This is a genomic window from Priestia sp. FSL H7-0729 (assembly GCF_038005685.1).
Classification (GTDB): Bacteria; Bacillota; Bacilli; order Paenibacillales; family Paenibacillaceae; genus Paenibacillus.
The window spans coordinates 1-115,343 of record NZ_JBBOTQ010000007.1; the positions used below are offsets into that span (position 1 = coordinate 1).

Consider the following 115,343-nt stretch of genomic DNA (forward strand, 5'->3'; position numbering starts at 1 on the left):
CCAATAAAGTATTGAAAAGAGCGATAAGCTCATTTTGAATCTGACGAGATTAAAAATCTCAATTGTGCTCCAGCCGATTCAAGCCAAGGCTTGTTTCAAACTTTCGCGTTTATTCTGCAAGCAGAATGTTTACTCACTCGTTGTTCAGTTTTCAAAGATCAAACTTGTTTCGTTACCAAGCGTTGTTCTCCTCAGCAACTTTTATATCTTACCACATCCGAACCAACTTTGCAAGCTCGTTTTTTAAGTTTCTTTCGAAGCTTATTTCATTAGCTTGCCGCACCGTGTTTCTTGTGTTTTCTTGGCCGGAATTAGAATATACCATGTAGAGATTTTGATTGCAAGTCTTTTTTTGAGTAATGGTGCATCTTACTATAATCTTTAAGGTATATCTACTTTACTATATACATCTCAAACAAAAAGGCCTCTCTATAAAAGAAAGACCCTCTGCTTATTATGCTCCAATATCTATAGTTAACTGATAACCTCTTGTATGTGAAGCTGCCGTTGCTGCATTAGGTTAATGATGTTTCCTTCTACAGATACCATAGGCCGTGTAGGATGATCTCGATCAGAGAATACGATTTCTCCAATCTGGTTATTGCTGAGTTTTACTCGGATGCCATTATGAATTTGGGTTGATCGTTGAACAAATACACTTACAATCGCAGGATCCAATTTGCCAAATGCCTCACTCTGGATCTGTTCTAGAACTAGATACGGTGATTGTGCCTTCCGGTATATTTTCTCCAGCGTCATAGCGTGGAAAATATCGGCGATAGCTACAATCTTAGCGTATATATGAATCTGCGACCCACTAAGCTGCAACGGATAGCCTGATCCATCCACTTTTTCATGATGCTGCAAAGCTGCAAGTCTGGCGCCCTCATTAATGGCCTTTGCCTGTTTCAGAATCTGATAACCATATTTGGTATGCTGCCGGATCTCTTCCTGCTCTGTAACCGTCAATGAAGAAGGCTTATGGAGGATTTGCGGATCTACTTTATTATTACCAATATCATGGAACAAGCCTGCAAACGCAACTTGCATCCAATCCTTGGAGGGAAGATCTATCCACTGGGCCAATTGATAGGATGTGATTGCACTCAGTACAGCATGGTGATACACATAATCATGTTCTTGCATTACTCGTGGACTGAAGGTAAGCACATTATATTGTTTGAGATGTGCAAACACAGCCTCTAACTGTGTACGCAACTCATATACTGGCAATTCAGCCGCCAGAGAGGACAAGAATGCATTTTTAGTTAGTCCGACCATCTTCTCATATTCATCCTGTAGAGACGTTGATACAGGGGCTGTAGTCACGTACCCTGTCTTCCCTGTCCGTTCACCATTCTTCTCGTTTGCTGTACTTCCTGCGGACGCAGATGCACCTTTGGTTCCTGTACTGCTCGACCCCATTCTCTCTTGCTCAATATCCACCTGGTGAATCATAAAGGCTCTCAGCACTTCCATATCCTTGGGTAAAATGACTTTGCCCTTTTGAAGCAAGACGTTGCCACGAAGCGTTTGTACATCACTCCCAAGTTTGAGTCCTGGTTTGACTTCTGACAGGGTGATTAGTCCCATGTATATTCCCCTCACTCATCGTTCGTCTTCTATGTTAATAGCAAACAAGACCATAGTCCCGGTTTTTTATGATATTTCCCATTATATTACTCAGGTATCAGGCTGTACATCCCAGATTCGGAAGAATAAACGAAGGGAGTCTTTGATACAACAAAAGGGCTCCCAGTGGGAGCCCCTCGAATCTTCTTCCAATCTACAAAAGATCGGTTGTATATCATTCTATTCTTATGCTTCCGAACCGGAATCGTCGCCCTCAGCATCAGTGTCTGCGTCAGATACGGTTCCTTCTTCCAGGCTTACTGCCGGAGCTTGGGTTTCCCCGCCTTCCATGCCCTCAAGTGACTCATCGTCTGGTTCTTCTTCATTTTTGTCAATACGGCTGACTGTAGCTACTGAATCCTCATCACGAATATGAATCAGCTTCACACCCTGCGTGTATCGACCCATCGTGGATATGCCTTCCATGCTCATCCGGATCAACGTACCGCTAGACGTGATGATCATCAGATCCTCTTCGGTTTTAACCATTTTGAGGCTCACTACTGCGCCGTTCTTCTCTGTGACATTAATCGTCTTGATCCCTTTACCACCACGAGTCTGCATCCGATAATCACTGACTGGTGTACGTTTACCGTATCCTTTGGCTGTAACGATCAGAACATCAAGCTCTTTATCAACTACATCCATGCCAATAACGGAATCCTGTTCATCCAATGTAATCCCTTTAACCCCGGTGGCACTACGTCCCATGGAACGTACATTACCTTCCGAGAATCGAATAGACATCCCATGAGCTGTACCCATAATGATCTCTTGCTGCCCATCGGTCAGCTTAACATCGATCAGAATGTCATCATCACGCAAGGAGATACCGATCAAGCCGCCTTTGCGGATATTGGTGTAATCCTCAAGTGGCGTTTTCTTAACCACCCCTTGGCGGGTAGCAAAGAATAAGTATCTGTCACTCTCAAATTCCTGAACCGGGATTACGGCATTAACTGATTCACCCTGCTCAATCTGGATCAGGTTGATAATCGGTGTTCCCCGTGCAGTACGTCCAAGCTCTGGAATCTCGTACGCTTTGAGACGATACACTTTACCTTTGTCCGTAAAGAACATGAGGTAATTATGAGAGTTGGTCACGAACAGATGCTCAACAAAGTCGGTATCTTTCGTATCCATTCCCACGACCCCACGTCCACCACGTTTCTGGCTGCGGTATGTGGATACCGGCAGACGTTTTACGTAGCCTGTATGGGTAATCGTAATGATAACCTCTTCACGTGGAATCAGGTCCTCATCCAGAATACTCTCTTCACCTACTGTGATCTCTGTACGACGATCATCACTAAAGCGGTCGCGGATCTCTTGCAACTCTGTGCTAATAATTTCAAGCACCAGGTGCTCATTGGCCAGAATTTCGCGATACTCTCTGATCTTGACCATCAGTTCGTTATATTCATTCTCAATACGTTCGCGTTCCAGACCTGTGAGGCGTTGCAAACGCATATCGAGAATCGCTTGAGCCTGATCATGACTGAGTGAGAAACGCTCAATCAAACCTTCTCTGGCTGCATCTGCATTACTGGAAGAACGAATCAATGTAATAATCTCATCGATATGATCTAGCGCAATGCGCAAGCCTTCCAGAATGTGTGCACGAGCTTCAGCCTTCTTCAGTTCAAACTGCGTACGTCTGCGAATAACCTCAATCTGATGCTGAAGGTAGTGATACAACACTTCACGCAAGTTCAGAATTTTAGGTTCTTTATTCACAATCGCAAGCATGTTAATCCCGAAAGTGGATTGCATCGATGTATGTTTGTAAAGGTTGTTCAGAACAACCCCTGGATTCACGTCTCTGCGAAGCTCAATGACCACCCGCATACCATTACGGTCAGACTCATCACGAAGGTCGGTTATGCCATCGATCTTTTTATCACGTACCAACTCGGCGATTTTCTCAACGAGTCTCGCCTTGTTCACCTGATAAGGCAACTCCGTAACGATAATTCTCGCTTTGTTGTTATTCTCTTCGATGTTGGTTTTGGCCCGCATCGTTACTGAGCCACGTCCGGTCTGATACGCCTGGCGAATGCCTGAGCGGCCCAAAATGTAGCCGGATGTAGGGAAGTCTGGTCCTTGAATGTAATCCATGAGTTCCATGGATGTAATGTCCGGATTTTGAATCATGGCCTGTACACCATCAATGACCTCGCCCAGATTATGAGGAGGAATATTGGTGGCCATACCTACCGCGATCCCGCCGACCCCATTGACAAGCAAGTTAGGAAAACGAGCAGGCAAAACGATTGGTTCATGTTCTTCACCGTCATAGTTCGCCTGGAAATCAATCGTATCCTTGTTGATATCTCTAAGCATTTCCATAGCAATCTTGGACAAGCGAGCTTCCGTATAACGCATGGCTGCTGCCATGTCGCCATCGACCGATCCAAAGTTACCATGTCCATCTACATGCATATAGCGCAGGGAGAAATCCTGTGCCATCCGTACCATCGTCTCGTATACAGCAGAGTCACCGTGTGGGTGATACTTACCGATAACTTCGCCGACAATTCTGGCTGATTTTTTATGTGGTTTATCGGGGGTCATGCCGAGCTCTGACATTGCGTACAGAATACGCCGGTGAACCGGCTTCAATCCATCACGTACGTCAGGTAAGGCACGGCTAACAATGATGCTCATCGCATAATCCATAAACGATTCACGCATCTCCACGCCTATATCCCGATCTGTAATCTGAGAGTTCATTTCTTCCGCCATGCTGGACCTCCTTCTTGTCCTTCAACAAACGTTCCATTCCGTCATGCAAGAAAATTGATTATATGTGAAAAGCCTAACAAGGCTAAAACCGCGCAAGAACGCTACTCTTTATTATATTACTTTCACAAAAGTTACACAATTAAACGTCCGCTGGGCAATAGCCTTTCTTCCGGGAACTTCTGCGTCTCTGGGGATACGCCCTGCCTTCCTCCCCAATTGCACATACAATGCTAGAAATACGGCATATGTACTGTGTCCATCGAGGCTAAAGCCATTCCCGCCCTACGATCAAACTGCAAATTGTGCAGTTCATCGCACAAAACGCCATATTTCTCTATTATACCACTGAAATCGTCTCTTGTCCTTTGATTTCTCCGTGTCTTTCCCTCTTTGGAAATGAGCAAAACATGAAAGGACTGATGGATCTTGGGTATCCAACGTGTCTCCAGCAAATGGGCCAAAACAGCTGTGTTACAACGCAGTCGCATGGTGAATGAATATATCCCAGTCACCCGAAAATATAGCCGTCAAACTTTGGAACGAATGACTGAATTATTCGAGTCCAACTATATCAAACCGGACCGTGGTACTTACGGTAATGGGGTCATGCGGGTGAAGACAACCCGTTTATACGAACCTGTTGTTAATTCCGACGATTACGCCACAGAAGCAGATGTTCCTGAAGAAAACAATGATCAGAATCCACCTGATGAACTCGAGGCAAGTGCTGTTACCTCCAGAGCTACCCAGCTTATAACAACATATCATCTCCAATATGGTACAGAGGAGAGATCCTTTCATTCCCTGGATGAACTCGAACGAGCACTGAATGATCGCATTCAGGAACGGGATTATATCATTCAACAGGGAATCTCGCTGATGAAGCATGGAGATTTGCCTTTTGACTTGCGTGTGTTGACTCAAAAAAACCTGCAACATAACTGGGAAACAACAGGTATTCTGGGACGTGTTGCTGCACCGGGCAAAATTATCACCAACATTCATGGTGGTGGACAATTGGCCACGTTTGAAGAACTCGTACTGCCCCATCTTCACCAGGATAGATTCAAAACACTTCGCAATGAGCTATACCGCCTGGGTATCCATACCGCTGTGCAATTGCAGACATCATTTCCAAGGCTCAAAGAGATTGGTATTGATATTGCGCTAGACGAAGAAGGACGCCCTTGGATCCTTGAAGTTAATACATTGCCGGGCATTTATGCTTTTGGTTTACTCCCGGACAAGGGGGCGTACCGGAAGATTAAACGCTATGCAATTGCGTACGGCCGTTTGCCCGCCAAAAAGAGTAAGAGTTCTCGTCCATCCCCCAAAGCACAGGCCTCATCTGCCAAAAAACGTGTACGTCGCTAACCATGGGATACGGAAGTCCTCTGCCTCCTATTCCGTGATTCAAATAATATAAAAAGGCGCCCTCACAGGCGCCTCTTCGAATATCGTTAAATGTCGAGGTTTTTCACGTATTTCGCATTTTCTTGGATAAAGTCACGACGCGGTTCAACGTTATCCCCCATCAGGGTATCAAACATCGCATCAGCAAGTATGGCATCATTGATCGATACTTGCATCATCGTCCGGCTCTCCGGATCCATCGTCGTTTCCCACAATTGTCCGGCATTCATCTCGCCAAGACCTTTGTAACGCTGAACGTTAAATTTCGCATTTTCTCCGAAGGTGGCAATAATTTCATCGCGCTCTTTTTCGGAACCAGCATAACGAATCACTTTGTTACGCTCAATCTTGAACAATGGCGGTTGTGCAATATATACGTAACCTGCCTCAATGATTTTACGCATGTACCGATACAGGAATGTCAGCAGTAGTGTTCGGATATGAGCACCATCGACATCGGCATCAGTCATCAAAATGATTTTGTGATAGCGGGCTTTGGCAATATCGAAGTCATCACCAATACCTGTACCCATCGCCGTAATAATAGCCCTGATCTCCGCATTACCCAAGATCCGGTCGAGACGAGCTTTTTCCACGTTCAGAATCTTACCACGCAGCGGCAAAATCGCTTGGAAATGACGATCACGGCCTTGCTTCGCTGATCCGCCGGCAGAGTCACCTTCGACGATGTACAATTCGCTGATTGAAGCATCCTTGGATGAACAGTCTGCCAGTTTACCTGGAAGGGAGCTTACTTCCAATGCCCCTTTACGACGTGTCAGTTCCCGGGCTTTACGGGCTGCTTCACGCGCACGGGCTGCTTGCAGTCCTTTTTCCAAAATGCGACGGGATACGGAAGGATTCTCTTCCAGGAACTCCTGCAGTTTCTCGGCAAACAGGGATTCAACAATCCCACGAACTTCGCTGTTACCCAGCTTGGTCTTTGTCTGTCCTTCAAATTGCGGTTCCGGAATCTTGACCGAAATAATAGCTGTCAAGCCTTCACGCACATCGTCCCCGGAAAGGTTACCCGTGCTGTCCTTGATTACTCCCGCTTTACGGGCGTAGTCATTGATAATCCGCGTAAGGGCACTCTTGAAGCCTGATTCATGCGTACCGCCCTCATGCGTGTTGATATTGTTCGCGAAGGAATAGATATTCTCGGTGTAGTTGTCATTGTATTGCAGGGCAACTTCCACCTGGATGTTATCTCTGGAACCTTCGACGTAGATTGGAGTTTCATGCAGTACTTCGCGCTTCTGGTTGAGGAAGGAGACGTATTCGATAATACCGCCTTCGTACAGGAACGAGTTGGTTGCACCTGTACGCTCATCCGTCAGTGTAAGACCGATGCCCTTGTTCAGGAATGCCAGTTCACGAATACGGGCAAGTAAGATGTCATAATCATAAACTCTCGTTTCCGTGAAAATTTCAGGGTCTGGGTGGAACCTAACCGTTGTTCCCGTTTCTTCCGTTGTTCCAATTACTTTCAGGTCATATTGTGGAGCTCCACGACGGTATTCCTGTTGATAGACATGCCCGTCAACCTTAACTGTGACAACAACCTTTTCGGATAGTGCATTAACTACGGATACGCCTACACCGTGCAAACCACCGGATACTTTGTACCCGCCGCCACCAAATTTACCTCCTGCATGGAGGACGGTCATAACGACCTCAAGCGCAGGACGTTTCATTTTGGCATGTTCACCGACAGGAATCCCACGTCCGTTATCAACAACAGTGACACTGTTGTCTTCATGGATAGTAACCTCGATATGGTCACAGTAACCTGCGAGCGCTTCATCGATACTGTTGTCCACAACTTCCCAGACCAGATGATGCAGACCTTTGGAACTGGTGGAACCGATATACATCCCCGGACGTTTCCGTACGGCTTCCAGTCCTTCAAGAACCTGAATCTCATCTGCACCATATGACGGTTGATTCATAGACATGCTTTCACCTACTTCTATAGATTCAATATCGTAAATATGCGTTAACTAATAATGTTTGCTGAAATAGGCAACGTCCTTCATTTCAGCCAATTGTCCACATAAAGACAAGCAGCAAAAGACACACCCTTATGCCAATTAATTGCTAGAGATCAGGAAAAATGTGAGCCCGCTTCTTCAGCGTGGCTGAGGAAATCGGCGAGTAGTACACAATGTTTTTGGTCACCACAATCGACTTGGCTTCCTCCTCACCGATGTGTTCCACGGTTTTTTCCTGCTCGGCATGCGTGACATATTGCTTGGAGATCTTTGAGGATTTTTCAATCGATATATCAAAAATAGCGACCAATTCGGAAGAACGGATGATCTTCTCACCGCCCAGATGAATGTACATAAGCCCTCACTCCTTAGCGTTCAACCTGTCCGGCATGAACGTGATAAATACTGGCATCTTTGAGCTTGTCAACGTTCAGGCTCTCGATCCCCGTAGCTGTAATAAAGGTTTGCACCTTGCTCTGGAACGTTTCGATCAGCTGCGTCTGGCGAAAAGGGTCCAGCTCTGACAGAACATCATCCAGCAGCAGGACCGGATATTCTCCGATTTCTTCGTGAATCAGTTCGATTTCCGCAAGTTTAAGGGACAACGCCGTTGTGCGCTGCTGCCCCTGCGAGCCATATGTTTGTACTTCCCGATCGTTAATGAAAAAGGACAGGTCATCCCGATGCGGCCCACTAAGGGTTGTGCCTCGGCGAATCTCCTGCTCTTTCATTTGTGATAATTTTATCATAAATTGGTCCATTAAGACAGCTTCATCTTCCTCAGCCGCTTCGCTGAAGGACGGAAGGTAGGCCAGGCGCAAGACTTCTCCGCCTCCGGTGATCCCCTGATGAATCGTTTCTGCCCACTTTTGCAGTTTCTTTATGAATTGTTTCCTTTTTTTGACGATCTTAACACCATGCTCGACCAGTTGTTCGTTCCATACTTCAAGCATGGTCTGGGCTGCTGCCCCTTGTCCCCAAAGCTGCTTAAGCAAATTGTTTCGTTGGACGAGCACTTTTTGGTATTGCTGCAGGTGATACAGGTAGCCTGGTGCAACCTGTCCGATCTCCATGTCAAGAAACCGGCGGCGGACCCCCGGTGTGCCTTTTACAATCTCCAGATCCTCCGGAGCAAACATCACGACATTGAGCGCTCCGACAAAATCACTTAACTTACGCTGCTCCAGGCCGTTAATCTTTGCTTTTTTTCCTTGTTGCGACAAAGATAGCTCAAGCTTGACCGATCCGTACTTTTTGTCGACCTCTGCTGCAAGTCTGGCACGGTCCTCACCGAAACGAATCAGCTCCTTGTCACGGGAGGTACGGTGGCTCTTGGTGAGTGCAAGTACAAAAATTGCCTCTGCAAGATTCGTCTTGCCTTGGGCATTTTGACCGATCAACAAGTTTACGGGACCAAAAGAGTCCAATCTCAGATGTTCGTAATTGCGGAAATTCTGCAGATCAATGCTGTTCACAAACACGCGGTAACCTCCCTTTTATCCCGTCCGTCAGGAGGCAGCAGGATCGAACTGGTCTTCTTATTCTGCAGCAACTTGGAATGTGCCTTCTCCGTCCACTTCAACGATATCCCCAGGGTATAACTTCCGTCCCCGACGTTCCTCAGGCTCTTTATTCACACGTACAAGTCCTTCCTGGAGCAAAGCTTTGGCCATACCTCCAGTTGGGATGCAATCAGCCAGTTTCAAAAATTGATCAAGCTTAATATATTCCGTACGAATCGTAACTTGGTTCACTGTGATCTTCCTTTCGTTAGTTGGTCGTCCGATATGGCAATATCACATAAAGGCTATGACTGTCATCCAGCGGTTTCAAGATGATTGGACTCATGACTCCTGTAAAAGCGATCATCAGCTGCTCACTTTCAACGACTTTCAGTACATCCAGCATGTATTTGGAGTTGAACGAGATTTTTAACGGATCTCCTGTAAACTCGGCAGGTTCGATTTCTTCTCTTACTTTACCTAGCTCGGAAGAACTTGAAGAAATTTCAACGGATCCTGAATCCATCGTTTGCATACGCACGATGTTTGTTTTTTCTTCACGCGACAGCAAATAAGCCCGGTCAATGGATTCACTTAATTTTTTTGTATCTAAAACAAGTTCTGTTTTGTATGACGTTGGAATAATTCTAGAAGTATCCGGATATGTTCCGTCCAAAATACGGGAGTAGAACAATACACGATCGATTTTGAACAGAACCTGGTTATCTGCAACAACGATATCCACAAGGGTATTTTGATCCGGAACAATTTTGCTGAGCTCGTTCAGCGTTTTACCGGAAATGACCACGTTGTTGAAGCGGATACCTTCTGCATTATCCAGCATTGCTGAACGAGTAGCAAGACGGTGGCGGTCTGTTGCCACAAATTTCAATTCGTTGTCACCCAAACTCCAGAGTACACCTGTCAGGATCGGAGTGGTCTCATGTGTGGAAATGGAGAAGACGGTTTGTTTGATCATATTTTTCAGCAAATCTCCTGGAATGGAGACGGTTTGGTTTTCCTCGATGCTTGGCAGTACCGGGAATTCTTCCGGATCAAGACCTACCAGTTGAATTTCGGTAGCACCCGCAGAGATAAAGGTGTTGAAGTTCTCTTTGACTTCCATATGGACTTCCTGCGACGGAAGTTTCTTGATGATCTCCACGAAAAACTTGGCTGGCAAAACGACACTGCCGGGTTGATCTACCTGAACTACGCTTTTATCTCCATCTTCAAGCGGGATGAAGGATTGAATGGATATATCGGTGTCACTTGCTGTCAATGTTACACCTTGATGATTCACGTCGAATTTGATACCGCTCAGAATCGGAATCGTTGTACGGCTAGAGATCGCTTTGGATACTTGCTGTATGGAATCGTTTAAGTAGTTTTTCATTATGCTGATTTTCATGGTTTCACTCCTAGCTGATTTTTTGGGTGTTGGGGTGTTGAAAGGTGTTTTTCAAAGGCCGAAGGCTAAGCTCCGAAATGGCTATTTTGGAGATGATATCTTTAAGATCTTTTTAGTAATAATAGTAATAGGGGCACTGAATATGTGGATAAGTGGGTATAAACCCGTACACCCAAGCCTATCCACATGTGTATACGTTGTGCATAGGCTTGGGACTTGTTCAGGTTGGATTCTTAATTTTTTCGGTTAAGTTGTTGATAACTTTATAGAGATCCTGATCGTTTTTAATCGCTTGGGAGATTTTTTCGTGAGCATGTATGACAGTGGTGTGATCTCGTCCTCCGAATGCTTCCCCGATTTTGGGCAGAGAAAAGTCTGTCAGTTCACGAGAGAGATACATGGCAATCTGTCTTGGGAAAGCAACTGCCTTGGTCCGTTTCCGTGCTTTGAAATCTTCAAGCTTAAGGCTATAGTACTCGCCGACCTTTTGTTGGATGTCATGAATAGTGATCATTTTGGGACGACTGGAAGGAATAATATCCTTCAGTGCTTCAGCTGCCAGATGAGTGGTTACATCTTGATTAGTCAGTGAAGAATAAGCAACGACCCGAATCAGGGCGCCTTCCAGTTCACGGATGTTGGTGTCAATCTGGTTGGCAATGTACATCATCGCTTCATTCGGAATATCCAGGTTTTCCGCACGTGCCTTTTTACGCAAGATTGCGATCCTTGTCTCCAAATCTGGAGGCTGGATATCCGTGATTAACCCCCACTCAAACCGAGAACGAAGTCGTTCTTCCAGTGTCGGAATTTCCTTCGGTGGTCTGTCGCTGGAGATGATGATCTGCTTCCGTTCCTCATGCAGCGCATTAAACGTATGGAAAAATTCCTCTTGTGTTGATTCTTTTCCCGCCAAGAACTGAATATCATCAATGAGCAAAATGTCGACGCTCCGGTATTTGTTACGGAAGCTCTCCCCGCGGTTGTCACGGATCGAGTTAATGAATTCGTTCGTGAATTTCTCAGACGACAAATAAACGACTTTGCTGCCCGGATCATGCTCCAGAACGTAATGTCCGATCGCATGCATCAAGTGAGTTTTACCGAGTCCTACCCCTCCATACAGAAAGAGAGGGTTGTAAGCTTTGGCGGGCGCTTCAGCGACCGCCAGCGATGCGGCATGGGCAAAACGGTTGCCCGGCCCGATGACAAATGTATCGAACGTATATTTCGGATTCAGCATGCTGAGTACCGCTTCTTCCTGTACAACTGTAGGCGTTGGTGCCGGTAGTTGCGGGTCCGGTTCAGCAGGCTTGTTCTCTTCAATGACAAATTTCACATCGACTTGCTTGCCAAGCAGCTCGTATACCGTCGATCCAACCAATTTGGTGTAACGGCTCTCCAGCCATTCGACGGCAAATGTAGTTGGTGCGGAAATGACGATGGAGCGGTCATTCAGCTTGGTGGCTTTGGTGGCTTTGAACCAGGTGTCAAAGCTGGGTTTGCTGAGTTTGTTTTGTATGATTGATAAAATTTGCTGCCATAAATCAGAAGTATGGCTGTCCACAGACTGTCACTCCTTTTACATGTTCCAAGTGTGGCTTAAGCCATGATGCAGTGTCGAAATACGAGATATATTGTTGAATTTATCCCCAAACCCCCGCAGGTCGAAAACAAAAAAAGTATGAACAACGGAAAATTGTTCACAACTTTATCCACAGGCTGTTGATAATATTATGGGTCAGATCACATATTCACATCCAAAAGTAATACAATCATAGCAAAAGAAACCCCGCATTTCAACGTATCGCGTGATTTTATCCACAAATTCAATAACTTGTGTATAATTTTTAGTCACAACACAATATATTGTTTATAAACTGTTTAATTTTCGACAGAAAGACCCAAAAACCAAAAATGTTTTATACACAGGTTATCCGTCAAATGATGCCAAATTGTGTGTAAAAGCATTCTTCGTTTGTGAATAACCTGTCTGTGGATAACCGTGAAGTGAAAATGGAGCATGATTGATATCCGAAAAGGAGTTACCTTTCAACCGCGTGTTTTTCTTGGCAAAGGAGCAATGGTGAAAGTTACGAATTCAGTGTCAGGGTAGAGATGGAATTGGGAGTAAACTCATGTATTTAGTTGAACAAGATCAGTGGTGTTTATTCTAAGCAGGTGGTCATGCTGTGATCGTTGATGAAGGAGATTAATGGATCAACGGACTTAATTTTGAGACATCTGGAATGTGAATTAACCGAAAATGAAGAGGTAAGTATTACTCAAATATGGATGTAGAATGATATGATTGTATCCTATGATTCTGCAGGATAAATTATGCGTCTATAGCAAAATAGGGTGTGCCTAAAACCGATTTTTGGTTTTAGGCACACCCTATTTTTTTGTGTGAAGAGATGAAGTATGGATTGATGATTTAGAGACGGGGAAGGGACATTTTGCGCTGGAATTCAGCGATATCTGCGTATTCCTCTTCCAGTTTGCGAGAGATCCGAATATAGATGGGCAGAAGTTCCTGGTAGAGTACGGCATTCTCTTTCACAGGGGTATGTCGATGCGTTGTACCCACCATGGAAGAGACGGCATGAAGCGATTTGATCCGCCCAGTAGCGTGCAAGCCAAGTACGACGGCACCCAGACAGGAACTTTCGAAGCTCTCGGGCACAACGACCTCCTGATTGAAGATATCAGACATCATCTGACGCCAGAGAGGAGAGCGCGCAAACCCACCTGTAGCTTGAATAGAGGTAGGCTGCCCAATCTGTTCTTCCATGGCGAGCAGTACTGTGTATAGGTTGAAAATAACCCCTTCCAGGACAGCACGGATCATATGCTCTTTTTGATGATGGAGTGTTAAGCCAAAAAAGGAACCACGGGCATCCGGATTCCACAAAGGGGCACGTTCGCCCGACAGGTACGGGTGGAACAGAAGTCCTTCCGATCCTGGCCGGACACGTTCGGCAATTTTGGTTAAGACATCGTAGGAATTGATACCGAGTCGCTTCGCTGTCTCCACTTCAGAGGCGGCGAATTCATCCCGCACCCAACGGAACAACATGCCACCATTATTCACAGGCCCACCTATAACCCAAAGATTCTCTGTAAGGGCGTAACAGAACGTCCGACCTTTGGGGTCGGTAACTGGACGGTCCACGACGGTACGGATGGCCCCGCTGGTTCCGATGGTTGCTGCGACAACACCAGGTTCAATGGCGTTTACGCCGAGATTGGATAAAACCCCATCACTTGCGCCAATTACGAAGGGTGTGGAGGGGGAGAGTGCCATTTTTTCAGCAGATTCGGTATTCATTCCTTCTAATATATGAGTTGTGGGTACGAGCTTTGAAAGGTGGTCCGGTGTAATGCCAGCTACCTCAAGGGCCTCTGCGTCCCAGTCCAGTTGTTCCAGATTGAGCAAGCCTGTACAGGACGCGATGGAATGATCAACAACATATTGGCCGAATAGACGGAAGAACAGATATTCTTTAATAGAAATAAATTTCGTTGTACGTTCAAAAATTTCAGGCTTATCGTGGCGCAACCACATCAGTTTGGTTAGAGGTGACATCGGATGAATAGGTGTACCTGTCCGCAGATAGATGCGATGTCCTAATCCATTCTCTTGAAGCTGGGCAGACCATGCTGCACTTCGATTATCCGCCCAAGTGATGCAGCGGGTTAAAGGTTGGTTGTCCTGTCCCATGGCAATGACACTATGCATAGCTGAGCTGCAGGATACAAACAGGATTTGCTCGGCAGCTACACCGCTCTGATCCATGACTCCACGGACAGAGCGGAGGGCCGCTTGTACAATCTCTTCAGGGTCCTGTTCGGCCACATCCGGTGCAGGGGTATACAAAGGGTATTCCTGCGTTGAGGTACTGATGACGGAGCCTTGCTCGGTAAATAACACGGATTTGGTACTGGTGGTACCAATATCGATCCCAATCATGTAGTTGTTCATATATTTAATCCTTCTTTCTTCAGAAAGCGATAAGATTTTAATTTCTTTCTACTATAAAGAGTCTATTTATACGACTGTACTCAGGAGCAAAATAAAGATCAGTCCGACTACGGATAATAGTGTTTCCATAACGGTCCACGTTTTCAATGTCTGGGCAACGCTCATATTAAAGAATTCTTTGATCATCCAGAATCCGGCATCGTTCACATGAGACAAGATGAGTGACCCCGCGCCTGTGGCAAGTACAACCAGCTCAATATTCGCTCCTGGTGTGAGTGCAAGCACCGGAGCGACGATGCCAGCAGCTGTTGTCATGGCTACGGTTGCTGAACCGGTAGCTACACGAATAAGTGCAGCGACAAGCCAAGCAAAGAAGATTACATTAATGTTGGCATGGGTGGCCACTTCAGCAATGGCGTTACCTACACCACTGTTAATCAAAACCTGTTTGAAAGCACCGCCTCCGCCAATAATGAGAATGATGGTCGCCGTAGGCGCCAGACATTCACTGGTGAAACGAGAAATATCGTGTTTGGTGAATCCACGTGCAAAGCCGAGTGAGAAGAGGGCAAATACAACTGAAATGAGCAGAGCAATGATCTCATGACCTATAAATTCACTGAAAACGGTAAAGCCGCTTGTGGCATTTGGGTCAATGATGCTGGCTATGGAACCAATCAGCATCAGAATAACCGGCAGCAATATGGTAAACAGGGTAATACCAAACCCAGGCATGTTGCTGTTTGTTTTGGTTGCGAATTGTTCAGCCAGTTCAGCTGGCGGTTCGGTGTGTACTCTTTTGCCAATAAATTTACCAAACAAAGGTCCTGCAATAATCGCTGTAGGAATACCAACAATGAGAGAGTACAGAATGGTTTTACCCAGATCCGCGCTGTAGGCTCCAATCGCTATCATTGGCGCTGGGTGGGGTGGAACCAAACCGTGTACAGTCGACAGACCGGCCAAAATGGGAATACCAATCTGCAGCAGAGACATGTTGGTTTTACGTGCAACGGTGAAAATGATCGGAATCATCAAAATTACGCCGACTTCGAAGAAAACAGGAATACCCACGATAAATCCAACAATCATCATGGCCCAGTGCACACGTTTCACACCGAACCGATCGACCAATGTCGTGGCAATGCGCTCTGCACCGCCCGATTCGGCCATCATCTTGCCAAGCATCGTACCGAGAGCAATAACAATGGCAATGGTTCCAAGTGTGCCGCCAAGTCCCCCAGTAATGGAAGAGATCACATCGGCAGGTTTCATGCCTGTAAGTAAACCGAGCATTAAAGCGGACAACAGCAGGGTGATGAAGGGATTCCATTTATACTTGGAAATCAAGACGATCAGAAAAACGATCGCAATTAACGTCCAAACCAATAATGTTGCATTGTGGGATAATCCAAAAAGAGTGCTCATGATGTTATGTGCTCCTTTATTTCTGATATAGAACGCTTACAAGTGAGATTAACTTTATCAAGTGTAACCATGTCAGTACGTGCAGTTAGGGATAGGGGCAAAATTGTAGTGTTATCATGCCCAAATTTGAAACAATATCGCATTTTGTATACTTGTCGACAAGTTAAGCCGCAATCATTCACAGTGGATATGATTGCAAACGCCTTGCTCCTTTTAGGAATCAAAGCTCTCGTGCAGGGTTTTGCCTGAATCCTGGAAATACGTGCGGACTCCAGCCTGAATGAGCGTTTTGTCACCGGATTCAAGTGCTTCAACGAGCGAACGGTGTTTCTCAATTACAGCGCTTACTTTCTGCTCGCCTTGAACGAATACTCTGCGCGTCGTGAGCAGCATAACGGTCATCACAACATATCGAATGCTCTTCCATAGATGTGAAATACGGGAATGCTGAGCAGCTTCAATGATGGTCTCGTGGAAAACGAGATCCTGATAGGCGAATTCAACGGCGTCCTGATGCCGTCCAGCAAGTTGCATTTTGTCGATCACGTTACGCAGCTGGGTGATTAATGATTCTGGGACATCACCAGCAAGTCGCTGCTGTACAAAACTTTCAATCAGGAAACGGACATCATACAATTCTTCGACATCCTTGATTCGTAGTCCAATGACAACGACACCCATTCGTTCAAGCCGAATAAGTCCTTCATTGGACAATGTTCGTAACGCTTCGCGGACAGGTGAACGACTGCTGTCAAAATCAGCAGCAATTCGATTTTCCGACAAAATCTCTCCAGGTCGAAGAGTACCGCTGATGATCCGCAACCTTAATTCGCAGGCAATGGCTTCACCACGGGATGCCCCTTGAAGCCAGGAAGAAGGAAATAGCATATGGCTAACGCTCCTATTAATAATAATCAGTTCATTACTGATCATAGCATAACTATTTTGCGGACTGGACATTTCAGTTCAATCCATAGTCTGTGGCTACAAGCTAACGGCTCATGTTTTTTTCAAAGGACTACTTGTATACAAGATGTGATTTTTATCCTACACCTTTCTCAAAAACTTGTAAACCATAATTGAAGCGGATACAACATGATTCGAATTCGACAATTTTAATAGCTATAATCATTATCCACATGTGAATAACTTCAAACAGGATAGAATAAAGGAGATAGTGGGTATTGGAGGGTGTGGATAACTATAAATGCTGAAATATGCTGATCTGATCAGGGTCTGGGGATAACTTTCAGGACTCTCTTCGAGGCTTGATAATGGGAGTCAAACGAACGGACTGTGGTCATTACTTTGGGTGAGCTGGAGAGTATATATAAAAGAGGGAGAAGCTGTGCGTCTTGCAGTTGACTTTTGCAGGTGGGCATGGTTAAATATATAAAGGTGTTTTCTGTGAAGATGAAAGTGATTCATCACATAAGTATTTCCTTGTGAGGAGGTGCAATACATTGAGACCTACATTCAAACCGAACGTTAGCAAACGTAAAAAAGTTCATGGTTTCCGGAAAAGAATGAGCACGAGCAACGGCCGTAAAATTTTGGCCGCACGTCGCCTTAAAGGCCGTAAAAACCTGAGTGCTTAATGCATTGAAGACCACCGAGGTGGTCTTTTTTTTCTTAATTAGCTCAATTTAGACTGGATGCTGCTACAGATCAGGTCTGAATGGTCTGCGAAAAAGTGCTGAACACACAAGATTTATGTTGAGTGAGTTTTCCATTTGTCGAAAACTTACCTTATATAAGGATGAATGCTGATCAGTTCAAGTAGCTGATTAACAATCATCAAAGATGAATGTTTGCTCGGTTTAAATTACCGATCAACATTCATCCCAAATGAAGTTGTCCCTGGACGGTTTACCGTCATTCAAGAAAGCCTATACTAAATCAGTAATGAGGCCTCCGTCAACAACAATGATGGAGAACAGCAAGGAGAAGCGCCGTGCATAAAAGACTGCGTCTACGAAACCGGGCGGACTTTAGCCGCGTATACCGGTATGGAAAATCGTTTGCCAATCATCAATTCGTGGTGTATGGCTGCCGACGTAAAGATACGGAACAATTCCGGGTGGGCGTATCATGCAGCAAGAAAATCGGAAACGCTGTCGTACGCAACCGGATGAGACGCATGATTAAGGAAATTGTTCGTCACCATGAGCATGAGATTGTCACGCAAATGGATCTGATTTTTATCGTCAGAAAAGGTGCACTGGACATGCCCTACAAGGAGATGGAAAAAAGCCTGCTACATGCGATGCGCAAGGGCTCACTTTTGAAGTCGAGCAAGCGGTAAGCTTCGGTTTATTTGTCCTCCTAATTATGGTATGATTTACGGTGGAATGGAATGGTTAAGAGAGGGGTTATGAAGTGTCGCGATTGAAGACATCAAAGGGGAAGTGGATTCTCCTCATTGCAGTCATTGCAATGGTCACTGTACTCGCCGGATGTACTCCACAGGGAGCCGGGGTTACTACGGAAGATCTGAAGAATAGTGGCTCATTCTGGCAAAGCAATGTTGTGTACTGGTTCTCACTGGCGCTGGATACATTCGCCAACTGGTTTAACGGTGAATATGGACTGGCCGTCCTCGTGATGGTGCTTATTGTACGGACATTGATTTTACCATTAACAATGAAACAAGTCCGTAGCTCCAAAGCTATGCAGGCGATTCAGCCGCAGCTGAAGGAGATTCAAGCCAAGTTTAAAGATACACCTGAGAAAGTTCAGCAAGAAACAATGAAGTTGTTTCAGGAGAACAAAGTTAATCCGATGGCGGGTTGTCTGCCGCTTATCATTCAGATGCCGATTTACATCGCACTTTATAACTCAATTTACGGAAACTCCAGTCTGAGAACCCATGATTTCTTGTGGCTCCAGCTCGGGGAACCGGATCACCTGTTTATTTTGCCAGTGCTGGCTGCGATCACTACATTCATTCAAACATGGATGATGATGCGTATGAACCCTGCACAGCAAGTGGGACCAATGCAGTTCATGTTATGGGTTTACCCTATCTTGATCTTCGTGATGTCCTATCAGTTCCCGTCTGCACTTCCGCTGTACTGGTTCTACAGTAACATCTACACGATCGTGCAAAACTATTTCCTTTACCGGAATAATGATAAAATCGTGGCTGAGGTCAACGTGAAGCAGAATAGCTCTTCCAAAAACGGAGCTAAACGCAAAAACGGTGGCAAAGCGACCGTCTCTGGAAAAGGGTCGAAAGGGGCCAAAAAATCGAAATGACCAAAGTCATTACGTCAGGAAAAACCGTTGAAGATGCTGTAAACCAAGGATTGACCCAGCTTGGCGTAAGTCGGGACAAGGTCGAGATACAAGTGTTAGAGCAGCCGTCAAAAGGATTCCTGGGTTTGATCGGGGTGAGGGCGGCCAAAGTTGAAGTGAAATTATTGCCTGTACCGGAAGCTGTTTCACAGCCGATCAAACCAGCTGCATACGAAACTGAGGTAGATGCCTTACTTGAGGGTGTTGCAGCTAAAAATCCCTATGAAGAAGCGGCTGCTTTCTTGAAAGAGGTCGCAGCGGGTATGGGACTGGATGTTGAAGTGCATATCAAAAAACAGCGGGATGGACATATCTTCAATATTGCCGGCGACGATCTGGGCATGATTATTGGCAGACGTGGACAGACGCTGGATGCGCTCCAGTATCTGACGAACATTGTAGCGAACCGATACTCGGAAAGCTTCGTTCGAATTGTGCTCGACGCGGAGAATTTCCGTCAACGTCGGCGTAAGACGCTGGAGGATCTGGCTGAACGGTTGGCCGGACAAGCCATCCGTACCGGTAAGGAAGTTGTACTGGAGCCAATGCCTCCGCTCGAACGAAAAGTCATTCATGCAAAACTGCAAAATCACCCGCAGATTAAGACCCTGAGTAAGGGCGAAGAGCCTAATCGGCGTGTGGTTATTACGACGAAATAACTCGAAATTGAAGACGCAATGGCTTCCTGCCCGATGCAGAAGCCATTGCTTTTTTCGTACAGAAGCAATTTGGTAAGGTACGTAGAACAAGTGAAGAGTGAACTTAATACGATAAGTGACATGTCATATGTTATATCATTAATAGAGTTGAAAATGGATATGGCGTCCCCCGAAGGACGGCAATTTTAAAATAGAGCAAGGAGAGATAACCATGATCAGTGATACGATCACAGCGATATCAACGGCTGTCGGAGAGGCGGGTATTGCCGTAATCCGGGTGAGTGGCCCAGAAGCAGTGTCGGAGACGGAAAAGATTTTCCGCAGCAAAACCCCTTTAACTCAGGCAGCATCTCATACGGTTCATTATGGTCATATCATAGATCCAGTGAGCGGCGAGAAGATCGAGGAAGTGCTGGTAACAGTCATGCGCGCACCTCGGTCGTTCACAACTGAAGATGTCGTGGAGATCAGTGCCCATGGTGGTGTAGTGTCGGTAAAACGGGTCATGGACTTGCTGTTGCAGCTCGATATTCGCCTGGCTGAACCTGGTGAGTTCACGAAGCGTGCTTTCCTTAATGGGCGGATTGACCTGTCTCAGGCTGAGGGTGTCATGGATCTAATTCGTTCCAAATCGGACCGGGCTTTCTCGGTTGCATTAAAACAAGTTGAAGGCAAACTGTCCTCCAAACTGCGTGATTTACGATACACTCTGGTGGAAACATTGGCTCATATTGAAGTAAATATCGATTATCCCGAGCATGACGTGGAATCGTTAACGTCTGATTTTATTAAAGAAAAGTCCAGTCAGGTTATGACTGAGATCGATAAATTGCTGACGACAGCAGAACAAGGAAAAATCCTGCGAGAAGGTATCACGACCGCTATTGTTGGACGACCTAACGTAGGTAAATCCTCATTGATGAATACACTGGCGCAAGACAATCGGGCTATCGTCACAGACATTCCAGGGACAACTCGTGATGTAATTGAAGAGTTTATTACGATTAATAACATTCCGCTGAAGTTGCTGGATACGGCAGGCATACGGGAAACGATGGACGTTGTAGAAAAGATCGGGGTAGAACGCTCTCGTTCTGCGGTAAGTGAAGCCGACCTGATCTTAATGGTTGTGAATGCTGCGGAGCCACTTCATCCCGATGAGATTGAATTATTGGAACAAATCCGCGGTAGACAATCGATAATCATTATGAATAAAATGGACTTAACGCCACAGGTAGAACGTGACGTGCTGCTTCGATATATTCCGGAAGAACGGCTTGTGCCGATGTCGGTAAAAGATGATCTGGGTGTGGATCGACTGGAAGAGGCGATCTCTACGCTATTTTTCAGTGGTAAACTGGAGTCCGCAGACCTGACCTATGTCAGCAATGTGCGTCATATTGCGTTGCTGAAAAAAGCAAAGCAATCCCTGGTGGATGCGTATGAAGCAGCAGATCAGTTCATTCCAATCGATATGATTCAGATTGATGTTCGTTTGGCGTGGGAGCACTTAGGCGAGATTGTTGGAGATACAGCACATGATGCATTAATTGATCAGATTTTCTCCCAGTTCTGTCTAGGAAAGTAAAAATAATATACTGACGATTGACTTAAATCGTAGTGTATGATGGAAAGGTACAATTTCTGCCTGTTGTCAAAGGATGGAATGATATTGTAGCCATTACGTGTTGGTTTCATATAGATAGGAATGCAAGTTCCGATGAACGGTTAGAAGTATTTTGTTTTCATTATAAGGGGGTAAACGGGAATGGCTTTTGATGGCGGCAGTTATGATGTAATCGTCGTTGGTGCAGGACATGCTGGTGTGGAATCCGCGCTGGCCGCAGCTCGTATGGGGTCCAAAACACTAATGATTACGATCAATCTGGACATGGTGGCCTTTATGCCTTGTAACCCATCTATTGGGGGACCAGCCAAAGGACATGTTGTGCGTGAGATCGATGCACTCGGTGGAGAAATGGGACGGAATATCGATAAAACCTTTATTCAGATGCGGATGCTTAACACGGGTAAAGGACCTGCTGTTCACGCACTTCGTGCTCAGGCAGATAAATTCTCCTACCAGCATAAAATGAAGGAAACGATGGAGAATGAACGAAATTTGACGATGCGTCAGGGTATGGTTGATCGACTGATCGTTGAAGACGGAAAATGTGTAGGCGTCGTGACTCAGACCGGAACGGAGTATCGGGCCAAAGCAGTCGTTCTGACAACAGGCACATACTTGCGCGGCAAAGTGATCATGGGTGAGTTGATGTATGAGAGTGGACCGAACAATCAACAACCCTCTCTTAAATTGTCAGAGCATCTGCGCGAACTGGGCTTCGATCTGGTTCGTTTCAAAACGGGTACACCACCACGTGTGCATAAGGATACGATTGATTTTAGCAAAACCGAAATTCAGCCTGGCGATGATGAGCCGAAGTTCTTTTCCTATGAAACAGAATCTTCCGATAATGAGCAGTTGCCTTGCTGGTTGACGTATACCTCTGTGGAAACACATCAGATTATTAATGATAATCTGCATCGCGCACCGATGTTTTCGGGTGTAATTGAAGGGACTGGACCGCGTTATTGTCCATCCATTGAGGATAAAATTGTTCGGTTTAGCGACAAACCTAAACATCAGATTTTCCTGGAGCCGGAAGGCAAAAATACATCCGAGTATTATGTGCAGGGACTATCTACAAGTCTGCCAGAAGATGTTCAACTTGCGGTTCTGCGCTCCATTCCAGGTATGGAAAAAGTGGAAATGATGCGTAACGGTTATGCGATTGAATATGATGCGATGGTGCCTACACAATTGTGGCCATCCCTTGAAACCAAACGCCTGCCAGGTCTGTTCACAGCAGGTCAGATTAATGGTACTTCCGGTTATGAAGAGGCGGCTGGACAAGGCGTTATGGCCGGCATTAATGCAGCTCGCAAAGTACAAGACAAAGAACCGATTGTGCTTGATCGTTCCCAAGGTTATATTGGCGTGCTGATTGATGATTTGGTAACTAAGGGTACAAATGAACCGTATCGTCTGTTGACTTCACGCGCTGAGTATCGTCTGTTGCTTCGCCATGATAATGCAGATATGCGTTTGACGGAAATTGGACATGACATTGGCCTGATCCCTGAAGAGCGTTATGCGAAATTCCTGGATAAAAAGGCAAAAGTCGAGCAGGAAGTCGCACGTCTGAAAGTGGCTAAGGCTCGCCCGGTTGAAGTGAATGCCAAGCTGGAAGAGTACGGATCTACACCTATTCAAGATGGCAGTACGTTGCTTACCTTGCTGCGTCGCCCGGAGCTGGGGTATGAACTGATTGAGCAGCTCTCACCATCTGAGGTAGAACTGACAGCAGATATGAAAGAACAAGTGGAAATACAAATTAAATATGCGGGTTATATTGAGAAACAATTGATCCACGTGGAACGTTTGCAAAAGATGGAGAAAAAGAAAATTCCGGACACCATCGTATATGATGAGATTCATGGTCTTGCTATGGAAGCCAAACAGAAGCTCGCTACGATTCGTCCAATCTCGATTGGTCAGGCTTCTCGTATTGCTGGAGTTACTCCTGCCGACATCTCTATTCTGCTGGTCTACCTGGAGCATTATAACCGTGTAACCGCAGCAAGGGGACAATAATGGACGATATTCAACAGCAACTGCAACGGCGCTTAAAGAAACATGGATTAGAACTGGGAGAACTCCAATTGGAGCAATTCGAACTGTATTATCAGGAGCTGGTATCCTGGAATGAAAAGATGAATCTGACCGGAATTACGGATCGTGAGCAAGTGTATACCAAGCATTTCTATGATTCGGTATCGCTGGCCTTTTATACAGACATGACCAAAGTGAATAAGCTGGCTGACATTGGATCTGGAGCGGGTTTTCCTGGATTGCCACTGAAAATCTGTTTCCCGCACATTAAGCTTACGATCATTGATTCATTAAATAAACGTATTGGCTTCCTACAGCATGTGGTAGATATCCTTGGTCTGACAGACGTGGAGTTGGTCCATGGACGTGCGGAAGAGATTGCACGCAAAGAAGGGTATCGTGACAGCTACGATCTCGTTACGGCGCGTGCAGTAGCCAAGCTGGCTGTACTGAATGAATTCTGTCTTCCTTTTGTTCGTAAAAGTGGAATATTCGCTGCCATGAAGGGTGGAGATCCGCGTGAAGAAATGAAGGAAGCGGAGTTCAGCTTCAATCAGCTGAAAGGACGGGTTAAGGCCGTTCATCCATTCCAGCTCCCGGTTGAAGAATCAGAGCGTCACATCATCCTAATTCAGAAATTTGATAAGACACCATATAAGTATCCACGCAAACCAGGCACTCCAATGAAGACGCCGCTGATATAGTTGTGTAATGGATAAAGAGGATGTTTCACGTGAAACATCTTCTTTTTTTTGTTTTCTGAAAGGGAGGACTAGATTTAGCAACACAGATATTCCATAATACATATAATTTAAAGAAACTATATTGATGATTTCCACGTAGAGTATCTCATGGATAATTTCATGAATTGAACGTGTACAAGACGTCATATTTCCAATATTCACAAAGAAAAAGCAGGAAAATTAGCAGAGTTTAAAGAATAGGTAAGCATAGGATTATGATATAAAAGATGATAGAATAGAAGTATCCGATCCTGGGTTACAGCGATCATAGATTATATGTATAGATAGATGGATATGCGTTCCATGTTGTATGACAGAAGGCATTATAAAAGGCAAAACTTATTCCAAGAACGATGCATGTGAAGGGTCGCTTATTGAATAAGAAGCACCTGCAAAGACTGTGGGAGCTATTACGAAACTAGGTGGTAATCTGCGGAATGAAAGAACAATTTTCGAAGTTGTTTGGTTTGGCGGAGCGCAATAACGGAGATGAGATCAAACAGATTCCGGTTAATGAAATTGTGAGCAGCCCATATCAACCCCGTACTATTTTTGATGATGATAAAATTGATGAGTTGTTGCAAACGATCAAAACACATGGTGTCATTCAGCCTATTGTCGTTCGCGTGCGAAATGGATCATATGAGATTATTGCCGGGGAACGTCGCTGGCGTGCAGTTCGAAAACTAGGTTTGGATACGATTCCGGCTATTGTGCGTGAATTCAACGATTCTCAGGCCGCATCCATTGCACTGATTGAGAACCTGCAGCGTGAAGGATTAACCTCGATTGAAGAGGCTGTCGCTTATCAGAAGCTCATCGACTTGCATCAACTGACACAGGAAAGTCTTGCACAACGACTCGGCAAAAGCCAGTCAACCATTGCCAACAAAATCCGTTTGTTACAGCTCCCGGATGGCATTAAGGCTGCATTGATGGAACGCAAAATTTCTGAACGTCATGCAAGAGCATTACTTTCTCTCGATACGGAAGAACTGCAGATGAAGTTGCTCGGTGAGATTATTGAAAAAGAATTAAATGTGAAACAGACAGAGGCACGTGTTGCCTTCTACAAGGAATCTTCCAAGATCAAAAAATCCAAACGTGTTTCCTTTACCAAAGACGTAAGACTTGCACTTAATACGATTCGCCAATCCATTGATATGGTAACTGGCTCTGGTCTGGATATCAAAACAAAAGAAGCAGACCATGAGGATCATTATGAGATCGTTATCCATATTCCAAAACGTAAATAATTGAAGCTTATGGCGGCAATGGGCCGTTTTTTATGTCTATAAAGCAAGCTAGGTCTGACATTTATAAAGAACGGTCGGTACATGGATGGAACGGTAGTTGTTGTTTGTGTGGACGATAGCCGCCTGCTTTTTGTTAACAATATCTCACAACCTACAAGAAAAGACTCCTATTTTATTTGAGGTGAAGTAATTGTCTAAGATTATGGCCGTAGCAAATCAAAAGGGCGGTGTGGGGAAAACGACGACATCTGTTAACTTGGGTGCAGGACTGGCTTCACTCGGGAAAAGAGTATTGCTTGTCGATATTGACCCTCAGGGGAATACAACCAGCGGAGTTGGAATCAATAAAGCAGATGTGGCTAATTGTATATATGATGTCATTATTAATGAGGTTCCTCCTCAAGAAGCGATTGTGGAGACTCAGATTGAAGGCCTTCATATCATACCCGCAACGATTCAGCTTGCCGGAGCCGAGATTGAATTGGTGTCCACGATATCACGGGAAGTTCGCCTGAAAAAATCACTCGCCATGGTGAAAAAAAACTATGATTACATACTGATCGATTGTCCACCATCCCTTGGTATGTTAACGATTAATTCGTTGACTGCTTCCGATTCGGTGATCATTCCGATTCAGTGTGAGTATTATGCACTTGAAGGATTAAGCCAGTTGCTTAATACGGTTCGTCTGGTACAAAAACATCTGAATACTTCCCTGCAGATTGAAGGGGTATTGCTGACGATGTTTGATGCACGGACTAATCTGGGAATACAGGTTATTGAAGAAGTGAAGAAGTATTTTCAACAAAAAGTATATCAAACGATTATTCCGCGCAACGTACGGCTTAGTGAAGCACCATCTCATGGTCAATCGATCATTACGTATGACCCTCGGTCAAGAGGGGCGGAAGTGTATTTAGAGCTCGCAAAGGAAGTGATTTCTTATGAGTAAGCGGCTTGGAAAAGGTCTTGATGCCCTCATTCCTTCGCTTTCAATTAATGACGATGATAAAGTCGTAGAAATCCCGATTAGTCAACTGCGGGCTAACCCCTATCAACCACGTAAAGTATTTGATGAGGGCGCGATCCATGAACTGGCTGAGTCCATTCGTCAGCATGGTGTTATACAACCTATTATAGTTCGTCCTGTATTAAGAGGTTATGAGATTATTGCCGGAGAGCGACGGTTCAGAGCATCCCAATATTGTGGTAATGCCACCGTACCTGCTGTAGTCCGCAACTTCAGTGATCAGCAGGTAATGGAGATTGCGTTGATTGAGAACCTGCAACGTGAGAATCTGAATGCGATGGAAGTTGCAGTTGCTTATCAGGGTTTAATGGATCAATTCGCGTTGACTCAGGAAGAGTTGTCTGTAAAAGTAGGTAAATCACGTTCTCATATCGCTAACTTCTTACGTCTGTTATCTTTGCCCGAAGAGGTGAAAGACCATGTTTCACGTGGAACATTATCTATGGGACACGCACGTGCCATCGTAGGCATTAAAGACGAGGTTGTAGTGAAGCAACTTGCCAAACAAACCATTGATCAGCAATGGAGTGTACGTGAGTTGGAGGAAGCTGTTCAACAACTGGATCGTTCCAAAACAGGTGAGGCTAAAGCCAAATCGAAATTGAAAAAGAAAGATCCATTCATTGATACGTTGGAAGAATCTCTGCGCGAACGTTTCAAAACGACAGTGAAAATCAAGCATAATAAAGATAAAGGTAAAATTGAGCTCAACTACTACAGTCAACAGGATCTGGAACGACTATTGGAATTATTACAATAACAGTCGGTCTATGATTCATTAACAACATGCGGGGCTTACTCATGTCATGACATATCGCCTCTGTACCATGGAGATACGATATGTCATTCTTTGTTTATTGGGTCATATGCATAGTACGTGCAGGCGAATTCATAATATATTGGACAGGGGTGGTTGTGAGGTGGAGGGAGTTATCTATCTGGATCATGCAGCAACATCTTGGCCCAAACCACCTGCTGTCGGTGATGCGATGTTGAGTGCATTGGAGATTGCCGGAGCCAATCCTGGCAGAGGAAGTCACCGGATGGCTGTTCAGGCAAGTCGTGTATTGTTCGAGGCGAGAAAATCGATATCCAATATCTTTGGAATTAAAAATGCGAATGATATTGCATTCGGACCAAATACGACAGAAGCACTAAATCTAGCTATTCAAGGCTCGATCAAAGAGGGCGATCATGTAATTGCCACCATGGCTGAACATAACTCAGTCAGACGACCACTGGAGTACTTACGAAGGCTCCGAAATGTTGAGATTGATTATGTACCTGTTAATGCTGCGGGAGCTATTGATCTGATGCAAATGGAACGTATGTTTCGTTCGAATACCAGATTAGTGGTATGTACACATAGTTCCAATCTCCTTGGCAGTATTCTTCCTATTGGTGAAATTTCGCTCCTGTGTCGTAAACATCGGGCGATCTTATTGGTAGATGCAGCGCAGAGTGCTGGGGTTATGCCTGTGAATGTACAACAATTGGACATTGATATGTTGGCTTTTCCAGGGCACAAAGGACTGCTTGGTCCTCAGGGTACAGGGGGCTTGTACATTGCTCCTGAGCTCGATATAGAGCCTTTACTTCATGGGGGAACAGGAAGTCAGTCAGAAGCGCTGGAGCAGCCTAAGGTGCGTCCTGATCGGTATGAAGCGGGGACACCCAATACAGTCGGGATCGCAGGGTTGAATGCGGGGGTGAAGCACGTACTGGAGTTGACACCAGCGTTCATCTACCAGCATGAGTGGGAACTGACTCAGCATATGATGGATGGATTGTCATCCGTCAAGGGTATTCGAATGCTCGGTCCAGAGATTGGGCAGCCACGCACGGGATTAGTATCCTTTACTGTGGAAGGGTATGATTCGGCACAACTCGCCTTCCGATTAGATCGGAATTATGGGATTGCGGTTCGTTCCGGCTTTCATTGTACACCGCTTGCACACGAATCTGCTGGTACAACCGCTACCGGAGCAGTAAGGGCAAGTGTGGGATACAATTCAACTCGAGAACATGTGGATGCACTCGTTAAGGCAGTGTTGGAATTGACGGGGACAGACTAGATTATACTTGAAATGTTGAACTCATTTGGTAGTGTGCTGCTGTGTGATTAAGCTTATGGATATCCGGTTGATTAATAATAATTGATAAAATTACAGACAGACGTAATCTGATCAAAAATATAGAGGGGTAGTTGCAATTACATGGCTGAATTAAATGAGCTGATTCTGGAACAGCTGTTATGGATTATTGGCGGAATGGCATTACTTACGGTGATCTTGCTGATTGTGAGTATTGCTCAAGGAGCAAAGTTACGAAAGTTTAAACGTAAATATGAAGCCATGATGGCTGGCAGTGGAGTAGAGGACCTGGAATCGCTGCTCATTAATCTGAAAATTCAGATGGACAGCATTGAGGATGAACATAAACTGCAAACGAATCAGCTGCAAGTTGTCATGCAAAAGCTGACCCGCATTCAAGGTAAAGTTGGGGTGAAAAGATACAATGCTTATGGTGAGCGTGGCAGTGATCTAAGCTTTTCGATGGCTATGATTAATGATAGCCAGGATGGCATGATTCTTACGGGGATATACAACCGTGATGGCTCTTATGTATATGCAAAACCTCTTAAAGGGGGAGAGTCCACGTACACTCTGTCCCCAGAGGAAAAGGAAGCTATTACTCTGGCACAGCAAGCAGAGTAGAACGTGTATGCCATTCCCGGATGGCCGAATACAGACTGCTGGATATAATCTCGGACATGCGCATAACGAGACTGAGCCGTGTGTTCTGCAGAACAAAGTATTCCATAAAGCCGCCGACGTTAACGATACCTGTCAGATGGATATCGCCGACCGGCGGTAATTCTTTATTTACTCCCGCACCTGGTTTGAGTGGGCCATTGACGACTTGAATGCATCCTACACTTGACGATTGTCCAAGACAGGCATCAATGCCAATCACATAAGGGTTATGGTGTGTTTTCTGTATGTTGTGAAGTGTATCTTGCAGATTCATCGCATGGACGGGTTCATCCAAGGTACCATAGAGATGGAATAAAGGGCTGTCCCACTTGGAAAGGGCTGATCCGACCAGAGGACCAAGGCAGTCGCCTGTCGAGCGATCTGTGCCGATGCAGACGATCACTACATTTTGCAGGGAATGGGCTTTATAGAGATGGAACATTAAACGATGGGTAATGGCGGAGTGAATGCCTGGATCGGTATGGGGGATTTTGAGACTGGTCATGTCTTGTGATGAAAAGGAACGCGAAGTAGGATTCATAGGATCTATCCTTTCCCTTGGAATAGTAGTAACAGTATATGGAAAGGTAGAGCGTTTTATACTTCACGAGGACAAGCTTTTTCTCCAAGGTTAAACGTATGGCGAAAGGAGCCGGACATGGACGAATGGATTAACGATTGGATGCTAATTGCGTTTGATTCAACCCAGCAGGCGCTGCGTGCTGAAATGCTGCTGGAGTTTGCTGAGATAGAGATTGATTTGTTCCCTACGCCAAAAGAAATTACAGCAGGGTGTGCGCTATGTATCCAGTTTCCAAAAGAGGATCTGGAGCGAGTGCAAAAGATCATTCGTAATGAGTTCGTAGAGATCCGGGGCCTCTATTTCAAAACAGAAGACAGCTATGATAACATACCGTTATAGAGGAGGCATGCTGGATGTTGCCATTTCAATTTGCTCAAGCGACTACGGCTAGCGGTAACGCAACCGCTGTTGGCGAAGCCCTTCGTTGGACAGATAAAGTCTGGAACAAAATTGCAGATCCCGATATGTGGCTTAACATTATGTTCAGCTCGATCCGGATCATCATTATTTTTATCATCACCCGTATTGTCATTAAGGTAGTATATCGAATTATAGATCGTTCCATGGAACGCAAGCAAGAAGGCAAGATACGCGTGAATCCGCGCAGATTCGTAACTGTAGGGGAACTTTTAAAAAATGCGACCTCCATAACATGTAATTTTATTATGATTCTGCTACTGTTATCTGAGATCAACATCCAAGTTGGGCCGCTGCTCGCCAGTGCCGGTGTGCTGGGGCTTGCCATTGGTTTCGGTGCACAGGGTCTGGTCAAGGATGTTATTACGGGTTTCTTCATTATATTGGAGGATCAATTCGCTGTAGGGGATGTTATACAGACGGGAACCTACAAGGGAACGGTTGAGGTGATCGGACTTAGAACAACCAAACTGGTCAGCTGGCAAGGTGAGGTGCACATTATCCCAAACGGGGCGATTGCAAGTGTAACGAACTACTCCATGTCGAATTCGCTGGCTGTAGTGGATATTCCGATGAAGGCGGACTTAAGTCTTGATGAGTCGGTAAACCTGGTGAAGAAGTCTTTGGTTGGGATTGAAGAGCGTGACCTGAATATTGTGAAGGTGCCGGATGTGCTCGGTATACAGTCGATGTCTACATCAGAGTATGTGGTGCGAATAGTAGCTGAATGTATGCCTAACTCTCGTGCTTCTGTGGAACGTCAGATTCAGGGCGATGTGAAAAAAACGCTGGAGTATCGTGAGATGAGTCATCAAGCAGCATTGGAACAAGCAGCAGCTTTGGAGAAAGATGAGGGGGATGGCACAGGTGGAGCGTAAAAGTTTCCAGCTTGGGGATATTGTGCAGATGAAGAAGCAACATCCCTGTGGCAGTAATGAGATGGAGATCATTCGGATGGGGATGGATATTCGGATCAAGTGTGTCGGATGTAAACATAGCGTGTTGATTCCTAGAGCAAAATTCGAGAAGAACATGAAGAAAGTATTGCGTTCAGCCGAAGATTCCACTGAATCATGATCTTGCATTGGTAAGGGATGCAGTACGTAATAACGTTTACATGCAGGCTCCGTAGGAGTATTGCGTTCTGTAAATGATCATGCTATAATCAATACTGCTGCGGAAAGGTACCCAAGAGGCCCAAGGGGGCTGACTCGAAATCAGTTAGGCGTGTCACAGCGTGCGTGGGTTCGAATCCCACCCTTTCCGCCACTTTAATTGTAAATTACTCAATACGTATTGAGTTTAATAAAATGTGATCGATAAAAAGACTTTCCATTAGGAAAGTCTTTTTTTGTTTAACGTTATATCAAATAAGTATGTATTGAACTCGTATGAAAATCAGATACATCATTCATATGTGTGACTAAAAATGAAAAATAAAGAGCCCCAAAGGGCTCTTTATCCGGCGGTGCATTTGTTTGTTAGGAAACAATCGGTCGTAACAATCAGAAACCTGGTGTACTGCACGTAGCAATACGCGTGCTTCAGACGAAGGGCCTTACTACACATAACCACTTGCTTCTTAAATTACGTGATGAATCTCCAACAGCGAATGATCGGCTTCGTTGTCCAACGGAACCACACCTCTCTCGTGCACCGCCTAATTGTATTATGTGCTTTATTCGATCTTATATACATGGATCTTAAAAAGTATTGCGGTCAATGAACGCGGGCTTTGGTCAACTTCTTCCACTTCCGATTATGATTGCTCGTTTCAGGGAAAGCTTCACCTTTTTGCAGCGTTACTCGCTTTGGTTTTTGGATTTCCGTGACAAAGCTTTTTTCCCCAATTTCGGTGTACTCTCCGTCGTTTGGTGCTTTGTCTCCTGGTTCAAACTCGGTTTTTTCACCCATGATAAAACCTCCTCTGCAGATTATGTTACTTTGTTGCTTCTATAGTGTGCTCCATAGCAGGGCTGATCATGTGCCAATATGTACAGGGAACGTTTGCTTGCACTTTGACTCGGTATTTGTTATATTAATATAGTTCGAGTTTGTGCTCGTTCCTTGCTCTCAACCTGGATTGAGGGCCAGAGTCCATAAGGAGGTGAAAATTATGCGCAAATATGAAGTGATGTACATTATTCGTCCTGACATTGAGCAAGAAGTTGTTCAAGCTACAGTCGATAAATTCCAAGGCATCATCTCCAACGGCGGTGGTGAAGTTACAGCTCACGACGTTATGGGTAAACGCCGTCTTGCGTATGAGATCAAGAAATTCCGTGATGGTTTTTATGTTCTGGTACATTTCACTGCTGAACCAGCAGTTGTAACTGAACTTGAGCGTCTCATGAAGATTTCTGACGAAGTAATTCGTTATCTCATTACGAACGACGTTAAGTCTGCTTAAGACTACTCGTGATTAACGCACCAATACGCTCTGAAGGAGGGGATTACATTGTTGAACCGTGTCATTCTGATCGGACGGTTAACCCGGGATCCTGAGTTGCGTTACACTCCAGCAGGAGTAGCAGTTACGCAATTTACTTTGGCAGTGGACAGACCGTTTACAAGCCAAGGGGGAGAAAAGGAAGCCGATTTCATTCCGGTCGTAACCTGGAGACAGCTTGCCGAGACTTGTGCGAACTACTTGCGCAAAGGACGCCTGGCTGCAGTCGAAGGACGCATTCAAGTACGGAACTACGAGAATAACGAAGGAAAACGTGTATACGTGACCGAAGTTATTGCCGATAATGTTCGTTTCTTGGAGTCAGCTAACCGTGATAACAGCGGTGGTGGCGGTGGGCAACCAATGCGTGAAGAGCCTTCTTATGGAGGCGGCGGACGCGCGAACAATAACAATAATTCGCGTAGCAACAATCAGGATCCTTTTTCCGATGACGGAAAACCGATTGATATATCGGATGATGATTTGCCATTTTAACATGAGCTGATACTCTTAGGAGATATGGGTTACATGATAGGAAAGGACTGAAAAGCATGGGCTTCAAGCAAAGAGAAGGCGGAGACAACGATAAAAGACCGGCACGTCGTGGCGGCCGTAATAAACGTCGTAAAGTGTGCTTCTTCACAGCTAACAAAATTACTCACATCGATTATAAAGATACGGACTTGCTTCGTAAATTTATCAGCGAACGTGGAAAAATTTTGCCACGCCGTGTAACAGGTACTAGCGCTAAATATCAACGCATGCTGACGATTGCAATTAAACGCTCCCGTCAAATCGCATTATTGCCATACACAACTGAGTAGTTTATACTCAGCTTGCATACGAAGCAGTCGGCTTATAGCCGACTGCTTTTTTGTATATATAGAAAGATATCACTTGTTCACTCTAACTAATCAGAGAATCCATGACTGTGGTGATAGAAGCATTCAAGGCTTAAATGAATTATAATAGAGTCTAATCTACTGAAAAGGCTCAGTTAGCAGGAATAGCTTTATTTCAGAATAATCACCAGGAGTGGACATGAGTACATCAAAACGAAAAGGCAAACAGAGAAACAAGAGAAGTCTGAAAACCTGGATTACAGCTACTGTTTTACTTTCCATTATATATGTATGGTTACAGCAAAAAGGTGATATAGATAACATGTGGCCCGGGACTACGATCCAAGAGGTTGTACCGATCACAGGCCTTCATCCTGTGGTAGCAGAGAATGAGAAACTATTAGTACGAAAGGCAGCGAGACGCGGAATAGAGATTGTTATCACCCACGGTTACCGAAGTTCTGAAGAGCAAGATGCACTATTTAACCAAGGACGCTCGAGTGCGGGCAATATCGTTACGAATGCGCGTGGTGGTGAGTCATATCATAACTATGGATTAGCTATTGATTTTGCATTGAGGACGCCTGAGGGTGATGTGGTGTGGGATATGGAGCGGGATGATAACGGGAATGGCAAGGCAGATTGGATGGAAGTTGTAGATCTCGCCAAAGAGTTAGGTTTCACTTGGGGTGGAGACTGGGCAAACTTTCCGGACTATCCTCACTTACAGATGGATTTTGGCTTGAATATCAATGAGTTAAAACGTGGTAAAAGACCTCCCGAATCGCAGTAAAATAATATTATATATACAGTTAAATGAATAATTATTAGATTAGCTCTGCATTTTGCAGGGCTTTTTTCTTTCTTTTGTAAAATAAATGATAAAAGATGACAATTTGGTCTTTACATTAGCAAATAAATAAAACTATACTATAATAACTAGATTTTTTACTTTGATCGCACATTTGGTTTAAATGTAAGCACGACATCTCCAATTGAGTAAATCTCAGCAATAGTTTGAGAACTAATCAACATATACAAATATGACATTTACCTCACTCATCATTAAGATTATCTACACAATTTAAGACATACACATACAAGACATGTAACTATTATGTTATATATATGTTGAATTGACCAATTGCCTATGTGTACCTTCCAGCTAAAAACATGATAATACCTCCCAAAACCCTTGCTATATGCCTTTATAATATTACTAATATCCAAATCTGTGGTATAAAAAACATTTATACCAAAAATCTCAAAATAAGCATTGACGTTAGCTAAAATTACACGTATGATTACATTAATTATTTTGCTGTATAATTCCACTAGGAATTATCAACATTAATTGACCAATGGTCTAAATATAAGTCTCTTAAACTTGTTTCTCCTAATGATTTGGTATTTTGTATAAGCTATTGTTCGTTATCTTCAAGAACTTGGAAATATACAGTGGATGCATTCCTCTACACACGAATACAATCTACGGAAATTATGGGGTTAGGGTGATTGATTTGAATACAGAGCTATTGGAAGTCAGAAATCTAACAACATCATTCAGAATTGAAGATGACTATTATGCAGCAGTGGATCACGTTAACCTTAAGGTGAAGAAAAATGAAGTGCTGGCGATTGTAGGTGAATCGGGTTCAGGTAAAAGTGCTTTTGCATTCTCTCTTATGGGTTTGCATAACAAAGCGAAAATCGAAGGCCAGATTCTCTATAAAGGACAAGATATTGCCAACATCTCCCCAAACAAGTTGAACAAGCTACGCGGTAAAGAAATGGGCATGATTTTTCAGGACCCATTGTCTGCGTTAAATCCTCTAATGATTATTGGTGAACAGATTGAAGAGATCCTCACACTTCATCAGTCTAAGCTGTCTTCCAGAGAGAAGAGAGAAAAGGTCATTCACTTATTGAATCAGGTAGGGATTCCACGTCCCGAACAAATATACAAGCAGTATCCCCACGAATTATCTGGTGGTATGAGACAGAGAATTGTCATCGCCATTGCGATTGCCAACAAACCGGAACTACTTATAGCCGATGAACCAACGACGGCGCTTGACGTTACGATTCAACTACAGATTCTGGAGCTAATCCGTGAACTGAAGAATGAAATCAACGCAGGCATTATTCTGATTACACATGATCTGGGTGTCGTAGCCGAGATGGCTGATCGCGTTGCCGTTATGTATGCAGGCGAAATTGTTGAAATTGCAGATATCTTCACATTGATGAACGATGCGAAGCATCCATATACCCGCTCATTGCTGAATTCTATTCCTACCCTGTCTGAAGAAAGATCCAAATTGCATGTTATCCAAGGCATTGTTCCATCGCTTAAAAATCTTCCTCGCAAAGGGTGCAGATTCAAAGCCCGAATTCCATGGATTAGTGAATCGGCTCATGAAGAGAACCCACAGATGCATGAAATTGCACCAGGTCACTTTGTACGTTGTACCTGTTACCAGCACTTTCATTTCCCTGACCAAAGCTGAGGAGGAATAACATAATGGCATTACTCGAAGTAGAAGGACTCAAGATACACTTTCCGATTCGCGGTGGATTGCTTAAACGGGAAATTGGCAGTGTGAAAGCTGTTGATGATGTTAGCTTCTCCATTGAACAAGGGCAGACCTATGGTCTGGTTGGCGAATCAGGTTCAGGTAAGACAACAACAGGAAGAGCCATTATTGGGCTAAACCATGTCACTGACGGAAAGATTCTGTTTAATGGTAAAAATCTGGCTACAGAGCGCCGCAAGAACAGGCAGCTTCAACGGGATGTACAAATGATTTTTCAAGACCCATATTCATCACTGAATCCAAAGAAGCGGGTTATCGATATCATTGCTGAGCCGTTTCGTAACTATGAGCGTCTGACAGCGACCGAGGAGAAAAGACAAGTAAGAGAATTACTTGAAAAGGTTGGTTTGAGTCCGGAGTCAATCTATAAATATCCGCATGAATTCTCAGGGGGTCAGCGTCAACGAATCGGCATTGCACGGGCTATTGCACTGAAGCCAAAGCTGATTATCGCTGATGAACCAGTATCTGCACTCGACGTATCAGTACAGGCTCAGGTACTCAACTTTATGCAAGAAATCCAAAAAGAATTAAATCTGACGTATCTGTTCATCAGTCACGATCTGGGCATCATCCGTCATATGTGTGATCAGATCGGAATTATGTATAAAGGTCGATATGTGGAACAGGGCACAACGAATGATATTTTTGAGAATCCGCAACACATCTATACGAAACGTCTGATTGCAGCCATTCCGGATATGGACCCAACCAAACGAGAGGAAATGGTAGCCTTCCGTCAACAGGTCAAATCCGAGTATGAACATTCATACCGAAATTTCTTTGATGAGGAAGGGCTTGCATACTCGCTCAAATCCATTTCCGATACTCACCGAGTAGCTCTACCTCAGAAAGGTTGAAGACCATATGTGGAAAACGATAGTACGCAGAATTATCATAATGATCCCTCAGATCTTTTTACTAAGTCTTTTGGTCTTTCTGATGGCTAAGGCCATGCCGGGTGACGCGCTAACCGGATTGCTTGATCCAAGCGTTGATCCCAAAGCATTGGAAGCCCAGCGAGAGAGACTGGGATTGAATAATCCCTGGTACGTGCAATATTGGGACTGGATCAAAAACGCCATCCAAGGTGATTTTGGGCAATCCTTCCGTTTCAAAATGCCCGTTACGGACCTGATTGGTCAACGTGTAGCAAACACATTCTGGCTCGCACTGGCGACACTTGTACTGACGTACCTGATTGCTATTCCACTGGGTATCATCAGTGGTCGTTACAACGATACCTGGTCTGATCGGTTGATCACTGGGTACACCTACTTGGGCTTCGCCGCTCCATTGTTCATCTTCGCACTGGTGATGGTATGGATCTTCGGATTCCATTTCGGCTGGTTCCCGACGGGAGGAAGTGTTGCGCCAGGGCTTACACCGGGCACATTCAGCTATATCATGAGCAAGTTCTACCATCTATTATTACCTGCTCTATCCATGGCACTGATTACGACGGTATCTACCGTTCAATATTTGCGTAGTGAAATCATTGATATCAAGCATAAGGAGTTCGTTATCACAGCAAGAGCAAAGGGTGCATCCGAATCCCGGATATACAACAGGCACATTTTGAGAAACTCCCTATTACCGATCGCCGCATTCTTCGGATATGAGATTACAGGACTTATCGGTGGTACGGTGTTTATCGAGAGTATATTCAGTTATCCAGGTATGGGGCAGTTGTTCCTAAGTTCCATCTCATTGCGTGACTTCAGTGTTGTAACTGCACTTGTATTGTTATATGGCGTAGCTTCCATTCTCGGGGCATTGCTGTCTGACATAATTCTGGGAATTGTAGATCCACGTATACGGATCAAGTAAGAACTTGAAGATTTCGGGGTGAAAACAAGATGAGCAAGGCCAACGAGGTAGTTGTAACTTCACAAAAAGTTGATAAAAGCCCCTCCAGCTTGAGTATTTTATGGAGGGAGCTTGTCAGAGATAAGGTGGCACTAATCTCGCTCATTTTCTTGGGCTTGGTCATGTTGCTGGTATATGGCACGTCTCTCATTCTGAATCAGGATGATATCGTACGCGTGGATCTGTTTGCCTTATATGAACCACCTTCTGCACAATATTGGCTTGGAACGGACTATGGAGGTCGTGATGTATTTGGCCAACTGGTCATCGGTACACGTAACTCGCTAACTATTGGAATTATCGTAACGTTAATGACTGGCTTCATAGGTATCTTCATTGGCCTTTTATCCGGTTATTTCGGTGGAATGATAGACAACCTGTTTATGCGTGTTGTTGACTTCTTCATGATCCTTCCGATGTTGATGATTGTTATCGCGTTTGTTACTGCAGTACCGAAATACAATATCATCTCGTTCTCTCTAATCATGACGGCATTTCTCTGGATGGGTATTGCCAGATTGATTCGCTCCAAAGCATTACAGGAACGGGAGCTGGACTATGTAAAAGCTTCAAAAACATTGGGCTCTTCCCATCTGAAGATTATGCTCTCACAGGTTCTTCCGAATCTGAGCTCTATTATCATCGTAACGATGACATTGAATCTCGCTGCCAACATTGGCCTCGAATCCGGGCTGTCTTTCCTAGGGTTTGGTTTCCCCGAAAGTACGCCTAGTCTTGGAACACTCGTAAGTTATGCACGTAATCCGCAAACACTGGAATCCAGATGGTGGATATGGCTACCCGCATCGGTACTGATTCTGGTATTGATGTTGAGTATAAATAATGTCGGTCAAGCCCTAAAGCGTGCGACTGATGCAAGACAAAGAAGAGGTTAAAAAAAGGGAGGAAAGGTTCATGAAAAAGGGATTATTTTCACGGGGACTATTTTTCACGATGATGTTGGTCTTTGTATTGGTGCTCGCAGCGTGCTCTGAGAAAGAAGCAGCTACTCCAGCTCCTGCTACCAACAACACGGAAGAGGGAAAAACGGAGGAAAAACCTGCTAATGAAGAGGGCGTTTACTCCATTGAAGACTTCAACAATGTCAAAACGAATGAAGGTACTGCGATCGAGGGTGGATCGATTACATTCGGACTTGTATCGGATACGGCTTTTGAAGGTACACTCAACTACAACTTCTATTCCGGTAACCCGGATGTAAAGGTTCTTGAATGGTTTGATGAGGGTTTGCTGGATTGGGATAAAGACTATGTATACACCAATGAAGGTGCAGCCACATATGAAACATCAGAAGACGGAAAAACGTTTACACTGACCATTCGCGACAATGTGAACTGGCATGATGGCAAGCCAGTAACGGCTGAAGATCTGCAGTTTGCTTATGAAGTGATTGGTAACAAAGCGTATGATGGTCCACGTTATGACTCCAACTTTACTAGTGTCGTAGGTATGGAAGAATATCATGCGGGAAAAGCAAAAACGATCTCAGGTATTAAAGTGCTGAGCGACAAACAAATCAGCATTACGTATAAAGAATCTACTCCATCCCTGCTGACAGGTGGTGTATGGACGTATCCACTCGCTAAACATATCTTCGGAGATATGGATGTAGCCAAAATGTCTTCCTCCAAAGAAGTACGCGAAAAACCAATTGGTTTTGGTCCATTTAAAGTTGATGTTATCACTCCAGGTGAGTCTGTAACTTATGTTAAGAACGAAGACTACTGGCGTGGGGCTCCGAAACTGGACAAAGTGACTCTGAAAGTTATCAACCCGACAACGGTTGTTCAAGAACTGAAATCTGGCGGGGTAGATCTTGTGGATGCATTCCCGACAGATCAATACAAAGACAATGCTAACCTGTCCAACGTAGAATTCCTGGGTGCAATCGATCGTGCCTATACGTACATCGGTTTCAAACTGGGTACGTGGGATGAAGAGAACGGAAAAGTTGAAAGCAATGCTGAAGCAAAAATGGGAGATAAAAACTTGCGTAAAGCAATGTGGATGGCTGTAGATAACGATCAAGTTGGTAAACGTTTCTATAATGGCCTGCGTTGGAATGCAACAACTCTGATTCCACCGTCTCACCCAGAGTTCCATGATTCCAGTAATCCGGGTGTAAAGTATGATCCGGAAGCAGCGAAAGCGTTGCTCGACGAGGCTGGTTATAAACTGGATGGCGAATTCCGTACGAATCCGGATGGAACACCACTCGAAATCAACTTTGTATCTATGACTGGTGGCGACACAGCTGAACCATTGGCACGTTATTATGTTCAATCATGGGCTGCTATTGGTCTGAAAGTAAACCTGGAAATGGTTGAATTCAACAGCTTCTATGACCGTGTAGGTAACTCAGGTAAAGATGATCCGAACATTGATGTGTATCAAGCAGCATGGGGCGTTGGTATTGACGTAGATCCATCTGGCCTGTACGGCCGTGATGCTCTGTATAACTTCTCCAGATTCTCCAGCGAAGAGAATGACAAGTTGCTGGCACAAGGTATCTCCGCAGAAGCATTTGATGTAGACAAGCGTAAAGAGATCTACAATCAATGGCAGCAATACATGGTAGATGAAGTTCCTGTATTCCCTACACTTTATCGTGCAGTTGTAGTACCAGTTAACAAACGTGTAATGAACTATGCGATTGGTGATGGCACAGGCGTTCACTTGAGCGACCTGCAAGTTAATGGAGACAAAGCAGTTGTAGCTGAGTAATTCTTTCTTCCATTAGCAGCTTTAAGGATTGGGGTCCTTTAAGAAGTCGGTTGCTAGATTATGATGAAGAATTCTCCTGGGAAATTGAACTAAAGTGTCTTACAAAACATGGATTCTGTACACTCTGGCATGGGTGTATGGGGTTCATGTTTTTTTTGTAACCAAAAAATAAAAAAAATTTAACTTTTTTTCAAAAAAGTGCAGACAAAATGCCTCTTCACTTCGTCTATATAGGTAAGAGGTGATCATCTTATGAAAAAATGGTGGAAACGGGCAGGTATGCTGCTGGCTCTGCTGCTCATTATATATTTGGGTGTAAAACCGGACATGCTGGTAGGCAAACCGGGAATAAAAGCTGAATCTGCAGTATTAATGGATATGAACTCCGAACAGGTCTTAATGGATTATAACGGTTCTCAAGAGATTGCTCCGGCAGGCGTCAGTAAGTTGATGACAGAATTGTTAGTAATGGAAGCTGTAATTAATGGAGATATCCGGTGGGACGATCTCGTTAACGTGAGTCTATATGCCAGTTCCGTGGGTGGTAGTCAATTGACTTTGAAACAGGGAGAACAGTTCACTGTTCAGGAGTTGTTCCAGGTGGTAGCTGTATACTCAGCGAATGATGCAGCAGTTGCTCTGGCTGAACATATCAGTGGTACTGAGCAGAATTTTGTGCAACAGATGAATCAGAAAGCAACTCAGATTGGGCTGTCTGAGGATACAAAATTCAGGAATTCAACAGGCCTCAGTGAAAAGCTGCTCGGTCCTAACCGTCCGAGGGAAATACAAGGGCAAACCTTGATGACGGCTATAGATGCGTGCAAGCTTGCGCGATATCTGCTGAATAACCATCCCGAGATTCTAAGAATCTCCAGTCAAATGCAAGTCTCCATGCATCAAAAAGGGATGTACATGAGCAATACGAACTGGATGTTGTCCTCCATTGGTGGGCCTTATGCTTATGATGGGAATGACGGATTGAAGACCGGGTATGATGAGGATTCCGGATATCATTTTGTGGGGACAGCTGAACGTGATGGCAAAAGACTGATTTCAGTTGTATTTGGAACAGAAACTCGTGAAGGACGTTTTGTGGAGACACGGAAGCTATTCAACTATGGATTTTCGGGCTCGAAGTAAATGTGAACAAGGGCATCACAAGGCATCACCTGCGAGACTCCTCTCACTGTTATCTTGTGGTTAATCGTGGTAAAATGACTTACGTATAATTCCAAATTATTCTGTATTTCACTTTAAAGGGGGAAGTTATTTGAACACGATTAGCAAAAAGGTATACGCTCTCACGCTTACGATGGCTATGTCCATTGCACTGATTCAACCAGCTGTACAGGCGGCCGAAGCCGTAAAACCTACTGCCTCAGTCTCGGAGGCCATTGCTTCCAAGGCTACACAAACACTGCAACAACTGGGATACATAGATGGCATTACAGATGGCATGACCCAACTAACGACTCCAATCACTCGCGCGGAGGCAGCAATCATTCTGCAACGTGTACTTCAACTGGATGCGCCTGCATCACTTACAGGTTTTGCAGATGTTTTGCCGGAGAATGAAGCTGCGCCTGCCATCTACGCATTAAAGCAAGGCGGATTCATTCAAGGGAAGGCCAAAGGCTACGCTCCCGATGCTCCACTTACACGTGCACAGATGGCATCGTTGTTCACACGTGCATTTGAGTTGAAGGATAATGGAATCCAGGTCGTATACAGTGATGCCGATCAGATTCCAGCAGTGCATGCGGATGACGCTGCGCGGGTGAAACAGCATTTTATTATCGAAGGTAGCGCATTTAACGCCAAACAATCAGTCACCCATGGGGAATTCGCTGATGCACTGTATCTGGCGCTTGGACTCAATGTGAAATCGGATGGTCTTACTCCTCTGGAGGACTTCTTCAAACAGCCTGCTCAAGCAGGGTTCCAGATGTCGCCGGACGGTAAACATCTTGCTTACCTGGAGCCATGGAACAACCGCATGAATATTGTAGTTACTGCGAACGGTCAGGACAAGCCTGTACGGATTACGAGCGAAACTGAACGAAATATTGCAGGATTTGCGTGGGCAACCAATGAAAAACTGCTCTATGTACAAGATAAGGCAGGCGATGAAAATTACCATATATATGTCACGGATATCGATGGCAAGAACAGCAAGGATCTGACGCCGTATCCTAACACAAGAGCCATTCTGGTAGACCCGCTTGAGAATATCCCGGACGAGATTCTGGTGGGTATGAACAAGCGTGATCCACGTATCTTCGATGTGTATCGGATTAACATCAAGACAGGGGAGGCTGTACTTGCCGCAGAGAACCCGGGTAATATTACGGGCTGGCTGACAGACCATGAGGGGAAAATCCGTGTTGCTGTATCCAGTGATGGGAATGTGTCTTCGTTACTGTATCGAGAGTCAGAGGATCAGAAATTCGAGACCATACTGACCACGGAACTCGGGGAAACTTTTGCGCCAGTCATGTTCACGTATGATAACAAAAACATCTATGCCATATCCAACTTGGAGCGAGATAAAACGGCGATTGTCGAGTACAGCCCAAGCAACAAGAAGGTAACCAAGACCATCTATGAAAATAAAGATGTGGATGTAAGCAACTTCATTCCTTCCAAAGAAAAAGGTACGATTCTTGCTGCTGTATATGAGACTGATAAAGTGAACTATGAATTCTTTGATCAAGAGTTCAAAGCGTTAATGCAGGACATTAAAGCGAAAGTGCCAGGCAAGGAAGTTAGCATCAGCAATGCAAGCGAGGAAGGCCAGGTATTGTTCGTAGCGTATAGTGATAAAACGATGGGCACGTACTATTTCTATGATTCCAAAACAGGCAAACTTGATAAGCTGGCTGATGCCGCACCATGGATTGATGAGAGTCAAATGTCGGAGATGAAGCCCATTACGTATAAGTCACGCGATGGTTTAACTCTTCATGGTTATCTGACACTGCCTCAAGGAGCTGGAGCAGAGGCTTCCGACTTGCCATTGGTTGTAGTTCCACATGGGGGTCCTTGGGCTCGTGACTCATGGGGCTTTAACCCTGAGATACAATTCCTTGCAAGTCGCGGCTATGCCGTTCTACAGGTGAATTTTCGGGGTTCCACGGGATACGGAAAAGAATTCCTGAATGCAGGTAATAAAGAGTGGGGCAAAGCCATGCAGAACGACCTCACAGACGGTGTAAACTGGCTGGTTGAAGAGGGGACGATTGATCCAAAACGTGTAGCCATATATGGAGGATCTTACGGTGGATATGCCGCTCTGGCAGGACTGGCATTCACACCGGAGGTCTATGCTGCGGGCATTAGCTATGTTGGACCTTCCAACATCTTCACCCTTCTGGATTCCTTACCTCCTTATTGGGAGTCAGAGCGCAGTATGTTCTATGAACGTGTGGGAGATCCTGAGAAAGACAAGGAACTGTTAACGGCGATATCACCGCTCTTCCACATCGATCAGATGAAGGCTCCATTATTCGTGGTTCAGGGCGCTAATGATCCACGTGTCAAACAAGCTGAGTCAGACCAGATCGTTGAAGCCTTACGCAAGCGTGGAGTCGATGTACCCTATATGTTAAAGACCAATGAGGGTCATGGCTTCGCAAACGTGGAGAATCAGCTTGATCTGTACCGTGCGATTGAGAAATTCCTGAATCGTCATCTGATGCAGCCATAATACGTTAGACATGAGGACTGTCCCGCAGGTTCGGCCGAATCTGTGGGACAGCTTTATTTTATCGAATTAGAGGCAAAATGAACCCAATAGCCATATTATTAAATTGACATATGGATTTCTTTTGTTTTAAAATGACCAGTGAGTCATTATTATTCAATTCGGTTTAATATATATGTACCAGACCAACTGTACGATACTGAATTTAAGATCTTATCGGGAGGTAACATGTGATGCAAAAGCAAATGAAATGGCCGTTAATCCTATTTGCCATAGGGGTGTTTATGGCTGCATTGGATAACGGAATCATCACCTCTTCACTGACCACCTTGAATGCATCATTTGGTGTGTCGCCAACGTGGGGGGCGTGGACAATTACGCTCTACACACTAGGGCTTGCAGTGAGTGTTCCTATTGCAGGTAAACTATCGGACCGTTATGGTCGCAAGAAACTGTTTTTGATTGAAGTGGCGTTGTTTGGCATCGGGTCCCTACTCGTTGCGCTTAGTACTTCGTTTACCTTCTTCCTGATCGCTCGTGTCATTCAAGCTTTGGGCGGTGGGGGGATATTTATCATTGCCAGCTCGTACGTATTAAGCAAGTTCCCCGTGGAGCGTCAAGGTACTGCCCTGGGTCTGCTCGGAGGTATGAATGGTGTTGCCGCCATTTTGGGGCCCAATGTTGGTGCTTTCATACTGGACATTACGGGCAACTGGCATTGGTTGTTCCTGATTAACGTGCCTATCGCCATTTTGCTATTCATTGCAGGTATTCGATTTATTCATGAAGAGCAAGAACTGAACCGTGCAGCAGTGGACTGGAGCGGTATCGCTGTCCTGACACTAGGTGTACTCAGTTTAATGTATAGCTTCAGCAATCTGGATGGTGTGAACATGCTTCAAAGCCTGGGGTCACCAATGTTCTACGGTTTCTTCTTGGCAGGTGTGATCATTCTGGTACTTTTTTACTTCATGGAAAAAAGACTGGAAGGATCCGAACGTGAACCTGTTGTATCGACACAGCTTCTGGGTATCGCGTCCTTTCGCTGGACGCTGCTGATCGCCTTTTTCTCCGGAGCCATTCTGGCCTCGGTGATCTTTATTCCCGGTTTTGTTGAACAGTATCTCGGCGTATCCAATACGGCTTCAGGATACTGGTTTACTCCGCTCGCGCTGGCATCCGGCATAGGGGCGGGTGGAGGTGGTTACCTCGTTGACCGCAAAGGGCCAATCTGGACGTTATCGGTTGCGGGGATATTATCTGCCATTGGATTTCTGCTGTTCCCACTGTGGGTGGAGCATATCTGGCAATTTGTCATCGCGAGTACGCTCGTAGGTATCGGTTTTGGCATGATGCTTGGTGCGCCAGTTAACGTACTTGTCACCGAACAGGCGGGAGAGAACAACAAAGGTATCGCGGTAGCGACCAGCTCGTTATTCCGCCAGATGGCGATGGCTATTGCACCTACGATTTTTGCCGGATTCCTGGCACGTTCTTTCATTAATCTGGGGTCCAATATTCAGACGGGGTTTGCTGACAAAGGAATTCAGGTGCCGCCTGAGATGCTGGAGCAATATGCTTCGGGTGCATCCGGGAGTGATGTATCAGGTCTGACAGCAGGTCTTAACCAAATCCCTGATGAAGGGATCCGTGATGTATTGCTCCAAGCAGTGCATCAAACGACAGGGCAGGGTTACAATGGGCTTTTCTGGTCTGCGGTCGTATTCAGCGTGCTTACGCTGGTGGCTGCGCTTATAACGGGACGTCTGCGTCATAAAGAGAAGGGTCATCATGTGAAAAGTGTATCCTCGAATTAATAAGATATCGTGTGGAAATGAAGAGAACAGTGTACTTTTTGTAACTCAAAAAGGAATCACTGTTCTTTTCAATTTAACCGGATTGTAACTTTTCTTGCCCCCGCAATGATTACAATAGAACGAGCGTAAGCGGTGTCTTGATTCCAAAGAGAGAAAACTTCAGAGAACACCGAGTCACAAGGCATCCCAGGCGTTTAATTGGTATTATGGATTATCATTTTCATAGTGAAGAAGGAATCGATGGATGAAAAGCAGAACTAAAGATAAGAAGAAGAAAAGAAGAAAAGGCCTATATATAACGCTTGTTTCACTTGTTGTTTTGTTAATCGGAGGTTATTTGTTCCGTCAACAGCTGGCTGTAGCGGCATTTGATCTGTTTCTCGCCGGTTCGGTAGAAGAGCAGCTATCCCGCTCTTATGTACCACAAGAAGGAAATAATACGCCGGATCCAACGGTGTATCGTAAGGAACCTTTCTCCGTATTACTGCTGGGTTCGGACAAACGCGCCTATGAGAAGACGCGTGGACGTTCGGATACCGTCATCTATGCTGTAGTACGTCCCAAGGAATCCCGTGTACTTCTGGTATCCATTCCACGTGATACGTATGTGCAGATTGTGGGACGGGATGCAAACAAGGACGGCGTAGATGATTATGATAAGCTGGCGCATGCCTATGCTTTTGGTGGGGAGAATATGTCCATCAATACGGTGGAGAAATTCCTTGATGCTGATGTAGGTTATTATGCAACGATCAACTTTGACGGAATCAAAAAAGTGGTTGATGCGCTTGGTGGTGTAAAACTGCCCATTGATGAGGACATTGTGAACAAGAACCCGAATCATGTTCAATTCACTATTGAAGGCGGTAAGCCGATCTATGATGGCCAGGACGCATTGTATTATGTAAGATATCGTGAGGATAGCGATTTTAATCGTACCAAGCGGCAGCAGATCTTCCTCAATGCGATGGCGAACGAGATGCTGAACTTGAATCAAATCGCCAAAATTCCGGAATTGATTCAGATTATGGGAGACAGCTTCCAGACGGATATGAGAGCTTCTTTCATTATTGACCTGGCTAAACAGGTGCTTACTCAGGAGAAACCGCAGATTTCAAGCTTCACCATTCTTGGTGACGGGATGAAAAAAGATGGTATCTATTATGGTCAGGCTGACGAGAAAGATGTCCAATATGCCAAAGAGCTGATTAACAACTGGATGGATCAATCCACCCCAGCTGGTGAAGTAATGATCCCTGACCGACAAAAGATTGAATAACCAATTCCATACCGATGATGTGTTGTAGACCACAATCAGCAGTACGTTTATTCGCGGGCTGCTGTTTTTTTCTTTGTAGCGAGAACGAAGATCCTTTTGGAACATCCTGCGTTCTGATTCGTATAATATAAGTTGAGCGAGATAAGTTGAACGAAGAAATTCATAAGGAGGATACACAAGGGTATGAACATCGCATTTTTTCTGCTACCCAAACAAGAGGTTACGTGTGTGACGTCGGATTCTACGCTGCGGCAAACGTTGGAACGGATGGAGTATCATCGTTTTACGGCGGTGCCCATTTTGAATAAAGAGGGCAAATATATTGGTACGGTTACCGAAGGCGACTTACTGTGGTATATGAAGAATGCCGAGGGAAAGATTACATTTGAAAACGCTTCAAAGTTCTTGCTCAAAGACGTTCCACTTCGCTTAGATATTAAACCTGTGTCCATTGATGCCAACATGGAAGACCTGATTAATCTGGCTAAAGTTCAGAACTTTGTTCCTGTGGTCGATGACATGGAGCGTTTCATTGGTATTGTCAGACGGAGTCAGATTATTGAGTACTGCGAGGGCATTGTAGCCAAAGAATCGATCAAGGCCAAGTGAAGCTGTACGGAATTTAAACATTATTGTGTCATTAGGGATAATCACAGCCGCCCGGTATCATGTTAAACTTAAGAAGTCTTGAATCAAGGGCGCATTCGAAGCTTTTCACAAAATATAAAGTTCAATAGGATGTACGGAGGACTCCGCATAAGTACCTGACATCAGTTTCGGAGAATTTCTCCGCTTTTTGGGGTAATTTTGCGGGCCCTCTTTTTATGCTATAATCGAGAATAAAGCTTTTTCGGGGGAGTGACTTTCGCCAATATGCCTAAAGAACTGGATGTAGCCAAACGAGCTAAAGTGATTGAATGGCTGAAAACCGAAGTGCTTGATCAGGTATCCCGATTATTCAAGGCGTTATGGGAAGGCAGTACAACTCGAATCGGGGACAGTCTTGCCAGTTTGATTATGAGTAGTTACATATTGGGCCGCAGGCTCGGTATTCCTTTCAAGGATCTGGATGCACTGCTAGTTGAGAAGTTGAAAAAGCATAAACAGGAAGGTCACCAGCTTGAAGACTGGTACCAGGATATTTCCGCGCTAGAAGATCATATGCGTAAGAGGTGAATTTGTTGAAATTTAGCTTTAAATCAGCTGTTTGGAGCGCAGTCTATCTGCTCTTGCTACTTTCGCTGTTAACTCCTTTATCGGTACTTGCCATATTTTTTATGATGATTCCGGGAGTTATTTTGTATGCTTCATTGTCTTTAAAATCATTTATATGGCATCTCGTGCCTGTAGCTGTTATTTTGGTCGTATTCCACCCCATCTATCTGTTACTATTGCTCATCTTTACCCTGCCTGCGATCGTTATGGGTCACGCGTACAAAACACGCAAATCGGCCCTGTTTGCGCTGATGGCGGGAAGTGGCATGATGTTGGCAGAATACTTGTTGTTGCTCTTGGTCGGCAGTGTTATTTTCCAATTCGACCTGTCCAGTTATATTGAAGATGTAGTCAAATTGACCATTGAACCGTTAACGAATTCATCTAATCAGATGATCAACGGGTTTGCGTGGACACCGGAGATGACCGAGGATGTCGCCAAACAAACGCAGCTTATGATTCCGTTTGCTCTCGTTGTCACATCGATGGTCATGGCCTTCATTACGCACGCCATTGCACGTCCGATTCTGAATGTGATGGGTGTGGTGGTATCGAAGCTTCCACCAGCGAGAGAGTGGCGTATGCCGCGTGCGTTAATCTGGTATTATTTCCTTGCACTGTTGATCGAAGTGATCTCCAGACAAAGTGATGGAACATACTGGACCATGATTGCCATGAATCTGTCGCCGTTGATCAATCTGGGCTTCATGATTCAAGCGATCGGTTTCTTCTTCTTTCTCTCACATACTAAGAAATGGAATCCGGTTATACCCTATTTCCTGGCGGCAGCGGTATTCTTCATTGGTCCGCTTCGGATTATCGGGATTATCGATCTGGCGTTCCCGCTTCGTGAGGCAATATCGAAATCAAAACGATAGGGTGATGAGTCTTGCCTAAATTTCTGAAGAAACGCTGGCACGGCTACTATACCGTATGGGCGTTCATACTGCTGCTGTTGCTTGTTATGTTCGTTACCATTTATAACTGGACGCTTGGTTTGATTAGTCTGATACTGGCTTCGGCGCTGGGAATCGTCATGATTAAGGCGGAGCTCGCGTTCCGCCGTGAGCTTAACGACTACATTAATGGCCTGTCCATTCGGATCAAACGGATGGAGGGGGAAGCGGTCAGCATGCTTCCATTCGGAATTGTGCTGTACAGCGAAGATCGTACGGTAGAGTGGCATAATCGCTTCGTTGCGGAGATGTTCCAGGAGAAGACAATGGTGGGTAATCCGTTACTTAATTTGTTTCCCAAACTTCCTCAGCCTAAAGAGAAGAAGGATGGGGCCAAGGAACCTTCATCCAGGGAGTTCCATGATGAATTCCAGTTGGATGATCGGCATTATGGAGTTATTCATAACCCGCAGGAGCGGTATGTATATGTATACGAAATTACGGAGCTAGCCATTCTTCGTGATAAATATGAAAATGAACGTCTTGCCTTGGGTATTCTCGTTCTGGATAATCTGGACGAGGCTGCTCAGGGCATGGATGACCAGCAGCGTACAGCGCTGATCGCCCGTGTGACTAGTGAGATTACGTCGTGGGCCAAGCAGTACGAAGTGTACCTGCGCCGGCTGTCTTCGGATCGTTATCTGTTGATGCTGAATCATAAGTCTTTGCAGGAACTGGAGCAGAGCCGATTTGTCATTTTGGATGAAGTTCGGGAGATGACGGCTGACCTCAAAGTGCCAATGACTCTCAGTGTAGGACTGGCGTTTGGTTCGGATAGCATCAGCGAGATGGGAGAACTGGCTCAGTCCAGCCTGGACATGGCACTTGGGCGCGGTGGCGACCAGGCCGCTGTAAAATCGGGGCAACGTCTGTCTTTCTATGGTGGCAAGTCCAACGCCGTGGAGAAACGGACACGAGTCAGAGCGCGCGTTATTGCGCACGCGCTGCGTGATCTGATGCAGGAGAGCGATCGAGTGCTCATCATGGGGCACAAAATTCCAGATATGGACGCAATCGGTGCATCCATCGGGGTATGGAAAGCGGCGAGTCTGTACAATGTGGAAGCACGCATTGTTCTGGATGGAATTAATCCAGCGATTGAACGGATGATGGAGCAAGTGAACAAGGACGAGAAGTTGTCCAAGGCATTTGTGTCACCGGAACAAGCAACCCAGATGATGACAGAGCACACGCTACTGGTTGTGGTGGATACTCACAAGGCCTCTATGACCATGGAACCGAAACTGGTACAGTCTGCAACCCGTGTTGTCGTTGTGGATCACCATCGTCGGGGTGAGGAGTTCATCAATGATGCTGTGTTGATCTATCTGGAGCCTTACGCATCTTCGGCTGCGGAACTGGTAACGGAGCTCTTGCAATACATTCATGACAAGGTACAATTCACTCCGCTTGAAGCAACGGCTTTACTTGCCGGAATCACGATGGATACGAAGCACTTTGCATTGCACACCGGTTCCAGAACGTTCGAAGCGGCAGGCTTCCTGCGCCGTAGCGGTGCGGACACAATTATGGTCCAGCGGTTGATGAAAGAGGATCTGTCAGAATATATTGCTAAGGCAGAAATCATAAAGCATGCTAAAATGGTATATGGGAACATTGCGCTGGCGGTCACGGACCCTGGTAACAAGATCTCACAGATGATGATCGCCCAAGTGGCGGACACATTGCTGAACATGACTGACGTGGTCGCTTCATTTGTAATTAGTGAGCGTCCGGATGGACTGATTGGCATCAGCGCGAGATCGCTGGGGCGCATGAATGTTCAGGTTGTCATGGAACGACTGGGCGGTGGCGGACATTTGACGAATGCTGCCGTGCAGCTTGAAGGAACGCTTGGAGAGGCAGAAAAACGGCTGACGAACGTACTGGCTGAAATCGAAAAGGAAGAGGGGCTGTTCGAATGAAAGTCATTTTTATAAAAGATATGAAGGGTCAAGGCAAGAAAGGGCAAGTGAAAGAAGTATCTGAGGGCTACGCACAGAACTTCTTACTGCCACGGGGAATCGCACGTCTGGCAACGGATGGTAACATGAAGACACTGGACAACCAGAAGGCGGCTGAAGAAAGACTCAAACAGGAAGAGAAAGCCGAAGCGGAAGCTCTCGCGAAGAAGCTGGAAGCAGAAGTGACTGAACTGAAAGCCAAATCCGGCGAAGGTGGTCGTCTGTTCGGTGCCATTACCAGCAAACAGATCGCTGAAGCTTTGTCTAAAAAGGGTCTGAAAGTAGACAAACGCAAAATTGAGCTGGACGAGCCTATTCGTACACTCGGCGTAACACAAGTAACTGTCAAGGTTCACCCTGAAGTGAAGGCAACCTTGAAGGTACAGGTAACGGAAGAGTAAGATGGGCGGCGAAATGTTATTCGACCGGATTCCCCCGCAGAACCTGGAAGCCGAACAGGCCGTGCTGGGTGCAATCCTGTTGCAGGGCGAGGCCCTGATTACAGCGATGGAACGGGTGCAAACCGAGGATTTCTACGATAAGCCCCATCAATTAATTTTCGAAGCGATGATTCAGCTGGGTGAGGGGAATCAACCGATTGACCTCGTGACACTGACTTCGCTTCTGAAGGATAAAGGTGAGCTGGAGGACATCGGCGGCGTTAGTTATCTGGCTAAGCTGGCCCACGGTGTACCTACAGCCGCGAACGTAGACTATTACGCTCAGATTATTGAAGAGAAATCGATGCTGCGTCGTCTGATTCGTACGGCTACACAGATCGTAAGCGAAGGCTATACAGGCGGCGAAGATGTTGCAGCTATGCTCGGAGAAGCTGAACGTCGCATTCTGGAGATTTCCAATCGTCGCTCCAGTAGTGGTTTTATAGCCATTCAGGACGTATTGATGGAAGTGTTCGATAAAGTCGAAACGCTGCATCAGAACCGGGGAACAACAACGGGCATCCCTTCCGGCTTCATCGATCTGGACAAGATGACTGCCGGCTTCCAACGCAGTGACTTGATCATTGTAGCGGCGCGTCCATCCGTAGGTAAGACGGCCTTTGCCTTGAATATCGCTCAGAATGTAGGTATCCGGGCGCAAGAAACGGTAGCCATCTTCAGTCTGGAGATGTCGGCTGCACAGCTCGTACAACGGATGATCTGTGCGGAAGCCAACCTGGACGCCGGAGTTCTTCGTACAGGGGAATTCAAAGGGGATGAAGATTGGCAGAAGTTGACGATGGGTATTGCAGCTCTCAACGAAGCCAATATCTATATCGATGACACACCTGGTATTACGGTAGCCGATATTCGTGCCAAATGCCGTCGTCTGAAGAAGGAGAAAGGTCTGGGTATGATTCTGATTGACTACCTCCAATTGATTAGTGGACGCGGTAAAGCCGGGGAGAACCGTCAACAAGAGGTATCCGAGATCTCACGTACACTGAAGCAGATTGGCCGGGAACTGGAAGTTCCAGTGATCGCCTTGTCTCAGCTCAGCCGGGGTGTAGAGCAACGTCAGGATAAACGTCCGATGATGAGTGACTTGCGGGAATCGGGTTCGATCGAGCAAGATGCCGACATCGTAGCGTTCCTGTATCGGGATGACTACTATAATCAGGATACCGAGAAGAAAAATATTATCGAGATCATTATCGCCAAACAGCGTAACGGTCCGGTAGGTACGGTAGAACTGGTCTTCCTGAAAAACTTTAATAAATTCGTCAATTACGAGAGGGCACATAATGATGCCTTCGCGATGTAACGGGCAGGTGCTGACGGCTCCGATCAGGAAGCAAACTCGTCTGTCCCGAAGATCAACTATTAGAGCAACTGAACTCAAACATGTGTTATAAATACCAGATATAGATTCACTTTGAAATGGGTATCCTTGAACCGGTGATAGCAGTCAAGCAAGCTTGGGCTGAAGTCTCCGGTTTTTTGTGTCGAAATAGTGGGCAATTCCCGAACATTACGGTTGTACTATATCTAATTGTTCGCCATTTGATTTGACTTTGAAAAAGGGTACTGGTACACTAATATTGCTGCGTTAAAGCAGCGCAAACCTTCCCTTGAATGTAACGGAAGGACATTTTTACTGTCCGTTAGCACGCTTCTCAGTCGGTCTATTGCGTAACATGCCTGCCGGGATAGAGGACGGACAGACCAATACAAAGGTGCGCAAGGCACCCACGGAGGAATGTTAACTATGTCAACGGTAGTTGTAGTGGGAACGCAATGGGGAGACGAAGGAAAAGGTAAGATCACGGATTATTTGGCGGAGAGCGCTGATGTGGTGGCTCGTTATCAAGGTGGTAACAATGCGGGTCATACAATTCTGATTGATAACAAAAAATATAAACTGACGATGATTCCATCAGGGATTTTCTACACGGATAAAGCGTGTGTCATTGGTAACGGAATGGTTATCAACCCGAAGGCACTCATCGAAGAAATTAACTATATTCATGACAATGATTTCACAACGAAGAACCTGTCTATCAGTGAGCGTGCACATATTATCCTGCCATATCACATGGTATTGGATGCACTGGAAGAAGAGAGCAAAGGCCCGAACAAAATTGGTACGACTGGCAAAGGAATTGGCCCATGTTACATGGACAAATCAGCTCGTATTGGTATTCGGATGGTTGACCTGCTTGATGCTGAAGATTTCGAACTGAAACTGCGTCACCTGGTCAAAGAAAAAAACCGTGTCATCGAGCAAGTCTACGGCGGTCAGCCTGTTGATGTGGAAGAGATTCTGCAAGATTACCTCGGATATGCAGAAATTCTGCGTCCTTACGTACGTGATACATCCGTTGTTCTGAACGAGTATATTGATGAGAACAAAAAAGTATTGTTCGAAGGTGCACAAGGCGTTATGTTGGATCTGGATCAAGGAACTTATCCATTTGTTACATCATCCAATCCGTCCGCAGGTGGCGTATGTATCGGTTCTGGCGTAGGCCCGGCTCGTATCCAGCAAGTTATTGGGGTAGCCAAAGCCTACACAACTCGTGTAGGAGATGGCCCATTCCCTACAGAATTGCATGATGCAATCGGCGACCAAATCCGTGAGACGGGACATGAGTACGGTACGGTAACTGGACGTCCACGTCGTGTGGGTTGGTTCGATAGTGTTGTTGTTCGCCACGCGCGTCGGGTTAGTGGAATTACAGGTCTGTCCCTGAACTCTCTGGACGTAATGACAGGTCTGGAAACCGTAAAAATCTGCACAGGATACAAATTCCGCGGCGAGATCATCACACACTATCCGGCAAGCCTCAAAATGTTGGCTGAATGTGAAGCGGTATATGAAGAGATGCCAGGCTGGAGTGAAGATATCACTGGAGCGAAGAAACTTGAAGACCTGCCAGTAAACACACAGAATTATGTAAAACGTGTTTCCGAACTGACAGGCATTCCAATCGCCATCTTCTCTGTTGGTCGTAACCGTGAGCAAACGAATCAAGTTCTCCCAATCTACGAGTAATTGAAAAAATAGAGAGATTTTTTCTTGAATTATACAATAGAATACTTTGCCGATTCGGGCAGTATAGCCTCCAGTTGTTGCTTTTATAGCGATGATTGGAGGTTTTTTGTATGTTTTTCGGATATAATCCCGAGATTTCCGTCAATACTGGTTAACAGTAGAGTCACAGACCCCGACATGCACATGCTAGACGGGTGGGATAATCGGAGGGAGAGAACCGGAATGAAGTTGCTTGTGTGGTTTGTCAAAATCGTGCTAACCGTGTTGCTGGTCAGTTCACTGACACTGCTTACGACCGGATTAATTGTACAGTCATATGCGAAGTCGCTACTCGCGAGTTTCAATATTCAGTGGGAAGGTCAACCCATGGGGTTAACCGCCATGTTCCAGGGTGCCTTGGGTGGTAAAACCAGTGAGGGGAATAAATCGGGAAATGGAACGACAGATCAGCCGACAGGAGCGGACGAAGAGCAGGTTCCAGAAGATGCTGTTTCAGTTATGGGCAATGGGACAGAGAGCGGTGAATCTGGCGTAGAGACAGGCAGCGATGCGTCTCAAGGGAATGGCTCGGGCGAGGGCGCAGGTGAAAATTCAGGTACAGATACGACCGTAGGATCAAATTCAGGCGCAAGTACAGGCAATGGGACGGATACAGGCACGGGCAATGAGGCAGGAACAGCCCAGGGAAGCGGTTCAGCTTCGGGGAACGGAACCGGAGCGGCTAGCGGCGGTGCTTCCTCAGGCAATGATGCCATTGTTGTATCACCGGATGACATCACAGGAGCCAAGGACAAACTGCCCGCAGAGGAGAAAGAAAAAATCTTCAGCTTGCTCATGAATAAGCTGCCGCAAAAAGAAATGCAGCAGATCTCAGGCGCCATGGAAGGTGGCCTAACGGAACAGGAACTACGTGAGATTGAACAGGTGATCTCGAAGTACCTGACCAGTGAAGAGTACGACAACCTGATGGAAGTACTACAAACAGAATAAGATTGGAAGGTAAGCAGGCGTGCTCTGGTTGGGCATTGCCTGATTCATAATGTAATGGACATCAAGATGACGATTGAATATAATCTAATTTAAATAAATACTGGGAATTATACACAGGAATAATTAGATAGTGAAGTATTCCGTTTAGGAGCAAAGAGTGCTTATGTTTATTTTATTAGCCTAAGTAGGAGGGAAGATGGCATGAAATATAAAGGTAAAGAACACGACATATAAAAACGTTCAGGCAATATTGCAGAAACCTCCAGTCCAATTCGTGGACCTCCATTCATATGTGCATTCAAGAGATACGATGGACTTGTGTTTATGAATACACGAATTGGAGGTTTTATTGAACATGAACTTTTATCATACTAATTCAGAAATGTCAGTAGAAGCGTTTACCGAGGCGATGAATGCGCGATATGAGCAAGGCATGCAAGAGGCGGAACGGCCGTTTAGTGGCTGGGATTTTAGCTATGTAACAGGAAGCGAGCGACTTCAGAGCGGAATGCTGCCTTGGTCATATGGAACGATGGCCCGCAGATTGTTGAGTCAGGCAGAACGAATGCTTGACATGGGGACTGGCGGAGGAGAAATGCTGTCCAGGCTCCTTCCACTTCCTCCATACACATGTGCGACCGAGGGCTATCTCCCGAATATAACGCTTGCAGAGGAACGTTTACAACCGTTAGGCGTAAAAGTGCTTCCCGTGACTGATGATTCGCAACTTCCTTTCGAAGACGAGGAATTCGATCTGATTCTTAATCGGCATGAGTCGTATGAAGAGCAGGAAGTTAGGCGGATTTTAACGGCAGGTGGACTGTTTCTAACTCAACAGGTAGGTTGGTCAGATTGCAGGCAAATTAATGATCGGCTCGGCATTCCTATGCCAGCGGATTACGCTGGATGGGAGCTGGAAAGTGCTGTTATTCAGCTGGAACAGTCTGGATTCCGTATTCTGGAGCAACGCGAAGCTGCCCCCGCGCAACGTTTCTATGATATAGGAGCACTGGTCTATTATCTGAAGACCATCCCGTGGCAAGTACCTGATTTTAAGGAACAACTTTTCCGTGAGCAATTAATGGAGATTCATATGGAGATGGAACACAATGGATTTTGGGAAGTGCAGCAGAAGCGATTTTTAATTCTTGCAGTCAAAGAATAGAGATATGAAAGTTAACTTTCTATTATGGCATGAGATGAAATCCAGTTTAAAATAAACGATAAACCGATTTGTTTACGTAATCCCTTATCAGAGTTGATCTGGTGAGGGATTTTTATTTGTATTTTTATGAAAAACAAAGCATATTTCACTGGGTCTTAGAACCTAGTCTTAAACGCCAAACAAAAGTACATCATATCGCGGGTATTGAGGCATAATGGATGTTGAATCAGCCATACTATCTTATGGATAATTCAGGGAAACCAAGCGTGGCGTGGCTTTGCGCTGTGACGTGTAGAGTTGAAATGAGTGTAAAACCTGTGTTAAAGTATACGGGTGTGATAAAAGGTTAAAATTTTGACACTTTTACGTACGCAGCTAAAGTCCTGATTTTGCGGACACCCAATACAAGTATCAACGAGCATGGGACAGACACGATGGGTGATGTCTTGACAGAAATGCGAACTGAGAAGTGCTGAAAAGGAGAGAATCATGAAAGGTTTCAGAGGCATACGCCAACCGGGCAAAAACCGGGTACACGAACAATCCGGGGAACACCGGACGGCCGAAGACAAAAACAACATGAGCATGTCCACCTTCAGTGTGAATAAGAAGCGCGTTCTGGCCTCGCGCAAATGGATCATTACAGCAGCATGTGGTGTATTCATCGCAGCATCGCTCGGGTTCGCAGGTAAACAATATGTTACTGCAAACACGGTGCCGTATTATAAAGTAATGGTTAAAGGTAGCGAGATTGGTACCATTGCAGATGAAGCACAATTACAACAACTATTTACAGACAAAACCGAGGAATATCAACATAAATATCCGGATGCAGAGATGGTGCTGAACACGGATGGCATCACAACCGAAACAGTAAGAGCGTACAAACCTGAAGTGAACAGTGACGAGACGCTGGACAAACTGGGCAACATGCTGACAGCCTATGCTAAGGGTGTGGAGCTCAAGGTGGACGGTGAAGTCATTGGTATTGTGAAGGATCAGGCAACAGCTGATGCAATTCTGGAACAAGTGCAAAGCAAATACATATCGGCATCGGCTGTGCGAAGTTCGCTGAAGACGAAGTCGGTATCGGCTAATTCCTCGAAGAAAGACGAGGGACCAAGTACAACCCTGAAGTCGGTAGGCATCAAGGAAGATGTAGCGACGGATGTGGTGAAGGCTGATCCAAACAAAATATGGGATGTGTCCGAGGCGGTTAAAGCATTAACCGTTGGTAAAGACGCGCCTGTAACTTATGTGGTTCGTGAAGGAGATACAATCTCGTCGATCGCTGCCAAGTATGAAATTACACAAAGCGAGATTCGCCAGCACAATCCGGGCATCAAGGAAACGTCGCTTCAAATCGGAGACGAACTGACCCTGACCGTTCCGAAACCGGCGATAACCGTTAAATCGGTTGAGCAGGTTGTTGAGCAGATTGAGATCAAACCGCAAGTAGAAGTGCGCAAAAGTGCTGAGTTGAAAGCAGGTACCACAAAAGTCGTGCGCCCAGGACAAAGCGGCTTGAAAAGCATGCAGTACCGCATAACCAAAGAAAATGGTGAAGTGATTCAGGAAGAGTGGCTTGGTCAGGAAGTGATTAAAGCAGCTGTAACTGAAGTGGTCCTTAGCGGAACAAAAGTCGTTGGTGAGGGTACTGGTGAGTTTGCTTGGCCGGTATCCAATGCAACGATGAGCAGCAGCTTTGGACAACGTTGGGGTCGCCAGCACAAAGGTGTCGATCTGGTAGGTAACCGCGATGTGAAAGCGTCTGACGAGGGTGTAATTACTTTTGCAGGACAGAAAAGCGGTTATGGTAATGTCATCATTATTAACCACCGTAACGGGTACGAAACACTGTATGGACATTTGGACAGCATTGGCGTTAAGGTTGGACAAGTGGTTGAAAAAGGCGAGAGTATCGGCGTTATGGGCAACACGGGTCGTTCGACCGGAACACATCTGCATTTTGAGATTATTAAGAATGGAACGGTAGAAAATCCGTTAACGTATCTGAACTAATAGAGCTTAAGGAAAGCAAGGTTGGCTATGATGCCGGCCTTGTTTTTTGCTGCTGTAAAAAATTTTCAAATGAAAGACCTTTCAAGCCTCGGATCGGGATGTGACGGTGCTTCAGGTATGTTAAACTATATAGTATAAGCAACAAGCATATAAGTTGAATTAATCATTTACACGTTAACGGAGAGGACAGAAAAAACCTGAAAAAGCGAAGCGTTCGCCTTTATCCCCGGATTTTCCCCTTTAGAAAAGGGAATTGAAAAAATCTGGGGGTAACAGCGATTGGAAGGTTATTCTGTAATCGTAGTGTTATTGTAAATAATCTTTAATTCAACTTATATAGAGGAATCAATCAATGAGGCTTTGGTACAAGCTGAATATAGAAGAGATATAGACGCTAATGCGGATTAAGCAGGATATAGGGGTGAATTCAGCCGATGCAGGGGAAGATTTTGGTGGTGGACGATGAACAGCCCATCGCGGACATTCTGAAGTTTAATTTGGAAAAAGAGGGATACGAGGTCATCTGTGCATTTGATGGCATTCGTGCGGTTGAACTGGCATTATCCGAGAAGCCGGATCTGATGCTGCTGGATCTGATGCTCCCGGGCAAGGATGGTATGGATGTATGTCGTGAGGTGCGTGCTCATCTGGAGATGCCAATCATTATGCTTACCGCCAAGGATGGCGAGATCGACAAGGTGCTCGGGCTGGAACTGGGTGCAGATGATTACGTGACGAAGCCGTTCAGTACGCGTGAGTTGCTTGCACGGGTGAAGGCACAGATGCGCAGACGGCAAAAACTTGCGATTACGGCAGAAGCGCCGGAAGATGAGGAAAAGCAGGTCATGCGGCTATTCGATCTGGCATTTGATATGGACATGTATACGGCTTACAAAGGCGGGGAACCGCTCGATCTGACCCACCGTGAGTACGAACTTCTCTATTATATGGCGAAGCACTCCGGCAAGGTTATGACACGTGAACATCTGCTGCAAGCGGTATGGGGATATGAATATTTCGGCGATGTACGTACCGTGGATGTCACGATCCGTCGCCTGCGTGAGAAGATTGAGGAGAATCCGAGCAAACCGGAAACGATTCTGACACGCCGCGGGCTCGGTTATCTCGTGCGCAGTGCCAAAAGCGTGGGGATATAATGGGCCGATTCGCGCGGTTCTCGTTCTTCCGAACGATTCAGGCGAAATTGATTATTATCTATGTACTGCTGATTCTGATTGCGATGCAATTGATCGGCGTTTATTTTGTGAGCGCGATGAAGAACTCGCTAACGAGTAACTTTACGGAAGATCTGCAGGCGCGTGCGGAGATGCTTTCGGTTCTCGTAGGAGAGACGATGGCAGGTGGCGAAGCAGAGGCAGGCGAGGACAAAACGGAAAATCTGCGTGTGCTGGTGAACAACCTGTTCAACATTAACGGTGCCGAGATTCAGGTGCTGGATGCCAGCGGCAAGGTACTCACGACCTCGCTAAGTTCACATTCGGATTATGTGGGGCGCAAAAACACCCAAACCGTCGTCAGCCGTGCACTGCAAGGCATTCGGGATAATGAGGAATATATCGTGGACGAGGATAATGTTCGCAAAAAAGTCGTCGCCAAGCCGGTGCTGTCCGGCGGCAAGATCATTGGCGCGGTCTACATCGCGGCATCCATGAATGAGCTGTATTCCACGATGGAGGGAATCAACAAAATCTTTATCTCCGGTATCCTGATTGCCTTAGTGTTAACGGCGGTACTTGGTGTGATCCTGTCCCATACGATCACACAGCCGATTAAGGAAGTGACTCGGAGAGCGACAGCAGTCGCAGAAGGTAACTTTGATCAGCAGACACCTGTATTTGGCACGGATGAGATTGGGCAGCTCAGTCGGGCTTTTAACTATATGACCAGTAGGCTTCGGGATGCACTCTCGCAGAATGAAGAGGAGAAGGAGAAGTTGACCTCCATTCTGACCAATATGAGTGATGGTGTGGTAGCTACGGATGAGTACGGTAAAGTCATTCTCGTAAACCGTCGTGCCAGCAGCATACTGGGTATGCATCCTGCGGATATTGAAGGAAGACATTTTGCCATATTACTCGGCATTGATCCGGAGGATGCGGAAGCTCTTGCGAGTGGGTTCACAGGTTCTACGCTGCTTCAGATTGCACCGGCAGGACAAGAAGAGCCTGTGGTCATTCGCATGACGTTCACACCAGTTCATCGGCGTGAACGGGGGATCACGGGAACCATTGCCGTACTTCAGGACGTTACCGAACAGGAAGAGCTTGAGGCATCCCGGCGTGAATTCGTGGCTAATGTATCCCATGAACTGCGTACACCACTGACCACGATTAAGAGTTACGCGGAAGCGTTGGATGACGGTGCACTGGAAGACCCGCAGCTTGCTGGTCGTTTCGTTGGTGTTATTCAGAACGAGACGGAGCGAATGATCAGGCTGGTTACGGATCTGCTGCACCTGTCGCGGCTTGATTCCAAAGAGGCTTTACTGAGGAAACAACCAACCGACATTCTGGAAATGCTGGAGGAAGTGACCGATCGTTTCTCATTCCAGATGCATCAGAAGGATATTCAGCCAGTGCTGTCTGTGGAGAATGATATTCCGGCTGTTCCACTGGATCGTGACCAGATTGATCAGGTGCTGGATAATGTCGTGTCCAATGCGCTGAAATATACATTGGAAGGCGGCACCATTACGATTGCGGCTAGACGCAGTGATGAACACACACTTGCCATCTCGGTATCGGATACGGGAATGGGTATTCCACAGCGTGATCTGGATCGCATTTTTGAGCGGTTTTATCGGGTGGACAAGGCTCGTTCCCGTAGTATGGGAGGCACAGGGCTAGGACTGTCCATTGCCCGGGAAATTGTGAAGGCGCATGATGGCAGCATCTCTCTGGAGTCTGAAGTAGACGTGGGCACGACAGTAACGTTCACGCTGCCGATGCGTGAGGAAGGGGGTGAGCACCGTGAAGGAACGGATTAAATCCCTGGTGCTTGCTGCCCTTGTTGTAGCCAGTCTGGTTCAGAGTTATTTTCTGATCTACCGTTTGCCCGGAGGCGGGGATTCCATTGTCACGTCAGAGACGAACTATGTGAAGACGGAAAATATGGGTCAGGAACGCAATATTGAAGAATTGATCTTTCCCGATCAGATGATTATTCATCTGGGTGAAGATAAACATACGGTGTTTTACCCTGGCAATACGTTCTATCAGTTGATCTATTCAAGGTTACAGGGGCGGACGTTCGATGATTTCCAGCGTCGCAGCGTGCAATCAGTGAACTGGGATCAGATTCGCAAGGAGAACCCTGGGTTTGAGCTATCGTTCAAAGAAGGTATTCCCGTAGCATTGTTGCAGCGGGTGATGAGGCTCGGGACGGATTCCTTATTCCAGGGGGAGACGATTAACCGCATCTCGATCTATACAGCTAAAAATGAAACGAAGGCCCATGCGCTGTTCTTCAGCGCCAAGGGAGACGTGGTATACGAAGCAACGCAGGCGGACCTGACCGTACAAGACGTGCAGCAGCATGTTGACTTCGGTACGAACTGGACGCCATATACCTTGATGGATGGCGGTTATTATATCCCGGCGGAACCTCTGGAGACAATTGAGGCCGATGTGCCAACAGGTCAGTTCACTGTTGAGCAGATGCAGCGCAGTCTGTTCTTCGATCCAAGCATGACCCGGAACATCCGGGAAAAAGACGGGTCTGAGATTTATACGGACAGTAAACGAAGTCTACAGGTAAAACAGGAACAGCGCTGGATCAGTTATACTGATCCGGCAGCACCGCCAGCAGGACAGATCGATCCTGCGAAGGATGCGTTGTCTGCGGTTGATTTTGTGAATCAGCATGGTGGCTGGAAAGGCCGGTCACGTATGATGCTGGGGAACGCGGACAGCAAGACACGGCTCGAATTCCAACAGTACTACGGCAGCTATCCGATTATGGATTCCATGCAGTTCCGCTTCGGCACGATCAGCATGGAGATGCAGCAGGAGACGGTATCCAGTTATGAACGATCGCTGGAATACTTGAACGAAGGTGCAGAGACGAAGAAATCGGTCAAATTGCCTGGCGGAGACAAGCTGAAGGCTCTTATTAAAAAGGTCGCAGGTGAGAATCGCCAGGTTGTGGACATATATCCAGCTTATCGCCCTTCTTCGATTGAGGACGGACTAAAGCTGATCCCGGTATGGGTTATTCGCTTTGGTAATGGGGAGGAAACCACCGTTTCTTGATGGGTTGTAAGGTAATGGAGTCATTCGATATCCGAGCGAGGTGTAAGGTCACACGATAACGGAGAGGGCAGAAAAAAGCTGGAGAAGCGAAGCGTTCGCCTTTATCGCCGGATTTCTCCCTTAGGAAAAGGGAATCAGGAAATCTGGGGATAACAGCGATCGGAAGGTTGTTCTGACCGCGGAGTGGGCCAGTGTGATATTAGTTGCTTTTATCGAATGGACGGAGGTGGATGTTTTGGATTGGGGACGGGCAAAAAATGTGTTGATCTATGCCTTTCTGCTGCTCAATTTGGTGCTGGGATACCAGATCTGGATGGATGCGCGGGAGACGGCCGGAGCCAATCTGGACTTCACCTCACTGGCAGACAATACACAGCAGGCGATGGAAGAGAAGGGCATTCAGGTGCTGGCTCCGATTCCGAATGAAACGCCGAAGCTGCCGAAGTTGTCCTATGAATTTATTGAAGAGGACAAGGCTGGCGTGGATATGGAACTGGAACAGCCTGTAGATAGCAAGTTGATCTTCTCGCAGAATGAGCTGGAAGATGCTTTACAGCGAGAGATTCCACAGATCGGCACATACCGGCTGGATCAGCTAATGGCCGAAGATGGAGCTTTTGTACTTCACCCACTGGTGGATGGCAAATGGCCGCTCTTCAATGTGAGTCTGGAGCTATTCTACAGTGACCAGAAAATAACGGGTTACCGTCAAACTCCAGTGCGGATTACGACCGCAGAGGAGAGCGATCAGCAGGTACTTCCGGCGTCGAAGGCGCTGGGAACGCTGATCGAGAACTTTTTGCCAAATGATGCAATTGTCAAAGATATTCAGCTGGGCTACTACGGCCAGTTGTTCAATTCAGATATACAGGTAGCGATGCCGGCATGGCGGTTCGTGCTGGAAAGTGGCGAAGTGTTGTACGTGCAGGGCATCAGCGGGGATGTATTCAGTCCCAAGACAGACAAACCAGGGGAGTAATGCGTTATGGGGATATATTTTACCGTGTTATCCAGCGGTTCGACAGGTAATGCCACGGTCATACAACATGGGGGTACATCACTCATGATTGATGCGGGTCTTAGTGCGAAGCGATTGGATGCACTGTTTCAGGAAAGGGAGATTTCTGGGGCAGAACTGGACGGAATTCTGGTTACACATGAACATTCCGATCACATTAAAGGACTAGGCGCGATGTCTCGGAAATATAATTTACCAATCTACGCAAATCTGAATACGTGGGCGGCACTGGAGAAGTCGGTTGGGGCGATTCCAGAGGAAAACCGGAGGGTATTTGAGACGGGTGAAAAGCATGATTTTGGGTCACTGCGCGTGGAATCTTTCGGGATCTCGCATGATGCGGCTGAGCCAGTCGGTTATACGTTCGATGATGGCAGTGAGAAGCTCTCTGTTGCAACGGATCTTGGGTACATGAGCGACAAGGTTCGCGATGCCATCTCTGATTCTGACGTGCTGGTGCTGGAGGCGAATCACGATGTCGAATTGCTGCGTATGGGGCGTTATCCGTGGAACACCAAGCGCCGGATTCTGAGCGACATTGGGCATTTGTCGAACGAAGCAGCAGGGGCAGCGCTTAGTGAATTGATGAACGGACGCATCAAGCGCACGTATCTGGCACACCTTAGCCGGGATCATAATATGATGGACTTGGCGAAAATGACTGTGCGCGACGCGATGGAGAGCCGTGGATGCTTCTATCGGGATCATGAGTTCAAACTCTGCGATACGTATTACGACCGTCCTACGCCATGGGATAGGGTGGGTGAGCCATAAAGCTGTCCAGTTCGGCGGCCTTACGCTCGACTTCCTCACGGGTCAGAATGCCTTTATCAATAAGCAGTTCGATGATGGTACTGAGTGCAAGGGTATTACGATAGTGTTCTTCCTTGAGATCGGCCAGCTTGGCCGCCATATGAACTTCATCCATGGCTGTAAGTGTACGTGTGCGATCCATGTTACTTCCTCCTCTATGAAGCTTCGAATTGTCTTTTACTATTATTGTAGTCAGGCTTGATGGAAAACATTCCTCTTTTTGCCGCTAACATTTCAGTGATAAGGCGTGTATGCTGAACCTGTGACCTTGCAGGGGTGAAAAAGTTCTTCGAAAAAGCCAAAACTGCGCTTAGCGAACCGGATTTTGTGGTGATAGATACTATGGACCTTTATTGTTAAGCGCGTTATAGCAGAAATGTGCGTTAATTTTCGTAAATATGCAACTTTTTGGGATTTGGCGTGTTTAGTATATGAGGAGCATTGTGATTTTGGCTGTTTTGCGTGTGAAATGGCATGTCATAGAATGCGAGAGCAGGATTGATAGAGTCACTGACAGAATGGCGTGTCCGTTCTGTTGTACATAGACGCTGTATCTCTATTCGATTGGAAGCCGGGATGCGGCGATATGCAAGACCATTTTATAAAATGCAAAAAAGCATGGGAAAACGAGAGGTTATTTACGGTACACACCTAACGGAAGACACAGAACGAGGCTGGAGAAGCGTAGTGTTCGCCTGAAAGCTTTCTGAAAGAAAGCTACTTCGGAAGCATACGCTATGAACAAATTTTACCGAGGAAAAAGGAATTAAAAAATTTGTTAGTAACAGCGATCGGAAGGTTCATCTGTTGGCGGAGTGGTGTATGTGAGAACACCATCGTTAATCCATGCGACAACTTAGGCGGCAGTCAGGGTCTTGATGCGTGACAACGAAGGGGAGAGGATCACGATGGGATTGTTTGGAGACGATTTTTATTCAACCAAAGTATCAAGACGCGCCGAACCTGAACAGAAAGGCAAACTTCTGATTATCCGCCCTGGAGGCAGGGGACGTGGACGTGACCGCTGGAGCAATCCGCGCCGATCGCGTACGGGAATCAGTTCCACAGTGAAGGTAGCTGTAATTAGCTCGGTGATCAGCTCCATCGTGACTGTCATGCTGTTTAGCTTCATCACACAGCCCGCTTCGTTACCGCTGGCGAATGCTACAGGTAATGGTGGTGGTGGCGGTGTACAGGCAGCGCAGACAGCGGATCCATACGATCGGATTATCCAGGCAGCAGCCCACGTTCGACCTTCGGTGGTGAGCATTGTGAACCATAAAACGGGTAGCAGTCTGTCGATGGAAGACTCGGCACTGGGCTCAGGGGTCATTTTCAAGAAGGAAGATGGCAAGGCCTATATCATGACCAACCACCACGTCGTGGAGGGTGCGAGTGATCTGGAGATTGTGACTGTAGACGGGGAGACTCATAAGGCGAAGCTGGTCGGTAAGGATCGTGTGAGCGACATAGCGGTATTATCCGCAGAAGATAAAGGGCTGGGTGCAGCGGCGGAGATTGGTGATTCCAGCAAACTTCAGCGCGGTCAAACGGTGCTGGCAATCGGAAACCCGCTCGGTCTGGGCGGTACGCTGACATCCGGTATTGTCAGTTACACGGATCGTATACTGCCTGTGTCGATTAATCAGGACGGCGTGTACGATTGGGAGCAAAACGTGATCCAGACGGACGCTGCGATTAATGAAGGTAATAGTGGGGGTGCACTCGTCGATCTGAACGGTAAAGTGGTCGGCATCAACACGATGAAGATCTCGGATACGGGTGTTGAAGGTCTCGGCTTCGCCATTCCGATGAACGAAGTGATGAAAACCGTAGATTCTCTGCTGGTAAATGGCAAAGTATCTCGTCCATACCTGGGCGTATACACGGTGGATCTGAGCAACCCATATGCACCCCTGGATGACGAGCAGCGCAAGGATCTGAAGCTGCCATCTCATGTGGACAGCGGTGTGGTTGTGCTGGAAGCATCCGGTCCAGCATCTGATGCAGGTATGAAGCTGAATGATGTCATTACCGAATTTGACGGGCAAAAAATTACCTCCACGCTGGATCTGCGGAAATATCTGTACGATCAGAAGAAGATTGGAGATACGATTGAAGTGACCTTCTACCGGGATGGCAAAGCGGAGAAAGTATCGGTGAAGCTGACGGATAAACCGGAGTAAGGGAAGTTCAACGAAGCCTATACTGTTGCGCGGATTGAAATAGGGAAAGCTAGAAGAGTGATCAGATCTACTGACCACTCTTTTTTAGTTATTATGTGTGGACGTGTTCGTTCGACAGTAAATGAGTAGATGAACCATTTATGTGTTCCCATGATCAGTTAGACCCGGAGCCAAAGTAGCAGATACATCAGACTTGGGCTGTGGTAAACTGTTGTCTATATGTTCGAACGGTCGCTGATGCAAATAACATCTCTTTGTCGATCTCGCTTTATTTCAAAATGGAAGGGGTTTTTCTAATGAAACGATTGAGGAAAAAGATGCTTGGGGGAACAAGCTTGATGCTGTCCCTGTTGATGTTGTCTGCCTGTGGATCTGAGGTAGCCACGACAGGATCTCCGGTGGATACAAGCGCTCTGCAAGAGAAGATTGCCGGGCTTGAGAAGAAACTGTTGGAGCAGGGAGCCAAGAGCGTTGAGCAGGAGCAAAAGATTGCAGCACTTGAGACCAAGTTGAATGAGCTGAGTACAAATGTGATTGCGGTAGGTGGGGCTAGTGGTCAAACGCCTACAACATCTGGAAACAACGGATCGGCCGGGAAAGGCGACGGGGTGCTGATTACGTTTGCCCAGTACGAGAAGCTTGAGGTTGGCATGACGGTGGAAGATGTAATTGAGATCCTTGGCGGCGAAGGCGAAGCGCTGAGTGAAGCTGAGAATATGGTGGTGTACAACTACAAAGGCACCGCCGGCAATGGTGCCAATGCAGTTATTGCTTTTCAAAGTGGCAAGTTGTTGACGAAGGCGCAATCGGGATTGAAGTAAACGATTGTGGAGCAGGATTCATTCGCTATGTTGAGTTAGGTTACAGTTACAAGAGCATTCTTTTCGAGGTACCTTGGAGGTATCGAGAAGGATGCTTTTTGTGTTCTTTTACGGTGAATGGAGAGGTTTTGTGGAGTTTGGGCACGATAAATTAGGGCTGGGGGTTTCTTTTCGGTGGCAGGTGTGATAGAACTGAGAAGTGGCTATCCTGTAATAGGATACGCGGTTGTGAATCGGGAACATAGCTGGTTACAGAAAGGATGCTTAACGGATGTACGTTGTATGCAAAGAACACGTGGACATTGCCATCGACATGTTTGTCGATGAGTATGAGGACGCTCCAGATATCGTTGATCTGAAGGAGACGGAATTTGCCGATTGGGACCCGCCTGCGAAGTGCGCCGAGTGCGAACAGCACGCGGAATTCCTCGTCGTTTAGCGTACTGTAGGATTAGACAGCTGGAGGCGCGACTTAAGGTGTCGCTTCGGGCTGACTTTCCATCCGGTATGAACATCACAGCAAGAAGCCAAGGAGAGCGTGATGAGCGCTCTTTTTGTCTTTGTACAGGGGATTGGTGGGGTTGGTAGGCAGTAGCGTAGAGCTAGGCGAGGGTTGTATGGGCTGACGGTGGAGTAGCGCTAACGAACCCGAGGGACCTTATTCGTGGCAATTACCACCTGGTTGAAATCTAACGAATCGTAGACACGTTATATTACTGAAAAGGCCTCGAAAGAGGTGAGGAATGCGCGTTTTAACTTGGATAGCGTGTTTCAGATTCGTTAGATTTTAAAGGAGCCGAAATGGGGCTGATTAAGATGTGCGGGGTTCGTTAGAATTTGGAGAAATGTGTAGTATAGGTATAATACAGTTGGAACGAACGATGCGATGAAGCATCTTACTTATAGAATATCTCGCAAGACAATTTAGGAGGAATGGATTGTTATGTTTATTCAGATTATTGGCGTAGGTAAATTGAAGGAAAAATATTTAACGCTGGGCATACAGGAATATGCCAAGCGTCTCGCCCCGTACATCAAGTTTCAGATGATCGAGGTCGCAGACGAAAAGGCGCCCGATACCCTGAGCGAAGCTGAGGTTCGGGCAGTTAAAGAGCGCGAGGGCGAACGCATCCTCGCGCATGTGAAGAGCGAGGCGCATGTTGTCGCGCTCGCATTGGATGGCCAGCTCTGGAGTTCCGAGGAGCTGGCATTGGAGATCGACAAGCTCGGCACGTATGGAACGAGCCATGTCGTGTTTGTCATCGGAGGAAGCCATGGGCTCTCCGATGAGGTGTTGCGCCGCGCGAAGCAGCGCTTGAGCTTCGGGCGCATGACCCTGCCGCATCAGCTTATGCGGCTGGTGTTGGTGGAGCAGATTTATCGCGCGGTGAAGATCAATCGGGGGGAACCGTACCACAAGTAGGGCGAAAAGTTGAGTTGAAGGTTGAAGCTTTAATGCTAAATATATCAGGAATAGTTCTCCATCATTTGATATAAATAATTTCGAAAGTCTTCAACATAGGACTTGGGCTCTACAATTTTTAGATGAGTGCCGAAGCTTGCTAACAATTGAAATCCCATATGATTTTGTGGGACATAAATAGTTGCTAATAAAGATCCACCATTATGGTCTTCAATACTTCTTCGACCATACCTTTCGATGATTTGATCTTTTATGCTAGGCGATATCCATGCCTTAATCGTGACGAATTGCGGTAGATAACTTGCAACGCGACCTTGCTCTGACCAATCGTCTCTAGGATGAAACGTACGTTCATCCATCGTAATATGATCGATCCGCGATAACTTGAATGTTCGATATCCCTGTCGATGTAAACAGAATCCTTTCAAGTACCAACTCGATTCGTTGAAATGCAGCTCATAGGGCTCGACCATTCTATTCGTTACAGCCCCGTCTTTATCTGTATAATCAAACGAAACCAGCCTTTTTTTAGAAATGGATTCTTGACATATCTTTAAGGTTTCAAGAATCTCGGACCGACCTTCCCAAACATAAAACGACAGTTGAATGGAACGATTCAGAGACAATGGACTAACCATTGCCTCTATTTTTTTTATCGTTCTTTCCACTTCTTCAGTAAGGAGGAGTTGTTCCAATCCGCCGAGCGCAGCCAATATATTCTTTAAATCGGTGCTGCTTAGAAGGCGTTTATCCACCTTGTATTCGTCCATTATGCCGTAGCCGCCTTTGACGCCATTGACAGAGTAGATTGGGATGTTCGATAAGCTCAATGTTTCCATATCGCGAAGTATCGTTCTTTTGGAGACATTGAATAGTTGTGAGAATTCCGTTGTAGAAACAATCTCTTTCCTCAGCAATATCATGATAATCGAAATGAGTCTCTCCACTTTGTTCATAATTGCCCTCTTTTTTTACATGATTTTATAAAGGTGACACTAAGGTGTCACCTTTTATCCATTATACTACATGTATCACAAGAAGGAGGTTTTAATTCAATGTTTAATCCAACCGATTTTCCCAAGCCCACCTTTATTTCAGTCAACAGTGTGGAACTCGAAGTGTTTGAAGCAGGCCGAGAAAACGCTGGAAAACCTATTGTACTCTGCCACGGCTGGCCAGAGCATGCCTATTCTTGGCGCCATCAGATGGACGCACTTGCCGCAGCAGGCTATCATGTCATCGTTCCCAACCAGAGGGGTTACGGCAACTCATCCCGTCCAACCGAAGTAACAGACTATGACATTGAACACTTGTCGGGTGATCTCATCGCGCTTCTCGATCACTATGGATACGAGGATGCTACCTTTGTCGGTCATGACTGGGGTGCATTCGTCGTTTGGGGACTGACCTTGTTGCATCCAAACCGCGTCAATAAAGTGATAAATCTGAGCTTGCCTTATCAAGAGCGCGGAGAAAAACCCTGGATCGAGTTCATGGAAGAAATACTTGGCGGAGATTTCTATTTCGTCCACTTCAATCGACAGCCAGGCGTCGCGGACGCCGTATTCGAAGACAATACATACAGGTTCCTTCGCAACCTGTACCGGAAGAACGAGCCTCTCAGAGCACCTGAGCCAGGTATGGCGTTGATCAATCTCGCCAGAGCAGAAACACCGCTCGGTGAGCCCATATTGAGCGAAAGCGAGCTGGCCGTTTACGTCTCCGCTTTTGAAACATCAGGGTTCACGGGTAGTATAAATTGGTACAGGAACCTTGACCGCAACTGGCGCTTATTGGCGAAAGTAAACCCAATCATCCAGCAGCCGACCCTCATGATCTACGGCGACCGGGATGTGGTTGCGAAGTCAGAAAACCTGACAAAGTTCGTGCCCAATGTGGAAGTGGTCAATCTGGATTGCGGTCATTGGATTCAGGAAGAAAAGCCGGAAGAAACAAACCAAGCGATTTTAAAATGGCTGGAACAATGGGAGATGTAGTGTTTTTCAACAACCAAGAAGAGTTTAATGATTGGTTAGTAGAACATCATGCTGAAGCTAGTGAAATTTGGGTGGGCTATTTTGGGATAAGTACAGGGCGTGCAAGCCTTACTTGGTCTGCATCAGTAGATGCCGCTCTTTGTTTTGGGTGGATTGACGGTATACGAAAAACCAAAGCTATAAGATTCGCTTTACTCCGCGCAAAGTAAATAGTGTATGGAGTGCTGTGAACGTAAAGAAGGTAAAAGCACTAATACAGCTTGGAAAGATGAGACCAGAAGGAATCCACGTCTTTAACAACAGAACCGATGCACAAGGCTATTCCTCTGAACAAAGAAACGTGGAACTTGCCAAAGAATATGAAGAACAAATCAAGGCAAATCAAACAGCCTGGCTATTCTTCACTAATTTATCACCATCCTATAAAAGAGATTCTATCTGGTGGGTAATGAGCGCCAAGAAAGAAGAAACACGCTTAAGAAGGCTTGGAATGTTGATCACTTCATCTGAAGAAGGGATGAAACAGCTCATCCAAAATCGCAACCCCCTTCATTTTGATGATACAGCCGACCCTCATGATCTATGGTGACCGGGATACAGTCATAAGGGTCTAAAACCTGACAAAGTTCGTGCCTAATGCGGAAGTGGTCAATCTGGATTGCGGTCATTGGATAAAGCAAGAAAAGCCGGAAGAAACAAACTAAGCGATTTTGAGATGGCTGGAAGAGCAGAATGATGCTGAATAGAGTCATTAGATTTATTTGTAAGTCACATCGTGCTTTCCGATGTGGCTTTTTGTGTAAAATTTGATTCTAATCAAATTCTGCATATTCTCATTTTTCTCCTCTTGTTACTATAAAAGTAAACGGGAGGAATTTATATGGATAAAAAGATTAAAATACTATTCACCAAAGATATATTGAAAGAGTCAGCACAATGTTTTGGAATACGTGAGAACTCCATTATCGAATTAAATGGGTTTCAAAATTTCGTTTATTCCGGCGTCGTTGGAAATAGAGAAGTCATTTTAAGAATTACGCATGTCATACATCGAAATGAAATATTAACAAGAGCGGAACTAGATTTCATCATGTTTCTGGCTGATCGCGGAATGAAAGTAGCAAGGCCTATTCAATCTTTATCAGGGGATCTTATTCATATCATTGATGGGTCCTTTATCGTGACAGCTTTTGAGAAAGCGCCAGGCAGAAATGCAGTAATTGCCGAGGAGAGCAATACATTTTATGAAAATATTGGACAAATGGTCGGGAAAATACATAAGTTATCGCTTAATTACTCGTCCCAAAACTCACGCCATGAATGGAGTGGTAATACTTTATTAGAATCTTTTAAGAAGTATTGTCCGTTAGAACTACATAGTAACTATGATTGTTTAATTAATGAAATTAGTGCCCTTCCCAAGGAAAAAAATACATATGGTCTTATTCATGGGGATATCAGCCCTGGCAATTATCTTAATGATGGGGACAAAGCCTTTATTATTGACTATGATGAGGTGGAATATAGCTGGTTTGTTTCTGATATTGCTACACCATTATTTTATGAAATCCCAATTCCTTGGGTTGTGTCTGGAGATGTGAGGAAGGAGATTGCAAAACGGTACTATTTCAACTTCTTAAATGGCTATTGCAAGGAATACACTGTAAGCCAAAGCCAGTTAAACAAAGTTCCACTATTTATAAATTTAAGGCAAGCTAGAGTTTTAGCTGCGCTCTATAGAAGCAGAGACTTTAACGCTCCTGATTGGACTGAATGGTATGAGCAAGCCCGACGCTTCTACTATGAAAATTTATTAAATAACACTCCTTATATTGATATGGACTTTTTGAGTTAACGGGTGAACTCTGCCACAATTAGGGCGAAAGACTTTTGATGAAAATATGGCTTTATGCCGATTAGCGGAATAGAGGCTTTACACACAAAAAAGATCCAATCACCTGAACTGACTGGACCCTCAATAAAAAATTTAAATTTCAAAATCAATCGTACCCTTTTCGGTTAATTCAAAGGGGCCTGGTGTGACATCTGCATCGGGCCTCTTTGTTTCGAAAAAGTCGGAGTCAAAATGATAGGGAGTGCTGTCCGGCTCCTCAAACTTCATGTTGGCGTGATACGTCTTTCCGAGCAGGTCCGTGGTAATCAACAGGGCAGAGGCTCCCCGAAGCAATTCGGGCTCATGGATCTGAATGTGCACCTTACCTAGCGCAGGATCAATCTCAACGTTTATACCCTTCTGAGCATAGATCTTCGCATCGGATTCATGAGTACTTGGAACCGCATGGTTGAGATATACATTTCCACCCATAGCCACCGGAAGAACGGCATTGCCTATAAAGAAATCCTTCGCGGCATCGCCAAGCTCCATAAGCTCCTCTTTGGTGTATTCCCACCATTTCTTATCTTTCACATCAGGATGTTGATCGTAACCACCCAGTCCCACAGCATGCAGATAACATATGGAATTGTCCGGAACACCATCCATGACCGTCTTCCCATCCTCTCCAACGGCATCCCTTGGTTTAAGGGGAAGATGCTCAAAGAAGGTAATAGGAACAGGTTCTTTATTCGCATCGTTATCACCCAGGAAGATATTATTGTAGTATCTGTCATCGCCCCCCGTGATATTGGAGTATCCCGCCATGGCCGTCTCGTGAGGGAAGTGATATGGGGTAATACGGGTGATTTCGGAACGAACGACAAATCGGCCTGCAAATAAATTATGAGCAAATGCTCCGCCCTGAGCCATATTTCTGAAATTCATGGGCGAGAGGAATAGATTATGATCGACCATATATGGACCATGGCACACCTCAACGAAGAGGTCTTCCGAAAGATTGTCAAAAAATACATTACGGCTGATGCGAGTCCCCTGTGCCTGCCAGTCCAGCCAAAGCGCACGGTAACAGCTATACATGATATTTTCGCTGATTTGAGTATCCAGCGAAGCATGTAGCTTAATTCCCGCGACTTCAGCACCGTGTCTGAGTCGTTTGTGGTGAATATTATAAATACGGTTCTGGTATATGTGGCTGAAGGCTGCTCCCATATGACCCACAATGCCTGCCTGTTCACAATCATGAATCACATTACCTCGAACGATGTGACTACCGATGTGATCTTTATGCCAGCCGGAGCGTAATGCTCGTAAAATAACCTCCTGCTCCCGTTGAGTCCCGCCTTTACTACGCTTCTCCAAAGACTTGCTGTGACCTGTACCAATTTCGGTACCCAGACTAATACCAACGCACTTGGACTCACTGATGATATTGTTTTCAATAATCCAGCCCTTGCTCCAGTGAGGTCCAATCAAACCTTCCTGGTAGTCCGTAGGCGGGGCCCATTGAGGAGAAGCTTGACGAAGGGTGAACCCACTCACGGTGATATAGTCCAGTCCCGGTTTCTCAGGCCAGAAGCAATAAGGGCGTACATTAATTTCTACATTTTCCGTACGAGGATCTTTTCCGCCAAAATTGGCCCAGATTTTGGTTGTTATAGAACCCACTTCCGCATACCATTTTAACAGTGAATCCGCGGGATACTTGGCTTCGGGCCAAACCTTAGGATTGTTAACGCTTTCAACACTATTGCACTCATATAATGACTTGCCATCCAGATAGACATCGCCGAGATGAACCGGGAAAGGGCCGTCAAACAACCAGTCTCCACTGAGCTCGATGTCAAAGGGATTACGGACGGAAAAGATGGAATTGAGCACTTCTGTGCTCCAAACATGGTCTCCTTCAGACTTCCAGTTGGTAATCCGCTCAGCTCCTGTAATTACGACTTCCCCGTCTCCTGCGGATCGATATACGATTCTATGCTCCGCTGTTCCTCCATTCGCCGGGTTAACCCATTCCCTGTATACTCCCGCATGAACAATGACGGTATCACCAGCCATGGCATGAGCCGCAGCGCGTGATATGGTACGAAGCGGTTGATCTGCTGTTCCTTTTCCTTGATCATTCCCATGGTTGGACACATGATATTCCATAACAACTCTCCTTCTATTATAAAATGTTTGTTGTATCCCGTTATTATACTAGAAAATAAATATATTGGGAGAGATAGGAAGGTGAATGTTAGGCTAAATGGATTTTGATATAAGGTAAAATACATCCACTTCCTTATGAGGTTGTGGATTTTGCGTATTAAAGTATTTTAGCTATTGTTAAAAGCTATAACCAGCCATGTTTTTTTCATATAACATGCTATCTTTCCAATCATGCTATACTCAGTGAACCAAAAAGTTAGAAGGAGAAATAGTTATGATACCATTTCGTAATGATCATGTAGGCAGCTTTCTACGTCCTGCAAATTTAAGTCAGGCACGTGAACAATATAAATCAGGCAACATCACATATGAAGAATTAAGAGCTGTGGAAGATCAAGAGATTATTCGAATTATTGAAAAGCAGAAGGAGAATGGTGTATCTGCCGTTACGGATGGTGAATTCCGCAGAAGCTGGTGGCATTTTGATTTTCTGGGCGGCTTGGATGGTGTAGAGCTGTATGAGGAAATCGATGGGCCTCAGTTCCATAACATGCAGACTCGCAAGGGTGGGATTCGTGTTGTTGGTAAAGTAGATTTCTCGACTCATCCATTTGTTAAGGATTTTGAATTTTTGAAAAAGCATGCAGGTGACGCAGTGGCGAAACAGACCATTCCAAGTCCTAACATGCTTCTATATCGATTGGAAAATGACGCTAATATCTATACGGACCGAGAGCAATTCCTTCAGGATACGATTGCAGCGTATCAAAAAGCCATTCAAGCTTTCTATGATGCGGGATGTCGATACCTGCAATTAGATGATACCGCTTGGGCAGACCTATTCTCAGAAGCTGGCCACGATAAGCTGCGTGCCAAAGGTCTGGAACCGGCGGAAGAGTTGAAAACGATGCAGCGAATGATTAACGAAACTTTGGCTCATAAACCGACAGATTTAGTTGTGACGATGCATATTTGTCGCGGTAACTATAAATCAAACTATTTCTCAACCGGTGGTTACGAGTACGCTTCTGAAGTTATCTTTGGAGGCTTAAACGTAGATGGATTATTCCTGGAATTTGATGATGAGCGCTCAGGTGGTTTTGAGCCATTACAATATGTTAATCGAAAAGATTTGAAAATCGTGCTTGGTTTACTCACATCGAAAACAGGCGAGTTGGAGGATAAGGAACAGATTAAAGCTCGGATTGCAGAGGCAGCAACTTATGTACCACTTGAGCAACTTTGTCTGAGCCCACAATGTGGTTTCTCATCTACAGAAGAAGGCAACATTCTAACGGAAGAACAACAATGGCGTAAACTTCGGTATGTGAAGGAAATTGCAGAAGAAGTTTGGAATGAATCTATCTAAATAACGGAGGGGATGTAAAATGACGATCCAAGCAGACCAAGAGACAATTATCGTTGAAGCTTTCATTAACGGTCAAAATGTAAAATCCCTTTCGCAGTTAGCAAAAGAAAATCCAGCCAACCCAACCGAAATTGTAGGTTATTTCCCTGTCACAACGAAGGAACAAGCGGTTGAAGCGATTGAAGCGGCGGCAGGGGCTTTTAAAACATGGAAGCAGACCTCCATTGATGAACGCGTTATGATGATGCGCAAGGCGATCGAGAAGATTAGAGCAGCTGAGAATGAAATTGTACATTTGCTGTCCAGAGAGCATGGCAAGCCCCTGTATGATGCGCACGGTGAGATTTATGTTTCGTTAATGTGGATGGAGTTTGCTTGTAATGAAGTTACATCGGCTCTACAGGAAGAGATCAAAGAGCATGAGAATGGTAAAACGATTCTTTCCTATGATCCCATTGGTGTGGTGGCAGCGATTAGTCCATGGAACTATCCCATTGCTTTATCTACGATTAAGATCGCTCCTGCCTTACTTGCGGGCAACACGATTGTGCTTAAACCAAGCCCATTTGCGCCACTGGCGGCAGCGAAGGTCGCAGAGATTATTGCCAGTGAGTTCCCGGCTGGTGTAATCAATGTCGTTCATGGTGATGCCGATGTGGGCGTTGAACTGACTAGTAATCCTCTTGTTACTAAAATCGCCTTTACAGGTGGAACCGCGACCGCTAAGCATATTATCAAAGCTGCTTCGGAAACCATCAAGGATATGACGCTTGAGCTTGGTGGCAATGATGCGGCGATCTTCTTGGAAAGCTTTGATGTTCATGATGAGCGAGCCATGCGCCGGATTGTCATTTCTAATTTCTTGACAACAGGCCAGATCTGTATGATCGCCAAACGTGTGTATGTACACCGTTCTATTTATGATGAGTTTGTAGAAAAATATATAGAAGCGGCGAATCGCTGGATTCGAATTGGTGATCCCTTTGATTCAAATACGACGGTAGGCCCGGTTAATAACCTGAAGCAAAAAGATTACGTGCTTGGTTTGGTTGAAGATGCGCAAAAGCGAGGGGCTAAGGTCATCCCTCTCGGTCAAATTCTGGATCAGAAGCTGTTTGACCAAGGTTACTTCTTACAACCTACGCTTGTTTTGAATTGCGATGTTCATGATCCGATTGTGGTGGAGGAACAGTTTGGCCCTACGGTTCCGATTCTGCCATTTGACGATGAAGAGCAGGTAATTCATCTACACAATGAGAGCATATATGGATTGACGAGTTCTGTGTGGGGCAAAGAAGAGGATGCCATCTCCGTCGCACGTCAACTCGAAGCTGGAACGACCATGATCAATACCGCTGCTGTGCAGGGGCTCGACGTTCGGTTCCCTTTCGGTGGCTTCAAGCAATCGGGTATTGGCCGTGAATACGGCGCGGAAGGTATACGCACGTATACCGAAAAACATGTCATCAACGTTCCGAAGACATTGGATCTTCCTTATATCCCAGAATAAATCGTATAGAAGTTGTTCAAAAAAATTTGTCAGATCATAGGAAATAAAGAAGCCACTCCATTGATGGAGTGGCTTTGTATTCAGCTATTACACGGTGAACGACGGTTATCTTCTACCTAGTGTCTCCCAAATTCCATGGAGCCAGGAGTCAAACTCAGCATCTTTGTCGCCCTCGTAGGTATCATAGAGATCCAGACGTGTCTTTTGCAGTTTTTCCTTAAATTCCTCAAATGTATGACCTTCAGGAAGGCTTTTTTTGATCCGCAGCAAAATTTTGTTAGTCCCTTTAAACAGCTCACCTTTGTTTTTGGCAGGCATTTGTACATCTTCATCCAACTGTTTCAGCTTGAGATATGCGGCTTCACGCACCTGGAACACTTGATCATTTTTCAAAACATGCTGCAGCAACTTAATGGTAGGTTCTGTATTCCAGTTCCCCAATTCGTTCACCGCATTCAGTCTGTCTCTCCAGCTTGACGTCCGATTAGCCGCTCGTTTGAGCTCTTCAAGGTTCTCCGGTAGTTCGTTAACTGCTCCAATATCATGGTTGTTCGTCAAAATTCAATCTCCTTAATCATCGCCATCTCGGCAGAATGATGAATGTTATTTATGTGATCACTATTATAGCACGAACCTGACCAAACTACTCCTATGAAGCCGATGGGTTAGCCTTTTCCTTAATAATGCCTACCATGTACACCCAACCAATCAGTCCACATAAAACAAAACCAAACGCATACAGAGATCCGTAAATGGGAATAAAATCGAGTATGGTTAAGGAGTACATCTTTTTCAGTAACGGATAGAAGATGGAAATGATAATCACCGTGTAAAAGGCTAGGCAAGAAAGGCCTAAAAAGATGGTTGCCTTAATATCCAAAGCATTTTTCTTTAAATAAGTAAGGAGATAAGCGGTGTAAACCACAATATTACAGGCGAACAAAGTGACACCGACATATTCAATTGGCTTGGAGAAAATCATACCCATAGCAATCAAAATGGGTCCGATGATATCGATCGCAACGACCCAGGGATACCAGCTTTTCTTCGTCATGATGCGTCCCAGTGCACCAATAAAAATGGGAACGATCGCAGATGAGAAATGAAAGTGGAGCGAGCTTAACGCGTGCGTTGAAGGATTAGCTTGGAACAGGTTCAATTGATATTGATATAAGGTAAACCAAATGCCCCCGATAAAAAAATAAACGAGCCCCGCGCCAATTGCTATTTCCGCTGCTTTTCCTTTAGAGATCACAATTGTGGTCAAGCCATAGATGCCAAGCAGCATTGTGAACAGTAGCCACCCAAGGGACAGAATTCCTGGGATTGTCGTACTTTCTAACTCCCACATCTTACTACTCATTACTGAGGTTAGGGAAAGAAGCGCTGCGGGAAATTGAAGCCATTTCATAGCAGCATAAATCATTCGTTGATGTTTATTCTTTGCGTCATGGTTCAAAAGAAAAATCACAAGAGGTACAATGACGAAAGCCGCAAAAAGCAGAAATTTCTCAACAAGTTCGAATTGGAAGTAATCCAGAGAAAATATCAGAATGGTTATGATTCCACCGGGAAACACGGGTGATTTCATGAGTTGTTTCAAGGAAGTGTTCATGGGTTTTCCTTTCTAACCTAACGTTTATCGTAAGACCTGCCTGCATTCAGTTATGTAGTGTTTCTTTAGTATAGATCGGCAAGTCTCCTTCTAGTAGTCTATTATGAAACAGTGCTTTAATAAAGGAGCTGTGGAATCATATGAATAAGAACAAAATCCTATCACAGATCAATAGTAAAACTAAGCTAGGCGAATTACGAAAAATCGCGAAGAATATTAAAAAAGATCACGAACTAGCGATGGAACTTTGGTCAACCGAAGAGTTTTTGCCCAGACTATTAGCAATCTTAATTATGGATAAAAAACTTCTTTCAGAAGAGGTGCTGAATAAGCTGGACAAGGATATGCAGACTCACCCTTTTGATGAGCGAAATAACTTAATGGATTGGTTAATGGCTAATCAGCTCAGTAAAGACAAGAAGACCATTGCATTGATGGAGTCATGGGAGAATAGCCCCTCCGCTCTTCAAAGGCGAGTTTTCTGGTATTATCAAGCGCGATTGAGATGGACTGGACAAACACCGCCTGATAACACCGAGGACTTACTATCTGCAATTGAAGCTAATATTACGCAGGAAGAGCCGGAAGTTCAGTGGGCTATGAATTTCATTGCAGGCTGGATAGGTGTCTATGATCAAAAGTATCGTGCACGTTGTATTAAACTTGGTGAGAATACGGGTCTTTATAAAGATGAAATGGTATCCAAGGGCTGTACACCTCATTATTTGCCAGAGTTCATTGCGATTGAAGTTAACAAACGAATTAAAAATTAGTTATCCCTGAAAAAAGACAGAGTTTCGTCTCTAGACTGATTCGGTGAACTTACCAAGTAGTATAAAAAACGCCACAGCACCTGCATGAAGCAGAGTTGTGGCGTTTTTTTATTTAAGAATAAACCTCCTCAATAACAAGGCTTCATTCTTCCAATCCCAATAAAATTAATGCATTTTTTGTGATTCAACCAGGCAAAGGCAACTGTCATCACGTTCTTGTTCAGTTTTTGTTTAGAGTAAATGATTATACTGAAATTCGCAATAAATCTGGAGACGGGAAGAAGGTAATAAACGTTGTGATAGATCGTTTTTGAACAGTGTGGGTTGTAGACGAAGAAACACAAGAATTTTGCTGTAGCAGAGGATTACATTTTACATTTCATTTTTGTACGGAGGAAATAAGTATGAACAACGGTATTAAAAAATTCATTTCAATTGTGCTTACGGTGTGCCTAATGTTTGGGGTTAGTGGTTTGGCCCCTTTGGACGGCTCAGTGGCCAATGCGGCAATCGCCCCAACTGTGGCGGAGACGAATTACGGTCAATACCAGGTCAAGTTAACCGCTGACCCGGTGACGGATACGCCGCCTAGCGGTTTTGGTACAGCTGCATCAGACGGGCGTATCTGGACTGACAAGAGCGTCACAGCAGAAGGTGATGGCAGTTTCAATGTAAAATTGTCAGCGCTAGCACAAGAATATATGACGGCAAATTCCACCAATCCAGGTGTCGGAGGGAGCGGCAGTACTGATGGTCCTGCGGCAGATGTGACCTTCATATTGGATATGAGTTCGTCTATGGGCAATCTGAATGGGAGAGAAATAGCGGAAACAGCAGGTGGACCCGGTGTGTACTATCGTGTCGAAGCGATGGCCAAGGCTGCCAATGATGCAATCCGCACAGTCATGGATGCCAATCCCAATAACCGGGTTGCCGTTTATTGGTTTGGAGGATCGGCTAACTCCAACCACCTCGGCACGTTTATGGAACTAGGACATTACGATTTTAGTTCAGGACATGGAACGGAAGATTTTTTGAAATATGCAACGAACCAAACCATCACGGTGAACAGTAATCTGACCAAGGATGGCGGTACCGTTGGAACACAATCGGCAGTCTCGTTGGGGGCAGGAACACCAACACAGGATGGCATCATGTATGGCGTTTCGAAGACGATGAGAAATGTGGGGACCAAGGGTGCGGGACCTAAGCGTCAGCCGTATTTGTTCCTTCTATCGGACGGTGCGGCAATTCATGCTAAGAAGGCATGGTATACTTCCCCAAAAGGAAAATCATTCGAATCGGATTATAACAATGCATTAACCGAAGCTACAACGATTGCTAACTATACTCAGAGTGGAACTGATGGTAACAAATACGTACCAGCTACTGCCGGTACCAGTCTGGCCAATACAGGCGATCCGGAAATCGCTGCACTGACTATACTTACCGGAGCATATATGAAGGGTCTTTTGGATAATCAGTACACTGCATACAATGGAGGAGAAACCACTAAGGCCAAAGTGTATACAGTGGGACTTGGATCAACAACGGCAATTAACGGACCATATAGTGGTAGCCAGCCAGTCTATGCATGGGCAGGTCTTGACCCGAAAAGAGTTAACGATCATAAGGAAGACAGCAGTTATAACTATGGTACGGCAAAGAATACGTATGACAAGCTGAAAACCTATGCTGCACAGGGTCCAAATGGTTTTAACTACGCAGATTCTTTTGTATACAGTAATTATTATACATTCGCTCCAACCTATGACATTGTCAGTTCAGCTTTTGCTGGCTTGGCCAATGATGTAGAAGCTACTACGACCATACTTCCGCTTCTCAATATACCGGAGACTACCGATCTTGGCTCAGAGACAGCCGATATAGCAAGTGCAATTGTCGTTGCAGACGAAATCAGCGAAGACTTTAATGTGGATTTGTCCACGTTGAAAATCGGTGACACCGTTGCAACAGTGGATGCAACCACGACGATCAATGGCGGTACAGCGTATCAATTCGCTGGATACGGAAGTAAAGCCGTCATTAAGACAGTCGCAGGCGTTACCAATCTCACTTGGTATATCGACGCAGAAGACATGCAACCGCATATTTATCGCTTCAAGAACCGGACAAACCCACAATCGGGGGATTATAGTGCGCCTGCAGAAGGTACTTTTAAGCTCAGTTATAAAGTAAAACCGACTTTTCAGGTATCGCCAAATCAAGTCGGCGATCTATCCCGCTATCTCAACTCGGGTAATGCTATCGATGGGGCCAAAACAGCGGCTTATTTCTTCCCGCCTACGGACAGCCCTTATTATCTTGCTTTAACGAATAAGCAGACGATCTCCAAAACAGATGGAATCGGTGCATCGTACGTAACCGAGGAGTCTCTGAACCAGGGCAAGGCGACGATGAGACTTGGAAACAACGGTAGACTTGATCTGATGATGGGAATCAACAAGACAGGTCCAGCGACAGTTCAAACGAACGGTTCTATGGACTATACAGTCACCATTTATAACTATACCAATACGGCAAAAACAGGACTCAGCGTCACCAGTGACGGTCAAACTAAAACGGGAATTGATGTTCCCGCGAACGGAAGTAAAGTACTCACGTTTACTATAACGGCACCAAGCACGCAGCAGACATTAGTTAGCGATAATGCTGTAATAACGGGATTGAACCTGGGTTCCAATACAGTAACTACCAATGTAACGGATGTAACAACAGCAGTAATCACTACACATGTCATCGGAACTGTTGGTGGGACGACTGCAGGGGATAACACCTATAATATCGGTGATTCAGCGACACTTACAGCCAGCCCGGATCAAGGCTATATATTCGTGGGATGGTATGACAACACAGCAGGCACAGGTACTCCAGTGAGTACGGATTCATCCTATACGTTTACCGTTCAGACGGATGATGACTATTATGCTAAATTTGATATACTGCCTTTCGCTGAGAATGACACTTATAGTGTCTTGCGGGGAGATACGCTCACCGTTCCGGTGGCAGAGGGTATCTTATTGAACGATACAGATGCGGGGAATCGTCCACTTACGGCGGTGAAAATCGGCTCAATCAGTGATCCGACCAAAGGCGATCTTAATGTGAATTCGGATGGCTCATTTACATTCGTGGCGGATAGCGAAGCGTCTGGTAGTGTGACGTTCACCTACCAAGCTGATAATGGAATTGCCCTTTCGAATGAAGCTACGGTGACAATCACGATTACGCTACCCGTTGCTACACATGAGCCTGTGGCGGAAAATGATAATTATCGCATAAAGAGTGGGGATACACTCACCGTTCCAGTCGAGACAGGTTTGCTCTCGAATGATACGGATGATGAGGATCATCCTCTTACCGTGACAAATATCAGCTCCATCAGCGATCCAAGTATGGGCACGCTGAATGTGGACCCAGATGGATCATTCACGTTCAATGCGGAGGAGAATGCTTCCGGTAAAGTGACGTTTACGTATCAAGCGTTTGACGGAACCGTTCATTCGAGTGTAGCAACGGTGACGATCACAATTACGATGCCAATTACTACGCATGTCATTGGGAGTGTGGGCGGCACGACTTCGGGTGATGATGCTTATGGGTTTGGTGAAACAGCAACGATTACGGCTAATCCGGCTGTGGGCTATTCATTCACAGGTTGGTATGACAATGAGGAAGGTGCAGGCAGTCCAGTAAGCACAGCTGCGGCCTATTCCTTTACTGTTCATACGGCTGGAGACTATTATGCAAAATTCAAAGCGGTTCCAGCTGCCGCTAATGACAGCTACCAGGTTGTCAGAGGAAATACGCTGACTGTCCCGGCAGAACACGGATTCCTATCCAATGACACTAACGCAGGAAATGATACCCTCATTGCAGTGAATATCAGTTCGCTTAGCGATGCAAGTAAGGGTACGCTGACCGCCAGCTCGGATGGTTCATTCACGTTCGAGGCAAAAGAGGAAGCGTTCGGCAGTGTGACGTTCACCTATCAAGCTTCTGACGGAACCGGTCAGTCCAACATAGCCACGGTGACAATCACAATGACCAACCCGAGCATTGCTGGAACGGTCACGGATAAAAAAACCGGTAATCCGATATCAGGCGCAACAGTAATTCTACGTGACCTTGCAGGTAAAGAGAAGGGACAATTCACAACGGGTTCAGATGGCAAGTACACCTTTGAAGATGTTGTGATCAATAACTATATGTTAGAAGTGATTAGCGACAAGTATAGCCGCGCTCATAGAGAAGTTTCCGTATCTACGGTCAACGGCAATGGGAACGGGGTTGTTATTCAGGACTTCGAGCTTGTGGAGTTCGAAATAACGTTGACAGCCAACCCATCGTCGATACTTGGTAACGGCACATCTACATCCATCTTTAAGTCGGTAGTGACTGATAAAGAAGGTCGTCCTCAGGTAGGGATTGAAGTCGTATTTGATGTGCCAGATACAACTTATGGTCATTTTGTTGGAAACTCCAACACAGTAAGTGTCTTAACGGATGAAGATGGCATCGCAACCACAACCTTCACCGCGGCAGTTCTTGGTGGTACGGGGTCTACGTCCATACCGCTGACGGCAACGGTTGACGATAAGCCTAGAGGTCTCCATGTGAGTGACACCATCTATATTACCATCACCCCTGGTGTTATTACGGGCGTCGTTACAGACCAGGTAGGTCACCCTGTAAAAGGGGCTTTAATCAAAGTAAGCAAAGATTTTGACGGTGATGGCATTACTGATTTTTATGCTGTTGCAGTTACAGCGGGCGATGGAGCATACACCCTGGCTATACCACAGGGTAATGTGACGTACGATGTATCCATTACGAAGCAAGTAGAAATCGGCGGACAGAAAAAATCCGTCACGTTTAATCAGAGTGTTCCGGTAAACGCCAGTGTAGATGGCCGATCTTTTGAGGGGAATAAAACAGTCTCGGGTGTTGTCTTGGTGGAAACATCGCAAGGTGGATCCCTGGCACTCAACGGAACGGTGGGCGGCGGTTACACGGTTATAATCAATGACGGCAATGGGGCTCATACAGGCCAAGTTGATTCTGATGGAATTTTCAATATCGACAGTGTACTTAAGGGCAGCTACACTGCCGATGTCATCTATAACATTCCGCTTCCGGGCGGTGGAACACAACCTGTTGTAGTCGGCCATGCTGATATTGAAATTAGTTCAGACGGACAAATCAGCATTAGTGAGGTGCTCATTGACCCATACGGTACAATTACCGATTCCGTAACCGGTCGTCCAATATCCGGTGCAATCGTTACGCTTCATTACAGTAACGGAACGGTGGTCAACTTGCCACCTGTGGTCAATTTCCCACCAGCGGATAATGCAAACCCGCAGACGAGTGATGCGACAGGGCAGTATGCGTTCATGGTATTTCCGCATACGGATTACTATTTAACCGCGACCAAGGCAGGATATAAGGATTTCGACAGCAGAGTTGTGGATACGAACCAGCCGCTAATTCATGTAGGTACGGAGATCGTGCTGTACGACTTTAGCATGACGCCGCTTCCGTCATCCAACACAGGGGGCTCTCCAGTGGTAACGACTGATCCCGTCAAGCCGCCAGTCACAACGACTGAGCCTACGACAACCATAACGACCAAGCCGATCGACTTTGCCACAGCCATTCTTGTGGATAAAATGAAGGGCAGAGAAGGCGATACGCTAACCTTTACAGTGATTTACGCCAATAAAACGTTGACTGAGGCTGATGGCTTGTATGTTAAAGCTACGATCCCGGCGGGATTGAGTTTAGTTGATGCAAACGGCGGTGTTGTTACCGGCCAAGAAATCAAGTGGAATGTTGGTAAGGTGGCGGGAGACTCGCGTGGCCAATTGACGTTTAAACTAAAGGTTAACGAAATGACAGAAGGCGAGATCTATGCTCCTGTTACGGCTGTGGTCGGCTCAGATCATAAGCTTACGCTTATAAATACACAAGACGATACGTCCTTGATTAAAGTGATGTTGTACTCTAATCGTTATGAGCACAAGCATGATCGATATATTATGGGGTACCCAGACGGTAATGTGAAACCTGAAAAGCTCATCACACGTGCAGAGATTGCAGCTATTTTTGCCCGGACGCTGCATTTGCAAGATGAGGTTCGACATATCAAGCTGTACAGCGATGTCACTACAGATTACTGGGGTGCCGATTATATCGAAGCTGTCGCAAATAAAGGAATATTTAAAGGCTATGCCGATCATACATTCAGACCGGATCAGCCCATCACAAGAGCAGAGCTGGCGACAGCCATTGCACGTTATCTCGGCGTTGCAAAAGAACTGAAGATGGACCATATCTTGAGAATCAGCTCGTTTACAGATATTGAAGGGAACTGGGCAGAGCAGTCTATCGATGAAGTTTTCCGTTTCGGTATCGTATCAGGGTATAAAGATGCATCCTTCCAACCTGGAAGTCAGATTACCCGAGAGGAAGCCGTTAAGATGATTAATGGGATGCTTTACAGAGGTCCTCTGACTGGAGCAGAACCTTCATATCCGGACAACCGTTTGGACAAATGGTCATATGGACATGTCGAGGAAGCAACGAGAACCCATACGTATAAGATCAATGAAGATGGCTCCGAAACGATGATCGAGTACATCCCACAAGATCTGTGGTAATTTTTCATTGTGAACACACTCAAACTTAGTATTATGTGTATGCTATCTTAAACTCATCTGAGGGATCTAATTAGATTCCTCAGATTTTTTTTTGCTATCCGATTACGTGCACACAAATTGGGGAGTTGATCCATAACGTTAGACACAAAAAAGAGCCGCATATCATGTGGCTCTTCATCGTGTTACGTTTCTTTTTGTTCCAGTCTTTTCCCTTTTAGCGTCCGCCTGTATTCGAAGCCCAGACAGGAATCCAACTGTTCGGATAATTGCTATTGGTCAGTGTTGTGTTATAGAGAACTAAATTCCCATCACTTTGCATGACCAGGGTGTCACCCGTTGTGTTAGCTGGTAAGCTGCTACCGTGATGACCTGGAATCCATGAGGTGGTGTTGGGAGACCAAGCAGCTACTTGAACAGAAGTATCAATCATCAAAACTTTATCCCATCCCCAACCGGTATAATATTCGAATTTTCCTGTAGCTGGGTTGAAACCATAGCGATAGCCATATTGGTACACATCTTGATATTTCATGCCATATTTATACATGACAGGTTTCCCGTATTGTGGTTCAAACTTGAACGAAAGAGCTCCACTGTTACTGGTACCGCTACTCCAAAGAGAAGAACCATTCTGATAGATGACAAAATTCCCGTCATTCTGCCAAATGGCTGAAAATCTGCCATCTTGGGAAGTGAGATAGTCTCCCTTAGCCATACTTTGGCCGATCGTGAGCTTATCTCCAAGATAGCCGGCAGAAGCGGTCGCGGGTACGGCAAATGCAAGAATCAACAAGCAAGCCAAAAAAACTCGAAAAGATTTGGGGAAAAATAGATTATTCATTGGACACACTCCTATATTCCTTAGAATGGTTGAGGCTTCATACGTAATACCATAAACCCTTACAGATCATGCATATGGCGACGCAGTGTTCGGTCAGGAGTGGTGAAAGAGCAATCAACACATCCACCAATGATAATTAAAGGGAAATCAGATATACAGCGCTCTCCGGTTCACCTCCTTTAATAGACAAAATTAGTTGCATCAATGAGCTATATGTAAATGGATGTGTTACCTAGAGTGGAGGGGTGAGAGCTCGATGGAAACTTGTATTCAGTGGACTATGTATGTGAACGCTTAAAATATATTACTTTTTATTCCATTATAGCAACTAAAAAGATAAAATACATTATTTTCTATGAAAATCTATCTATTCAATAGAGGAAGACATCAATGAATACTGCTACTAGTTTCGGTCTCGACTTACGGTTCGTAGTTTCTGCTTGGGAAATGATTTATTTTTAATTGTGGGTATAGGAATTCGAACGTATGTGTCGAATTGATTAGATTAAATTTGAAGTATTTAAAAGGGATTTTATTTTATTGAGTAGTCCAGAGAGCGTTAAGAGGAGGAGCATATGTATTTAAGGAAGAAGATTGGAATTATTGTTCTGGTGGTATCTCTAATGGCAGGATTGTTGTATCTCAAAGCATCAGATAAGGTGTATGCTGCGGCTCCAACATCAACAATTTCGATTGAATATGCGCTGCTGGGAATTGGCACCACCGCAAAGGTATTCTTTACGTTCTCGGAACCGGTACAAGGGTTGGACAATGGAGACTTAACTGTTCCGGAGAGCGGCACACTGACTGCACCGGTCTCATCGGATGGAGGTTATACGTGGACGGCAACTCTCACACCTAAACTAGATATTACAGATGCGACCAACGTCATAATCCTGAACAACGAAGGTGTGATGAATCTAGGCGGTATTGTAGGTGTGGGCACGTCTACTTCGAGTAATTATACTATTGATACATTAAGACCGACAGCAGCCATTGTCGTAGCCGATACGGTACTTACCGCTGGGGAGACATCACTGATCACCATCGCATTTTCCGAAGCAGTGACCGGCTTTAGCGTTGACGACCTAATAGTAGAGAATGGTACGGTGAGTGGCCTTAGTTCCTCCAATGGAGGTGTAACATGGACCGCGACATTAACGCCAGCTATTGGTATCACCGATGCAACCAACATTATCACGCTTGATAATACGGGCATTAGTGATCTTGCGGGCAATACGGGCTCGGGGACAACGCCTTCGACTAATTATGAGATCTATACTGCTTGGCCAACGGCAACGATTGTCGTAGCCGATACAACGTTGAATATTGGCAAGACGTCTGATGTGACCTTCACCTTCTCTGAAGCAGTGACCGGTTTTACGCTTGCAGACCTTGAGATGATGAATGGAACCATTACCAATCTGGCTACGAACGATAATATTACGTATACAGCAAAATTGACCCCTACAGCCGGCATCACTGCGGGAACGAACAAGATTACACTCCATAATACGGGTGTAGTGAATCAAAGCGGCATAACAGGTGTAGGTACAACGGATTCCAATAACTTCGCCATTGATACGGTCAGACCGACAGCAACCATTAACGTCGCCGATATGATCCTGACTGCCGGCAAGACATCAGAGGTCACCTTTACGTTTTCGGAAGCAATTACTGGCTTTACCAATGAGGACCTGACCGTTGCAAACGGCACGCTGAGTGCTCTGCATACATCTGATGAGGGGATTACATGGACTGCGACATTGATACCAACTGTAGGAATTGATGGTGGGACCAATGTCATCACGCTTGATAATTCGGGTATTAGCGATATTGCAGGCAACGCAGGTACGGGAACTACTACTTCGAATAATTACGCGGTCTATACCTCCCGACCAACGGCAACGATTGTTGTAGCTGATGGAACGCTTACTCTTGGCAAAACATCCTTGGTAACAATCACATTCTCTGAGGCAGTGTCAGGTTTTGATAACGCAGATCTAACGATTGCAAGCGGTACACTGACTACTGTTCGTTCAACCGATGGGGGAGTGACGTGGACAGCAACGTTAACCCCGCAAGCGAATGTGAGCAAATCGGTCAATGTCATCACCCTTCAAAATACGGGAGTGTCCAATGGTGCGGGTAACGCAGGAGAGGGAATAACGGAGTCAAATCCGTACTCTGTTTTTACTGTACAGCCGGTACAAACAACAAGTCCGAGCAGTCTTTCTGCACCAATCGCCCCGATAGACAATACAGTCAAATCAACAACGGGTAAAATAACCGTTCCGATTGGTAAGTCAGGGTTGGTTAGCCTGGGCAAAGAGATTGAAATCTCAATTCCAGCAGGGGCATCATCTCGCGAGCTGACATTATCCATTGATAAAGTTTCCAATACGGAACCTTTGCTAACACATAAAGAAATTTTGGCCAGCCCGGTATTTGAACTTCTGAAGAATTTTACGGAGAACTTCCTCATACCGGTAAAACTGACATTTACATTTGATTCAACAGGTCTTGAGCGTCATCATTCGGCAGCTGTTTTTTATTTTGATGAAGTGAACAAGACATGGGAGAAAGTAGATGGAGGTATTATTCAAGGAAATCAAATCACAGTCGAGGTCAATCATTTCACGAAGTATGCTGTTCTTGTTGTTGATCAAACTAGCGGAAAGCCCATCTTGAATAGTCCAGTTGAACCGACGAAGGAATCTGGCTTTAGCGATATCTCGGGACATTGGGCTGAAGCAAGAATTCAACAAGCTTTAAGCAAGGGTATAATTACCGGTTATCCGGATGGAACGTTCAATCCGGGTAAGAACGTCACACGTGCCGAGTTCTCAGTCATGCTGATGAGCGCATTGAATTCACAAAAAGCAGGAGCAGATCTGGTATTCTCAGATAAAACTGAAATCGGATCATGGGCCAAATTGGCAGTCTCGCAAGCAGTGCAAGAGGGCATTCTTAGCGGTTATCCAGACGACACGTTCCGGCCGAATGCCAATATCGCACGTGTCGAGATGGCCATGATGGTTGCGAAAGCGCTCAAGGTACCTACAACAGGCAATGCTACAATATTTTTTTCAGATGAAAAATCTATTCCTGTATGGGCAAAAACCTCTGTGGCAGCGTTGAAGGAACTTGGCCTTGTCGAAGGAATGGGAAACAACAATTTCATACCTAAATCACCAACCACCAGAGCAGAGGCCGTCGTTCTATTAATGAACATGTTAGAGCATAAAAGAATCGTAGTTAACTGAGCAATATCTCAATCTCTATAGAGTTGAAAGTAAAGGCACCCTGCGGGGTGTCTTTAAGTTTAGTCAGTAGTAAACATACCTCTCCTCTATCAATCTCCCAAATATTTTTACATACATTTAATATTTTCTATGACTTTTCTGAATTGAACTATGGTAAAATATCTCAGGATCGATAATTGGAGAGGGGTTATGTAATTCATGTCTTGGAAAAACGTTCTGGGCAAAAGCACAATTCGTATCGCTACTACTGCACTATTACTCACACAACTACTGGGGGCAACAGGTTCAGTCTCTGCCGCAGGCAATGATGTAGAAGTACACTTGATTGGAATCAATGATTTTCACGGTCAGTTAGATACGACATCGATCGTTGGTGATAAAAAGGCAGGATCGGCTCCAATTCTAGCAACCTACCTGAAAGAAGCTCAAGCCAAATATGAAAACTCCCTACTCTTCCATAATGGAGATTCTGTTGGTGCATCGGCTCCGGTTTCATCTATGGATCGCGACGAGCCTACCATGGAATGGATGAATATGATGGGATTTGATGTAGCATCCCTGGGGAATCATGAATTTGACCAAGGTGTTGCTGCTTTGAAGGCACAGATCTTTGGTGGCCTGGATCCAAAAGAAGGTAAGGTAACACATGCTGGTGCAAAATTTGATTACGTTAATGCAAACGTCATTGAAACGGCTACCGGAAAAACACTGATCAAGCCTTATGTAATCAAAGAAGTAGGCGGAGTCAAAATTGGATTCATCGGACTAGTGACCAAATCAACACCTGCCAAAGTATCCCCATCGGGTACAGCTGGTGTGCGGTTCTTAAGTCCGGAAGAAGAAGTTGAAGCCGTTAATAAATATGCAAAAGAATTGCAAGATCAAGGTGTAGAAACGATCATCGTGTTGGCACATGATCCAGCAACCACCAAAGAAGGCGTAACGACTGGAGAAGCAGCTGATCTGGCAAAAGCTTTACCAGCAGATTCCCCTGTTGACGTGATCGTTGCAGGTGACAATCATGCTTTGGCTAACGGTGAAGTGAACGGAAAGCTGATCGTTCAAGCGTATTCTTATGGTACGGCTTTTGAAGATATCAAGCTGATGATTGATCCTTCGACAGGAGATGTAACTGAAAAATCAGCTACGGTTACAACGACTTTCCAAGAGGGTGTAAAAGAAGACCCTGAAACATTGGCAATTATCAAAAAATCATTGGACAAGCACCCTGAACTGACGAAGCCAGTGGGTACAACAGATGGTTCTGTTTTGCGTACAGATGCCTACAATAATGAAGCGCCTCTAGGCAACCTGATCGCAGATGCAATGCGTGATGCTGACTTTGGGGATAAATCAAGCGCTGCTGACTTTGCATTTATGAATCCAGGTGGGATTCGTGCCGATTTGCCAAAAGGTGATGTAACCTTTGCTGATCTTGCGAAAATTCAACCATTCGGTAATACATTAGTGAAACTGGAGCTGACTGGCGAACAGGTTAAAACCTTGTTGCAACAGCAATGGGGTACCAATGCTGACGGTACACCAAACACCAAGACACTACAAATCTCGGGTTTGAAATATGCTGCAGACTTCAACAAGCCTGTTGCAGAGCGCATTACGGGCCTTAGTCTGGAAGACGGCACAGCCATTGATCCTGCAAAAACATATACGGCTGTAGTTAACAACTTCATGGCTGCAGGCGGAGACAACTATAAAGTGCTGCTGGATGCTAAATCATCCTTGGCAGGTCCGATCGATCTGGATGTATTCTACGATTACATTGTCAAAACATTTAAAGGCGGTAACATTGAAGCCAAAAATGAAGGACGTATCACTAACGTGGCTGCATCTACTGAACCGACAGAAACACCTGCGACTTCAGAAGTCATTTCTCGTGCTGAATTTGTAAGTGCGCTGGTGGATATGTTGAAATTAAATGAAGTAACTACAGCACCTGCATTCAAGGATGTAGCGGCTGATGCGGCCTATGCAGATGCGATTGCTGAAGCTACGCATGCTGGATTCATCCAGGGCTACGGTGGAAACTTCTATCCTGATCGGGATATCACACGCGAGGAAGCTGCTACAATTCTTGCTAAATTGGTAAAAGGTCAAGCTACCGATAAAGAGACTGCTACGATTATTGCTAGTTTCGAAGATGGTACTTCCGTGTCTGCCTATGCAATGAAGCCTATGGCAAAACTGATTAATAAAGGTATTCTTGGTGGAACAGATCAAAAATCACTTCAACCAAAAGAAGGCCTTACTACTAATGATGCCAAAGCATTAATTGAAAAAACAGTTGCAGCTAAAGCTTCATAATGTTGAACTTCATGTATTCATAATAAATATCAATTAAATAAACGACGAGGTCCCTTAGAAGAAGGGACCTCGTCGTTTTTAAGTTTATTCGTGAGAATAAGTTATAATTTTTTCCAGCCATTGAATGATTAACATCTCGCGTAGAATTGCATAATCCAACACCAGATAATCTCCAAAATGCTCACTATCCGCAGAAGGAATTTGACTATACCTTTCTTTGTTATGTTGAAGATGTGTTAGTCGTTCCTGATGTTGAATCAGTTGATGATCCACAAGCTGTAATCGGGTTGCAGCATCAAGATGATGAGAGAAATACATTCGAAGCCGAAATACGTCTTTGGGCGTGGGTTCAATAGGCTCTTCTTTTTTCAACCATTGAACAAAGTCAAGCTTGCCTTTTTCCGTAATGGAATACAACTTTTTCTCCAGAATTTCTCCACTAATTTGTATCTCGTATACAATCAGTTCCTCGCTCAACAATTTTTTCAACTCAGGATATATCTGACTGTGCTTTGCAGTCCAAAATTCACCCAAATCCTTACTAAACTCTTTGCCTATATCGTAACCAGTCATGGGTTCCTTAGACAACAAACCTAATATTGCATATTTTAAAGTTCTCATAAGGCTCACCTTCTCTAGATAAATACGTATGAATCTTATAATTATAACATAACTAGCGAGTGAACCTTAATATAGATACAGATTTAAACTAACACGTTAATCAATACATATAAATGTGTACATGTTTTTATTGATATGATTTTTTGCCTGTGTTACTATTTAACTCGAAAGATAGTGAATTAATTCACAATATAAACATGAGGGAGAAAAGATCTCAGTGGAACTGACAAAAAAGAGATGGATTATTCTGATTGCAAGCTGTTTTATCAATCTGTGTATCGGCTCTATTTACGCATGGAGTGTATTTGCTGCACCAATGGCAGAGTATTTGAGCGGCATTACAGGACGTCTTTTAACTCCGGGGGATTTAGCTATTGCCTTTACAATCTGCAACTCGGTAGGGCCAATTACGATGATTTCAGGTGGATGGATTAATGACAGGTTTGGGCCGAAGAAAGTCATTTTGATTGGAGGCTTGTTGTTTGGGGGCGGCATGATTCTGTCGGGATTTGCAACGTCTGTAGGATTTCTGGTGTTTGCTTATGGGATCGTACTCGGCTTGGGAACAGGGATGGTTTATGGGTGCACAATTAGTAACTCAATCAAGTTTTTCCCGGACAAACGCGGACTAGTCGGCGGTGTAACAACGGCTGCGTATGGATTAAGTTCTGTTATTATTCCTCCGATTGCCAATGCTTTTATCAGTAATTCTGGGGTAACCTCCGCATTCTTTATTACGGGTACTTCATTTCTTATCATTGTATGTGCAGCATCTTTCTTTATTGAGAAATGCCCATCCGATTTTGTTCCGTCAGGCTGGACGCCTAAAACTGTCAACGTTAATTCATCTTTAAAAGCAGATAAGAACTGGAAGGGGATGCTAGCAAGCCCGCTATTTTACGTCATGATTCTGATATTAATAAGCGGAGCTTTTGCTGGTCTAATGTGTACGTCGCAAGCATCACCTATAGCTCAGAAAATGGTAGGTCTTTCTGCCGCTGCTGCGACAACCGTTGTTTCTGTCTTGGCTCTGTTTAACACGGGGGGACGCATCCTTGCGGGATATATTTCCGATAAAATTGGTCGAATTAATACGCTGGCCGTCGCATCGCTTTTATCGGTAGCAGGACTCATCTTTTTGTATTTATCAGGTGGTAGCAATGTTGTGACATTTTATATCGGCATATCTGCCATTGGATTGAGCTTTGGCTCCCTGATGGGAGTATTCCCCGGATTTACAGCCGATCAGTTTGGAACCAAAAATAATAGTGTGAACTATGGAATCATGTTTATCGGGTTTGCAATAGCAGGATATTTCGGGCCTTCGATTATGAGAAATGTATTCAGTGCAGATGGGAGTTATCAAAGAGCCTTTGTCATTGCAGCCATTCTGGGGATGTCCGGATTTATTCTCACCTTTGTATATAAGTGGGTCGTCAAGTATCAGGTGAGAGCAGCTCATAAGAATCAGAAGGTCATCATCTAAATTTACGATATATCAGCTATAAAGAAGGAGTATGAGACCATGCAAAGAAAATACCCGAACCTGTGTAAACCTATTACTATTGGCAATGTGACATTTCGAAATCGGATGTTTGGCTGTATCATCTGGAGAGCCCCTTTTCCTTTTTCCATATGGAGTCTGGATGAGGTAGACGATGCTCTATCATTTACTCCAGGTTGATCGACAAAAGGGTGTTTCTATGATAGGGTTGAGGCATCCCAAAGGCATTCTACTCTTTCGAGTAGAGTGCCTTCATGTATATTATGGGAGCTTACATTAAATGTATTTTAAATTCAATTGGATCGGTTATGGAGGTGGTGATGCTATGTTTCTCTCTTTAGCCCCAACAGGGGATGGTTGGATGAGTATGAAAAATGTGAAAATATCATTTAATAAAGAGGAGCGAACATAGCATGACTACTACTTTTCAAGCGGAGAACCGCATTCCATTAAATTCTTCTAGACTTAGGGATCTACGTAAATCCGGGCGTTTGCCAGGCGTTGTCTTTGGCAGAAATACGGAGAATCAGATGATTCATATTCCAACAATAGAATTTCAAAAATGGTTGAAGCAAGGAGCGTCTGGTTTTATTGAATTGCAGTTTGAAGACAAAGACGCATTGACCGTATTGTTGGAAGACCTCCAACGTGATCCGGTTACTCGAGATTTGCTTCATGTGGACTTTCAACAGGTGCAAACGAATGAGATCATGCGCACGAAAATCCCTGTCAAGTTCAACGGCACACCGATCGGCACAAAACAGGGCGGAGTCGTGCAAGTTCAATTAGCTTCTATTGAAGTGGAGGCATTACCGCGGCACTTGCCAACGTCGATTGAATTTGACATTAGTACGATGGAACTTGGAGAAACGCTACATGTAAGTGACGCAGCATTTGATACCGATGTAACAGTGATCTCTGAGGGAAATGAGTCTCTTCTCTCTGTAGTTAAACCTTAACATTTCCGAATATGATCTAGCTAAATAAATCAACAATAGCCGTACAGGTAATAATCCTGTACGGCTAATTTGTGCTTTCATTCGCAAAAATCAGGTGTAAAGTAGGTAGACTCAGGACAGGCGACCACTATAATGGAAATAAGATACATTTAGAGGGCGGTGGGCGAAAAGAAATGGACAAATTAAAGAACAGCGGATTCTATAAACTGAAGTTCTTCATAACTCCTGAAGAGTTGAAAGGTCTTTTACAGCTTTTCGAGCAGAGACAGGTGCAATTCCATCATACCAATGCTGCCCGGACAGAGCATGATTATAGTCAGGTGTATGAGGCGTATCAGACATTCTATCAGTATTATGTTACAGGAGAAAAGAGAAACGATATTCATCCCTTCTTTATATACTCCATTTCTGTTGCGTTCAATCAAGAAAGTTCAGGATTTTTTGTGAGAAATGAAGGTGTTTCTTTCCCATATTACGGACAATGGGCAGAGGATGAACTGCCGTGCATCATGCTTTCATTTCCGAAAGGCTTTCAAGTTAATTTGGAAGATGAAAAAGGAAAGTATTATATATATGAGGATATCCGTGATCATATGCCGCTGACCTATGCGTTTTTCGATGAAATAAGAGACTCTATCAAAAAAATAACAAAGCCGCTTCGCTTCTCGGCACAGGACACAGATGCGATGAAGGAACAGAAGCCCTCTGTGCGTATAAGCCATGATGCAATGCAAGAATTGAGCCAATCCTGGATTTTTAATAAATATGGACTTGTGATTCATGGCAAATAGGAGGGGGCCGAAATGATGTTTGCCTTAAAGATCATCTCTACCTGGATACTGCTCGCTATCTCATGTTCAGCAATATGGTGGAGCTTCAAAACCGAAAAGCTGATAACCATCTCATGGTTGGCATCTCTGCTACCGGCTATTTTCCAGCTCGCTACCGCATTCCGGGTCGGTCCAGGCAAAGCGAAGTCACTCATCGTGTTCGGCTGCATCAATCTGGTGTTCGCTGCCCTAGTGGGTGCGGGTGTGTGGTATCTAGTCCAAATAGCCAATTCATATCGAAGTGGTCGATGATTGAAGAATGGAAGGGAGAACCCTAATCATGGATTCAATACAAGAAATAGAGACACTGGCCATAGAGATCGCCTTACGCCTGAATCGGGCGGAATCTCCGGCTATGCAAGTATGGTTGTCGGAGGAGGCAGAATAGGAAGCATACACAGTTGGGAACGCTGACAGTCTACTATGTTCCGTTTCGACTCAGTTGGCTCGATAAGTAATCACAGATCTATAATTCTCGAATCACCTTTGTACAGAAAAGGTGGTTTTTTTGTGTTTGACCTGCCTTCTTACTAGTGTTTTTCACTTATAAATGAGTACATATAGTGATATAACTTTTTTACCAGTAGGTTACAAATTTGCTCGTTTACTGACCACCCTTTCGATGTTATACTCACAATATTCTAAATAATTTGTTGAAATATGTCGAATTGAGGCTTATCACGATGATTATGGGTAAACAAAACGGCGAAACGATCATCCTCATTCCATCACTTGAACCGGATGAGAGACTTTCAGCCTATGTACGGCAATTGCGAGAGTATGGCTTGAGCAAAATTGTTATCGTGAACGACGGATCGAGTGAGGCATATCAGCCCATCTTCGAGGAGCTTGGAGAGAACGGATACGCGCTGCTCAGACATGCGGAGAATCAGGGAAAAGGTGCTGCACTCAAGACAGGCTTCCGTTATATTGCACAACAATATGGAGCAGATTCTTTTGTGGTTACTGCCGATTCGGACGGGCAGCATGCAGCGGAAGATGTCTACCGTATAGCCCAAGAAGCCAGGCTTCATCCAGACTCGTTGGTGCTTGGTGTAAGGAACTTTAGTGAGGGGGACATACCGCCAAAGTCTTTGTTCGGCAATCGGATGACTTCCTTTATTTTTGTCATGCTCTATGGCAAGAAACTATCCGATACCCAGACAGGACTTCGCGCATTTGGTCCAGGACTACTTGCGTTTATGCAGGATGTACGCGGTATTCGATTTGAATATGAGCTTCAGATGCTCATCTCGTGCATTCAATCCGGTATACCCATTCATACCATGCCGATCCAAGTCATTTATGAGAATGGCAATGCAGGAACACATTTTAAAGCAGTTCAGGATAGTGCACGGGTCATGGGTGTATTGTTCTCGAATTTCTTCCGCTTTATCTCTTCCTCTGTAGCTAGTTCCGTTGTCGATTTGGGCATTGCCTGGTTTCTAATCGATGCGTTACGGCCTGTGTTGGGTGAACAGCACTATCTAAGAATTCTGCTCGCAACCGTAATTGCTAGAATTATTTCCATTGTCGTCAACTATGTATTGAACAGGCATTTTGTATTCCGCAAGGAAGATAGCCAGGGAAGTCTATGGCGTTATCTGACGTTATGCGGAGTGGTGATCTTGCTGTCCAGTACCGGTGTATATCTATTCCATACCGTTCTCTTCGTAGATGAGAAAATGGCGAAATTCGTCTGTGATGCCTTGCTGTTCCTGCTCAGTTTCCAATTGCAGCGAAGATGGGTATTTGCAGCAAGGAGGAAGCAGCTGTAGTGCAAAGCGAAAAAAGGCAGAATATCTTTTTTATCATCACGATGATCCTGGTGTCGATATATTTGGTATGGCGTACGTTCTTTACATTGCCATGGGGTGAAGGCGTGCTGAACGTCATCTTCGGTATGCTGCTGATTGTGGCTGAAACGGTCACCGTACTGACAACCTTTGAATTATTCTTTCAGAAGATGCAAAAAGAACGTGCACAGCTCGACTTTCCAATCGTTCCGCCGGAGTATTATCCGGATGTGGATGTATTTATCGCTACCCATAATGAACCCGTTGATCTGTTATATAAAACCGTTAATGCCTGTACGTTCATGGATTACCCCGACAAGCAGAAGGTTCATATTTATCTCTGTGACGATGGAGCAAGACCTGAGGTGGAGGAACTTGCCAGACAGTTTGGTGTGGGATATCTGGGGTTCCCCGGAAATAAGGATGCCAAGTCTGGTAATCTGAACAATGCACTGAGCAAAAGCTCTTCTCCACTCATTGCAACGTTTGATGCCGATATGATCCCGCAGCACACCTTTTTGATGAAAACAGTCCCCTATTTTATGCTCTCCACCTTTATTAAGGAGAATGAGGAATGGCGTCTTCGCCGCGAGGATGAGATGGACCCTACGTTCAAGCTTGGGCTGGTGCAGACGCCGCAGAGCTTCTACAATCCGGATCTATTCCAGTTTAATCTATACGCAGAGCAAGGTATTCCGAATGAACAGGATTTCTTCTCCAGGGAAGTGAACATCCTGCGTAATGCTTCCAACGCAGTAGCTTATACGGGAAGCAATACGATTATTTCACGGCAAGGCATGGAAGACATCGGAGGTTTTCCGCTCAATACGATCACCGAGGACTTTGAGACCAGCATCCGCTTGCAGCAGGAAGGTTATATTACCTATGCGACTCAAGAGGTTCAAGCTGCCGGACAGACGACAACCACAGTCAAGAGCATGCTGCTGGTTCTTCAGTCTTATTGCCACAACCAACTAGTGCCAGGATAAAGACCAGTGAGATCAGTATTGCTGTTAATGGAAACTTTCTCTTTGTATTCATGTGTTTCCCCTTCCTTAATCCTAAAATGTATTGGGTAGTGCTTAACATCCCGATTGGTTCGTTACATTCATTGATATGTATAAAAATATGTATATAAAACGTTTTATACATTTGATAATGATTATCAACATCAATCAATATATCTTTTTATTAAAGGCAGTGTCAATAAAAAAATTATAAACGTCCATATTATATTCGGGTTACATTCGTTGGGAAAGTAGTCCATTGATCCGTTCTTAACAGAACAGTTAGAGGATGAGAGAGAGGGGGGTCTATTATTTAGAGCTAGAGATGTTATTCATGTATTTCATTCCAGATCATGGTATATTTCTAGTATTAAATAATGTAGGGAGATTCTATATGCATAATCAATTCATCAAAAGGTTGATCGTTTTATGTATGGTTTTTGTACTATTACCAACAACGAGTGCGCTGGCTGCGTCGTCGCTTATTAAGGACCAGGTCTTGGCCAAAGTGATTCGAGGAGATCTGAAGCTATCGGCTAAGAAGGAAATAAAGGTTGGCGATTTGAAAAAACTAAAATCCATATATGCTATGGAAACGAAAAGCAAGATTTCCAACTTGCAAGGTCTTGAACACGCCGTTAATATGACGGATTTATTCTTGCCTGGTCAAAATATAAAAAATATTAAGCCACTCAACAAGTTAAAGAAATTAACGTTCTTAGCGGTTGAGGGCAATCAGATTACAGATATCTCGCCCCTATCAGGTCTGACCAATCTGCAAAATCTGGTTATGGACGATAACAAAATCAAAAGCCTGGCTCCATTAAAAAATATGCCTAAAATGAGAAGTCTACTCGCCAGCGGTAATCAGGTGTCCGATCTAAGTCCTCTTCAAAAGTTAAAGCTGGAATGGATCATTATGAATGATAATAAAATTAAGGATCTGACACCTTTAAAAAATCATCCGACCTTGGAGTATCTATATGTAGAAGATAACCTCATTGAGGATATTGCAGTGCTCGAAACCATCCCACATCTAACAGAGGTATATTTGGCTAACAATCCATTGAATGATCGTGCTGAGCAGGTAGTAGAGAATCTGGAGAAGAAAGGCGTCGTTGTAAGTTTGGTAAGCGAAGATGCGAATCAGGCGCAGTAAGTGGTGTCTGTTTCGGCTAAAGCAGATTGAATTATTTATATGGGAAAAGGTTAATCCCTCATTATATGGAACAAGAACAAAGAAGGCCGCAGATGATTCTGACGGCCTTCTTTAAGTGTGTTGGACAGAAACGCGTGGTAACAACTTTCCCGCTTTTCCGTTCCTGTACCAATATTATTCCACTTCGATCTCCTTCACCGTCTCTCCCTCAACCAGCACCGGCTGATAGTAGGTGTTCGTGGGCAGATCCTTTTTGCCTTGCAGATTCTTGATCACCCAGTCGGCAGCATCGCGGCCCATCTGCTCTTGCGGATGTGTTAGCGTGGTGAGCCTTATGTTGGCGTTCTTGGCGATGTATGAATTGTCCTGTCCAATGATGGATAACTCATCCGGGATGGAGATACCCAGTTGCCTGCAAGCGTGCACGACCTCTAGTCCAACCTCGTCGTTGTAACAGACGATTGCGGTGAGCGAATCCCTGTTTTCATCCAGATACGTTGCTACATTAGAGGATAACTCCGGTTTCGATGCGGTATCAAAGGAAAGCACTTGATCAGGATGGAACCGTAACTTCGCTTCACCAAGTGCTTTGATATATCCCTTCATCCTGTACTTACCCTGCAAATCATCCATTTTCGCAATAATGCCGATCTGGGTATGACCTTTGGCGATCAATTCACGTGTGGCGAGATAACTGGATTGCACGTCATCCAGACAGAAGAAAGGAACCTCCAGCTCTTCATAAAAAGCATTAATCATCGTAAACGGTACATCCTGCTCTTTGAATGACAGGTAGTATGCAATATTGGGATTATACAGATTACTTTTGGTCGGTTCGACGATCAGGCCATCCACGCCGTAGGAGAGCATCATTTCGAGTGCTTTTTTCTCCTGTGCCACATCATTATTGGTGCTGGCGAGTAGTAGCGAGTAGTTGTCCTCATTCAGACGACTCTCAATACCGCGGATAATGGAAGGAAAGATGTAATCCGAGATGTATGTTGTAATCACGCCAATGGTTTTCTTCGATGTATTACCGCCTGATCGTGATCGATACTGATTGCTAACGTAGGTTCCGGAACCCTTTTCGCTTCGTAAAAATCCTTCGTTCGATAACTCCAAAATGGCTTTCCGCACCGTCTGACGACTTACATTGTAGCTTTCCTGTAATGCCAACTCGGTTGGAATCTGTTCGCCTATGCTATATGCCCCCGAGAGGATATGACTCTTTATATCATCAATGATGACCTGGTATTTTGGCTTCACGTAGTCCACTTCTTTCATCGTTACTCATCTATATCAACCTTATTGTTCAAATAGTTGTACGTACATATTTTAGCATGATTCAGTTGGAATGCATATAAAACAGCATGTTTTTCGAAATAAACCGTACATATCCAGCCTTTTTGCAGAGAGGTGTACCTTACAGCATAGCCATTTTATAGCCGCATAAGACCTTTGAATGGTCAGTTAGAGTACAATATGTGTCCTTTGTAAGTATAACTATTATATATGATTGACAAATGTACGTACAAAAAATATACTAAGGCTGTCAGAAAAGGAAAGCGCATTCTTTGAAAACACAGATTTTTGAACAACCTCTTATACAAAATTCATGATTAGTTACTGCATAAGTAGAAGCTTCACCTTATATATGCATCCTTTGGGGTGTGAAATCGCGACCGGAGAGGGGATACATGTGATTATGAGTCAATTGGACTTGAAAGAAGCCATTACCAAGGGTGCTACTTCACTCGGAATTGAATTTGGATCAACGCGGATTAAGGCGGTGTTGATTGACGAGCGTTTTGAGACCATCGCGTCAGGCAGTTATGAATGGGAGAACCTTCTGAAAGATGGATATTGGACTTACAACCAGGAGGATATCATCACAGGTCTGCAAACGGCTTATCGTGAGATGAAGCAAGATGTGGAACAGAAATATGGAATTACGCTGCGAACAGTCGGTTCGATCGGATTCTCGGCCATGATGCACGGATATGTGGCATTGGATAGCGCGGGCGAACTGCTGGTGCCTTTCCGCACTTGGCGTAACGCGACGACGGGAGCAGCTGCAAGGGAGCTGACGGAACTTCTGCAATTCAATATTCCAGAACGCTGGAGCATTGCTCACTTGTACCAAGCCATCTTAAACGAAGAGGTACACGTACCTCAGATCGATCATCTGACTACTTTGGCTGGGTACATCCATTGGTTGCTGACGGGCAATAAGGCGATTGGCATAGGCGATGCATCAGGCATTTTCCCAATTGACGAGGCTACACATAATTACCACCCATCCATGATCCAACAGTTCGATGAACGGATCGCAGGCAAAGGTTATCCGTGGAAGGTCGAGGACCTTCTTCCGAAGGTATATCTCGCTGGTGAGAACGCAGGTGCATTGACAGAAGCGGGAGCCAAATTGCTCGACCCTTCGCAAGATCTGCAAGCAGGCATTCCGCTCTGCCCGCCAGAAGGTGATGCCGGAACGGGTATGGTGGCAACGAATAGCGTGAAGAAACGTACGGGGAACATCTCCGTCGGCACATCCGTATTTGCGATGATCGTACTGGAGAAGGAATTGTCCAAAGTGTATCCCGAGATCGATATGGTCACCACACCGGATGGTAGTCCAGTAGGGATGGTGCATGCCAACAACTGTTCCAGTGATATCAACGCATGGGTTGGACTGTTCCGTGAATTCTCTCAAGCGATGGGATATGAAGTGGACAACGGCAAGTTGTTTAGCGTGTTGTTTAACAAGGCTTTGGAGGCAGACCCAGATGGTGGCGGCTTACTCAGCTACGGTTACTACTCAGGTGAGAACATTACAGGACTTGAGAAAGGCCGTCCATTGTTCGTCCGCTCCCCGGAAAGTAACTTCAATCTGGCGAACTTCATGCGCACACATCTGTTCAGTGCCTTTGGTGCACTCAAGCTGGGTATGGACATTTTGACGGAGGAAGAGAATGTAGCCATTGACAGTATTTTGGCTCACGGTGGTCTGTTCAAGACCCCTGTTGTCGGACAACGGATTGTAGCTGCTGCGATGAACGTACCGGTCTCGGTAATGTCTACCGCTGGTGAAGGCGGCGCATGGGGCATGGCGCTTCTGGCTTCGTACATGATCAACAAGGATCAAGAGGAGAGCCTGGATGTGTTCCTGGAGCAGAAAGTCTTTAACGATGTTGAAGGAGTCGAAGTGGCGCCGGATGCATCGGATGTGAAGGGGTTTGAAGCATTTATCGAACGCTACCGGAGTGGTCTCACGATTGAGCAATCAGCTGTAGATTATCTGGTAGAGAACGGGAGGGAATAACATGTTAGAACAACTGAAGGAAGAGGTATTCCAGGCGAATCTGGAACTGCCAAAGCATGGACTTGTAAAATTCACTTGGGGTAACGTCAGCGCAATCGATCGGGAAAGCGGTCTGTTCGTCATTAAACCAAGTGGCGTTAGCTACGATGTGATGAAAGCAAGCGATATGGTTGTGGTTGATCTGGACGGTAACGTGGTGGAGGGTGAGATGAGACCTTCCTCGGACACCGCAACACATGCCGTACTATATAAGCATTACTCGGAGATTGGTGGCATTGTGCACACACACTCCACATGGGCGACGATCTGGGCGCAAGCTGGACTGGACGTACCCGTGATGGGAACGACACATGCGGACACGTTCTATGGAGCAGTGCCTTGTGCACGTTTCCTGAACCAGGACGAGGTGGATCGCGGATACGAAGCGGAGACAGGACGTGTCATTATTGAAACGTTCGAACAGCGTGGAATTGATGTTATGGCTGTTCCGGCAGTGTTGCTCCATGGTCACGCACCATTTACGTGGGGGAAAGATGCCAAGTCAGCGGTGGTGAACAGTGTCGTACTGGAGGAAGTATGCAAAATGAACCTGTATGCGCGGCAATTGAATAACTTCGCGAAGGAACTGCCGCAAGGCATCCTGGATAAACACTATCTGCGTAAACACGGAAAAGACGCGTATTACGGGCAGAAGTAGTCGGTTATAAGTGACTGGAAGCATGCTCTGGCTTCCAAGAGGTTTAGTTGTGCGAATGACTTGTTCAACTATACTTTTTACACAATAACGGAGAGTGCAGAACCAATCTGAAGAAGCGAAGCGCTCGCCTTTATAACCGGATATCATCCTTATTAAAATTGATCAAAGAAATCCGGGGATAACCAGCGATCGGTAGATGGTACTGCAATCGCAGTGTTCTAGTGTAAACCCCAATGTTCAACTATAAAATAATGAAATGAGGATGATTATATGTCAGCAACAGCAGCAAAAGAATTCTGGTTTGTCGTCGGTTCACAGCACTTGTACGGAGAAGAAGCATTGGGCGAAGTAAAAGCCAACGCACAGAAAATTACGGATGCGCTTAATGCCAGCGGTGTGCTGCCGTACCCGCTTGTATTGCAGGATCTGGCGGTAACCGCAGATAAAATCACGAGCATCATGAAAGAAGTCAATTATCGCGACGAAGTAGCAGGTGTCATCACATGGATGCATACCTTCTCCCCGGCAAAAATGTGGATTCGTGGTACGAAGTTGCTGCAAAAACCTTTGCTGCACTTGGCGACTCAATTCAACGAAAGCATTCCGTGGGCAACCATCGATATGGATTTCATGAACTTGAACCAAGCGGCACATGGTGACCGCGAATATGGCTTCATTAATGCTCGTTTGAAAAAACAAAATAAAATCGTGGTTGGCTACTGGGAGCGCCCGGAAGTTCAACAACAGGTTGCAGACTGGATGGACGTAGCGGTTGCCTTTAACGAAGGCTTCAACCTCAAAGTCGCTCGCTTCGGTGATAACATGCGCAACGTTGGTGTGACCGAAGGTGATAAAGTAGAGGCACAGATCCAATTCGGATGGACGGTTGATTACTTCGGCATTGGCGACCTCGTGCAATACGTGAACGCCGTAACAGAGCAGGAAATCGATGATCTGATTGCTCAGTATAAAGACCTCTATGAATTCGATTATGGCACGAACAGCAAGGAAGCTTGGGAAGCCAGTGTACGTGTACAAGCGAGTTATGAGATTGCGATCAAACGTTTCCTGGACGAAGGTGGTTACAGTGCCTTCACGACGAACTTCGAAGATCTGCATGGCATGAAGCAACTTCCGGGTCTGGCTGTGCAACGCCTGATGGCTCAAGGGTACGGATTCGCCGGTGAGGGTGACTGGAAAACAGCTGCACTGGATCGTTTGCTGAAAATCATGGCCCATAACGAGAACACAGGATTCATGGAAGATTACACCTACGAGATGGCTGCTGGACAGGAAGCAATCCTTCAATCTCACATGCTTGAAGTAGATCCGACACTCGCTAGCACGAAGCCGAGAATCATCGTGTCCCCACTGGGCATTGGCGATCGTGAAGATCCGGCACGTCTTGTATTCGATGGCAAAGCAGGCGAAGGTGTAGTGATATCCATGGCAGACTTCGGTACCCACTACAAACTGTTGATCAATGAAGTATCTGCATTCGAGCCTACCGTTCCAGCACCTAACCTGCCGGTAGCACGTGTATTGTGGAGCGTGAAGCCAAACTTCCAGGATGGCGTTAGAGCATGGATTGAAAATGGTGGTGGTCACCATACGGTGGTATCCTTGAACCTGACGACAGATCAGATCGTGACATATGCGAAGCTGGTGAATCTGGAGTACGTTATTATTAAGTAAAAGTGGATTGGTAGCTACTGCCTGAACTCAACCAATTTTTTTCTCTGTGGCCGGGGGTTAACCCTCGGCCCTTTGTTTGTTATGCTGAGAAGCATGATGTGAAACTGAGCATGGGTTTACTTTTCCATCGAAAAGAGATAAGAAATGAAGGAGGTAAGGAAAGGATATGTACACAAAAGAAAGCTTGATGCAACAACTGGAGCAGCTTGGTTTGGATCGCCAAAGTACGATGCTTATGCACTCTTCAATGAAGAGTTTGGGCGAGGTTGAAGGTGGAGCAGATACGGTACTAGATGCCTGTAGCGACTATATGAAAGACGGATTGTTGGTGCTTCCCACTCATACGTGGTCTACCATTAATGCGGATAACCCAATGTTCCACGTGGAAAATTCTGTATGCTGCGTAGGCATTCTGCCTGAGCTTTTCCGTAAACGTCCGGGCGTGGTTCGTTCGTGGCATCCTACGCACTCAGTAGCGGCATTGGGAAGGGACGCAGAGGCATTTACGAAGGATGATCATCTCTTCGATACACCGTGTGCGAGAGGTTCAGCATGGGGAAAACTTTTGGATCGGAAAGCGACGATCTTGTTAGTAGGCGTTGACTTGAAGCGGAATACATTTATCCATGGGGTCGAAGAGTGGGTGGACATCCCTGGCAGAATGACGGACGAGCATGAGATGCTTTATTCGGTTTTACCGGATGGAAGCCAGATTTCAGTACCGTCTCGCAGACATAGTGGGTTGCCATGGTCGGAGCATTTCTGGAAAGTAGACGAGGTATTGGTTCGCGAAGGTGCGATGCGTAAAGGACAACTTGGGGATGCCGTTGTTAGAGTGTGCGATGCGGCTAAGACGTCAGAGGTAATCACGGAGTTGCTGAAGGATAACCCAGACTTATTCTCGGATAATGAACCCTTTTATTCCCCTAAATATGAAGCTGATCTGGTCGGAATGAGTCACGAAGCATATCTCAGAAACGAGGCAATTTATAAGCAACAATTGGAGCTGTTGATCGCTGAGAAGCAGGTCGTTGAAGGCGAACGTTGACTTGATCATGAGCAAGTCATAGCCAAAGTACGGGAAGAGTAGATGTTCCTGACCAGAAGGTTAAGTACTACTGCCGGAGAGATAAACTCCGCGAATGATATGGGTCATTTGAATCAAACCAATTGCTGGCTGGCCGCTCCGTTGGATATGGGCGGTTTTTTTTGTAGAACAGTCAGATTCCTTCACAAAAACGCAAAATAGATCAGCATTTCGATCAGAGGTTGGTCAGACTTCCAGTGTATGGGCTACTCACCCTTAGGGTGGTGTGATAAGATATGGTTAAATTAACCAATAGGATTGACGTAGCAGTATAGTATAGATGTTTATTGAAGTTTAATAGAAGTATCCCATAGAATCATGAACAACCACGTTGTCATTGTAGCATCTAAGAAGGAGAAGATTCGTGAACCCATTAGTATGGTATGATCTCTTTTTATTTGTCCTATTGTTCGGTGTAGGTGTATATGTGTTTGCTACGGTTAGAATTACGAATTTACATAAGGTGTACTTTTTGTTTCATGGGTTGATGATGCTCTGGCCTTTCTGTCAATTTGCCAGTACGCTCACGGATGATTCTGGTCTGCAGTTGTTCTATGTTACGTTATCTTTTGTTGCGGTCTCCCTGCTTGGGAGCGGGTGGCTTCTACTGACGATCTTTATTACTGGCTATTCAGAGCGTCTGAGTGCAAAAGGAACCTTCCTGCTATTTGTCCCTGCGGTAATCGGGGCTATAGGTGTGGTCGCCAATCCATGGAACGAGTTCGTCATTCCACTGGAGGGCGGGTACATCGAGCGGGCTTACGGCCCTTGGTTCTGGGTTGTGATGGTTATTCTGGTGAGCTATTTCTTGACTTCCCTCGTCGTTCTGTTCCGGGCGGTGTATTCATCGCAGACGTCTGCCATGATCAAAAAACAGGTGCGGATCACCCTATGGGGTATCTTGGTGTTGGCTGTTTTTGCAACAATCGATGCGATTCTGAATGTCGTTCTAGCCCGCTGGTTGCCGATCATTCCTGGCATGACATCGCTGGGGATCTTTCTGTCAGACCTGTTCTTCGTCTATGTGATCAAAAGATACAATGTGTTCGATCTGGTCTCCATCGCGCATGAGGACGTTATCAATACCATTCCATATGGCATCCTGGTACTGGATGAGAATGAAGTCATTGTTGAAGCGAACAAAGCCTCGCGATCCTTTATGGATCTACATGTAGGGGATTCTTTTGATATGGAGCTATTTCTGGAGTCGGTTCATGTTGTGGGCAGCTGTCGCGAATTCGTGAATCACTATAAGAAAAAAGAAAATACCCTCTCTCAGATTGAAGTGATCGTGGAGCGGGGTAACAACATCCGGCACTTTATTCTGCAATCGTCTCCGATTGTGGATTCGGCGTTTGTGCCGATCGGTCATATTCTCACGTTCCAGGATGTCTCACAGGAGCGCTTCTACGTGAAAGAGATGAATCGTCAGAACGAGACGCTACAGGAGCGAAATCGGGCGCTAGACTTGATCCGTCAGGAGTTATCCGAGGCCAATCGCAAACTGGAGGAACTTGCGCTGACGGACAGTTTAACCAACTGTTACAACCGACGTTATCTGACCCAACATCTGAATCACGAGGTCATTACCAATATTCAATACAAAACACCATTCTCACTTCTGCTGCTCGATATCGACTACTTCAAAGCGATCAATGATCGCTATGGACATGTCATCGGTGATGAAGTGCTCGTCCGCACGGCGGAGGCTGTCAAACAATCGATTCGCAGTACCGATATTCTGACGCGTTATGGCGGGGAAGAGTTCATGATCTACCTTCCGCACACGGAGCATGACTTGGCGAACCAAATCGCAGAGCGCGTGAGAACAGCTGTGGAGTCTAACCGCATTATGGTGGATCACGAGATTATGCAGGTGTCGATTACGATTAGTATTGGTATTCTGTCCTTTGAGGACTTTGAAGTGGAGCATGTGCCGGACAATCCGGAGGGGTATTTGACGCAGCTATTTGCTGCGGTGGATAAGGCGTTGTATCAGGCAAAGCAGAATGGGCGGAACAGAGTGGAGTTTGCGGAGTTTGAGCGGGAAGTTATTTGAAAAGAGAGATAAGAGAAGAGTGGAGACGTACTCCACTCTTTTTGGTGTTAGCGTATGATTTTGATGTATAGATATTTATTCGGAATTTTTATGTGATTTGTCGATAGCATTTAAAACTTCTTTGCTAATTTTGGTTAATGATATGATTGTATCTGTACTTTTGCCGCTTATTAAAGTTATATGTTCATCCAAGGCTCTTTTGTACTCAGAGTCTTCTTTGAATTTAAAGATTTCTTCAGCAGTGACCTGCAATCCATTCATTATTTTCTCAAGAGTCTCCAAAGAAATGTTACGATCTCCCCGTTCAACTCCACCAATATAGCTGTAATGAAGACCTGCTGCTTCAGCTAGTTGTTCCTGAGTCCAGCCTTTTGCCTTCCTTAACTCACGTATTCGATTTCCTACGTCCTCTGGTAAACTCATTTGATCACCTCCACTTAAGGTTAGAAGAGGTTATGGAATCCTTACAGACTAATATGTACAAACTGTTCTCTTGAATAAAAGTACTTATAAGTACAATTTATATTGATCTTCTTTTGATTTATCTATACAATTATAAGAAAATGGATAATTAAGGAGGATGTTTTTGCGGAAATCTATCCTAAAATCACTCAAACCGGACATTATTGTTGAAATGTTGGACATGGCTGTGGCTTTCGAAAATTGGAACAAGGTGATGGAGAGGGCGGACATGTTATATCAATGTGTGCAGTCCATCCATGAAGAGCGGCAGGAGTATCAATTAAAGGGAATGCCTGTACCACATATACACATTGAGCGGCCCTTGGTCTACTATTATGGGTTCAGTCACCTAATGCGGGGTATGGCTCACCAGAAGATGGGACAGGTAGATCAGGCGCGAGCATGTATCGATCAATATGGAGATTTGGGATGGATGGAGGATCTGGATGAGGTAGGTATGCAGGTGGTGCAGGAGTTCAGGCATAAGGCACAGGTGAATCGGTATGCGCTTGAGATTGAAGCTGGGCAGGTGGAGCTGTTGGAGGAGTTTGTGAACTTTTTGCTTGAGCATCCGGAGGAATGGTTGGCAGGTCTGATAGGGATTACGGAGTCAGCAGTGCGGCATAGATGGCAGATTGATCGGGTTTTACAGGTGTTTGAGGATCAGATACAGGGTGTTGGCAGAGAAATGAATTCTTCAAACAACGATGATATGTACCATTATTTTTATCAGCGGGCTTTGTATGAACAGTGGATGGGAAGACCACAGGGGGCCGTGGAGTTCATTTTGAAGGCAATCAGGTTAGCGCATAAGCTTGGAATGGATCGGTATGTTATAAGGTGCACGGCATTGTTGGAATCATTGCGGGAAGAGACGACAGAGGAACAGATTGGACGGTATCGGGCATTTATGGAAGGGATAGGACAGGAGTGTATCTAAGTTGATTAAATAGACAAATACTCTAAGCTTTGAAAAGACTGCCTATGACTTAATTGATCACACGCAGTTTATATTTTACCCGAGTCACAGTCGTATACTTAGTCACGGTCAGGAAAGATCGGCTTTTTATTTTCTAAATTAAACCAATCTTCAATATGATCACTTAAAGATGAAATATCATTGATCCCTTTTTCGCATATTTCGTTATACTTATCGCCTAAAATTGCTTTTAGATTATAATTTTTCTTATATTCGTCCGTCAATCTTGCCTGATATACTTCATATGGTTCCAAGCTGTAATTTTGGTTGCGAGTCTTAAGACCAAGATACAACTTCCATTGTAACTCGCCCTGAAAAGCATCTATACATGTAGCTAATTCGTTGTACACCTTCCCTGGATTGAGAAATCTGAAATAAAATCCAGGCGTGTGATGATAAAGATCCTCTCTTGCAAACATATTATATCTGACCCATTCGTAGGTACGAAGCTTAGATAATGTATAGCCTATGAAGTGCGGCAGTTCCAGAATTTTATTCGCAATATTTGTACATGAATCTAAACTCTCAGTGAATATATCGCTCCCAAATTTTCCTCTGAACATCGTGTATATTTCTTTAGCTAAGTTATGTTTATCCCCAAGCTGGCGTTACGAGTACATTCTTCAATTTGTTTTACCTCTTCCTCATATTCATCCTCAGGAGCGTAGGGGAATAGATTAATGGGGTCCCATTCGTCTATTATTTTTTTAACTAACATATGTAACACCTCTTTTAAAATCCTTTATAGATCCTGCGGGGCCGGTCATTACATAAATATTTTCCAGAATCAGAAGCTTTTATCGGTTATCATGAGAGCATCCTTTCAAGATGCTGATTCTAGTATAGACTCCATCCTTACTGGATGAAGTCAGATTGTTTAATTAAATTGTTGGATAAATGCTGTAAAGTCTGTGGCGGCCAGATGACCACCCAAGGGGTTGTAAGATTTTATCGTTTCAATATAGATAATATTAGGCTGAGAATTGTGGCTGTAATTAAAACAAAACATGTTACCCTCTACATCTATAGCAAAAGGAAAATGATTAGGAAGGAGGTTGTTCTTTTGCTAATTATATACATCCAATATATGAAGCTCATTAAATGCGATGAAGGTTAAGAAGGAGGAAAACATCACTTTTTTCCACTGTCTTTACGGTATGAATATCAACAGGTGGATACTCCGTGCTCCATGCATTATTATTATCGACCATTTGATCTACTCCCTATTAATAATTGAATTTAAACCTGGAACTATTTAATCCAATTTATATCATCATCTGACCAGTATGTGCTCCAATTAGGATCATCTACCTGACTAACTTGGATGATTTCTCACGTGTCGTTTCTTCTAACGGCGTAACCGCCATCTTCATGATAGTATACAGTGACGGGGGCATTATTCTGTCCTTTTCTTTGGTCAATCCAATCCACTGTGCCTGCCGGCTCATGCATAGCCTCACCCAATCGTTGATCATTCCAACCACGTTCAGCAATTTGATCTGCAATACTTTTGCCACCTCTTTTTGTAGGCTCTTGGCTGTAGTGAAAGGGAGCTCCAGAATAACTATTTAAATTCGTATCTGCTTCTTTTCCATTTCCCCCACCAGTATCGGTATGGGGCGAGTGATGCTGTTTGCCATCAATGGACTTAATCCCGACTTTTCTACCGAAGATTCCGAGGAGCATAGAGTTGTGATATTTGCAGCGTACTCTGCTCCGCCTTCTTGCTTCATTTTATCGAACCCGGCTGCAATAGCTTCTCTGCCTGTTCTCGGGTATCTCCGTTATCCCACACATAGTTCCGACTAAAGGCGATTCCGCTTCCTACGTCTGTAATTGTACCAATGGTATTATCAAATAAAAGTTACCCGCGGTATCCACCGGATGTTCAATAAGGTCTTTACCAGTTCTTGATCTATACTACACTTTAATCTAAGTTAGATGCTGTTTTTGAGGACCTGTAGTTCTATTTATATGTACCCATTCTCCTTAAATTCCCAAACCGTTATTATCAGTACTGCTCGCGAGAGCGAATAAGCACGGGATGGATAGGCATTACAAAACCGAGGAGCAAATTGGGCGGTATCGTGCTTTTTTGGAGGGAGTGAGACAAGGATGTTATTACTGAATATGTTGATAAGTACATTCAAATGGGATGTGCATATAGGACCATAGCACCGTTGAAGGCATAGTCAATGTTATTAAGAAGATGAAATCAGGATTATTGCCTTATGGGTTACGTGTTTTAATTCTGCTAACATAGGTAAATCAAATTTAAATAAAGTAAGTTAAATAAGTAATATAATAATTACAATAAAATTTATATTAATAAACTTTACTCATATGGTATTGAATTAGATGGATTAGGCCTGAAAGAAGTCGAAGAAATACTACGTAATTGTACATATGTATAATAAATTATCAATATTATTAAAGATAATTTTGGTATAAATGTAAAATAACTTGATATATTTTCTTATTATGTTACCATTAAGTGGAATTACTTGAAAGGAGGATCGATTCCTAAAATAAAAAATATTGGAGAGTGAATTAATTGAAAAAAATTTTAAGTGTGATTTTCGCGTTATTATTGGTGGTTGCAGTACTC

Annotated in this window: 95 protein-coding genes, 1 tRNA gene and 2 pseudogenes (1 of these 98 running past the window's edge); 73 read left to right on the forward strand and 25 right to left on the reverse strand. The window is 45.1% G+C overall.

What is annotated here, in order from left to right; all coding sequences use genetic code 11:
- Positions 1–474: 474 nt before the first annotated feature.
- Positions 475–1,593: an HD-GYP domain-containing protein gene (locus MHH93_RS16755; protein WP_500054931.1), complete on the reverse strand. Its 1,119-nt coding sequence runs from the start codon at positions 1,591–1,593 to the stop codon at positions 475–477.
- Between the two features lie 225 nt (positions 1,594–1,818).
- Complete coding sequence (gene gyrA / locus MHH93_RS16760; protein ID WP_500054932.1) at positions 1,819–4,377, reverse strand: DNA gyrase subunit A; 2,559 nt, start codon at positions 4,375–4,377, stop codon at positions 1,819–1,821.
- A gap of 426 nt (positions 4,378–4,803) precedes the next feature.
- Between gyrA and MHH93_RS16765 the strand changes: the two genes are divergently transcribed.
- The gene (locus tag MHH93_RS16765; RefSeq protein WP_500054933.1) at positions 4,804–5,751 is read left to right on the forward strand and encodes a YheC/YheD family protein; all 948 of its coding nucleotides are present in this window, start codon (positions 4,804–4,806) and stop codon (positions 5,749–5,751) included.
- Positions 5,752–5,837: 86 nt separating this feature from the next.
- Here the strand turns inward: MHH93_RS16765 and gyrB are convergent, their stop codons facing one another.
- The 9 genes from gyrB to MHH93_RS16810 form a co-directional block, all read right to left on the reverse strand.
- Positions 5,838–7,748, reverse strand: coding sequence for a DNA topoisomerase (ATP-hydrolyzing) subunit B (gene gyrB, locus MHH93_RS16770; RefSeq protein ID WP_500054934.1), 1,911 nt, complete (start codon positions 7,746–7,748; stop codon positions 5,838–5,840).
- Positions 7,749–7,890: 142 nt separating this feature from the next.
- On the reverse strand, positions 7,891–8,139 hold the full coding sequence (remB, locus tag MHH93_RS16775; RefSeq protein ID WP_017691405.1) for an extracellular matrix regulator RemB: 249 nt from the start codon (positions 8,137–8,139) through the stop codon (positions 7,891–7,893).
- Positions 8,140–8,152: 13 nt separating this feature from the next.
- On the reverse strand, positions 8,153–9,265 hold the full coding sequence (recF, locus tag MHH93_RS16780; protein WP_500054935.1) for a DNA replication/repair protein RecF: 1,113 nt from the start codon (positions 9,263–9,265) through the stop codon (positions 8,153–8,155).
- A 57-nt stretch (positions 9,266–9,322) separates the two neighbouring features.
- On the reverse strand, positions 9,323–9,538 hold the full coding sequence (gene yaaA, locus MHH93_RS16785) for a S4 domain-containing protein YaaA (protein WP_500054936.1): 216 nt from the start codon (positions 9,536–9,538) through the stop codon (positions 9,323–9,325).
- A 16-nt stretch (positions 9,539–9,554) separates the two neighbouring features.
- Complete coding sequence (dnaN, locus tag MHH93_RS16790; RefSeq protein WP_017691408.1) at positions 9,555–10,697, reverse strand: DNA polymerase III subunit beta; 1,143 nt, start codon at positions 10,695–10,697, stop codon at positions 9,555–9,557.
- A gap of 220 nt (positions 10,698–10,917) precedes the next feature.
- Entirely contained in the window at positions 10,918–12,264 is a 1,347-nt protein-coding gene (gene dnaA, locus MHH93_RS16795; protein ID WP_036611990.1) for a chromosomal replication initiator protein DnaA, read from the reverse strand.
- An 870-nt stretch (positions 12,265–13,134) separates the two neighbouring features.
- Complete coding sequence (gntK, locus tag MHH93_RS16800) at positions 13,135–14,682, reverse strand: gluconokinase (RefSeq protein WP_500054937.1); 1,548 nt, start codon at positions 14,680–14,682, stop codon at positions 13,135–13,137.
- 66 nt (positions 14,683–14,748) lie between these two features.
- On the reverse strand, positions 14,749–16,110 hold the full coding sequence (locus tag MHH93_RS16805; RefSeq protein ID WP_500054938.1) for a GntT/GntP/DsdX family permease: 1,362 nt from the start codon (positions 16,108–16,110) through the stop codon (positions 14,749–14,751).
- Between the two features lie 213 nt (positions 16,111–16,323).
- Positions 16,324–16,998 (reverse strand): GntR family transcriptional regulator, encoded by a 675-nt coding sequence (locus MHH93_RS16810; RefSeq protein ID WP_500054939.1) that lies wholly within the window; start codon positions 16,996–16,998, stop codon positions 16,324–16,326.
- Between the two features lie 575 nt (positions 16,999–17,573).
- Here MHH93_RS16810 and rpmH point away from each other — a divergent pair.
- The 12 genes from rpmH to MHH93_RS16870 all read left to right on the forward strand — a co-directional run bounded on the left by rpmH (position 17,574) and on the right by MHH93_RS16870 (position 29,488).
- The gene (gene rpmH, locus MHH93_RS16815) at positions 17,574–17,708 is read left to right on the forward strand and encodes a 50S ribosomal protein L34 (protein ID WP_017691413.1); all 135 of its coding nucleotides are present in this window, start codon (positions 17,574–17,576) and stop codon (positions 17,706–17,708) included.
- 356 nt (positions 17,709–18,064) lie between these two features.
- Entirely contained in the window at positions 18,065–18,415 is a 351-nt protein-coding gene (rnpA, locus tag MHH93_RS16820) for a ribonuclease P protein component (RefSeq protein WP_500054940.1), read from the forward strand.
- 74 nt (positions 18,416–18,489) lie between these two features.
- On the forward strand, positions 18,490–19,368 hold the full coding sequence (locus MHH93_RS16825; RefSeq protein WP_338589664.1) for a YidC/Oxa1 family membrane protein insertase: 879 nt from the start codon (positions 18,490–18,492) through the stop codon (positions 19,366–19,368).
- Positions 19,365–20,066: an RNA-binding cell elongation regulator Jag/EloR gene (gene jag, locus MHH93_RS16830; protein WP_500054941.1), complete on the forward strand. Its 702-nt coding sequence runs from the start codon at positions 19,365–19,367 to the stop codon at positions 20,064–20,066. Before MHH93_RS16825 ends, jag begins: the two co-directional genes overlap by 4 nt.
- A 211-nt stretch (positions 20,067–20,277) precedes the next feature.
- Positions 20,278–21,654, forward strand: coding sequence for a tRNA uridine-5-carboxymethylaminomethyl(34) synthesis GTPase MnmE (mnmE, locus tag MHH93_RS16835; RefSeq protein ID WP_278297493.1), 1,377 nt, complete (start codon positions 20,278–20,280; stop codon positions 21,652–21,654).
- Positions 21,655–21,834: 180 nt separating this feature from the next.
- The gene (mnmG, locus tag MHH93_RS16840; RefSeq protein ID WP_091035227.1) at positions 21,835–23,724 is read left to right on the forward strand and encodes a tRNA uridine-5-carboxymethylaminomethyl(34) synthesis enzyme MnmG; all 1,890 of its coding nucleotides are present in this window, start codon (positions 21,835–21,837) and stop codon (positions 23,722–23,724) included.
- The gene (rsmG, locus tag MHH93_RS16845; protein ID WP_074092898.1) at positions 23,724–24,446 is read left to right on the forward strand and encodes a 16S rRNA (guanine(527)-N(7))-methyltransferase RsmG; all 723 of its coding nucleotides are present in this window, start codon (positions 23,724–23,726) and stop codon (positions 24,444–24,446) included. Before mnmG ends, rsmG begins: the two co-directional genes overlap by 1 nt.
- A gap of 476 nt (positions 24,447–24,922) precedes the next feature.
- Positions 24,923–25,741 carry a nucleoid occlusion protein gene (noc, locus tag MHH93_RS16850; RefSeq protein WP_433749262.1) on the forward strand — a complete coding sequence of 273 codons (819 nt, stop codon included), beginning with the start codon at positions 24,923–24,925 and terminating at the stop codon, positions 25,739–25,741.
- A gap of 190 nt (positions 25,742–25,931) precedes the next feature.
- Positions 25,932–26,693 (forward strand): ParA family protein, encoded by a 762-nt coding sequence (locus MHH93_RS16855; RefSeq protein ID WP_024629525.1) that lies wholly within the window; start codon positions 25,932–25,934, stop codon positions 26,691–26,693.
- Positions 26,686–27,531, forward strand: a complete 846-nt coding sequence (locus tag MHH93_RS16860; protein ID WP_339238899.1) for a ParB/RepB/Spo0J family partition protein — start codon at positions 26,686–26,688, stop codon at positions 27,529–27,531. The genes MHH93_RS16855 and MHH93_RS16860 overlap by 8 nt, the downstream gene beginning before the upstream one ends.
- Positions 27,532–27,691: 160 nt before the next feature.
- Positions 27,692–28,846 (forward strand): aminotransferase class V-fold PLP-dependent enzyme, encoded by a 1,155-nt coding sequence (locus MHH93_RS16865; protein ID WP_500054942.1) that lies wholly within the window; start codon positions 27,692–27,694, stop codon positions 28,844–28,846.
- Between the two features lie 141 nt (positions 28,847–28,987).
- A complete protein-coding gene (locus MHH93_RS16870; protein ID WP_307540945.1) occupies positions 28,988–29,488 on the forward strand; it encodes a DUF4446 family protein in 501 nt (166 codons plus the stop codon).
- Here the strand turns inward: MHH93_RS16870 and yyaC are convergent.
- Positions 29,463–30,068 (reverse strand): spore protease YyaC, encoded by a 606-nt coding sequence (gene yyaC / locus MHH93_RS16875; RefSeq protein ID WP_036611957.1) that lies wholly within the window; start codon positions 30,066–30,068, stop codon positions 29,463–29,465. The two genes, MHH93_RS16870 and yyaC, sit on opposite strands and share 26 nt — an antisense overlap.
- 117 nt (positions 30,069–30,185) lie before the next feature.
- Here yyaC and MHH93_RS16880 point away from each other — a divergent pair, with 117 nt between their 5' ends.
- The 4 genes from MHH93_RS16880 to MHH93_RS16895 all read left to right on the forward strand — a co-directional run bounded on the left by MHH93_RS16880 (position 30,186) and on the right by MHH93_RS16895 (position 31,796).
- Positions 30,186–30,449, forward strand: coding sequence for a putative Se/S carrier protein (locus MHH93_RS16880; RefSeq protein ID WP_264931410.1), 264 nt, complete (start codon positions 30,186–30,188; stop codon positions 30,447–30,449).
- A gap of 14 nt (positions 30,450–30,463) precedes the next feature.
- Complete coding sequence (locus MHH93_RS16885) at positions 30,464–31,405, forward strand: mechanosensitive ion channel family protein (RefSeq protein WP_500054943.1); 942 nt, start codon at positions 30,464–30,466, stop codon at positions 31,403–31,405.
- A complete protein-coding gene (locus MHH93_RS16890) occupies positions 31,395–31,604 on the forward strand; it encodes a DUF951 domain-containing protein (protein WP_036611950.1) in 210 nt (69 codons plus the stop codon). Before MHH93_RS16885 ends, MHH93_RS16890 begins: the two co-directional genes overlap by 11 nt.
- A 101-nt stretch (positions 31,605–31,705) precedes the next feature.
- Positions 31,706–31,796 (forward strand) — tRNA-Ser (locus MHH93_RS16895).
- Between the two features lie 450 nt (positions 31,797–32,246).
- Here the strand turns inward: MHH93_RS16895 and MHH93_RS16900 are convergent.
- Complete coding sequence (locus MHH93_RS16900; protein WP_500054944.1) at positions 32,247–32,441, reverse strand: YjzC family protein; 195 nt, start codon at positions 32,439–32,441, stop codon at positions 32,247–32,249.
- A 202-nt stretch (positions 32,442–32,643) separates the two neighbouring features.
- On the opposite strand from MHH93_RS16900, the gene rpsF reads away from it, so the two are divergent.
- The 28 genes from rpsF (at position 32,644) to MHH93_RS17040 (ending at position 65,701) form a co-directional block, all read left to right on the forward strand.
- The gene (gene rpsF, locus MHH93_RS16905) at positions 32,644–32,937 is read left to right on the forward strand and encodes a 30S ribosomal protein S6 (RefSeq protein WP_036611944.1); all 294 of its coding nucleotides are present in this window, start codon (positions 32,644–32,646) and stop codon (positions 32,935–32,937) included.
- A gap of 48 nt (positions 32,938–32,985) precedes the next feature.
- Positions 32,986–33,471: a single-stranded DNA-binding protein gene (gene ssb / locus MHH93_RS16910; RefSeq protein WP_017691432.1), complete on the forward strand. Its 486-nt coding sequence runs from the start codon at positions 32,986–32,988 to the stop codon at positions 33,469–33,471.
- Between the two features lie 56 nt (positions 33,472–33,527).
- Complete coding sequence (gene rpsR, locus MHH93_RS16915) at positions 33,528–33,800, forward strand: 30S ribosomal protein S18 (RefSeq protein WP_017691433.1); 273 nt, start codon at positions 33,528–33,530, stop codon at positions 33,798–33,800.
- Between the two features lie 217 nt (positions 33,801–34,017).
- Positions 34,018–34,611: a M15 family metallopeptidase gene (locus tag MHH93_RS16920; protein WP_500054945.1), complete on the forward strand. Its 594-nt coding sequence runs from the start codon at positions 34,018–34,020 to the stop codon at positions 34,609–34,611.
- A 727-nt stretch (positions 34,612–35,338) separates the two neighbouring features.
- The gene (locus MHH93_RS16925) at positions 35,339–36,328 is read left to right on the forward strand and encodes an ABC transporter ATP-binding protein (RefSeq protein ID WP_500054946.1); all 990 of its coding nucleotides are present in this window, start codon (positions 35,339–35,341) and stop codon (positions 36,326–36,328) included.
- Positions 36,329–36,342: 14 nt separating this feature from the next.
- A complete protein-coding gene (locus MHH93_RS16930; protein ID WP_074092894.1) occupies positions 36,343–37,275 on the forward strand; it encodes an ABC transporter ATP-binding protein in 933 nt (310 codons plus the stop codon).
- A 7-nt stretch (positions 37,276–37,282) separates the two neighbouring features.
- Positions 37,283–38,245: an oligopeptide ABC transporter permease gene (gene opp4B / locus MHH93_RS16935; RefSeq protein WP_017691437.1), complete on the forward strand. Its 963-nt coding sequence runs from the start codon at positions 37,283–37,285 to the stop codon at positions 38,243–38,245.
- A 29-nt stretch (positions 38,246–38,274) separates the two neighbouring features.
- The gene (locus MHH93_RS16940; protein ID WP_500054948.1) at positions 38,275–39,180 is read left to right on the forward strand and encodes an ABC transporter permease; all 906 of its coding nucleotides are present in this window, start codon (positions 38,275–38,277) and stop codon (positions 39,178–39,180) included.
- A 19-nt stretch (positions 39,181–39,199) separates the two neighbouring features.
- A complete protein-coding gene (locus tag MHH93_RS16945; RefSeq protein ID WP_500054949.1) occupies positions 39,200–41,029 on the forward strand; it encodes an oligopeptide ABC transporter substrate-binding protein in 1,830 nt (609 codons plus the stop codon).
- Between the two features lie 252 nt (positions 41,030–41,281).
- Positions 41,282–42,172 carry a D-alanyl-D-alanine carboxypeptidase family protein gene (locus MHH93_RS16950; protein WP_500054950.1) on the forward strand — a complete coding sequence of 297 codons (891 nt, stop codon included), beginning with the start codon at positions 41,282–41,284 and terminating at the stop codon, positions 42,170–42,172.
- Between the two features lie 130 nt (positions 42,173–42,302).
- The gene (locus MHH93_RS16955; protein ID WP_500054951.1) at positions 42,303–44,738 is read left to right on the forward strand and encodes a S9 family peptidase; all 2,436 of its coding nucleotides are present in this window, start codon (positions 42,303–42,305) and stop codon (positions 44,736–44,738) included.
- A gap of 230 nt (positions 44,739–44,968) precedes the next feature.
- On the forward strand, positions 44,969–46,552 hold the full coding sequence (locus MHH93_RS16960) for an MFS transporter (RefSeq protein ID WP_500054952.1): 1,584 nt from the start codon (positions 44,969–44,971) through the stop codon (positions 46,550–46,552).
- 244 nt (positions 46,553–46,796) lie between these two features.
- On the forward strand, positions 46,797–47,831 hold the full coding sequence (locus MHH93_RS16965) for an LCP family protein (RefSeq protein ID WP_500054953.1): 1,035 nt from the start codon (positions 46,797–46,799) through the stop codon (positions 47,829–47,831).
- Positions 47,832–48,014: 183 nt separating this feature from the next.
- Complete coding sequence (locus MHH93_RS16970) at positions 48,015–48,440, forward strand: CBS domain-containing protein (RefSeq protein WP_440390867.1); 426 nt, start codon at positions 48,015–48,017, stop codon at positions 48,438–48,440.
- A gap of 264 nt (positions 48,441–48,704) precedes the next feature.
- Positions 48,705–49,007 carry a MazG-like family protein gene (locus MHH93_RS16975; RefSeq protein ID WP_017691445.1) on the forward strand — a complete coding sequence of 101 codons (303 nt, stop codon included), beginning with the start codon at positions 48,705–48,707 and terminating at the stop codon, positions 49,005–49,007.
- Positions 49,004–49,924 (forward strand): DUF2232 domain-containing protein, encoded by a 921-nt coding sequence (locus tag MHH93_RS16980; RefSeq protein ID WP_472475414.1) that lies wholly within the window; start codon positions 49,004–49,006, stop codon positions 49,922–49,924. The genes MHH93_RS16975 and MHH93_RS16980 overlap by 4 nt, the downstream gene beginning before the upstream one ends.
- 11 nt (positions 49,925–49,935) lie before the next feature.
- The gene (locus tag MHH93_RS16985; RefSeq protein WP_500054954.1) at positions 49,936–51,927 is read left to right on the forward strand and encodes a DHH family phosphoesterase; all 1,992 of its coding nucleotides are present in this window, start codon (positions 49,936–49,938) and stop codon (positions 51,925–51,927) included.
- Positions 51,924–52,367 (forward strand): 50S ribosomal protein L9, encoded by a 444-nt coding sequence (gene rplI / locus MHH93_RS16990; protein ID WP_036611925.1) that lies wholly within the window; start codon positions 51,924–51,926, stop codon positions 52,365–52,367. The genes MHH93_RS16985 and rplI overlap by 4 nt, the downstream gene beginning before the upstream one ends.
- A gap of 1 nt (position 52,368) precedes the next feature.
- Complete coding sequence (gene dnaB / locus MHH93_RS16995; protein ID WP_253442260.1) at positions 52,369–53,730, forward strand: replicative DNA helicase; 1,362 nt, start codon at positions 52,369–52,371, stop codon at positions 53,728–53,730.
- Between the two features lie 444 nt (positions 53,731–54,174).
- Positions 54,175–55,461 carry an adenylosuccinate synthase gene (locus tag MHH93_RS17000; protein ID WP_433749216.1) on the forward strand — a complete coding sequence of 429 codons (1,287 nt, stop codon included), beginning with the start codon at positions 54,175–54,177 and terminating at the stop codon, positions 55,459–55,461.
- A 222-nt stretch (positions 55,462–55,683) separates the two neighbouring features.
- Positions 55,684–56,451 (forward strand): hypothetical protein, encoded by a 768-nt coding sequence (locus MHH93_RS17005; protein WP_500054955.1) that lies wholly within the window; start codon positions 55,684–55,686, stop codon positions 56,449–56,451.
- A gap of 409 nt (positions 56,452–56,860) precedes the next feature.
- Positions 56,861–57,616, forward strand: a complete 756-nt coding sequence (locus MHH93_RS17010) for a class I SAM-dependent methyltransferase (protein ID WP_500055128.1) — start codon at positions 56,861–56,863, stop codon at positions 57,614–57,616.
- Positions 57,617–58,105: 489 nt separating this feature from the next.
- Positions 58,106–59,638 carry a peptidoglycan DD-metalloendopeptidase family protein gene (locus tag MHH93_RS17015; RefSeq protein WP_500054956.1) on the forward strand — a complete coding sequence of 511 codons (1,533 nt, stop codon included), beginning with the start codon at positions 58,106–58,108 and terminating at the stop codon, positions 59,636–59,638.
- Between the two features lie 434 nt (positions 59,639–60,072).
- Entirely contained in the window at positions 60,073–60,795 is a 723-nt protein-coding gene (gene yycF, locus MHH93_RS17020; protein ID WP_074092884.1) for a response regulator YycF, read from the forward strand.
- Complete coding sequence (walK, locus tag MHH93_RS17025) at positions 60,795–62,645, forward strand: cell wall metabolism sensor histidine kinase WalK (protein ID WP_442032819.1); 1,851 nt, start codon at positions 60,795–60,797, stop codon at positions 62,643–62,645. The genes yycF and walK overlap by 1 nt, the downstream gene beginning before the upstream one ends.
- Complete coding sequence (locus MHH93_RS17030) at positions 62,629–63,909, forward strand: YycH family regulatory protein (protein ID WP_500054957.1); 1,281 nt, start codon at positions 62,629–62,631, stop codon at positions 63,907–63,909. The genes walK and MHH93_RS17030 overlap by 17 nt, the downstream gene beginning before the upstream one ends.
- A gap of 235 nt (positions 63,910–64,144) precedes the next feature.
- Positions 64,145–64,888 carry a two-component system regulatory protein YycI gene (gene yycI, locus MHH93_RS17035; protein WP_500055129.1) on the forward strand — a complete coding sequence of 248 codons (744 nt, stop codon included), beginning with the start codon at positions 64,145–64,147 and terminating at the stop codon, positions 64,886–64,888.
- A gap of 6 nt (positions 64,889–64,894) precedes the next feature.
- Positions 64,895–65,701 carry an MBL fold metallo-hydrolase gene (locus MHH93_RS17040; protein WP_264931364.1) on the forward strand — a complete coding sequence of 269 codons (807 nt, stop codon included), beginning with the start codon at positions 64,895–64,897 and terminating at the stop codon, positions 65,699–65,701.
- Here MHH93_RS17040 and MHH93_RS17045 read toward each other — a convergent pair.
- Complete coding sequence (locus tag MHH93_RS17045; RefSeq protein WP_036611899.1) at positions 65,670–65,882, reverse strand: hypothetical protein; 213 nt, start codon at positions 65,880–65,882, stop codon at positions 65,670–65,672. The genes MHH93_RS17040 and MHH93_RS17045 overlap by 32 nt on opposite strands.
- Positions 65,883–66,648: 766 nt before the next feature.
- On the opposite strand from MHH93_RS17045, the gene MHH93_RS17050 reads away from it, so the two are divergent.
- The 4 genes from MHH93_RS17050 (at position 66,649) to rlmH (ending at position 70,170) form a co-directional block, all read left to right on the forward strand.
- A complete protein-coding gene (locus tag MHH93_RS17050) occupies positions 66,649–67,926 on the forward strand; it encodes a S1C family serine protease (protein ID WP_500054958.1) in 1,278 nt (425 codons plus the stop codon).
- Between the two features lie 296 nt (positions 67,927–68,222).
- Positions 68,223–68,747, forward strand: a complete 525-nt coding sequence (locus MHH93_RS17055) for a hypothetical protein (RefSeq protein ID WP_494352416.1) — start codon at positions 68,223–68,225, stop codon at positions 68,745–68,747.
- A 271-nt stretch (positions 68,748–69,018) separates the two neighbouring features.
- A complete protein-coding gene (locus MHH93_RS17060) occupies positions 69,019–69,186 on the forward strand; it encodes a CxxH/CxxC protein (protein WP_017691462.1) in 168 nt (55 codons plus the stop codon).
- A 504-nt stretch (positions 69,187–69,690) separates the two neighbouring features.
- Positions 69,691–70,170 carry a 23S rRNA (pseudouridine(1915)-N(3))-methyltransferase RlmH gene (rlmH, locus tag MHH93_RS17065; RefSeq protein WP_017691463.1) on the forward strand — a complete coding sequence of 160 codons (480 nt, stop codon included), beginning with the start codon at positions 69,691–69,693 and terminating at the stop codon, positions 70,168–70,170.
- Positions 70,171–70,214: 44 nt separating this feature from the next.
- Here the strand turns inward: rlmH and MHH93_RS17070 are convergent, their stop codons facing one another.
- Entirely contained in the window at positions 70,215–71,126 is a 912-nt protein-coding gene (locus MHH93_RS17070; RefSeq protein ID WP_500054959.1) for a helix-turn-helix transcriptional regulator, read from the reverse strand.
- Between the two features lie 99 nt (positions 71,127–71,225).
- On the opposite strand from MHH93_RS17070, the gene MHH93_RS17075 reads away from it, so the two are divergent.
- From MHH93_RS17075 to MHH93_RS17090, 4 genes and pseudogenes are all read left to right on the forward strand, one after another.
- Entirely contained in the window at positions 71,226–72,167 is a 942-nt protein-coding gene (locus MHH93_RS17075; protein ID WP_500054960.1) for an alpha/beta fold hydrolase, read from the forward strand.
- Positions 72,155–72,396: pseudogene (locus MHH93_RS17080) on the forward strand (YdeI/OmpD-associated family protein); the annotation flags it as partial. The gene MHH93_RS17075 and the pseudogene MHH93_RS17080, both read left to right, overlap by 13 nt.
- A gap of 39 nt (positions 72,397–72,435) precedes the next feature.
- Positions 72,436–72,756: a YdeI/OmpD-associated family protein gene (locus tag MHH93_RS17085; protein WP_500055130.1), complete on the forward strand. Its 321-nt coding sequence runs from the start codon at positions 72,436–72,438 to the stop codon at positions 72,754–72,756.
- Between the two features lie 291 nt (positions 72,757–73,047).
- Positions 73,048–74,022 carry a phosphotransferase enzyme family protein gene (locus MHH93_RS17090; RefSeq protein ID WP_500054961.1) on the forward strand — a complete coding sequence of 325 codons (975 nt, stop codon included), beginning with the start codon at positions 73,048–73,050 and terminating at the stop codon, positions 74,020–74,022.
- A gap of 132 nt (positions 74,023–74,154) precedes the next feature.
- On the opposite strand, the gene MHH93_RS17095 is transcribed toward MHH93_RS17090, so the two are convergent.
- Positions 74,155–76,179 (reverse strand): right-handed parallel beta-helix repeat-containing protein, encoded by a 2,025-nt coding sequence (locus tag MHH93_RS17095; protein ID WP_500054962.1) that lies wholly within the window; start codon positions 76,177–76,179, stop codon positions 74,155–74,157.
- Between the two features lie 274 nt (positions 76,180–76,453).
- On the opposite strand from MHH93_RS17095, the gene MHH93_RS17100 reads away from it, so the two are divergent.
- Together MHH93_RS17100 and MHH93_RS17105 are read left to right on the forward strand one after the other, a co-directional pair.
- A complete protein-coding gene (locus tag MHH93_RS17100; protein ID WP_500054963.1) occupies positions 76,454–77,548 on the forward strand; it encodes a 5-methyltetrahydropteroyltriglutamate--homocysteine S-methyltransferase in 1,095 nt (364 codons plus the stop codon).
- Positions 77,549–77,567: 19 nt separating this feature from the next.
- Positions 77,568–79,058, forward strand: coding sequence for an aldehyde dehydrogenase family protein (locus MHH93_RS17105; RefSeq protein ID WP_500054964.1), 1,491 nt, complete (start codon positions 77,568–77,570; stop codon positions 79,056–79,058).
- A gap of 105 nt (positions 79,059–79,163) precedes the next feature.
- On the opposite strand, the gene MHH93_RS17110 is transcribed toward MHH93_RS17105, so the two are convergent.
- Both MHH93_RS17110 and MHH93_RS17115 read right to left on the reverse strand, forming a co-directional pair.
- Positions 79,164–79,616 (reverse strand): HEAT repeat domain-containing protein, encoded by a 453-nt coding sequence (locus MHH93_RS17110; protein WP_440390899.1) that lies wholly within the window; start codon positions 79,614–79,616, stop codon positions 79,164–79,166.
- Between the two features lie 91 nt (positions 79,617–79,707).
- Positions 79,708–80,673, reverse strand: a complete 966-nt coding sequence (locus MHH93_RS17115) for a YndJ family transporter (protein WP_500054965.1) — start codon at positions 80,671–80,673, stop codon at positions 79,708–79,710.
- A gap of 140 nt (positions 80,674–80,813) precedes the next feature.
- On the opposite strand from MHH93_RS17115, the gene MHH93_RS17120 reads away from it, so the two are divergent.
- Both MHH93_RS17120 and MHH93_RS17125 read left to right on the forward strand, forming a co-directional pair.
- Positions 80,814–81,446 carry a DNA alkylation repair protein gene (locus MHH93_RS17120; protein WP_500054966.1) on the forward strand — a complete coding sequence of 211 codons (633 nt, stop codon included), beginning with the start codon at positions 80,814–80,816 and terminating at the stop codon, positions 81,444–81,446.
- Positions 81,447–81,850: 404 nt separating this feature from the next.
- Positions 81,851–88,129 carry a cadherin-like domain-containing protein gene (locus MHH93_RS17125; RefSeq protein WP_500054967.1) on the forward strand — a complete coding sequence of 2,093 codons (6,279 nt, stop codon included), beginning with the start codon at positions 81,851–81,853 and terminating at the stop codon, positions 88,127–88,129.
- A 214-nt stretch (positions 88,130–88,343) separates the two neighbouring features.
- Here MHH93_RS17125 and MHH93_RS17130 read toward each other — a convergent pair whose 3' ends face one another.
- Positions 88,344–88,970 carry a hypothetical protein gene (locus MHH93_RS17130; protein WP_500054968.1) on the reverse strand — a complete coding sequence of 209 codons (627 nt, stop codon included), beginning with the start codon at positions 88,968–88,970 and terminating at the stop codon, positions 88,344–88,346.
- Between the two features lie 575 nt (positions 88,971–89,545).
- Here MHH93_RS17130 and MHH93_RS17135 point away from each other — a divergent pair.
- Complete coding sequence (locus tag MHH93_RS17135; protein ID WP_500054969.1) at positions 89,546–92,236, forward strand: Ig-like domain-containing protein; 2,691 nt, start codon at positions 89,546–89,548, stop codon at positions 92,234–92,236.
- 198 nt (positions 92,237–92,434) lie between these two features.
- Positions 92,435–94,558: a bifunctional metallophosphatase/5'-nucleotidase gene (locus MHH93_RS17140; RefSeq protein ID WP_500054970.1), complete on the forward strand. Its 2,124-nt coding sequence runs from the start codon at positions 92,435–92,437 to the stop codon at positions 94,556–94,558.
- An 84-nt stretch (positions 94,559–94,642) separates the two neighbouring features.
- Here the strand turns inward: MHH93_RS17140 and MHH93_RS17145 are convergent, their stop codons facing one another.
- Positions 94,643–95,179 carry a PadR family transcriptional regulator gene (locus MHH93_RS17145; RefSeq protein WP_500054971.1) on the reverse strand — a complete coding sequence of 179 codons (537 nt, stop codon included), beginning with the start codon at positions 95,177–95,179 and terminating at the stop codon, positions 94,643–94,645.
- Positions 95,180–95,396: 217 nt separating this feature from the next.
- On the opposite strand from MHH93_RS17145, the gene MHH93_RS17150 reads away from it, so the two are divergent.
- The 7 genes from MHH93_RS17150 (at position 95,397) to MHH93_RS17180 (ending at position 102,434) form a co-directional block, all read left to right on the forward strand.
- Entirely contained in the window at positions 95,397–96,665 is a 1,269-nt protein-coding gene (locus tag MHH93_RS17150; protein WP_500054972.1) for an L-lactate MFS transporter, read from the forward strand.
- A 431-nt stretch (positions 96,666–97,096) separates the two neighbouring features.
- Positions 97,097–97,642, forward strand: a complete 546-nt coding sequence (locus tag MHH93_RS17155) for a 50S ribosomal protein L25 (RefSeq protein WP_500054973.1) — start codon at positions 97,097–97,099, stop codon at positions 97,640–97,642.
- 71 nt (positions 97,643–97,713) lie between these two features.
- A complete protein-coding gene (locus MHH93_RS17160; RefSeq protein WP_500054974.1) occupies positions 97,714–98,433 on the forward strand; it encodes a hypothetical protein in 720 nt (239 codons plus the stop codon).
- Between the two features lie 12 nt (positions 98,434–98,445).
- On the forward strand, positions 98,446–98,724 hold the full coding sequence (locus MHH93_RS17165) for a hypothetical protein (RefSeq protein ID WP_500054975.1): 279 nt from the start codon (positions 98,446–98,448) through the stop codon (positions 98,722–98,724).
- 431 nt (positions 98,725–99,155) lie between these two features.
- Positions 99,156–100,250: a GtrA family protein gene (locus tag MHH93_RS17170; RefSeq protein WP_500054976.1), complete on the forward strand. Its 1,095-nt coding sequence runs from the start codon at positions 99,156–99,158 to the stop codon at positions 100,248–100,250.
- Positions 100,250–101,257, forward strand: coding sequence for a glycosyltransferase family 2 protein (locus tag MHH93_RS17175; protein WP_500054977.1), 1,008 nt, complete (start codon positions 100,250–100,252; stop codon positions 101,255–101,257). The genes MHH93_RS17170 and MHH93_RS17175 overlap by 1 nt, the downstream gene beginning before the upstream one ends.
- 412 nt (positions 101,258–101,669) lie before the next feature.
- Positions 101,670–102,434: a leucine-rich repeat domain-containing protein gene (locus MHH93_RS17180; RefSeq protein ID WP_500054978.1), complete on the forward strand. Its 765-nt coding sequence runs from the start codon at positions 101,670–101,672 to the stop codon at positions 102,432–102,434.
- 174 nt (positions 102,435–102,608) lie between these two features.
- Here MHH93_RS17180 and MHH93_RS17185 read toward each other — a convergent pair whose 3' ends face one another.
- Positions 102,609–103,700 (reverse strand): GntR family transcriptional regulator, encoded by a 1,092-nt coding sequence (locus MHH93_RS17185; protein WP_339243255.1) that lies wholly within the window; start codon positions 103,698–103,700, stop codon positions 102,609–102,611.
- A 439-nt stretch (positions 103,701–104,139) separates the two neighbouring features.
- On the opposite strand from MHH93_RS17185, the gene MHH93_RS17190 reads away from it, so the two are divergent.
- From MHH93_RS17190 to MHH93_RS17210, 5 genes are all read left to right on the forward strand, one after another.
- Complete coding sequence (locus MHH93_RS17190; RefSeq protein ID WP_500054979.1) at positions 104,140–105,756, forward strand: xylulokinase; 1,617 nt, start codon at positions 104,140–104,142, stop codon at positions 105,754–105,756.
- 1 nt (position 105,757) lies between these two features.
- Positions 105,758–106,453 carry an L-ribulose-5-phosphate 4-epimerase gene (locus tag MHH93_RS17195; protein ID WP_047840995.1) on the forward strand — a complete coding sequence of 232 codons (696 nt, stop codon included), beginning with the start codon at positions 105,758–105,760 and terminating at the stop codon, positions 106,451–106,453.
- A gap of 270 nt (positions 106,454–106,723) precedes the next feature.
- Positions 106,724–108,148, forward strand: a complete 1,425-nt coding sequence (gene araA / locus MHH93_RS17200; RefSeq protein ID WP_500054980.1) for an L-arabinose isomerase — start codon at positions 106,724–106,726, stop codon at positions 108,146–108,148.
- Positions 108,149–108,314: 166 nt separating this feature from the next.
- A complete protein-coding gene (locus MHH93_RS17205) occupies positions 108,315–109,196 on the forward strand; it encodes an AAC(3) family N-acetyltransferase (protein WP_500054981.1) in 882 nt (293 codons plus the stop codon).
- A 403-nt stretch (positions 109,197–109,599) separates the two neighbouring features.
- Positions 109,600–111,294 carry a histidine kinase N-terminal 7TM domain-containing diguanylate cyclase gene (locus MHH93_RS17210; protein ID WP_500054982.1) on the forward strand — a complete coding sequence of 565 codons (1,695 nt, stop codon included), beginning with the start codon at positions 109,600–109,602 and terminating at the stop codon, positions 111,292–111,294.
- 75 nt (positions 111,295–111,369) lie between these two features.
- Here MHH93_RS17210 and MHH93_RS17215 read toward each other — a convergent pair whose 3' ends face one another.
- Complete coding sequence (locus tag MHH93_RS17215) at positions 111,370–111,717, reverse strand: helix-turn-helix domain-containing protein (RefSeq protein WP_339238826.1); 348 nt, start codon at positions 111,715–111,717, stop codon at positions 111,370–111,372.
- 163 nt (positions 111,718–111,880) lie between these two features.
- Between MHH93_RS17215 and MHH93_RS17220 the strand changes: the two genes are divergently transcribed.
- Positions 111,881–112,696 carry a DNA-binding protein gene (locus MHH93_RS17220; protein WP_500054983.1) on the forward strand — a complete coding sequence of 272 codons (816 nt, stop codon included), beginning with the start codon at positions 111,881–111,883 and terminating at the stop codon, positions 112,694–112,696.
- 98 nt (positions 112,697–112,794) lie between these two features.
- Here the strand turns inward: MHH93_RS17220 and MHH93_RS17225 are convergent, their stop codons facing one another.
- The 3 genes and pseudogenes from MHH93_RS17225 to MHH93_RS17235 all read right to left on the reverse strand — a co-directional run bounded on the left by MHH93_RS17225 (position 112,795) and on the right by MHH93_RS17235 (position 114,421).
- Complete coding sequence (locus MHH93_RS17225; protein WP_500054984.1) at positions 112,795–113,298, reverse strand: hypothetical protein; 504 nt, start codon at positions 113,296–113,298, stop codon at positions 112,795–112,797.
- A 314-nt stretch (positions 113,299–113,612) separates the two neighbouring features.
- Positions 113,613–113,783, reverse strand: a pseudogene (locus MHH93_RS17230) (SMI1/KNR4 family protein); the annotation flags it as partial.
- 284 nt (positions 113,784–114,067) lie between these two features.
- A complete protein-coding gene (locus tag MHH93_RS17235; protein WP_500054985.1) occupies positions 114,068–114,421 on the reverse strand; it encodes a colicin E5-related ribonuclease in 354 nt (117 codons plus the stop codon).
- An 868-nt stretch (positions 114,422–115,289) separates the two neighbouring features.
- Here MHH93_RS17235 and MHH93_RS17240 point away from each other — a divergent pair.
- A protein-coding gene (locus MHH93_RS17240; RefSeq protein WP_500054986.1) for a hypothetical protein crosses the window boundary here: on the forward strand, positions 115,290–115,343 show its start. Its footprint extends 669 nt past the window's final position; 54 of the gene's 723 nt are visible here — the first part of the coding sequence; the start codon lies at positions 115,290–115,292; its stop codon lies off the right edge, out of view.

Bases quoted from the DNA above. Each gene is read 5' to 3' on its own strand.
- MHH93_RS16755 (WP_500054931.1), bottom strand. From the start codon at position 1,593: ATGGGACTAATCACCCTGTCAGAAGTCAAACCAGGACTCAAACTTGGG.
- gyrA (WP_500054932.1), bottom strand. From the start codon at position 4,377: ATGGCGGAAGAAATGAACTCTCAGATTACAGATCGGGATATAGGCGTG.
- gyrB (WP_500054934.1), bottom strand. From the start codon at position 7,748: ATGTCTATGAATCAACCGTCATATGGTGCAGATGAGATTCAGGTTCTT.
- remB (WP_017691405.1), bottom strand. From the start codon at position 8,139: ATGTACATTCATCTGGGCGGTGAGAAGATCATCCGTTCTTCCGAATTG.
- dnaN (WP_017691408.1), bottom strand. From the start codon at position 10,697: ATGAAAATCAGCATAATGAAAAACTACTTAAACGATTCCATACAGCAA.
- gntK (WP_500054937.1), bottom strand. From the start codon at position 14,682: ATGAACAACTACATGATTGGGATCGATATTGGTACCACCAGTACCAAA.
- MHH93_RS16805 (WP_500054938.1), bottom strand. From the start codon at position 16,110: ATGAGCACTCTTTTTGGATTATCCCACAATGCAACATTATTGGTTTGG.
- MHH93_RS16810 (WP_500054939.1), bottom strand. From the start codon at position 16,998: ATGCTATTTCCTTCTTCCTGGCTTCAAGGGGCATCCCGTGGTGAAGCC.
- jag (WP_500054941.1), top strand. From the start codon at position 19,365: ATGACCAAAGTCATTACGTCAGGAAAAACCGTTGAAGATGCTGTAAAC.
- mnmE (WP_278297493.1), top strand. From the start codon at position 20,278: ATGATCAGTGATACGATCACAGCGATATCAACGGCTGTCGGAGAGGCG.
- mnmG (WP_091035227.1), top strand. From the start codon at position 21,835: ATGGCTTTTGATGGCGGCAGTTATGATGTAATCGTCGTTGGTGCAGGA.
- rsmG (WP_074092898.1), top strand. From the start codon at position 23,724: ATGGACGATATTCAACAGCAACTGCAACGGCGCTTAAAGAAACATGGA.
- noc (WP_433749262.1), top strand. From the start codon at position 24,923: ATGAAAGAACAATTTTCGAAGTTGTTTGGTTTGGCGGAGCGCAATAAC.
- MHH93_RS16860 (WP_339238899.1), top strand. From the start codon at position 26,686: ATGAGTAAGCGGCTTGGAAAAGGTCTTGATGCCCTCATTCCTTCGCTT.
- MHH93_RS16870 (WP_307540945.1), top strand. From the start codon at position 28,988: ATGGCTGAATTAAATGAGCTGATTCTGGAACAGCTGTTATGGATTATT.
- yyaC (WP_036611957.1), bottom strand. From the start codon at position 30,068: ATGAATCCTACTTCGCGTTCCTTTTCATCACAAGACATGACCAGTCTC.
- MHH93_RS16880 (WP_264931410.1), top strand. From the start codon at position 30,186: ATGGACGAATGGATTAACGATTGGATGCTAATTGCGTTTGATTCAACC.
- MHH93_RS16885 (WP_500054943.1), top strand. From the start codon at position 30,464: ATGTTGCCATTTCAATTTGCTCAAGCGACTACGGCTAGCGGTAACGCA.
- MHH93_RS16900 (WP_500054944.1), bottom strand. From the start codon at position 32,441: ATGGGTGAAAAAACCGAGTTTGAACCAGGAGACAAAGCACCAAACGAC.
- rpsF (WP_036611944.1), top strand. From the start codon at position 32,644: ATGCGCAAATATGAAGTGATGTACATTATTCGTCCTGACATTGAGCAA.
- rpsR (WP_017691433.1), top strand. From the start codon at position 33,528: ATGGGCTTCAAGCAAAGAGAAGGCGGAGACAACGATAAAAGACCGGCA.
- MHH93_RS16920 (WP_500054945.1), top strand. From the start codon at position 34,018: ATGAGTACATCAAAACGAAAAGGCAAACAGAGAAACAAGAGAAGTCTG.
- MHH93_RS16930 (WP_074092894.1), top strand. From the start codon at position 36,343: ATGGCATTACTCGAAGTAGAAGGACTCAAGATACACTTTCCGATTCGC.
- opp4B (WP_017691437.1), top strand. From the start codon at position 37,283: ATGTGGAAAACGATAGTACGCAGAATTATCATAATGATCCCTCAGATC.
- MHH93_RS16940 (WP_500054948.1), top strand. From the start codon at position 38,275: ATGAGCAAGGCCAACGAGGTAGTTGTAACTTCACAAAAAGTTGATAAA.
- MHH93_RS16945 (WP_500054949.1), top strand. From the start codon at position 39,200: ATGAAAAAGGGATTATTTTCACGGGGACTATTTTTCACGATGATGTTG.
- MHH93_RS16950 (WP_500054950.1), top strand. From the start codon at position 41,282: ATGAAAAAATGGTGGAAACGGGCAGGTATGCTGCTGGCTCTGCTGCTC.
- MHH93_RS16960 (WP_500054952.1), top strand. From the start codon at position 44,969: ATGCAAAAGCAAATGAAATGGCCGTTAATCCTATTTGCCATAGGGGTG.
- MHH93_RS16965 (WP_500054953.1), top strand. From the start codon at position 46,797: ATGAAAAGCAGAACTAAAGATAAGAAGAAGAAAAGAAGAAAAGGCCTA.
- MHH93_RS16970 (WP_440390867.1), top strand. From the start codon at position 48,015: ATGAACATCGCATTTTTTCTGCTACCCAAACAAGAGGTTACGTGTGTG.
- MHH93_RS16975 (WP_017691445.1), top strand. From the start codon at position 48,705: ATGCCTAAAGAACTGGATGTAGCCAAACGAGCTAAAGTGATTGAATGG.
- rplI (WP_036611925.1), top strand. From the start codon at position 51,924: ATGAAAGTCATTTTTATAAAAGATATGAAGGGTCAAGGCAAGAAAGGG.
- dnaB (WP_253442260.1), top strand. From the start codon at position 52,369: ATGGGCGGCGAAATGTTATTCGACCGGATTCCCCCGCAGAACCTGGAA.
- MHH93_RS17000 (WP_433749216.1), top strand. From the start codon at position 54,175: ATGTCAACGGTAGTTGTAGTGGGAACGCAATGGGGAGACGAAGGAAAA.
- MHH93_RS17005 (WP_500054955.1), top strand. From the start codon at position 55,684: ATGAAGTTGCTTGTGTGGTTTGTCAAAATCGTGCTAACCGTGTTGCTG.
- MHH93_RS17010 (WP_500055128.1), top strand. From the start codon at position 56,861: ATGAATGCGCGATATGAGCAAGGCATGCAAGAGGCGGAACGGCCGTTT.
- MHH93_RS17015 (WP_500054956.1), top strand. From the start codon at position 58,106: ATGAAAGGTTTCAGAGGCATACGCCAACCGGGCAAAAACCGGGTACAC.
- yycF (WP_074092884.1), top strand. From the start codon at position 60,073: ATGCAGGGGAAGATTTTGGTGGTGGACGATGAACAGCCCATCGCGGAC.
- walK (WP_442032819.1), top strand. From the start codon at position 60,795: ATGGGCCGATTCGCGCGGTTCTCGTTCTTCCGAACGATTCAGGCGAAA.
- MHH93_RS17040 (WP_264931364.1), top strand. From the start codon at position 64,895: ATGGGGATATATTTTACCGTGTTATCCAGCGGTTCGACAGGTAATGCC.
- MHH93_RS17045 (WP_036611899.1), bottom strand. From the start codon at position 65,882: ATGGATCGCACACGTACACTTACAGCCATGGATGAAGTTCATATGGCG.
- MHH93_RS17050 (WP_500054958.1), top strand. From the start codon at position 66,649: ATGGGATTGTTTGGAGACGATTTTTATTCAACCAAAGTATCAAGACGC.
- MHH93_RS17055 (WP_494352416.1), top strand. From the start codon at position 68,223: ATGAAACGATTGAGGAAAAAGATGCTTGGGGGAACAAGCTTGATGCTG.
- MHH93_RS17060 (WP_017691462.1), top strand. From the start codon at position 69,019: ATGTACGTTGTATGCAAAGAACACGTGGACATTGCCATCGACATGTTT.
- rlmH (WP_017691463.1), top strand. From the start codon at position 69,691: ATGTTTATTCAGATTATTGGCGTAGGTAAATTGAAGGAAAAATATTTA.
- MHH93_RS17070 (WP_500054959.1), bottom strand. From the start codon at position 71,126: ATGAACAAAGTGGAGAGACTCATTTCGATTATCATGATATTGCTGAGG.
- MHH93_RS17075 (WP_500054960.1), top strand. From the start codon at position 71,226: ATGTTTAATCCAACCGATTTTCCCAAGCCCACCTTTATTTCAGTCAAC.
- MHH93_RS17085 (WP_500055130.1), top strand. From the start codon at position 72,436: ATGAGACCAGAAGGAATCCACGTCTTTAACAACAGAACCGATGCACAA.
- MHH93_RS17090 (WP_500054961.1), top strand. From the start codon at position 73,048: ATGGATAAAAAGATTAAAATACTATTCACCAAAGATATATTGAAAGAG.
- MHH93_RS17095 (WP_500054962.1), bottom strand. From the start codon at position 76,179: ATGGAATATCATGTGTCCAACCATGGGAATGATCAAGGAAAAGGAACA.
- MHH93_RS17100 (WP_500054963.1), top strand. From the start codon at position 76,454: ATGATACCATTTCGTAATGATCATGTAGGCAGCTTTCTACGTCCTGCA.
- MHH93_RS17105 (WP_500054964.1), top strand. From the start codon at position 77,568: ATGACGATCCAAGCAGACCAAGAGACAATTATCGTTGAAGCTTTCATT.
- MHH93_RS17115 (WP_500054965.1), bottom strand. From the start codon at position 80,673: ATGAACACTTCCTTGAAACAACTCATGAAATCACCCGTGTTTCCCGGT.
- MHH93_RS17120 (WP_500054966.1), top strand. From the start codon at position 80,814: ATGAATAAGAACAAAATCCTATCACAGATCAATAGTAAAACTAAGCTA.
- MHH93_RS17125 (WP_500054967.1), top strand. From the start codon at position 81,851: ATGAACAACGGTATTAAAAAATTCATTTCAATTGTGCTTACGGTGTGC.
- MHH93_RS17130 (WP_500054968.1), bottom strand. From the start codon at position 88,970: ATGAATAATCTATTTTTCCCCAAATCTTTTCGAGTTTTTTTGGCTTGC.
- MHH93_RS17135 (WP_500054969.1), top strand. From the start codon at position 89,546: ATGTATTTAAGGAAGAAGATTGGAATTATTGTTCTGGTGGTATCTCTA.
- MHH93_RS17140 (WP_500054970.1), top strand. From the start codon at position 92,435: ATGTCTTGGAAAAACGTTCTGGGCAAAAGCACAATTCGTATCGCTACT.
- MHH93_RS17145 (WP_500054971.1), bottom strand. From the start codon at position 95,179: ATGAGAACTTTAAAATATGCAATATTAGGTTTGTTGTCTAAGGAACCC.
- MHH93_RS17155 (WP_500054973.1), top strand. From the start codon at position 97,097: ATGACTACTACTTTTCAAGCGGAGAACCGCATTCCATTAAATTCTTCT.
- MHH93_RS17165 (WP_500054975.1), top strand. From the start codon at position 98,446: ATGATGTTTGCCTTAAAGATCATCTCTACCTGGATACTGCTCGCTATC.
- MHH93_RS17170 (WP_500054976.1), top strand. From the start codon at position 99,156: ATGATTATGGGTAAACAAAACGGCGAAACGATCATCCTCATTCCATCA.
- MHH93_RS17180 (WP_500054978.1), top strand. From the start codon at position 101,670: ATGCATAATCAATTCATCAAAAGGTTGATCGTTTTATGTATGGTTTTT.
- MHH93_RS17190 (WP_500054979.1), top strand. From the start codon at position 104,140: ATGAGTCAATTGGACTTGAAAGAAGCCATTACCAAGGGTGCTACTTCA.
- MHH93_RS17195 (WP_047840995.1), top strand. From the start codon at position 105,758: ATGTTAGAACAACTGAAGGAAGAGGTATTCCAGGCGAATCTGGAACTG.
- araA (WP_500054980.1), top strand. From the start codon at position 106,724: ATGTCAGCAACAGCAGCAAAAGAATTCTGGTTTGTCGTCGGTTCACAG.
- MHH93_RS17205 (WP_500054981.1), top strand. From the start codon at position 108,315: ATGTACACAAAAGAAAGCTTGATGCAACAACTGGAGCAGCTTGGTTTG.
- MHH93_RS17215 (WP_339238826.1), bottom strand. From the start codon at position 111,717: ATGAGTTTACCAGAGGACGTAGGAAATCGAATACGTGAGTTAAGGAAG.
- MHH93_RS17225 (WP_500054984.1), bottom strand. From the start codon at position 113,298: ATGTTCAGAGGAAAATTTGGGAGCGATATATTCACTGAGAGTTTAGAT.
- MHH93_RS17235 (WP_500054985.1), bottom strand. From the start codon at position 114,421: ATGCTCCTCGGAATCTTCGGTAGAAAAGTCGGGATTAAGTCCATTGAT.